General features: G+C 70.1%; 109 protein-coding genes and 2 pseudogenes (2 of these 111 only partly in view). 55 read left to right on the top strand and 56 right to left on the bottom strand.

The features are described 5' to 3' along the window. From EW117_RS13255 to EW117_RS13270, 4 genes are all read left to right on the top strand, one after another. Nucleotides 1-544 carry the final stretch of a DUF3375 domain-containing protein gene (locus tag EW117_RS13255; RefSeq protein ID WP_129787188.1) on the top strand. The gene continues 962 nt to the left of window position 1, outside the view, so only the last 544 of its 1,506 coding nucleotides appear in the window; the start codon falls outside the window, past its left edge; it ends in the stop codon at nt 542-544. Nucleotides 545-668: 124 nt separating this feature from the next. After that, the gene (locus EW117_RS13260) at nt 669-1,340 is read left to right on the top strand and encodes a DUF4194 domain-containing protein (protein WP_242504286.1); all 672 of its coding nucleotides are present in this window, start codon (nt 669-671) and stop codon (nt 1,338-1,340) included. Then, a complete protein-coding gene (locus EW117_RS13265) occupies nt 1,337-4,708 on the top strand; it encodes an ATP-binding protein (RefSeq protein WP_129787190.1) in 3,372 nt (1,123 codons plus the stop codon). The genes EW117_RS13260 and EW117_RS13265 overlap by 4 nt, the downstream gene beginning before the upstream one ends. Continuing rightward, on the top strand, nt 4,705-5,931 hold the full coding sequence (locus EW117_RS13270) for a Wadjet anti-phage system protein JetD domain-containing protein (protein WP_207211858.1): 1,227 nt from the start codon (nt 4,705-4,707) through the stop codon (nt 5,929-5,931). The genes EW117_RS13265 and EW117_RS13270 overlap by 4 nt, the downstream gene beginning before the upstream one ends. Before the next feature lie 93 nt (nt 5,932-6,024). Here the strand turns inward: EW117_RS13270 and EW117_RS13275 are convergent, their stop codons facing one another. Both EW117_RS13275 and EW117_RS13280 read right to left on the bottom strand, forming a co-directional pair. Further along, the gene (locus EW117_RS13275; protein ID WP_242504273.1) at nt 6,025-6,732 is read right to left on the bottom strand and encodes a M15 family metallopeptidase; all 708 of its coding nucleotides are present in this window, start codon (nt 6,730-6,732) and stop codon (nt 6,025-6,027) included. Nucleotides 6,733-6,961: 229 nt separating this feature from the next. Beyond that, nucleotides 6,962-7,672, bottom strand: a complete 711-nt coding sequence (locus tag EW117_RS13280; RefSeq protein ID WP_129787191.1) for an SDR family oxidoreductase — start codon at nt 7,670-7,672, stop codon at nt 6,962-6,964. A 103-nt stretch (nt 7,673-7,775) separates the two neighbouring features. Here EW117_RS13280 and EW117_RS13285 point away from each other — a divergent pair, with 103 nt between their 5' ends. Next, the gene (locus EW117_RS13285) at nt 7,776-8,237 is read left to right on the top strand and encodes a winged helix-turn-helix transcriptional regulator (RefSeq protein WP_165362679.1); all 462 of its coding nucleotides are present in this window, start codon (nt 7,776-7,778) and stop codon (nt 8,235-8,237) included. 71 nt (nt 8,238-8,308) lie between these two features. On the opposite strand, the gene EW117_RS13290 is transcribed toward EW117_RS13285, so the two are convergent. From EW117_RS13290 to EW117_RS13320, 7 genes are all read right to left on the bottom strand, one after another. Continuing rightward, nucleotides 8,309-10,627 (bottom strand): PQQ-dependent sugar dehydrogenase, encoded by a 2,319-nt coding sequence (locus EW117_RS13290; RefSeq protein WP_129787192.1) that lies wholly within the window; start codon nt 10,625-10,627, stop codon nt 8,309-8,311. Nucleotides 10,628-10,705: 78 nt separating this feature from the next. Beyond that, nucleotides 10,706-11,746: a ThuA domain-containing protein gene (locus EW117_RS13295; protein ID WP_129787193.1), complete on the bottom strand. Its 1,041-nt coding sequence runs from the start codon at nt 11,744-11,746 to the stop codon at nt 10,706-10,708. Between the two features lie 102 nt (nt 11,747-11,848). Next, nucleotides 11,849-12,643, bottom strand: coding sequence for an ABC transporter ATP-binding protein (locus tag EW117_RS13300; RefSeq protein ID WP_242504274.1), 795 nt, complete (start codon nt 12,641-12,643; stop codon nt 11,849-11,851). Then, the gene (locus EW117_RS13305; RefSeq protein WP_129787194.1) at nt 12,633-13,376 is read right to left on the bottom strand and encodes an ABC transporter ATP-binding protein; all 744 of its coding nucleotides are present in this window, start codon (nt 13,374-13,376) and stop codon (nt 12,633-12,635) included. The genes EW117_RS13300 and EW117_RS13305 overlap by 11 nt, the downstream gene beginning before the upstream one ends. Next, nucleotides 13,373-14,449, bottom strand: a complete 1,077-nt coding sequence (locus EW117_RS13310) for a branched-chain amino acid ABC transporter permease (protein ID WP_242504275.1) — start codon at nt 14,447-14,449, stop codon at nt 13,373-13,375. Before EW117_RS13310 ends, EW117_RS13305 begins: the two co-directional genes overlap by 4 nt. Next, a complete protein-coding gene (locus EW117_RS13315; protein ID WP_129787195.1) occupies nt 14,433-15,317 on the bottom strand; it encodes a branched-chain amino acid ABC transporter permease in 885 nt (294 codons plus the stop codon). The genes EW117_RS13310 and EW117_RS13315 overlap by 17 nt, the downstream gene beginning before the upstream one ends. A gap of 4 nt (nt 15,318-15,321) precedes the next feature. After that, nucleotides 15,322-16,563, bottom strand: a complete 1,242-nt coding sequence (locus EW117_RS13320; protein WP_242504276.1) for an amino acid ABC transporter substrate-binding protein — start codon at nt 16,561-16,563, stop codon at nt 15,322-15,324. Between the two features lie 112 nt (nt 16,564-16,675). Between EW117_RS13320 and EW117_RS13325 the strand changes: the two genes are divergently transcribed. After that, a complete protein-coding gene (locus tag EW117_RS13325) occupies nt 16,676-17,722 on the top strand; it encodes a LacI family DNA-binding transcriptional regulator (RefSeq protein WP_129787196.1) in 1,047 nt (348 codons plus the stop codon). A gap of 189 nt (nt 17,723-17,911) precedes the next feature. Continuing rightward, nucleotides 17,912-19,183 (top strand): ATP-grasp domain-containing protein, encoded by a 1,272-nt coding sequence (locus EW117_RS13330; protein WP_129787197.1) that lies wholly within the window; start codon nt 17,912-17,914, stop codon nt 19,181-19,183. A 65-nt stretch (nt 19,184-19,248) separates the two neighbouring features. On the opposite strand, the gene rpmF is transcribed toward EW117_RS13330, so the two are convergent. Genes rpmF through rpmB form a run of 6 tightly spaced genes read right to left on the bottom strand, consistent with a single transcriptional unit; the run spans nt 19,249 to nt 20,633 of the window. After that, nucleotides 19,249-19,419 carry a 50S ribosomal protein L32 gene (rpmF, locus tag EW117_RS13335; protein WP_129787198.1) on the bottom strand — a complete coding sequence of 57 codons (171 nt, stop codon included), beginning with the start codon at nt 19,417-19,419 and terminating at the stop codon, nt 19,249-19,251. A 4-nt stretch (nt 19,420-19,423) separates the two neighbouring features. Then, nucleotides 19,424-19,591, bottom strand: coding sequence for a 50S ribosomal protein L33 (gene rpmG, locus EW117_RS13340; RefSeq protein WP_129787199.1), 168 nt, complete (start codon nt 19,589-19,591; stop codon nt 19,424-19,426). Then, nucleotides 19,591-19,899 carry a type B 50S ribosomal protein L31 gene (locus EW117_RS13345; protein ID WP_129787200.1) on the bottom strand — a complete coding sequence of 103 codons (309 nt, stop codon included), beginning with the start codon at nt 19,897-19,899 and terminating at the stop codon, nt 19,591-19,593. Before EW117_RS13345 ends, rpmG begins: the two co-directional genes overlap by 1 nt. 17 nt (nt 19,900-19,916) lie before the next feature. Continuing rightward, nucleotides 19,917-20,039 carry a type B 50S ribosomal protein L36 gene (gene ykgO / locus EW117_RS13350; protein WP_129787201.1) on the bottom strand — a complete coding sequence of 41 codons (123 nt, stop codon included), beginning with the start codon at nt 20,037-20,039 and terminating at the stop codon, nt 19,917-19,919. Between the two features lie 52 nt (nt 20,040-20,091). Continuing rightward, nucleotides 20,092-20,397, bottom strand: coding sequence for a 30S ribosomal protein S14 (gene rpsN / locus EW117_RS13355; RefSeq protein WP_129787202.1), 306 nt, complete (start codon nt 20,395-20,397; stop codon nt 20,092-20,094). Beyond that, nucleotides 20,397-20,633 (bottom strand): 50S ribosomal protein L28, encoded by a 237-nt coding sequence (gene rpmB / locus EW117_RS13360; protein ID WP_129787203.1) that lies wholly within the window; start codon nt 20,631-20,633, stop codon nt 20,397-20,399. Before rpmB ends, rpsN begins: the two co-directional genes overlap by 1 nt. A 136-nt stretch (nt 20,634-20,769) precedes the next feature. On the opposite strand from rpmB, the gene EW117_RS13365 reads away from it, so the two are divergent. After that, complete coding sequence (locus tag EW117_RS13365) at nt 20,770-21,915, top strand: GTP-binding protein (protein WP_242504277.1); 1,146 nt, start codon at nt 20,770-20,772, stop codon at nt 21,913-21,915. An 80-nt stretch (nt 21,916-21,995) separates the two neighbouring features. Here EW117_RS13365 and EW117_RS13370 read toward each other — a convergent pair whose 3' ends face one another. Continuing rightward, a complete protein-coding gene (locus tag EW117_RS13370) occupies nt 21,996-22,511 on the bottom strand; it encodes a GNAT family N-acetyltransferase (protein ID WP_207211859.1) in 516 nt (171 codons plus the stop codon). Between the two features lie 184 nt (nt 22,512-22,695). On the opposite strand from EW117_RS13370, the gene EW117_RS13375 reads away from it, so the two are divergent. Together EW117_RS13375 and EW117_RS13380 are read left to right on the top strand one after the other, a co-directional pair. Then, nucleotides 22,696-24,426, top strand: coding sequence for a polymorphic toxin-type HINT domain-containing protein (locus EW117_RS13375; protein WP_207211860.1), 1,731 nt, complete (start codon nt 22,696-22,698; stop codon nt 24,424-24,426). Next, a complete protein-coding gene (locus EW117_RS13380; RefSeq protein WP_129787205.1) occupies nt 24,423-24,662 on the top strand; it encodes a bacteriocin immunity protein in 240 nt (79 codons plus the stop codon). Before EW117_RS13375 ends, EW117_RS13380 begins: the two co-directional genes overlap by 4 nt. Nucleotides 24,663-24,886: 224 nt before the next feature. On the opposite strand, the gene EW117_RS13385 is transcribed toward EW117_RS13380, so the two are convergent. After that, nucleotides 24,887-25,348 (bottom strand): NUDIX hydrolase, encoded by a 462-nt coding sequence (locus EW117_RS13385; RefSeq protein WP_129787206.1) that lies wholly within the window; start codon nt 25,346-25,348, stop codon nt 24,887-24,889. A 66-nt stretch (nt 25,349-25,414) separates the two neighbouring features. On the opposite strand from EW117_RS13385, the gene EW117_RS13390 reads away from it, so the two are divergent. Together EW117_RS13390 and EW117_RS29430 are read left to right on the top strand one after the other, a co-directional pair. Beyond that, on the top strand, nt 25,415-26,017 hold the full coding sequence (locus EW117_RS13390) for a DUF4291 domain-containing protein (RefSeq protein WP_129787207.1): 603 nt from the start codon (nt 25,415-25,417) through the stop codon (nt 26,015-26,017). Between the two features lie 27 nt (nt 26,018-26,044). Further along, on the top strand, nt 26,045-26,785 hold the full coding sequence (locus EW117_RS29430) for an ASCH domain-containing protein (RefSeq protein WP_165362681.1): 741 nt from the start codon (nt 26,045-26,047) through the stop codon (nt 26,783-26,785). Here EW117_RS29430 and EW117_RS13400 read toward each other — a convergent pair. Both EW117_RS13400 and EW117_RS13405 read right to left on the bottom strand, forming a co-directional pair. After that, nucleotides 26,763-27,425 carry a DUF998 domain-containing protein gene (locus tag EW117_RS13400; RefSeq protein ID WP_129787208.1) on the bottom strand — a complete coding sequence of 221 codons (663 nt, stop codon included), beginning with the start codon at nt 27,423-27,425 and terminating at the stop codon, nt 26,763-26,765. The genes EW117_RS29430 and EW117_RS13400 overlap by 23 nt on opposite strands. 85 nt (nt 27,426-27,510) lie before the next feature. Then, nucleotides 27,511-28,122 carry a TetR family transcriptional regulator gene (locus EW117_RS13405; RefSeq protein WP_129787209.1) on the bottom strand — a complete coding sequence of 204 codons (612 nt, stop codon included), beginning with the start codon at nt 28,120-28,122 and terminating at the stop codon, nt 27,511-27,513. 89 nt (nt 28,123-28,211) lie between these two features. Between EW117_RS13405 and EW117_RS13410 the strand changes: the two genes are divergently transcribed. After that, nucleotides 28,212-29,150, top strand: a complete 939-nt coding sequence (locus EW117_RS13410) for an aldo/keto reductase (RefSeq protein WP_129787210.1) — start codon at nt 28,212-28,214, stop codon at nt 29,148-29,150. A gap of 304 nt (nt 29,151-29,454) precedes the next feature. Here the strand turns inward: EW117_RS13410 and EW117_RS29435 are convergent, their stop codons facing one another. The 3 genes from EW117_RS29435 to EW117_RS13420 all read right to left on the bottom strand — a co-directional run bounded on the left by EW117_RS29435 (nt 29,455) and on the right by EW117_RS13420 (nt 32,115). Next, nucleotides 29,455-29,619 (bottom strand): hypothetical protein, encoded by a 165-nt coding sequence (locus EW117_RS29435; RefSeq protein WP_165362682.1) that lies wholly within the window; start codon nt 29,617-29,619, stop codon nt 29,455-29,457. Between the two features lie 241 nt (nt 29,620-29,860). Further along, nucleotides 29,861-30,265, bottom strand: a complete 405-nt coding sequence (locus tag EW117_RS13415; RefSeq protein WP_129787211.1) for a hypothetical protein — start codon at nt 30,263-30,265, stop codon at nt 29,861-29,863. Further along, a complete protein-coding gene (locus EW117_RS13420) occupies nt 30,265-32,115 on the bottom strand; it encodes a polymorphic toxin-type HINT domain-containing protein (RefSeq protein WP_129787212.1) in 1,851 nt (616 codons plus the stop codon). Before EW117_RS13420 ends, EW117_RS13415 begins: the two co-directional genes overlap by 1 nt. On the opposite strand from EW117_RS13420, the gene EW117_RS13425 reads away from it, so the two are divergent. Next, nucleotides 32,093-32,599, top strand: coding sequence for an HAD domain-containing protein (locus EW117_RS13425; RefSeq protein WP_129787213.1), 507 nt, complete (start codon nt 32,093-32,095; stop codon nt 32,597-32,599). The two genes, EW117_RS13420 and EW117_RS13425, sit on opposite strands and share 23 nt — an antisense overlap. A gap of 15 nt (nt 32,600-32,614) precedes the next feature. Here EW117_RS13425 and EW117_RS13430 read toward each other — a convergent pair whose 3' ends face one another. The 4 genes from EW117_RS13430 to EW117_RS13445 all read right to left on the bottom strand — a co-directional run bounded on the left by EW117_RS13430 (nt 32,615) and on the right by EW117_RS13445 (nt 34,582). Beyond that, on the bottom strand, nt 32,615-33,022 hold the full coding sequence (locus EW117_RS13430; RefSeq protein ID WP_129787214.1) for a VOC family protein: 408 nt from the start codon (nt 33,020-33,022) through the stop codon (nt 32,615-32,617). Further along, complete coding sequence (locus tag EW117_RS13435) at nt 33,019-33,537, bottom strand: SRPBCC family protein (RefSeq protein ID WP_207211861.1); 519 nt, start codon at nt 33,535-33,537, stop codon at nt 33,019-33,021. The genes EW117_RS13430 and EW117_RS13435 overlap by 4 nt, the downstream gene beginning before the upstream one ends. Continuing rightward, nucleotides 33,534-33,905 carry an ArsR/SmtB family transcription factor gene (locus EW117_RS13440; protein WP_129787215.1) on the bottom strand — a complete coding sequence of 124 codons (372 nt, stop codon included), beginning with the start codon at nt 33,903-33,905 and terminating at the stop codon, nt 33,534-33,536. The genes EW117_RS13435 and EW117_RS13440 overlap by 4 nt, the downstream gene beginning before the upstream one ends. 71 nt (nt 33,906-33,976) lie before the next feature. After that, nucleotides 33,977-34,582, bottom strand: coding sequence for a TetR/AcrR family transcriptional regulator (locus tag EW117_RS13445; protein ID WP_242504278.1), 606 nt, complete (start codon nt 34,580-34,582; stop codon nt 33,977-33,979). A 99-nt stretch (nt 34,583-34,681) separates the two neighbouring features. Here EW117_RS13445 and EW117_RS13450 point away from each other — a divergent pair, with 99 nt between their 5' ends. Then, nucleotides 34,682-35,308 (top strand): FMN-dependent NADH-azoreductase, encoded by a 627-nt coding sequence (locus tag EW117_RS13450; protein WP_129787217.1) that lies wholly within the window; start codon nt 34,682-34,684, stop codon nt 35,306-35,308. A 20-nt stretch (nt 35,309-35,328) separates the two neighbouring features. Here EW117_RS13450 and EW117_RS13455 read toward each other — a convergent pair whose 3' ends face one another. Together EW117_RS13455 and EW117_RS13460 are read right to left on the bottom strand one after the other, a co-directional pair. Beyond that, nucleotides 35,329-36,573, bottom strand: a complete 1,245-nt coding sequence (locus tag EW117_RS13455; protein ID WP_129787218.1) for an RICIN domain-containing protein — start codon at nt 36,571-36,573, stop codon at nt 35,329-35,331. Between the two features lie 72 nt (nt 36,574-36,645). Further along, nucleotides 36,646-38,130, bottom strand: coding sequence for an RICIN domain-containing protein (locus EW117_RS13460; RefSeq protein ID WP_129787219.1), 1,485 nt, complete (start codon nt 38,128-38,130; stop codon nt 36,646-36,648). A 562-nt stretch (nt 38,131-38,692) separates the two neighbouring features. Between EW117_RS13460 and EW117_RS13465 the strand changes: the two genes are divergently transcribed. Next, nucleotides 38,693-39,241, top strand: coding sequence for a DUF1062 domain-containing protein (locus EW117_RS13465; RefSeq protein WP_129787220.1), 549 nt, complete (start codon nt 38,693-38,695; stop codon nt 39,239-39,241). Nucleotides 39,242-39,501: 260 nt separating this feature from the next. Here EW117_RS13465 and EW117_RS13475 read toward each other — a convergent pair whose 3' ends face one another. Beyond that, nucleotides 39,502-40,032: a hypothetical protein gene (locus tag EW117_RS13475; RefSeq protein ID WP_129787221.1), complete on the bottom strand. Its 531-nt coding sequence runs from the start codon at nt 40,030-40,032 to the stop codon at nt 39,502-39,504. A gap of 591 nt (nt 40,033-40,623) precedes the next feature. Here EW117_RS13475 and EW117_RS13480 point away from each other — a divergent pair. Then, nucleotides 40,624-41,640 carry a hypothetical protein gene (locus tag EW117_RS13480; protein ID WP_129787222.1) on the top strand — a complete coding sequence of 339 codons (1,017 nt, stop codon included), beginning with the start codon at nt 40,624-40,626 and terminating at the stop codon, nt 41,638-41,640. A gap of 359 nt (nt 41,641-41,999) precedes the next feature. Here EW117_RS13480 and EW117_RS13485 read toward each other — a convergent pair whose 3' ends face one another. Continuing rightward, nucleotides 42,000-42,875, bottom strand: coding sequence for an HAD family hydrolase (locus EW117_RS13485; RefSeq protein ID WP_129787223.1), 876 nt, complete (start codon nt 42,873-42,875; stop codon nt 42,000-42,002). Between the two features lie 260 nt (nt 42,876-43,135). Here EW117_RS13485 and EW117_RS13490 point away from each other — a divergent pair, with 260 nt between their 5' ends. The 9 genes from EW117_RS13490 to EW117_RS13530 all read left to right on the top strand — a co-directional run bounded on the left by EW117_RS13490 (nt 43,136) and on the right by EW117_RS13530 (nt 55,613). Then, entirely contained in the window at nt 43,136-44,575 is a 1,440-nt protein-coding gene (locus tag EW117_RS13490; RefSeq protein WP_129787224.1) for a hypothetical protein, read from the top strand. Continuing rightward, nucleotides 44,572-45,246 (top strand): YdcF family protein, encoded by a 675-nt coding sequence (locus EW117_RS13495; RefSeq protein WP_129787225.1) that lies wholly within the window; start codon nt 44,572-44,574, stop codon nt 45,244-45,246. The genes EW117_RS13490 and EW117_RS13495 overlap by 4 nt, the downstream gene beginning before the upstream one ends. A 92-nt stretch (nt 45,247-45,338) precedes the next feature. Continuing rightward, nucleotides 45,339-45,677, top strand: a complete 339-nt coding sequence (locus EW117_RS13500) for a nucleotide pyrophosphohydrolase (protein WP_129787226.1) — start codon at nt 45,339-45,341, stop codon at nt 45,675-45,677. 144 nt (nt 45,678-45,821) lie between these two features. Beyond that, nucleotides 45,822-47,741, top strand: a complete 1,920-nt coding sequence (locus tag EW117_RS13505) for a DUF2075 domain-containing protein (protein WP_242504279.1) — start codon at nt 45,822-45,824, stop codon at nt 47,739-47,741. Nucleotides 47,742-48,243: 502 nt separating this feature from the next. Then, nucleotides 48,244-48,789, top strand: a complete 546-nt coding sequence (locus EW117_RS13510; protein ID WP_129787227.1) for a DUF4365 domain-containing protein — start codon at nt 48,244-48,246, stop codon at nt 48,787-48,789. Then, the gene (locus EW117_RS13515) at nt 48,786-49,946 is read left to right on the top strand and encodes a hypothetical protein (protein WP_129787228.1); all 1,161 of its coding nucleotides are present in this window, start codon (nt 48,786-48,788) and stop codon (nt 49,944-49,946) included. Before EW117_RS13510 ends, EW117_RS13515 begins: the two co-directional genes overlap by 4 nt. A gap of 276 nt (nt 49,947-50,222) precedes the next feature. Then, nucleotides 50,223-53,168 carry a winged helix-turn-helix domain-containing protein gene (locus tag EW117_RS13520; protein WP_129787229.1) on the top strand — a complete coding sequence of 982 codons (2,946 nt, stop codon included), beginning with the start codon at nt 50,223-50,225 and terminating at the stop codon, nt 53,166-53,168. Next, nucleotides 53,168-54,370 carry an McrC family protein gene (locus EW117_RS13525; protein ID WP_129787230.1) on the top strand — a complete coding sequence of 401 codons (1,203 nt, stop codon included), beginning with the start codon at nt 53,168-53,170 and terminating at the stop codon, nt 54,368-54,370. Before EW117_RS13520 ends, EW117_RS13525 begins: the two co-directional genes overlap by 1 nt. 253 nt (nt 54,371-54,623) lie before the next feature. Beyond that, nucleotides 54,624-55,613, top strand: coding sequence for a serine hydrolase domain-containing protein (locus EW117_RS13530; protein ID WP_207211862.1), 990 nt, complete (start codon nt 54,624-54,626; stop codon nt 55,611-55,613). An 83-nt stretch (nt 55,614-55,696) separates the two neighbouring features. Here EW117_RS13530 and EW117_RS13535 read toward each other — a convergent pair whose 3' ends face one another. The 7 genes and pseudogenes from EW117_RS13535 to EW117_RS13565 all read right to left on the bottom strand — a co-directional run bounded on the left by EW117_RS13535 (nt 55,697) and on the right by EW117_RS13565 (nt 62,746). Beyond that, entirely contained in the window at nt 55,697-58,315 is a 2,619-nt protein-coding gene (locus EW117_RS13535; RefSeq protein ID WP_207211863.1) for a hypothetical protein, read from the bottom strand. Nucleotides 58,316-58,473: 158 nt separating this feature from the next. Continuing rightward, nucleotides 58,474-59,076: a hypothetical protein gene (locus EW117_RS13540; protein WP_129787232.1), complete on the bottom strand. Its 603-nt coding sequence runs from the start codon at nt 59,074-59,076 to the stop codon at nt 58,474-58,476. Nucleotides 59,077-59,196: 120 nt separating this feature from the next. Next, on the bottom strand, nt 59,197-59,775 hold the full coding sequence (locus EW117_RS13545; RefSeq protein WP_129787233.1) for an NAD-dependent epimerase/dehydratase family protein: 579 nt from the start codon (nt 59,773-59,775) through the stop codon (nt 59,197-59,199). 123 nt (nt 59,776-59,898) lie between these two features. Continuing rightward, nucleotides 59,899-60,546, bottom strand: a complete 648-nt coding sequence (locus tag EW117_RS29440; RefSeq protein ID WP_242504281.1) for a G5 domain-containing protein — start codon at nt 60,544-60,546, stop codon at nt 59,899-59,901. Between the two features lie 183 nt (nt 60,547-60,729). Next, a pseudogene (locus EW117_RS30790) lies at nt 60,730-60,930 on the bottom strand (DUF2510 domain-containing protein); the annotation flags it as partial. Nucleotides 60,931-61,040: 110 nt separating this feature from the next. Beyond that, a complete protein-coding gene (locus EW117_RS13560; RefSeq protein WP_129787234.1) occupies nt 61,041-61,679 on the bottom strand; it encodes a response regulator transcription factor in 639 nt (212 codons plus the stop codon). Then, a complete protein-coding gene (locus tag EW117_RS13565; RefSeq protein WP_165362684.1) occupies nt 61,670-62,746 on the bottom strand; it encodes a sensor histidine kinase in 1,077 nt (358 codons plus the stop codon). Before EW117_RS13565 ends, EW117_RS13560 begins: the two co-directional genes overlap by 10 nt. A 230-nt stretch (nt 62,747-62,976) precedes the next feature. Here EW117_RS13565 and EW117_RS13570 point away from each other — a divergent pair, with 230 nt between their 5' ends. Next, the gene (locus EW117_RS13570; protein WP_129787236.1) at nt 62,977-63,633 is read left to right on the top strand and encodes a DedA family protein; all 657 of its coding nucleotides are present in this window, start codon (nt 62,977-62,979) and stop codon (nt 63,631-63,633) included. On the opposite strand, the gene EW117_RS13575 is transcribed toward EW117_RS13570, so the two are convergent. Then, complete coding sequence (locus EW117_RS13575) at nt 63,572-64,231, bottom strand: TetR/AcrR family transcriptional regulator (RefSeq protein ID WP_129787237.1); 660 nt, start codon at nt 64,229-64,231, stop codon at nt 63,572-63,574. The genes EW117_RS13570 and EW117_RS13575 overlap by 62 nt on opposite strands. A gap of 9 nt (nt 64,232-64,240) precedes the next feature. On the opposite strand from EW117_RS13575, the gene EW117_RS13580 reads away from it, so the two are divergent. The 7 genes from EW117_RS13580 to EW117_RS13610 are packed head-to-tail and all read left to right on the top strand — an operon-like array spanning nt 64,241 to nt 70,334. Further along, the gene (locus EW117_RS13580; protein WP_129787238.1) at nt 64,241-64,915 is read left to right on the top strand and encodes a biotin transporter BioY; all 675 of its coding nucleotides are present in this window, start codon (nt 64,241-64,243) and stop codon (nt 64,913-64,915) included. Then, a complete protein-coding gene (locus EW117_RS13585) occupies nt 64,912-66,132 on the top strand; it encodes an AMP-binding protein (RefSeq protein WP_129787239.1) in 1,221 nt (406 codons plus the stop codon). Before EW117_RS13580 ends, EW117_RS13585 begins: the two co-directional genes overlap by 4 nt. Next, nucleotides 66,122-67,249, top strand: a complete 1,128-nt coding sequence (locus EW117_RS13590) for a thiolase family protein (protein ID WP_129787240.1) — start codon at nt 66,122-66,124, stop codon at nt 67,247-67,249. Before EW117_RS13585 ends, EW117_RS13590 begins: the two co-directional genes overlap by 11 nt. Continuing rightward, nucleotides 67,246-67,932, top strand: a complete 687-nt coding sequence (locus tag EW117_RS13595) for an energy-coupling factor ABC transporter ATP-binding protein (protein ID WP_129787241.1) — start codon at nt 67,246-67,248, stop codon at nt 67,930-67,932. Before EW117_RS13590 ends, EW117_RS13595 begins: the two co-directional genes overlap by 4 nt. Beyond that, complete coding sequence (locus EW117_RS13600) at nt 67,926-68,522, top strand: energy-coupling factor transporter transmembrane component T family protein (RefSeq protein WP_129787242.1); 597 nt, start codon at nt 67,926-67,928, stop codon at nt 68,520-68,522. The genes EW117_RS13595 and EW117_RS13600 overlap by 7 nt, the downstream gene beginning before the upstream one ends. A 13-nt stretch (nt 68,523-68,535) precedes the next feature. Further along, nucleotides 68,536-68,874 carry a CHY zinc finger protein gene (locus EW117_RS13605; protein ID WP_129787243.1) on the top strand — a complete coding sequence of 113 codons (339 nt, stop codon included), beginning with the start codon at nt 68,536-68,538 and terminating at the stop codon, nt 68,872-68,874. Next, nucleotides 68,871-70,334 (top strand): serine hydrolase domain-containing protein, encoded by a 1,464-nt coding sequence (locus EW117_RS13610; RefSeq protein WP_129787244.1) that lies wholly within the window; start codon nt 68,871-68,873, stop codon nt 70,332-70,334. The genes EW117_RS13605 and EW117_RS13610 overlap by 4 nt, the downstream gene beginning before the upstream one ends. 148 nt (nt 70,335-70,482) lie before the next feature. On the opposite strand, the gene EW117_RS13615 is transcribed toward EW117_RS13610, so the two are convergent. Then, nucleotides 70,483-71,010 (bottom strand): DUF6232 family protein, encoded by a 528-nt coding sequence (locus EW117_RS13615; RefSeq protein WP_129787245.1) that lies wholly within the window; start codon nt 71,008-71,010, stop codon nt 70,483-70,485. Further along, nucleotides 71,007-71,360 (bottom strand): hypothetical protein, encoded by a 354-nt coding sequence (locus EW117_RS13620; RefSeq protein WP_129787246.1) that lies wholly within the window; start codon nt 71,358-71,360, stop codon nt 71,007-71,009. Before EW117_RS13620 ends, EW117_RS13615 begins: the two co-directional genes overlap by 4 nt. A gap of 187 nt (nt 71,361-71,547) precedes the next feature. Between EW117_RS13620 and ypfJ the strand changes: the two genes are divergently transcribed. Together ypfJ and thrS are read left to right on the top strand one after the other, a co-directional pair. Then, nucleotides 71,548-72,438 carry a KPN_02809 family neutral zinc metallopeptidase gene (gene ypfJ, locus EW117_RS13625; RefSeq protein WP_129787247.1) on the top strand — a complete coding sequence of 297 codons (891 nt, stop codon included), beginning with the start codon at nt 71,548-71,550 and terminating at the stop codon, nt 72,436-72,438. A 157-nt stretch (nt 72,439-72,595) separates the two neighbouring features. Beyond that, complete coding sequence (gene thrS / locus EW117_RS13630; RefSeq protein WP_129787248.1) at nt 72,596-73,987, top strand: threonine--tRNA ligase; 1,392 nt, start codon at nt 72,596-72,598, stop codon at nt 73,985-73,987. A 66-nt stretch (nt 73,988-74,053) separates the two neighbouring features. On the opposite strand, the gene EW117_RS13635 is transcribed toward thrS, so the two are convergent. The 3 genes from EW117_RS13635 to EW117_RS13645 all read right to left on the bottom strand — a co-directional run bounded on the left by EW117_RS13635 (nt 74,054) and on the right by EW117_RS13645 (nt 78,499). After that, nucleotides 74,054-74,758 carry a hypothetical protein gene (locus tag EW117_RS13635; RefSeq protein ID WP_129787249.1) on the bottom strand — a complete coding sequence of 235 codons (705 nt, stop codon included), beginning with the start codon at nt 74,756-74,758 and terminating at the stop codon, nt 74,054-74,056. A 99-nt stretch (nt 74,759-74,857) separates the two neighbouring features. After that, complete coding sequence (locus tag EW117_RS13640) at nt 74,858-76,057, bottom strand: MFS transporter (protein WP_129787250.1); 1,200 nt, start codon at nt 76,055-76,057, stop codon at nt 74,858-74,860. 105 nt (nt 76,058-76,162) lie between these two features. Next, a complete protein-coding gene (locus EW117_RS13645; RefSeq protein ID WP_129787251.1) occupies nt 76,163-78,499 on the bottom strand; it encodes a glycoside hydrolase family 43 protein in 2,337 nt (778 codons plus the stop codon). A gap of 226 nt (nt 78,500-78,725) precedes the next feature. Between EW117_RS13645 and EW117_RS13650 the strand changes: the two genes are divergently transcribed. Then, nucleotides 78,726-80,324: an ABC-F family ATP-binding cassette domain-containing protein gene (locus EW117_RS13650; protein ID WP_129787252.1), complete on the top strand. Its 1,599-nt coding sequence runs from the start codon at nt 78,726-78,728 to the stop codon at nt 80,322-80,324. Between the two features lie 20 nt (nt 80,325-80,344). On the opposite strand, the gene EW117_RS13655 is transcribed toward EW117_RS13650, so the two are convergent. Genes EW117_RS13655 through EW117_RS13665 form a run of 3 tightly spaced genes read right to left on the bottom strand, consistent with a single transcriptional unit; the run spans nt 80,345 to nt 81,938 of the window. Further along, entirely contained in the window at nt 80,345-81,271 is a 927-nt protein-coding gene (locus tag EW117_RS13655) for an SURF1 family cytochrome oxidase biogenesis protein (RefSeq protein WP_129787253.1), read from the bottom strand. Next, nucleotides 81,268-81,519 carry a hypothetical protein gene (locus tag EW117_RS13660; RefSeq protein WP_129787254.1) on the bottom strand — a complete coding sequence of 84 codons (252 nt, stop codon included), beginning with the start codon at nt 81,517-81,519 and terminating at the stop codon, nt 81,268-81,270. Before EW117_RS13660 ends, EW117_RS13655 begins: the two co-directional genes overlap by 4 nt. Before the next feature lie 11 nt (nt 81,520-81,530). Beyond that, nucleotides 81,531-81,938 carry a DUF3099 domain-containing protein gene (locus EW117_RS13665; protein WP_129787255.1) on the bottom strand — a complete coding sequence of 136 codons (408 nt, stop codon included), beginning with the start codon at nt 81,936-81,938 and terminating at the stop codon, nt 81,531-81,533. A 259-nt stretch (nt 81,939-82,197) separates the two neighbouring features. Here EW117_RS13665 and fabG point away from each other — a divergent pair, with 259 nt between their 5' ends. The 3 genes from fabG (at nt 82,198) to EW117_RS13680 (ending at nt 84,423) form a co-directional block, all read left to right on the top strand. After that, nucleotides 82,198-82,935: a 3-oxoacyl-ACP reductase FabG gene (fabG, locus tag EW117_RS13670; RefSeq protein WP_129787256.1), complete on the top strand. Its 738-nt coding sequence runs from the start codon at nt 82,198-82,200 to the stop codon at nt 82,933-82,935. 160 nt (nt 82,936-83,095) lie between these two features. Then, the gene (fabI, locus tag EW117_RS13675; RefSeq protein ID WP_129787257.1) at nt 83,096-83,866 is read left to right on the top strand and encodes an enoyl-ACP reductase FabI; all 771 of its coding nucleotides are present in this window, start codon (nt 83,096-83,098) and stop codon (nt 83,864-83,866) included. A 17-nt stretch (nt 83,867-83,883) separates the two neighbouring features. After that, nucleotides 83,884-84,423, top strand: a complete 540-nt coding sequence (locus tag EW117_RS13680; RefSeq protein WP_129787258.1) for a SixA phosphatase family protein — start codon at nt 83,884-83,886, stop codon at nt 84,421-84,423. Between the two features lie 76 nt (nt 84,424-84,499). Here EW117_RS13680 and EW117_RS13685 read toward each other — a convergent pair whose 3' ends face one another. The 3 genes from EW117_RS13685 to EW117_RS13695 form a co-directional block, all read right to left on the bottom strand. Beyond that, a complete protein-coding gene (locus tag EW117_RS13685; protein WP_129787259.1) occupies nt 84,500-85,144 on the bottom strand; it encodes a hypothetical protein in 645 nt (214 codons plus the stop codon). A 205-nt stretch (nt 85,145-85,349) separates the two neighbouring features. Next, nucleotides 85,350-85,976 carry a phosphoserine phosphatase SerB gene (gene serB / locus EW117_RS13690; RefSeq protein WP_129787260.1) on the bottom strand — a complete coding sequence of 209 codons (627 nt, stop codon included), beginning with the start codon at nt 85,974-85,976 and terminating at the stop codon, nt 85,350-85,352. 119 nt (nt 85,977-86,095) lie between these two features. Beyond that, the gene (locus EW117_RS13695; protein WP_129787261.1) at nt 86,096-87,337 is read right to left on the bottom strand and encodes a glucose-1-phosphate adenylyltransferase; all 1,242 of its coding nucleotides are present in this window, start codon (nt 87,335-87,337) and stop codon (nt 86,096-86,098) included. A 162-nt stretch (nt 87,338-87,499) separates the two neighbouring features. Here EW117_RS13695 and glgA point away from each other — a divergent pair, with 162 nt between their 5' ends. Then, nucleotides 87,500-88,723 (top strand): glycogen synthase, encoded by a 1,224-nt coding sequence (gene glgA, locus EW117_RS13700; protein WP_207211873.1) that lies wholly within the window; start codon nt 87,500-87,502, stop codon nt 88,721-88,723. Nucleotides 88,724-88,795: 72 nt separating this feature from the next. On the opposite strand, the gene EW117_RS13705 is transcribed toward glgA, so the two are convergent. Continuing rightward, nucleotides 88,796-89,557 (bottom strand): hypothetical protein, encoded by a 762-nt coding sequence (locus EW117_RS13705; RefSeq protein ID WP_129787262.1) that lies wholly within the window; start codon nt 89,555-89,557, stop codon nt 88,796-88,798. Between the two features lie 91 nt (nt 89,558-89,648). Here EW117_RS13705 and EW117_RS13710 point away from each other — a divergent pair, with 91 nt between their 5' ends. The 9 genes from EW117_RS13710 (at nt 89,649) to EW117_RS13750 (ending at nt 99,455) form a co-directional block, all read left to right on the top strand. Further along, nucleotides 89,649-90,434 carry an ABC transporter ATP-binding protein gene (locus EW117_RS13710; RefSeq protein WP_129787263.1) on the top strand — a complete coding sequence of 262 codons (786 nt, stop codon included), beginning with the start codon at nt 89,649-89,651 and terminating at the stop codon, nt 90,432-90,434. A 220-nt stretch (nt 90,435-90,654) separates the two neighbouring features. After that, nucleotides 90,655-91,095, top strand: coding sequence for an NfeD family protein (locus EW117_RS13715; RefSeq protein ID WP_129787264.1), 441 nt, complete (start codon nt 90,655-90,657; stop codon nt 91,093-91,095). A gap of 134 nt (nt 91,096-91,229) precedes the next feature. After that, a complete protein-coding gene (locus tag EW117_RS13720) occupies nt 91,230-92,381 on the top strand; it encodes an SPFH domain-containing protein (protein ID WP_129787265.1) in 1,152 nt (383 codons plus the stop codon). 180 nt (nt 92,382-92,561) lie between these two features. Then, the gene (locus EW117_RS13725; protein ID WP_129787266.1) at nt 92,562-93,329 is read left to right on the top strand and encodes a TetR/AcrR family transcriptional regulator; all 768 of its coding nucleotides are present in this window, start codon (nt 92,562-92,564) and stop codon (nt 93,327-93,329) included. Continuing rightward, a complete protein-coding gene (locus EW117_RS13730) occupies nt 93,329-95,104 on the top strand; it encodes an ABC transporter ATP-binding protein (protein ID WP_165362685.1) in 1,776 nt (591 codons plus the stop codon). Before EW117_RS13725 ends, EW117_RS13730 begins: the two co-directional genes overlap by 1 nt. After that, a complete protein-coding gene (locus tag EW117_RS13735) occupies nt 95,101-97,143 on the top strand; it encodes an ABC transporter ATP-binding protein (protein WP_165362686.1) in 2,043 nt (680 codons plus the stop codon). Before EW117_RS13730 ends, EW117_RS13735 begins: the two co-directional genes overlap by 4 nt. Before the next feature lie 191 nt (nt 97,144-97,334). Beyond that, nucleotides 97,335-97,919: a hypothetical protein gene (locus tag EW117_RS13740; protein WP_165362687.1), complete on the top strand. Its 585-nt coding sequence runs from the start codon at nt 97,335-97,337 to the stop codon at nt 97,917-97,919. After that, nucleotides 97,919-98,149, top strand: coding sequence for a helix-turn-helix domain-containing protein (locus EW117_RS13745; RefSeq protein ID WP_129787268.1), 231 nt, complete (start codon nt 97,919-97,921; stop codon nt 98,147-98,149). The genes EW117_RS13740 and EW117_RS13745 overlap by 1 nt, the downstream gene beginning before the upstream one ends. A gap of 22 nt (nt 98,150-98,171) precedes the next feature. Beyond that, nucleotides 98,172-99,455: an endo-1,4-beta-xylanase gene (locus tag EW117_RS13750; RefSeq protein ID WP_207211864.1), complete on the top strand. Its 1,284-nt coding sequence runs from the start codon at nt 98,172-98,174 to the stop codon at nt 99,453-99,455. 101 nt (nt 99,456-99,556) lie between these two features. Here the strand turns inward: EW117_RS13750 and EW117_RS13755 are convergent, their stop codons facing one another. Then, nucleotides 99,557-100,333: an SDR family oxidoreductase gene (locus EW117_RS13755; RefSeq protein WP_129787269.1), complete on the bottom strand. Its 777-nt coding sequence runs from the start codon at nt 100,331-100,333 to the stop codon at nt 99,557-99,559. Nucleotides 100,334-100,434: 101 nt separating this feature from the next. On the opposite strand from EW117_RS13755, the gene EW117_RS13760 reads away from it, so the two are divergent. Together EW117_RS13760 and EW117_RS13765 are read left to right on the top strand one after the other, a co-directional pair. Then, nucleotides 100,435-101,268 (top strand): helix-turn-helix transcriptional regulator, encoded by an 834-nt coding sequence (locus tag EW117_RS13760; protein WP_129787270.1) that lies wholly within the window; start codon nt 100,435-100,437, stop codon nt 101,266-101,268. 15 nt (nt 101,269-101,283) lie between these two features. Beyond that, nucleotides 101,284-101,685 carry a YchJ family protein gene (locus EW117_RS13765; RefSeq protein WP_129787271.1) on the top strand — a complete coding sequence of 134 codons (402 nt, stop codon included), beginning with the start codon at nt 101,284-101,286 and terminating at the stop codon, nt 101,683-101,685. Between the two features lie 16 nt (nt 101,686-101,701). Here EW117_RS13765 and EW117_RS13770 read toward each other — a convergent pair whose 3' ends face one another. Then, complete coding sequence (locus EW117_RS13770) at nt 101,702-102,919, bottom strand: SGNH/GDSL hydrolase family protein (RefSeq protein ID WP_242504282.1); 1,218 nt, start codon at nt 102,917-102,919, stop codon at nt 101,702-101,704. Between the two features lie 253 nt (nt 102,920-103,172). On the opposite strand from EW117_RS13770, the pseudogene EW117_RS30795 reads away from it, so the two are divergent. Continuing rightward, nucleotides 103,173-103,247, top strand: a pseudogene (locus EW117_RS30795) (hypothetical protein); the annotation flags it as partial. 295 nt (nt 103,248-103,542) lie between these two features. On the opposite strand, the gene EW117_RS13775 reads toward EW117_RS30795, so the two are convergent. Together EW117_RS13775 and EW117_RS13780 are read right to left on the bottom strand one after the other, a co-directional pair. Beyond that, nucleotides 103,543-104,154 carry a response regulator transcription factor gene (locus EW117_RS13775; RefSeq protein WP_129787324.1) on the bottom strand — a complete coding sequence of 204 codons (612 nt, stop codon included), beginning with the start codon at nt 104,152-104,154 and terminating at the stop codon, nt 103,543-103,545. 8 nt (nt 104,155-104,162) lie between these two features. Next, nucleotides 104,163-105,368 (bottom strand): sensor histidine kinase, encoded by a 1,206-nt coding sequence (locus tag EW117_RS13780; protein WP_129787272.1) that lies wholly within the window; start codon nt 105,366-105,368, stop codon nt 104,163-104,165. 185 nt (nt 105,369-105,553) lie between these two features. On the opposite strand from EW117_RS13780, the gene EW117_RS29745 reads away from it, so the two are divergent. Continuing rightward, nucleotides 105,554-106,462 carry a DUF2339 domain-containing protein gene (locus EW117_RS29745; protein ID WP_207211866.1) on the top strand — a complete coding sequence of 303 codons (909 nt, stop codon included), beginning with the start codon at nt 105,554-105,556 and terminating at the stop codon, nt 106,460-106,462. 76 nt (nt 106,463-106,538) lie between these two features. On the opposite strand, the gene EW117_RS13790 is transcribed toward EW117_RS29745, so the two are convergent. Further along, the gene (locus EW117_RS13790) at nt 106,539-108,038 is read right to left on the bottom strand and encodes an RICIN domain-containing protein (protein WP_129787273.1); all 1,500 of its coding nucleotides are present in this window, start codon (nt 108,036-108,038) and stop codon (nt 106,539-106,541) included. A gap of 261 nt (nt 108,039-108,299) precedes the next feature. On the opposite strand from EW117_RS13790, the gene EW117_RS13795 reads away from it, so the two are divergent. After that, nucleotides 108,300-111,194, top strand: coding sequence for a hypothetical protein (locus EW117_RS13795; protein WP_129787274.1), 2,895 nt, complete (start codon nt 108,300-108,302; stop codon nt 111,192-111,194). Here the strand turns inward: EW117_RS13795 and EW117_RS13800 are convergent. After that, on the bottom strand, nt 111,169-111,655 hold the 3' portion of the coding sequence (locus EW117_RS13800) for a sigma-70 family RNA polymerase sigma factor (RefSeq protein ID WP_129787275.1). The gene runs 233 nt beyond the window's last position; 487 of the gene's 720 nt are visible here — the last part of the coding sequence; its start codon lies beyond the right edge, outside the window; the stop codon is at nt 111,169-111,171. The genes EW117_RS13795 and EW117_RS13800 overlap by 26 nt on opposite strands.

A 111,655-nucleotide genomic window follows, 5' to 3' on the forward strand; every position in this document is an offset into this window, starting at 1 on the left:
CACCACCCAGGTCCGCAACCACGACCCGCTGCGCGACCGCCAGGTCGACGAGCTGCTGCGCGAGGTCATGATCGGGTTCCAGACCTGGATGCCGACGACCCGGCGCAGCCAGTACGTGGACCCGCTGCGGCGGCTCCCCGTCGCCGACGTCGCGCACCTGCGCCAGTCGACGAGCGACCTCAGCCCGCCGCAGCCGCCCGTGCCGCTGTCGGCGTGGGACGACGGCGCGGACACCGACCTGGAGGACGGCGCCCGCGAGTGGGGCGGGCCGCACTACGCCGAGCTGCGGGAGCACCTGGTGTCGTTCGCGGCCGACGGCGCGGCGCCCGACGGCGGCGCGGACCTCGCCTCGGCGTTCAGCGCCGCGCCCGAGCGGATCCGCAGGCCGGTCGATCTGCTCGGGCTGCTGGAGATCGCACACCAGGACGGCATGACCGAGACCGACCAGGTATCGCTCGTCGAGGCGGTCCGCCCCGACGGGTCCCGCAGGCGGTTCGCGTTCGGCGGCGTCACGGTACAGACGAAGGAAGAGACGAATGAGTGAGACCGCCGTCGAGGAGCAGGTCCCGGCCGAGGAGCAGACGCCGGCCGAGGACCAGGCGCCGGCCGAGGACCAGGCGCCGGAAGGCGGGGCTGAGCCGGCCGACGGCTTCATCGACCCGGTCCCCATGGAGGAGGACCCGGAGCAGCTGTTCGCCGGCGACTCCGGGACGCTCGACGCCGCCGTGCGCCGGGTGCTCGTCCGCCTGCTGCGGCGCCGGTTCCTGACTGCGGAGCAGAACCGGGCGCAATGGCGCACCCTGCTGGAGAACCAGCAGGTGATCGAGTCGCGGCTGCACGACCTGTTCATCCATCTCGTCGTCGACCACGACCGGGGCATCGCCTACAAGAAGCAGGTGCGCTCGGCCGAGCTCGACGTCCCGATCATGCTGAAGGACGATCCGTACAGCCGGGCCGAGACGCTGGTCCTGGTCCATCTGCGCACCGTCTTCCAGCGGGAGCAGGGCGCGGGGGAGTCCTCGGCGCGGGTCGACGTCGAGGAGGTCGAGCAGACCGTGCTGACGTTCTTCGACCCCGACGACAAGAACCTCGCCGCTCGGCAGACCGAGATCCGCAACGCCGTGCGGCGGCTGGAGAAGGAAGGGCTCATCGAGGAGGAGTCGGAGGGCCGGTTCCGCGTCACGCCGCTGGTCGAGATCGTGCTCAGCAACGAGCGCCTCGTGGAGCTGCGGGCCTGGCTCCGCGAGCAGAACGGTCTGCGCGACGAATCGACAGACCCGCCCGCCGACGCCGGACGGCAGACCGACCTCGACGCCCCCGACCCGGAGGACCCGCGATGACGATGATCGACACCCTGTTCGGGATGATCCCCGCGGCGTCCACGGGGCAGCAGTGGGTCGCGCGCGACCTGCAGCTGGTCAACTGGGGCGGTTACGACGGCCACCACCGGGTGCGCCTGGCGTCCACCGCGACCCTGCTCTCCGGCGGCTCCGGGTCGGGCAAGTCGACCCTGATGGACGCCTACATCGCGCTGCTCATGCCGCACACCACGCCGTTCAACGGCGCGTCCAACGGCAGCGTCGTCGGGCGGCCGCGCGGCAAGGACCAGCGCAACATCCTGTCGTACGCGCGCGGCAAGATCGACGAGTCCCGGACCGATGACGGCACGCGCCAGCGCGTGCTGCGCGGCGACGGGCGCGACACCTGGTCGGCGATCGCGATGACCTGGGCGGACCAGTCCGGCACGCACTTCACCGCCGTCCGCGCCTGGTACGTCCCCGCCGCCGCCCGCACCCTGGAAGAGGTGGTCGCACTGCGGGCCACCTGCGACGGCCCCGTCAACCTGCGTGACCTGGAGGAGGCGGCCGCCCAGCGCTTCGCCCGGCCCGCGGTCACCGACGCGGGGCTGGCGTCCTTCGACACCGACCGCGAGTTCACGGCACGCCTGCACTCCACGCTCGGCATCGGTGCCTCCGGCGACGGCAACAAGGCCGTGGCGCTGCTCGGCCGCATCCAGGCAGGCCAGCAGATCACCACCGTGGACGCCCTGTACAAGGCGATGGTCCTCGAGGAGCCGGAGACCCTGGCCAAGGCCGACGAGGTGGTCGAGCACTTCGACGAGCTCGCCGGCACCCGGGAGCAGATGATCACCGCCCGCCAGCAGGTCAACGCGCTGTCCGCCATCCGCGAGCACCACGCGGCCATCGGCTCCGCGGGCGAGCGGCTGCGCGTCATCGACGAGATCGGCTCCTTCGCCGACGCCGCGTCGCCCGCCGCGCTGTGGCGGCACGAACGGCGGCTCGACCTGCTGCGTGCCGTCGAGCACGACCTGCAGACCGGCCACCGCGACGCGCTGGCGCGCGCCGACGAGACCGCGGCGCGGATCACCGGAGCGAAGTCCGAGCTGGACGGCGTGGCCGAGACCCTGCGCGCGTCCGGCGGCGACCGGCTGGTTACCGCACAGCGCGAGCTGAAGAGCGTCGACGCCCGGCTGGCCGACGTCGCCCGTGCCCGCCAGCGCCTGGACGCCGCCCTCGGCGTGCTGGACGCATCGGCCACCACGGAGGCCGAGTTCTCCGCGGTCGCCGCCCGCGCCCGGGCCGCGCTGGACGACGTCGGCGCCAAGAAGGCGGCGCGCGACGCGTTCGGCGAGGCGATGTCCGCGCGGAACGCCGCGCGCACCGAGCTGACGGAGCTGGAGGCCGAACGGTCGGCGGCCGCCGAGCGGCGCGGCAACATCCCCGAACACCTGCACCGGGCCCGTGCCGCGCTCGCCGAGGCGGCCGGGCTGACGCCCGAGGACCTGCCCTTCGTCGGGGAGCTCCTGGAGGTCCGCACCGAGTTCGAGCCCTGGCGCGGGGCGTTCAACCTCGCGCTCGGCGGCTTCGCCACCAAGATGCTGATCGACACCGCCCGCATCCAGGCGTTCCGCAAGGCCATCGACAGCGTCCCGACCGCCACCCGCATCCGGTTCGAGGGCGTCCCCACCGGCATGCGCGACAACATCGGGCTCGACACGCGCACCCTGCCCGGCCGCCTCGACGTGCGCAGCGGTCCGTTCGCGGGCTGGCTCAAGCACGAGCTCGCGCAGCGCTTCGCCTACGTCTGCGTGGACACCCCCGGACAGCTCGGACAGCACAAGATGGCGCTCACCCGGTCCGGGCAGCAGTCCGAGGGGCACCGCGGCGCCCACGGCGGCAACCTCCGCTCCAACGTCCTCGGCTTCACCAACGGCCGCGCCCTGGCCGAGCTCGACGAACGGATCGACCGCGCCCGACTCCGGCTCGCCGACCACGAACAACGCGTCGAGGACGCCGACACCCTCCTGAACCGGCACGACGACGAGCTCGACGCCTACCGCACCGTCAGCGGCCTGACCTGGGACCAGGTCGACGTCGTCTCCGTCGAGGCAGAACAGGGCCGCTGGGCGAAGGTCATCGAGGAGGTCACCGCGGGCAACCCCGAGATCACCCGCCTGCGCGAGCAGGCCGACACACTCGGCAAGCTGATCGACAGCCTCAACCAGGACCTCGGCAAGACCAAGGCCCAGGCCGAGACGCTCGAGGCGGGCTGGACCGCGATCACCGACGAGGTCGACGCCGCCCAGCAGGCCTTGGACGACGCCGACACGGCCGGGATCGCCGTCGGACCCGACCAGCGCGACTATCTCGACGCACTGTTCCGGGCCGCCGGCCCCGACCCGGCGCACGGCGGTGACGCCGCGGCCGCGGCGCTCGCGGCGTTCGACGGGGCACTGCGGCAGGCCACCGAGCGGCTGCGGGCGGACCGGGAGGCGGCGCAGACCGCCCTCGGCACCGCGCGGGAGGCGCTGCGCAGGACGTTCGAGAACTTCAAGGAGCGCTGGCAGGACCCGAACCTGGGCACCGACCCGGACGCCTCCTTCGCCGACTACGAGCGGATCCTGACGGACCTTGAGTCCAACGGCATCCACGAGCTCGAGGCGCAGTGGCGCAACAGCCTCCTGCGCCTGTCGGGGAACGACCTCACCGACCTGCACAGCGCGCTGGCCGGTGCGGTCCGCGAGATCAAGGAGCGGATCGGCCCGGTCAACGACATCCTGGCGGACCTGCCGTTCGCCGACGACGAGCACCGGCTCCGGATCGACGCGCGCGACAACCAGTCCGCCGTCGTCGGCGCGTTTCGCAAGGAGCTGCGCACCCTGCGCGAGGTGCTGTCCCGGGAGGCCACCGACGCCGAGCGGGAGCGGCGCTACCTGCGGATGGCCAAGGTGATCGACCGCATCCGCCGGACCGCGCCGGACTTCGCCGACCTCGTGGACGTGCGGCGACACGTGCGGCTCAGCGCCGAGAAGGTCGACCTGGACGGCAACCACGTGGCGCACTACGACGGCATCGGGGAGAAGTCCGGCGGCGAGTCGCAGGAGCTCGTGGCGTTCATCGTCGGCGCGGCGCTGCGGTACCAGCTCGGCGACGCCGGCGCCCAGCGGCCGCGGTACGCGCCGGTGTTCCTGGACGAGGCCCTGATCAAGGCAGACGCGCGGTTCACGGGCCGGGCTGTCGGCGCCTGGCGGGGGCTCGGCTTCCAGCTCATCATCGGCGCGCCGAACGACAAGTACAGCGCGCTGGAGCCCCACGTCGACATGAAGTACGTGGTCCTGAAGGACGCCTCAGGCCGGTCTCGGACCAAGGCGGTGGCGGGGGTCGATCCTGGGGCAGCGCCGTCGTGACCGAGCAGTTGGTCTCGCCGGGAGACGCCGGCGCGCAGGTCGCGGAGAAGGTTCGTACCGGCTGGGCCGCAGGGGTCTGCGCCGAGGTGGACGGCACCGAGCCGTTCCGCGCGACGGTCCGGCTCCGGCCGGGCGTCACCGCGGGCGCCGCCGCGGCGCGGTTCGGCTTCGACCTGTGGCACGAGTGGGTCGAGTCCTGGCGCGACGTCGACGCCGCGCGGCTGCCGGGCGTCGAGATCGCGACCGGCGGGCTGACGGTCGAGGGGGTCCGGGCCGCCATTCCCGTCGAGCTCAGGGTCACGGGGCTGGACGCCGCCGTCGTCCTCGTTCAGCACCTGGGCGGGACGCCGCCGGCGGTCGATCTGGGCCTCGCCCGGGCTGTGGCGGGCAGGCTGCGTGCAGCGGGTGGCGTGCTGACCCCGCCCACGCTCAAGAAGGCATGCAAGCTGTCCGACGTCGACGCCGGGATGCTGGTCCGTGCCGTCGAGTGGCTGGCCAACCATCCCGACGTCGGGGGCTGGACGGCCCGGCAGCTGCCCGTCCCCGGGGTGCACTCGAAATGGCTCGAGGCGAACGGTTCGCTTCTGCGGGACGTCTCCGGGCGCGACGTGCGCGACGAGGTGCGGCCCCGGCTCGCCGTCGTGCACCTGACCTATGTCGATCCCGCGTACCTGGCGACGGGCGGACGGCGGCACGACGCGTGGACCACGGGGGACGTGCACGACATCGCCTACACACCCCGCACCGTCCTGGTCGTCGAGAACCGGGACAGCCGGTTGTGGTTCCCTCCGCTGGAGGACGCGCTCGTCGTGGAGGGCGGAGGCCGGGCCGCGGCCGTGCTCCTGGCGGGCATTCCCTGGGTCCGTCGCGCGGAGAACATCGTCTACTGGGGAGACATCGACTCGGACGGGTTCGCGATCCTCGATCACTTCCGCCGGGTGATGGCGGCGCCGGCAGACGACGGTTCGCCCGGCCGGGACGTCTCGTCGATCCTGATGGATGCGAGCGCCCTGCGGCGGTACGAGCCGCTCGGCGTCAGCACGGACCAGGACGGGCGGCCGATCCCGCCGTCGTCCGGGCACCTCGCAGGCCTGAACGCGGACGAGAGGGTGGCCTACCACGCCGTCGCGACGGCGGGTCCGGCACCGTTCCGCCGGATCGAGCAGGAGCGCATCCCGGGCGAGGACGCCCGGGCGGCCCTGCTGGACCTGGTCCGGGCGTGAGCTTGAGGTCCCGAGCCTGAGCCCGATGTCTTGAGCCCGAGGCCGAGGCCCTGAGCCTGAGGCCCGGGATGCCTCTGCCGGCCGACGCGGGTCTTAGCCCGCGGAGCTGTCCTCGACCAGTGGCGGGCAGGTGCCGCCGGGTTCCGTCAGCAGCTCGAAGTGCCAGATCTCGTTCGCGTACACCTGGCACAGCCCGTACTCGGCGCCGTGCTGGATCATCCAGTAGTCGGCCGTGGCCGGCCCGATGTCGACGGCGTTCCCGCCGACATGCGTGGACTTCTCCGGTGTATTCACCCAGCGCCGGGCTTCTTCCAGGCTGCCGTACTCCTTGACCGCCTCGTCGAGCAGGTACTGCTGGAAGGCTGGGCTGCGCCAGCCGCTCGTGATCCAGAGGTCGATGCCGTCGGCCGCGGCGTCGTCGGCGGCCTGCCGGACGGCGGCGGCGAGCGCCGGGTCTAGACCGGTGATCGCCGGGATGTCGTCGTCGAGCGTCGCCTGCCCGCCGGGGACGTCGCCTCCGGCCACGCCCGTGGACCCGGACTCGGACCCGGCCGAAGCCCGGCCCACCGCTTTGTCGACGGCCTGCACGACCGGCGAGTCGCCACCGTTGTCGAGCAGCGGGTAGACGCCGAAGACGGCGACCAGTGCGACCGCCGCCACGACGGCATAGGCCATCGGACGGCGGTCGGTGCGCCGGCCGGCGAGGCGGCCGGCCCGGCGACCGGTGCGCCGGCCCGTGTGCCGCGGGGGACCGCTGTACGCGTTGTGTGCCAGGGGCTGGGCGAGGTCCTGTTGAGTCATACCCCCAGCCCACCGGGGGTGACGTTGCCGGGATGTCTCCGATTCTCGATATACCGGCGATATGCGGCGCGCGGCGGGGTCGGTTCGTGCAAGGGACCGAAGTCAGCGACTTCGGTCCCTTGCTCTGAGATCGGTCAATCAACCGACCGATCTCAGAGCAACCGACCGATCTCGCTGACTTCGGTCCGTTGCACCGCCGACCCAAGGGGCGGAGCGAGACCGGCCGGCCTCAGCTCGCCGTCTGGAGCTGCGGGTACAGCGCCGACAGCGGCCCGGAGAGGCCCTGCTTGACCTGACGGCTCGTGTCGTCCGCGAGGACCTCGTGCTCACCCGCTTCGAGCCCGTCGAAGATCGCCGCCACGATGTCGCGCGGGTCCTCCTTCGGCACGTCGAGGGCCGCGATCATGGGTGTGTCCGTGTACCCGAGGTGCGCGCCGAGCAGGTGCGTCTTCTGTTCGAGCAGCTCCACGCGCAGCACGTTGCTGAACGACCAGAAGGCTGCCTTGCTGGCCGAGTAGGGGCCGACGCCGAGCCAGCTCAGCGCGGAGTGCACGTTGATCACGGCGCTGCCGTCGTTCCGGGCCAGGACCGGCGCGAACGTCTGGATGACCGAGAGCTGTGCGAACACGTTGGTCTCGAACACCGAGCGCATCGCGTCGAGCGGCGTGCTCAGCGTCGGGAGCCCGCCGTCGAGGATGCCCGCGTTGTTGATCAGGACCGTGGTGTCCGCAGCCTGCTCGGCCGCCGCGGCTACCGACTCGGGGGAGTTGATGTCGAGCGTCAGCGGCACGATGCGCGGGTCGTTCCAGTCGTCGCGCGGCGTGCGGGCGCTGGCATACACCTTGGCGGCGCCCCGCTGGAGGGCGTCGGCGACGAACGCGCGGCCGAGGCCGCCGTTCGCGCCGGTGACCAGGACTACGGCGTTTCGGAGGGCAGTCATCAGGAGGAGCTCGCTTTCGGGTGCGTCGTGCAGGCTGAGTAGGTGACGCCAACCTAGCAGGCCTGGATATGGAATCACAACACAGGTTGGATAGGATGTGGGCATGAGCACAACGCCTCGTGAAGCCAACGCCCGCTGCTCGGTGGCCCGGAGCCTGGAGATACTCGGCGAGAAGTGGGCGCTCCTCATCGTCCGCGAGGCCTTCTTCGGCGTCACGAGGTTCGCCGACTTCCGCGCGCACCTGGGCGTCGCGCCCGACGTGCTCACGGCGCGGCTGGAGAAGCTGGTCGACGGCGGTGTGCTCGAACGCCGGCCGTACCGCGACCAGGGCCAGCGGCAGCGCGACGAGTACGTGCTCACCGAGGCAGGGGCCGCGCTCAAGACCGTCCTTGCGGCGTTCGTCGCGTGGGGGGACGTCCATCGCCCCTCGGGGTTCGGACCGTCCGTCGTCTACGTCGAGGAGACCACGGAGAAGCCGGTGCGCGTCGCCTTCCTGAGCGACGACGGGCAGGAGCTCGCGCCCGAGCAGGTCACGACAGTGCCGGGTCCCGGCTGGCTGAGCTGATGGTTGTGGGCGTAACCGTTGCGGCTACCCGCCCGTCATAGGCGCAACGGTCACGCCCACAACCATCGGGACTATCGGGTCATGAGGTGGTACTGCGCCGCCACCTCCTTCGGGGTCGCGACGCGGTCCAGCAGCTCGATCGTGTCCATCGAGCAGTTGCAGGGGTTCCGCTCCTGCGTGTCCTGCGGGAAGCTGCCGCCGATCTTGATCCCGCGCGGCGTTGTCGCCGAGGCGCCCGTGCCGTCCACCTGCCACGGGTCGCCGTCCGCCACGTAGAAGCCAGGTACCCGCTCGCCGTTGCGGTAGAGCGCCATCTTCCCGGTGGTGTAGTCGAACGTCGCGGCCAGGTGCACCCACTCGTCCTGCGGCAGCAGGGTGCGCCAGTCCTCGTGTGCGGCGAAGGTCTGCGACGCGCCGCCGTCGATCCGCCGGCCGAGCGCGACGAGCCGCAGCTCGCCGTCCACCTGGATGATCTCCAGGAGTGCGCGGACGCCGTGCCCGTCGGAGTCGCCGCTCAGCACGCCCACCAGGCCGACGGCGTTGTAGAGGTCGTCCGGGTCCGGGGTCGTGGTGTTCGGGCTCGGGTTCTGGCCGGTCATCCTGACCCAGCCCATCACCGTGATCCCGTCGACCCCGTTGAAGGCGGACAGGGTGCTCACCCCCGCGGCGTTGAACACGCCCGCCTTCCAGTCGTCGTTGCCCGCGGCCAGCGGGTCCACCTGCTTGAGCTGGATGGAGTTGTTGCTGGCCGGGTACGCGCCGTCCGCGACGCGCATGTCCTCCCCGCCGTTGATCAGGTTGAGGTAGGTGCGTGACGCGCCCCGGTCGATCTCGACGGCCCCGTCCTGCTGGAACGGGTGCTCGAAGTCGTAGAAGCTCACCACGTTCCCCTCCAGGGAGCGGGGAACCTCCTGCGGCACCGGCGCGTACACCGTGTCGACGATCTTCCAGATCTTCCCGTTCGCCTTGGCGATCAGGTACAGGTCGCCCGAGCGGTCTCGGCCCATCCGCAGGTCGGCCCGCTCGTCGCCGGTGAAGTCGGGCATCCGCTTGCGGGTGCCGTCGGTGTCGAAGAGCGCGGCCTCGTAGATCTGCGCCTCCGGGCCGCCGCGGCGCATCTGCGACTCCTTGGTGAAGAGCACTTGCCCCTGGACCAGGTCCGTGAACAGGTACTTGCCGTCCAGGGCCGGCAGGTCGTCGCCGCGGTAGACGAACCCGCCGCTGATCGCGTACCCGCTGTCCGACGTGCACGACCAGCCGGGCGGCGGGTCGTGGTCGTACGCCGCGACGGGATAGGTGAAGCCGAGATCGGCGTCGTTCTCAGGGAGCGGGAACAGGTTGCAGCGGTCGGCCGGGTCGAAGACGTACTTTCCCTCCCGGTCGCCCCAGCCGAAGTTGTCGCCGGACCGCACGTCGTAGACCGCCTCGATCGCGTGCTCGCCGATGTGCCCGAGGAACATGCGGGCGTCGCTGCGCCGGTCCTTCTTGTCCCAGCTGAACCGGTGCGGGTCGCGCATGCCGACGGCGTAGATCTCGCCCAGCGCGCCCGGCGTCCCCACGAACGGGTTCGAGGGCGGTATCCCGTACGCGCCACCCGGCCCGTCGGTCCCCGCCGGGTCGATGCGCAGGATCTTGCCGGCCGGGGTCCCCATGTCCTGCGGGATGCCGGTGCCGACGCCCCGCCCGCCGTCGCCGACCGCGAGGTAGAGCAGGCCGTAGTCCGCGCTGCCGGGCCGCGCCGTCGGGTTGAAGTCGATCTGCTGGATCGCGTGGATCTGGCCGCCGAAGCCGAGACGCAGCACCTCGCGGCTCGTCCCCGAGAAGACGTCGGCCGCCGGGTCGTCGGCCACCCACTCCGTCACCACCGAGTGCAGGAACGTCGGCGTCTGCGGCGGGTAGGTCGTCGGGTCCGGCGGGGGACCGGCGTTGCCGGGGCGCTCGGTGTGCACCGTGTAGAACGTGCCGTTGTCCGCGAAGTCCGGGTGGAACGCCGCGAACCCGAACCCGCTGCCCAGGCCGCGGCCCGAGAAGAACTCGGGCGCGAACTCGGCGGCCACGTCCAGGTAGACCCGCGGCTCGCCGTCCTCGACGAAGTAGAGCGGCCCGTTGAGGTCCGGCACGTACTTGCGGCCCGAGCCGTCCGGCAGCTCGCCGAGCCCGTTGATGCGCGCGTGCCGCATGAGGCGGCGATCGGTCGGCGCCGGGATGGGCTCCGTCTTGGGGAACTGGGCGTACTCCTCGAGGACGAGGCCCAGCGTGGACTGGATCTCCTCCGGGGCGGGGTCAGTGATCGGACCGGGTTCGGCCGACGCCGTCGTCAGCCCGGTCAGGGCGGCCGCGGTGACCGCCATCGCGGCCACCGCCGGTCGCCATCGTCGTCTGGTGCGCATGGTGCCTCCTGGAATGTCGTCGTCGTCATTGCGGAGTGCGTGCGCCGGCGCGCCCCGTCGGGGCGCACCGGACGAGTGCTACCGGCAGAAGGGCCGCGCGCCGGCCGCGCTGAGGATCCCGCCCACCACGTGCTTCTCGAACGACCCGGCGCCCGGGAGCGCCGAGTCCTCGGTCCAGGCCGCCGAGTCGTGGCCGAGCGTGGTGACCCACGCGCGTCCGCCGTCGTAGTACTGGCACCACGAGACTGGGTGGTCGCCCGCGTGGCCCGGGTGGCCGTTGAAGCCGGTGTGGTTCCCGATCGTGGCGGTGTCCACCTCGGCCACGAACCGTACGCCCGTGGGGAACGGCTCGAGGTTGTACCACTCGTCGCGGAAGTCCCACCGCGGCGGCAGATCGCGCGTGGAGGCGTCGCGCCGGTCGGTCGTGACGATCTGCCCGTCGCGGTGCGGCCCGTGGTCGTAGAAGTTCGCCCCGCCGAGCAGCCCCTGGAACCACGGCCAGTGGTACATCGCGCCGAGGGTGTTGTGGATCGCGACGAAGCCTCCGCCGGACCGGACGTACTGCAGCAGCGCCGTCTGGGACGCGTCGTCGAGCATGGTGCGGGAGTTGCTGAGGAACACCACGGCGTCGTACGGGGCGAGCTTGGCCGGGGCGTCGAGCTGGCGCACGTCCTCGGTCCAGTCGACCTCGAACCCGTTCTCCTGCCCCCAGCGGACGACGGCGTTCTGCGCCACGTGCGCCGAGGTGAGCGGCGGGTTCATCCCGGCGGGCAGCAGGGGTCCGAGGTGGGCGTGCCGGGAGCTGCCCGTCGCGGTGAACACCAGCACGCGGACGACGCCGTCGTCGTCGCGGGGCAGGTCCCAGTCGTTGTAGCAGGCCGGGTCGGTGCCGCGGCAGACGCCGTAGTCGGCCAGCTTGTCCCGGTAGGGAGAGGTGCCGCCGGTGGAGGCGGCGGCCTGGCCCGACGACGCGGGCGCGTCGCCGTCGGCAGGTGTCAGCGCTGTCGGCGTCGGGGCCGCGAGGTGCAGGCCGGCCAGCAGCGCGGCGAGGATGGCGAGGCCGAGCACGAACTGCCCCGTGCCGCCGAGCGATTTCCCGAGCATGGTCCTGAGCGACATGACGGTTCTCCTTTGAACAGCCACCGGTTCTTTGGTTGTGGGCGCGATGGTTGCGCCTACGTGCCCGATTCAGGCGCAACGATCACGCCCACAACAAAGGGGTTAGGGGACCTCCTTTGGGCGGCCGCCCAGGTAGAGCTGGGCCAGGCGCGGGTCGGCGAGGAGGTCCGGGGCCGGGCCCGTGATGTGGACCTTGCCGAGGTCCAGGACGCAGCCGACGTCGGCCGCCTCCAGCGCACGCCGCGCGTTCTGCTCCACGAGGAGCACCGCTGTGCCGGCGTCGCGCATCCGCTGTACCTGCTCGAACACGATCGCTGTCGCCTTCGGGTCCAGCCCCATCGACGGCTCGTCCAGGAGCACCACCTTGGGCCGCACCATGAGCGAGCGGGCGAACTCGACCTGCTTCTGCTGCCCGCCCGACAGCGCACCGGCCAGCGCGGACCACCGCTCGCCGACCAGCGGGAACAGCGTGGTGACGAACTCGGTGCGCTCGGCGATCAGCGACCGGTCGCGCACCGTGTAGGCGCCGAGCAGCACGTTCTCCGCGACGGTCATCTCGGGGAACACGCTGTGCCCCTGCGGCACGTGGGACAGCCCGGAGGCCAGGAGCTGCTGCGGCGTCCGGCCGGTGACGTCTTCGCCGTCGACCATCACCTGCCCGGAGCGTGGCTTGAGCATGCCGCTGGCCACCTTGAGCACCGTCGACTTGCCGGCGCCGTTCGGCCCGACGAGACAGACCACGCTGGAGGGCGCGACCGTCACGGACAGCCCGCGCAGCACGAGCGCGGCGCGGCCGTAGCCGGCCTGGATGTTGGTCAGGCGCAGGAGCGGTTCGGCCGCCGGCCCCTCCGCGGCGGACGGCTCGGGCGACAGCTCCGGGGTCGGTTCAGACGCCAAGGTATGCCTCCAGGACCAGCGGGTCGTCCTGCACGACGGCGGGGGTGCCCTGCGCGATCGGCCGGCCCCGGTCGAACACGACCACGTGGTCGCTCAGGCCCATGACCAGCTCCATGTTGTGCTCCACGATGATGAAGGTGCGGCCCTCGGCGTTGAGCTCGCGCACCAGGTCGGCGATCCGCTCCACGAGCGCAGGGTTCACCCCGCCTGCCGGCTCGTCGAGCATGATCGTGTGCGGGTCGCCCATGAGCACCCCGGCCAGCTCCAGGAGCTTCTGCTGACCGTAGGAGATGTCCCGGGCCTCGGCGTGCTCCAGGTGGTCGATACCGACGCGCGCCAGCAGCTCGCGCGCCCGTCCGACGTCGGCCGCGTTGCGCGAGCCGCGCAGCCGCTGTAGCAGGCCGTGCGGCTGCACCGCGACCAGCACGTTCTCCAGCACCGTGAGCCGGGGAAAGACCCGGCAGAGCTGGAAGCTGCGGCCGATGCCCGATCGGGCGATCCGGTGCGGCGGCAGCCCGGTCACGTCGCGGTCCTGGTAGGTCACGGTGCCGGCGTCGGGCCGGATCATGCCGGTGACGCAGTTGAAGAACGTCGTCTTGCCCGAGCCGTTGGGCCCGATCAGGGCGTTGATCTCGCCCTCCTTGAAGGCGACCGAGGCGCCGTCGATCGCGCGGACGCCGCCGAACGACTTGGTCAGGTCCTGCGTGGCCACCGAGCCTTGCGAACCGGTCATCGGGCCGCCTCCTCGCGCTGGTTCGCCAGCTCCTCGGCGCTCACCTCGCGGATCGACGCCGCGCGGCGCCGCCGGTTCACGAACGAGGTCAGGGCGGGGATGACGCCGTCGGGCATGAACAGGACGACCAGGCCGAGCAGGACGCCGGTGGCGACCAGGTGCAGCTGCGTGTCGCCGTACTGCGACTTGAACACCTCGACCGCGTACCCCACGACAACCGCCCCGAGCAGCGGCCCGAACAGGCTCCGCACGCCGCCGAGCAGGGACATCAGCACCATGTAGGTGCCGACCAGGATCGAGAACTGGAAGATCGGGTCGAGGTAGCCGAACCACAGCGCGTACAGGCCGCCGCCCAGTGCGGTGAAGAACGCGCTGGTCACCAGGGCGGTGAGCTTGTAGGCGAAGGTGGGCACGCCCAGCGCCTGGGCCTTGTCCTCGTCCTCGCGGATCGCCTTGAGGCCCGCGCCCAGCCGGGACCGCTCGATGGCCCACCACGTGAGCAGCGCGAGGGCGAGCAGCACGGCGTGCAGGTAGAAGAACCGTTCGTGCTGCTCGGGCCGCAGCACCTCGGTGCCGAACGGCCGCGGCACGCGCAGCCCGCCCGAGCCCCCGGTGAAGTCGTGCCAGCTCTGGAAGGTGAGCTGCAGGATCAGGACGAGCGCTATCGACACGATCACGAACGAGGCGCCGCGCACCCGCAGCGACGCGATGCCGACCGGGATCGCGATCAGCGCCACGATCAGGCCGCCCGCGATCAGCGCGAGCCAGGGGTCCAGCCCGGTGCGGAGGATGAGCAGCGCCGTCGCGTAGCCGCCGAGCCCCGAGTAGGCGGCGTGGCCCAGGGAGATGTACCCGGTGAACCCGCCCACCAGGTTCCATGACGTGGCGAGCACCGCGTAGCTCAGGATCACGACGCCGACGGACAGGATGAACGGATCGGGTGCCAGGGACGGGAACAGGAGCACGACCGCCACGAGGGCGAGGAGGCCGGCGATCCGGGCCACGCGCGCCGCCGTCGGGCGGCCGGAGCGGGTCGGTGCGGGGGCCGCCGTCGGGCTAGAAGCGTTGGGCAAGGCGACCTCCGAAGAATCCCTGCGGGCGGATCATGAGGGTCACGAACAGGGCCAGGTAGAACACGGTCTGCGCCCACGTGGTGCCGAGCGGCACCTGGAGCAGGCTCGCGGCCACGCCGAGCAGGAGGGCCGCGATCGCGGCCCCGGGGATGCTGCCCAGCCCGCCGACGACGATGATCGCCATCAGCGGCCCGATCCAGTGCCAGTGCAGCGACGGATAGATCGTGTAGTCGAGCGCGAGCGCCGTGCCGCCGATCGCGGCCGTGGCCAGGCCCAGGCCGAAGCCGAGCCCGGCCACGCGGTCGGTGTCGATGCCGACCAGCCGGGCCGCCTCGGGATGCTGGGTGGTCGCCCGCAGCGCCCGGCCGAACGACGTCTTGCGCAGGATCACGAACAGCGCGCCGAGTGAGATCGCCGCCAGGGCGAACGCGATCAGCTTCACGACGGCGATGCTGACGCCGGCCACCTCGATGCTCGTCCCGGAGTAGCCGAGCTGGACGCGCCGCTGCGTGCCGGTCCACACGAAGCCGAGCAGGCCCTCGATGGTCAGAGCGATGGCGAACGTCAGCAGCACCGACATGGTCGTCAGGCTGATCGGCCGCAGCCGCGAGACCAGGAACCGCTGCATCCCGTACCCGACCACGAAGAACAGCGGCACCGTGATGACCAGCGACAGCAGCGGGTCCAGCCCGGAGGTCTCGTGGAAGTACCAGGCGAGGTATGCCGCGAGGATCAGGAATGCGGAGTGCGCGATCATGACCACCCGCATGACGCCGAAGTAGAGCGTCAGTCCGGCGGCCAGGAGGGCGTACAGCCCGCCCAGCAGGACGCCCAGCACCAGGCTCTGCGCGAACAGGGCACCGGTCATGCGATCACCACTCGGGCTTCGGGTGGATGATGTCGGCTTCCTTGACGTCGTCGGGCAGCACGATCTTGATCTCGCCGTCCACGTACTGCTGGATCAGGTGGGCGCTCTGCGGCCGTCCGTCGGCGTCCCAGCTCAGCGGGCCGACGACGGTCTCGACCTCGTTCTCGTGCAGCCAGTCGACGAGCTGCTCCTGGCACTCCGGCGACGGGTCGGCGCAGCCCACGGCCTCGACCGCGGCGGCTACGACCTGTCCCGTGGTCCAGGCGTTCGCCTCGTCCTCGGCCGGCGGGGCGTCGTGCTCGGCCGTGTAGAAGTCCACGAACTCCTGGTTGGACGGGTACGGGGCCGACGGCGTGTACCCGGTGGGCGCGATGATGCCCTCGGTCTTGTCGCCGATGGCGGCGGGGAACTCGGCGTTCGTCGGCGCGCCGGAGACCGCCGCCATCTGGGGCTGGTAGCCCTGCTGCTGCAGGGCGACGATGAGGTTGACGCCGTCCTGGTACTGCGAGCCGACGATGAGCAGGTCGGCATCCGAGTCCGCGATCTTCGCCGCGATCCCGCTGAAGTCCGTGGTGTTCGGCGGGTAGACCTCGTCGACCACCACCTCGATGCCCTCGTCGGCCAGCGCGTCGCGCAGGCCGTACGCGGTGCCCTGGGCGAACGGGTCGTCCATGGAGGCGACGGCTATCGACTCGGGAAGCTCGTCCTCGGGCAGGGCGAGGATGTACTCCGTGAGGTGGTTGTAGTGGTCGTCGGCGATGGCCGGCGCGGCGTAGAAGAGGTTGCCGAAGCCCTGCTCGAACACCTCGGCGGCGGCACCGGCCGGCTCCACGAAGAGGAAGCCGTAGTCCTGGGCCACCTGCGCGGCGGGGACGACGAGCCGGGTCGAGAACGGTCCGAAGACGAGGTCGACGCCGTCCTGGTTGATCAGTCGTTCGTAGTCGGAGGCGACCCGGTCCGCGTTGGACTGGTCGTCGACGATGATCAGCTCCACCTGGCGGCCCAGGAGCCCGCCGTTCTCGTTCACGTGCTTCGCCCAGGCCTCGTAGCCGCGCTGCACGCCCTTGCCGGGCTCGGCGAAGTCGCCGGTCAGCGGGAGCGAGACGCCGATGACTATCGGGTCGTCGGGGCCGTCGGTCCCCTCGCCCTGGTTGCCGCCCTCGTTGGGGTTCGCCAGGCAGGCGGACAGGGTCAGAGCCGTCGTCGCGGCGATAGCCGCTACCGTCAGCCGTCGGGTTGCTCTCATGGTCCACTCCCTTGTGGCAAGCGCTTCCGTAACCGCTTACGGCACTCTAGGAACCTGGGACCCTTGGTGACAAGGTCTTGGTGCGATCCATTACCCGTGGCGAGGAGATCTCATGCGGAAGCACACCGCCGGGCTGCGCCTGGTCGACGTCGCCGAGCACGCCGGCGTGTCCATCGCCACCGCCTCGCGCGCGCTGTCCGGCGCGTCCGGGGTGTCCGAGTCCCTCGCGGAGCGGGTGCGCGCCGTAGCCGCTGAGCTGGGCTACGTGGCGAACGTGCACGCGCGGTCGCTCGCGAGCGGCGCCCGCCCGGGGGTCGGGCTCGTGGTGCACGAGATCGGCGACCCATACTTCGCCGAGATCGCGAGCGGCGTGCTGGAGGTCGCGGGCCGGCACGGGCGCATGGCGCAGATCTGCCACACCGGCCGGGACCCGTACGCCGAGGTCGCGCAGCTGCGGGCGCTCGTCAACGCCCGCGTCGGGATTATCCTCGTGGCAGGATCCGGGCACCTCGATGGAGACGTCCAGGCGCGCATGAAGGCCGAGGTGCACGCCTTCGAGGAGGCGGGCGGCCGGGTCGCCGTCATCGGCCGGCACCCCGGGCTCGGCGTCGACGCGGTGGTGCCCGCCAACGTCGAGGGCGGACAAGCGATCGCGGGGCACCTGCTCGAGCTCGGGCACCGGCGCATCGGGGTGGCGGCCGGATCGCGCCGGCTCGCCACGATGGCCGACCGGCTCGCCGGCGTCTCGCGGTCACTGGAGGCGTACGGCCTGACGCTGGGCGACCTGCCCCTGGTCGAGGCGGAGTTCACGCTCGAGGGCGGCAAGGAGGCCGCCCGGCGCATCCTCGACGAGCACCCGGACGTGACGGCGATCCTCGCGCTCAACGACGACATGGCCGTCGGTGTGCTGTCGGTGCTGGGGGAGCGGGGGATCGCGGTGCCGGGTGACGTGTCGGTGACCGGGTTCGACGACGTCACCGTGGCCGGGCACCTGTCGCCCGCCCTGACGACGGTGCGTCTGCCCATGAAGGAGATGGGGCGCCAGGCGCTCGAGCTCGCGCTGCTGCCGCGGGCTGCGCGGGCCCGGCGTCGGACGGCGGAGCAGAAGCTGATGGTGCGGGCCTCGACGGCGCGGGTGCGGGCGCCGTCGGCCGGGTAGGCCTTTCCCCGGAACGATGGCAGGCCGGGACCGAGGCGCACCAGCCGCCAGGTCTGTCGGTCGTTTTCCACAGGCTTCGCACGGTGGATGAGAACGACCCGGCGATCCGTGGCAGGCTGTGCGCCATGTTGAGAACGACTCTCGTTCGCGCTCGGATCGGCCGCGCTCGTATCGACGGAGCGTGCTGACGTGGCGAACCTGCTCATGATCGAGAGCTGGTTGCAGTCCACCGGCCTGATGCTCCCGCCCCTGCTGCGCGACGGCGGCCACACCTACGTGCTGGTCACCCGCGACCCCGACCTGTACCGCCTGCCCGACGGCACGCCGCACCCCGTCCTCGCCCTCGCCGACGGGGTGGTCGTCGCCGAGACCAACGACGACGCCGCGCTCGTCGCGGCCACCCGGCGGATCGCGGCGGCCCGGACGATCGACGGCGTGCTGACGACCTGCGACTACTACCTCCCCGCGGTAGCCCTGGTCGCCGAGGAGCTCGGGCTGCCGGGTGCGCCGGCGGACGTCCTGCGCACCGCGACCCGCAAGCACCGGGTGCGCCAGGCGCTCGCGGCCAGGGGAGTACCGGACGTGCCGTTCGCTGTCGCCGCCACCAGGGACCAGGCGCACAAGGCTGCGGCGGACCTCGGCTACCCGCTGGTGGTCAAACCGGTCGACATGAACTCCGGGACCGGCGTGCGCAAGGTGGTCGACGAGGCCGGCCTCGCGGTCGCCTTCGCCGAGGCGGTCGCCCCCGAGCGCAACACGCGTGACCAGCCGCTGGAGCGGCTCGCTCTGCTCGAGCGCGTCCTGCAGGGGCCGGAGTACAGCGTCGAGTCGGTGACGCGCGACGGCGTCACGAGGGTGCTGGGCATCACCGCGAAGTCTGTGGCGGAGCCGGGCGTCGAGGCCGGTTCCGGGTTCGTCGAGTCGGGGCACCTGTTCCCCGCCCCGCTCGCGCCCGCCGAGCGTGCGGCGATCGAGCGGCATGTCGTAGCCGTGCTCGACGCCGTCGGCCTCACCCACGGGATCAGCCACACCGAGGTGCGGGTCACCGCCGTCGGGCCGCGACTGATCGAGCTGAACCCCCGACAGGGCGGCGGCTACATCTTCGAGCTGGTGCGCCTGGTGACGGGGTTCAACCCGCTGCAGGTGCTGGTCGACCTGGCACTGGGCCGGGAGCCGGTGCCGGGTCCGTCGGTTGCCACGAGCGCGGCGGTCGCCTTCCTCCTGGCCGACGCCGACGGCGTCGTGCGGGAGGTCCGGGGCGCTCAGCGCCTGGCCGAGGACGGCCGCGTGCTCGGCCACGAGACGCCGTCGGCCGGCCGGGAGGTGCGGCCCGGCGACAACAACGAGCGGATCGGCCATGTCCTGGTCGTGGACCGGACGGGCCACGAGGCGAAGACCTGGGCCGACGACCTGGCATCCGGCCTAAACATCACGATCGACGCCAGAATCCCCACCCCCTGACCGAAGCCCACAACGAACGCCCCGGCGCTGGTGCGCCGGGGCGTTGTCTCGTGGTGCGGGTGGTGTCAGTCCGGGACGATCAGGCCGCGGCGGACGGCGGGGACCAGGCGGGCTGGGACCTTCACCTGCCGCCCGTCCACCGTGGTCACGGGGACGAGCTCGGGCACCTGGGCCTTCCACTGCGAGCGCCGGGACCGCGTGTTCGACCGGGACATCTTTCTCTTGGGGACCGCCATGGGGTCAGCGCTCCTCGCGGAAGTCCACGTGCTGGCGGACGACGGGGTCGAACTTGCGCAGGACGAGCCGGTCGGGGTCGTTGCGCCGGTTCTTGCGGGTCACGTAGGTGAACCCGGTGCCCGCCGTCGAGCGCAGCTTGATGATCGGTCGGAGGTCTACGCGCGAGGCCATCAGTTACCGCCCTTGCTGTCCTTGGTGCTGGTGTTCTTGCCACGGTTGGCGTAGCGCTGCCGGAACTTCTCGACGCGTCCGGCGGTGTCGACCACGCGGGCCGAGCCGGTCCAGAACGGGTGGCTCGCGCTGCTGATCTCGACGTCGACCACGGGGTAGGTGTTGCCGTCGGACCATTCGATGGTGGCAGTCGGTACGCCGGGGCCGGCGTCCGTGTTGCCCGCGAGCGTGGAGCGGGTGAGGAACGCGAAGTCGGCGCTCCGGTCCCGGAACACGACGGGGCCGTAGGTGGGGTGGATGTTCTTCATGACTTGGCTCCTTCCGCTCAGCCCTGGCGCGCCTTCCAGCGCGGGTTGAGCTTGTTGATGACGAACGTCTTGCCGCGGCGGCGCACTACCTTGGCGCCGGGCTTGTCCTTCAGGGAACGCAGGGATGCGCGAACCTTCATGTGTCACTCCTTCGATGGTGGGCCTGGGGCCGAGCGGGTCGCCAGCGGGCTTTCACCAGCTGGACTTGGTCACCCCGGGCAGCTCGCCGCGGTGCGCCATCTCGCGCAGGCGGATGCGGGACAGGCCGAACTTGCGCGAGTAGGCGCGGGGCCGGCCGTCCACGACGTCGCGGTTGCGCAGCCTCGTGGGGCTGGCGTCGCGCGGCTGCTTGGCCAGCTCGCGGACGGCGGCGAGCCGCTCGGTCTCGGGCAGGTCCAGGTTCCGCAGGGCGCGCCGCAGCTCGGCGCGTCGCTCGGCGTACCGGGCGACGACCTCGCGGCGCCGGGCGTCGGCGGCGATCTTCGACTTCTTCGCCATCAGACCTTCTCCCCTCGGGCCAGGATCTGGGCGACGACCACGTCGATGCCCTTGCGATCGATGGTCTTGATGCCCTTGGCACTCACGCGCAGCGTGACGTTGCGGCCGAGCGACGGAACCCAGTAGCGCTTCTTCTGGATGTTCGGGTTGAACCGCCGCTTGGTTCGCACGTGGGAGTGCGAGACCGAGTGGCCGAACCCCGGCACGGTGCCCAGCACCTGGCATCTGGCTGACACATGACCTCCTGCTGTTGCGGCGGCGAGGCCGTCGCTGGTGAGAACCGTTCTCACAACGCGCTACAGTGAACCAGAACTGAGAACGGTTATCAATTATTCCGGGCTGGGCCAGGCCGATCCCGGGCGAGGAGGCAGCGTGTACGGAACCGGCAAGAACCGCGGAATCATCCCGGTGAGCGTCCTGGCCACCACCGACCCCGTACTGCGCGACTCCGCGCTGTTCGGCCTCCTCATGGACGCCCCAGGAGTCGTCGCGGTACGGCACGACATCTATGAGGATCACCTCCGGCGCGTGGTCCAGGACGCCGGCGGCGTCGTCGAGGACGTGCTCGTGCCGCTCGAGCACGCCTGCCTGTCCTGCGCCGTCCGCGAGGACGCCGTACCGACCATCGCGCGCCTCGCCCGTGACGGCCGGTGGACCCACGTGCTGCTCGCCCTGCCGGTCAGCGCCGAACCCCTGCCCGCCGCCCGCGCCCTCGCCGCGGAGACCAGGCCCGGAGGCGCACTCGCCCACACCCGCGTCGCCACCTCGTTCACCGTCATCGACGCCGAGACGCTCCAGCAGGACCTGTTCGGCGACGACACCCTCGTCGAACGCGGCCTGGAGCTCACCGTCGACGACGAACGCTCGGTCGGGGAGGCGCTCGCGGCGCAGATCGAGCAGGCGGACCTGGTGGTGACGAGCGCGTCGCCCTCTCCGACGACGTCGGGCCTGCTGGACCGGCTGCGTGGCGCGGGGACGCGCCGCGTGGACGGCCTGCACGCGCTGTCGGCGGTCGACCTCGGCGCCGCGACGCACTCGCCGTCCCGCGCCGAGCGCCGGGCTCACCCGCTCGGTGCCGTGGCGACCACCGGCTCGGGCGCCGTGCCGGAGGACCGGAGCTGGACGCTCGAACTGCGCTCGGCACTGCCGTTCCATCCCGAGCGGCTGCTCGACCGGATCGAGGACCTGAGCTCCGGCGGCCTGCGGGCGCGTGGCGTGTTCCACGTCGCCGACCGGCCCGGTCTCGCGTGCCTGTGGGACGGTGCGGGCGGTCAGCTCGCCGTCGCCGACCTGGGGCCGTGGTCGGAGGTGTGCGCGGGGACGGCGCCGCACACGCGGATCGTGGTGGTCGGCGTGGCGGACGACCGCGGCCCGGGCGCCGGCGTCGTCGACGACCGTCAGCGCCTGCGCGAGGCGTTCCACGCGGCGCTGTGCACCCCGGAAGAGGTGGCCGCCGGCGTCGAGTGGCTGTGGCGCGAGGACCACCTGGCGCCGTGGCTGGGGGCGCGCTCGGCCTGACCCTCCGTTGAGTGCTGGATATCTGCGCAATCAGAACGTTTCGACAGCGCAAATAGCCAGCACTCAACGGCCTGCAGGGGTTAGCGGGGGGAGAGGTAGGCGGCAGTTCTTGGGCGGACGCCGGTGGGGGTGGTCCAAGTGGCCTCGCCCGAGGCAACGCGGGTCCAGCCGAGGCGTTCGTACAGGCGGACGGCGGAGCTGCCGTCGTCCACGACGTCGAGGACGAGCCGGCGTCCGCGCCGCGCGGGCGTGTCCTCGACCCGCTCCAGCAGGGCGGCGGCGACGCCGGTACCGCGTGCCGCAGGTGTGACGAACAGGCGGCTCACACCCGCCAGCCCGGTCACGGGTACGCCGGCCGCCTCCGCGAGCTCGGCGGCGTACTCGACCTTGCCGCCTTCGACGAGCATCACGTGCCCGACGACCTCGCCGTCGGACAGGGCCACCCACGCGTCGAGCGCGCCGGGGGGTGTGAGCCAGGCCGTCGGGTTATCCGGCCAGGCCATGGGGTAGCCGTCGCACTCGTGGACCAGCCGCAGCGCCGCGACGACCCGGTCGAGGTGGGCCGCGTAGCGCGGGGCGATCATCAGGTCGGGCACGGGCACAAGGTATCCGACGGCTGGAGCTATTGACGGTCGACGGCGCCGGGGTGCGTAGGCCTTGCGCGAGGGTGGTTTTTCGTTGTCCGACATGGGCAATTTCACCTACCGTGATTGCTCGGGAATGACTCTTATGTCGGGCTGCGCAGGGGAGCGTGTGATGAGGCCGTCTGATTGGTCGCCGGTGGGGCTGGACGCTGACCCTACGCCGGGGGATCCGGTGCTTGTGCTGTCGGGTGGGCAGGAGTATCTGGAGGTCGCGGACTCGATCGACAACGCGGCGTCGGCGATGTCGCGTCTGGATGTCGAGGGCACGATCTCGCAGGCGGTGGATGCGTTGATGGAGACCAAGGAAGAGACCATCGGCGAGATCCGGCGCGCCCATGGCCGGTACGTCGCCGCCGGCGACGCGCTGGTCGGGTACGCGGATGCGTTGGAACGCGTGCAGTCCGAGACGCTGGCCGCGTTGGAGCAGGCACGCACTGCACGGGACGCGGCGGACTCCGCGTCGGGGTCGAAGGACCGGTGGCAGGAGATGGCCGACTCCGCCACCGACGAGAGCGAGAAGCAGGAGTACCAGCAGAAGGCCGACCAGGCCAGTGACGACGCCGATCAGGCGGCCGGGACGATCTCTACCGCGCAGGGCACGATTGAGACCGCCGTCTCGGACCGGGACCGGGCCGCGGAGAGTGCGATCGATCAGATCGAGGAGATCACCAGCTCGGATGACCTGAATGACGGGTGGTGGGAGGACTGGGGCTCCAAGCTGGTGGCCGCGATCGCGGATATCGCCGACATGATCTCCACCATCGCCGGGATCCTGGCGATCATCGTGGCGTTCATCCCCGTGGTCGGTACCGCGCTGGCCGGGGTGTTGATCGTGATCGCAGCGGTAGCCGCCATCGTGTCCGCGCTGGCGAACATCACCCTGGCCGCGACCGGGGAGCGCTCCTGGGCTGAGGCGGGCATCGCCATCGCCGGAGCCGCCCTGTCGGTGATCGGTCTGGGCGGTGCGGCCAAGGCCGCGACCGGGCTGGCGAAGGGCATCGCGAAGGCAGGCGGCTTCAGGCAAGCGTTGAAGAACGGATGGTGCAAGCTCGGGTTCGGTGCGTGCTTCGTGGCCGGCACCCCGGTGCTGACCGCGGATGGCACCAAGCCGATCGAGGACATCGTGGTCGGCGACAAGGTCTGGACCCGCAACCTGCAGACCGGGTTGGACGAGCTGCAGCTGGTGGCCGAGACGTTTGTGCACCAGGCCCTGGCCCTGTACCACCTGACCATCAACGGCGCGATCGTCTCCACCACGGCCGAGCACCCGTTCATGGTCCAGGACAAGGGCTGGCAGATGGCCGGCAACCTCCGCCCCGGAGACGTGCTGATCACCCCCGAAGGCACCACGACCCTGGAAGCGGTCGACGTCGAGGAACGTGATCTCGAAGACATCGAGAACGTCTACAACTTCCACGTCGAGAACAACCTCAACTACTACGTGCACGCCGGCGACACACCCGTCCTGGTCCACAACACCCACAAGGCAGGGGCGGCCAAGCATTGGCTCAAGGGAACTCAGGCCAATGCCGGCAGGATCCCGTCTTCGGTTCGCCAGGCGATGAGTGGCAAGACGTTCAAGGACTGGGCCGATTTTCGGGAGACCTTCTGGAAGACCGTCGGAGATGACGGCGACCTGGCGAAGCACTTCAGCTCGAGCAACCAGACCATCATGAAGAACGGTAACGCGCCGTTCGTTCACAGTAGTCAGACCTTCGGTGGGCAGGACCGCTACGTGCTCCATCACATCACGCCGCGCGCTCAAGGTGGAGCTCTCTACGACTTCGATAATCTGATCGTGGCCACCCCGCGCTTCCACCGGGAGGTCCTCGACAGTGCATACCACTACGGAGGCAGAAATACATGAGCGGAGTCACGGAAGAGCGCAGGGCAGAACTGGTGCGCATGGTCAGGTTCATCATGGACGGCATGCCTGGCCTTTCCGAAGAAGAAGGTAGCCGGACAGTCGCGGAGTTCGAGAACGCCGTCCCACATCCCGCGGCGCGCGACTTGATCTTCTTCCCTGACGAACACTTCGACTCGGAACCGACGGCCGAGGAGATCGTCGAACGTGCACTCAGCTATCGGGCGATTCAACTTTGAGGGTGTCGAGGCGGCAACCGATCACCACAATGCCGTGGGATGCCTGATCGTTCCGTCAGCCCACCCGCCCAGGCAGTGACGTCCCACGGCGGCGTCGGCGATCTTGCCGGGGCTGTCCGCACGGTCGAGACGCGCGGCGCGTACTGATCGGTCTGCACGGCGTGGCCCCGGCGTGAGTCGGGGGCCGCACTCTTGTGCGGTCGGCACCTCCTACTGGACTCGTCCTACCGGAAGTGGCCTCGCTCGACGGCCTGGCGGATCGCCGACTTGTAGTCCTCGGGCATGTTGACGGCGTCCGCCTCGTCCGGGGTGACGAGCACCAGTTCCTTGTGCTCGTGGCTGAAGGCGGGCGCGGCGTCGCCGTCGTACGTCGCGAGGAAGGTCAGGACGAATACGTGACGGTTCGGGAAGACGCGGTACACCCACGTGTGGAAGGGGTCACCCACCGTGGCGTCCCAGGCCAGCTCCTCCTGGATTTCGCGGGCGAGGCACGCCGCGGGCTCCTCGCCGGGCTCGAGCTTGCCGCCCGGGAGCTCCCACTCGTCCCGCTCGTTACGCAGGAGCGGAAGCCGGCTCTGCCAGCTGATGACCGCCTTGAGCGAGACGGGGAGCTGGTACTCGAAGTAGCCGGGATTGCGCTCGATCAGGTAGGGCTCGTCGAGGGAGCGAGTGCTGAGCAGGTCCATCGTTCGACGGTAGCGTCGGGCAATTCGCTTGGGCGGACGTCGGCCGGGTGCGTACGGTCGCGGTCGATGAACATTCCGAAGCGACAGGTGCGCGCCGTCTACGACGCCGACACCATCACCGTCTACCAGGCCTACCCGCCCGAGATCGCCGATGCCGCCGTCCGCGCCGGCCGGTTCGTGCCACCGTTCAAGCGTGAGCGGATGACGTGGGTCAAGCCCTCGTTCTGCTGGATGATGTACCGCTGCGGCTGGGCCACCAAGCCCGGCCAGGAACGCGTCCTGGCGGTGCGCATGTCGCGCGAGGGCTTCGAGCAGGCGCTCGGCATGGCCTCACTCAGCCACTTCGACCGCAGGCTCTACGACGACGCCGCGGCGTGGGCCGCGCAGAAGGCGGCTAGTCCGGTACGGGTCCAGTGGGATCCGGAGCGCTCGCCCACAGGTGCCGCGCTGAAGCACAGATCGCTGCAGGTCGGGATCGGCGGGGCGGCCGTGAATGCGTACGTGGACGAGTGGGTGGTCGGGCTGGCGGACATCACCGACCGGGTCCTGACCTGGCGTGCGGACCTGCACGGTGGGGGTTCGCCCGCGCTGCCTGACGAGGTGCCGTACGCGCTGCCCGCGGAGATTGCGGCTCGCATCGGGGCGGACGAGGAAATCACCTCGATCTGAGTTCATCGGCCATGCCAGGGTCGTCCCATGCTGACCGCTCCTGAGCAGCGCCTCATTGATGCGGCGCTCGACACCGTTTCGCGTCTTCCCGCCGACGGCACCTACCTGAACACCGTCGCGTCCGCCGTGATGGACATCCACGGCGACATCTACACCGGCGCGAACGTCGCCCACTTCACGGGCGGCCCGTGCGCGGAGCTGGTGGCGCTTGGGGTTGCGGCGGGCGCCGCAGCGGGACCGATCTCGCACATCGTCGCGGTCGGTGACGAGAACCGCGGCGTCATGCCTCCGTGCGGACGATGCCGCCAGGTCCTGCTCGACCAGCAGCCCGACTGTCGCGTCGTCGTTCCCGGCAGTGATAGCCCGATCAGCGTCCCGGCCCGCGAGCTCCTTCCGTACCCGTCCCAGCACCCGGACGCGAACCCGCCGCGTCTGCTGCGGTTCAGCCCGGGGCACTGGGCGAACGTCGTCGGCGGCGTCAAGACCGCCACCACCCGCTTCAACGACCCCGCCGTGCCGGGGCCGGCCACATTCCTGTTCGAGTTCGACGACCGGTTCCGGTCCCTCCCGGGGGTGGTCGAGTCGGTCGAGCACGTCCGGTTCGCCGACATCACCGACGCCCAGGCCGCCCTGGAAGGCTGCACGGCCGACGAGCTGCGCACGGCACTGCGGACCCACTACTACCCAGAGATCCTCGATGACGACGTCGTCGACTTCGTGCGCTTCCGGGTCACCGGAAAGGAGCTCATCCACGACCCGGAGTCATGATCGCGCTTGCCCGGGACCAGCGGGCGAGCGCTGCGATCGCCACGACGTCGAGGACCACCACGCATCGCTCGACCAGACCGAGCGCCGACTCGCTGAGCGATCCCGGGCCGCTGTCCGCCAGGAGCACCGCCGCGAACGGCACTACGCAGGCCATGGTCAGGCCGGCGATGACGCCGACGGTCCGCGCGTGCGAACGCCAGCGCGAGTCACCCCGATGCCGCCACCACAGCAGGGCGCAGAGCGCGGGCAGGCTGACGAAGTTCACCACGGTGCAGAGCATGTGCACCGTGCCGAACCAGGTGCCCGGGCTACCGACGGGGTCCTTGAGGACGATCGTCAGCCCGAGCAGGCTGAGACACCACAGCGCGAGGAGCGCCGTCGCCACCGGCCGGGACCGCAGGAGCCCGTCGCGCACCCAGTGAGCGCCCAGCAGGACGACGGCGAGATTCGCTCCCAGCAGCGCCAGCGTGTAGGCGACTCCGGGTTCCGCGGTGCGCACCGGGTACTCGGACATGAGGTCGCGGACCGGGTCCACGCCGCCGGATCCGGGTAGCAGGTGGACGCCGATCAGGGTCACGAGGGCTGCCGCGGCCAGGTAGAGCGACCATCTCAGGAGGGGCCGGGGTGAGGTGATCTCCATGGCCCCGAAATTAGGCAACGGGCGCTGGGGACCGGAATGGTGCCCGCCGCCGTGATCGGGTGGGGCTGTCCTCCGACGACGCGCCCTAGACCTCGGGCCGCAAGGCCGCGAAGCTTCGTTCGAGCAGTTCGGCGACCGTGGTGTCGTCGTCGGCGTCCGCCCAGGTGGTGAGGGCGACGTCGAAGCAGGCGAGCGCCGACTGGACGATGATCTCGGCGCGTAGCGCCGTGTCCTCGCCGTCGAGCCGCTCCGTGACCAGCGGTGTGAGCATGCTCGCCCAGAGCATGTGCTTCTCGAGGTTCCGCGCGCGCAGGGAGGCGGTGCTGTCGAGCACGCGCCTGGCGAGCTTGCCGCGGTCGTCGGCCACGAAGCTGTGGGCCGAGTGTGAGGCGACGACGGACTCGAAGGAGATCCGGAGCGACTCCCACACCGGCTCGTCGCGGGGGCGGGCCGTGAGGGCGTCGCGCACGAACTCGCCCAAGGGTGCCGGCTCGCCGACGACTACGTCTTCCTTGGCCGGGAAGTAGCGGTGAAAGGTGCGCCCGGACATACCCGCGGCGGCGGCGATCTGCTCGACCGTCACCTCATCGAACCCGCGTTCCGCGAACAGGTCGAGGGCGACCTCGGTGATGCGCGCGCGGACGGCGTCCCGGCCGATCTCTCGCAGGCTGGGCCCGCTGCTGGGCGTGCTCGACATGCCTCCCAGAGTACAGGCGCCGCCAGATGTGTCAGTGACTGACAGAAGAGGCGTACACTGACACGCATCCACTCAAGAAGGGTTTTCACATGCAGACACGCAAGCTGGGCCGACAGGGCCTGACCGTCTCGGCACTGGGCTACGGTGCGATGGGGACGGCGATGGCCTACGGGCCCACCGACGACACGGAGTCGACCGCCGCGATCCGCCGCGCCCACGACGAGGGCGTGACGTTCTTCGACACCGCCCAGATGTACGGCGGGGGAGCGGGGGAGAGGCTGCTCGGCCACGCGCTCGCGCCGATCCGCGACGAGGTGGTGATCGCGACGAAGTTCGGCGTCAGCGAGAGCTGGGGCCCCGACTCGCGGCCCGAGTACATCCGCGAGGTGGTCGACAACAGCCTCCGGAACCTGAACACCGACACCATCGACCTGCTCTACCAGCACATCCCCGACCCGAACGTCCCGATCGAGGAGGTCGTGGGCGTGATGAAGGAGTACGTGGACGCCGGCAAGGTCAAGTACCTCGGCCTGTCGAACACCGACGAGGAGTCGATCCGCCGGGCGCACGCGGTGCACCCGATCTCCGTGCTCCAGGACGAGCACTCGATCTTCGCCCGCGACTCGGAGCCGCTGCTGCCGGTCCTGGAGGAGCTCGGCATCGGGTTCGTCGCCTACTCGCCGCTGGCGCGTGGCTTCCTCAGCGGTGCAGTCCAGTCCCGGGACGGGCTCGACGCGACCGACCTGCGCAACAGGATCGGCTGGTGGGCGCCCGGGAACTTCGAGGCGAACGTCGAGATCTCGCGGCGGCTGGGGGAACTTGCCGCCAGCAAGGGAGTGACGCTCTCGCAGCTCGCTCTCGCGTGGCTGCTGGCCCAGAAGGACTACATCGTGCCGATCCCGGGGTCTCGTAACCAGGAGCGAGTGGCCCAGAATGTCGCGGCGGCCGGGATCACGCTGAGCGAGGAGGACCTGGCGCTCATCGCGGAGATCGCGCCCGACGGCGGGGTGGGGAGCCGCACCATCTGAGGTGCTGGACCTGCGGGTTTCTCGCGGCCGGCCGGCGGCGGGATGACCATGCGGACGCTGCCAGGATGAAGCTCATCTTGGCAGCAACCGCATGGTCATCCCGACCACGTGTGGTCCGGTGCCGCGATGCGGTGTCCGACGTGGGCGTTATGTGACCCTGTTGCGGTGGACGATTTCCCTTCTGGATCGCCGCATGTAGCGCTTCGCGTCCACCGGTGCCTGGGTTGCGGAAATCCAATGTCGGTGGATCCACTCTCTTTCGTGCGGATGCGCCTCAGCTGAGCAGTGATCTGGCGTACCTGGACTACTCCAGGTGAAACTCAAACCGCTCGTCCCATCCGTATTCGAGATCATGGTTTGCAATAGACTGGAATATAACGGTGATCCTTGACCCGGTGATGTCACCGATCTCACCGACTCGGACCCCGCCGTCGATCAGATTCTGGAGGACCTGCTCGACGACCTCCATGACTTCGCCGGCGGCGGCCGTAGGCAACGCGCGGTGGGCGTACCGAAACGGCGATCACAGTTCGAGGCTGTCGTCGGCGAGCTCACCTGACACCGCCGACTCGACGTTCGCGATTGCTTCAGCGGTTGACTCTGCCGTCAGGATTCCGGGTTGAACTTGAGCCCTCTTGCCGCTTGCTGAAGCACTGGTGGTACTTATGCGGAACGGGCAAACATGTCGACGCCCTTGCTTCGGCCAAGTATCACGTCCCCGATGGGTCGTGGATCAGCTCTGCTGCAGCGCCAACCTTATATGTCCCGCTATCAAAAATCTCAATGACGACGGCGCATCCGGAATAGCCAGATGTCTCAAGGCTAGGTAGATCTACCGCGACTTCGAAGGAATGAGCCGTCGCTATGAGGTCGTGAATATCTGCCGCATCTTCCATGAGTTGCACAAGCTCTTCCCAGGTAATGCTAAAGCCGTGGGGAGAGTTATCGACCTGACTCTCGAGGTCAGGAACTGATAGGCCTCGAAGACCGTTACCTACGATCTCGAGATCTCGGAGATACCAGACGAGCGCGTTGGCCCGATGCCGGTCGACCACCTTGAAGAGCTGTTCAACGTAGTTTTCCTGCAGGTCCAGATCATTCCATTCCAAGGGCATTATTCCTCCAAGGGCTCCGCTGGGCCGCGCTTTTTGTCTCCGCCGGTCGGGTTGTCGGAGTACCGGTGCTGGTGCGGGTTGGTGTGCTGCGCCGCGCGACCATGATCGGTCCAATGGATATCACGGATCACTTCGCCGTCGTTGCCGAACTCACGTGCGGCAGGATACGTGCCCTTTCGGCCCTGTCCGAGCTGAGTATGAGGGAACTCCGAATCTGGAATGTTCCTACCGTGATTGTCCCTTGGCAACGACCGCTTCGGGAACCATGAGCCGTCCCCGTGATTGGCGTTGTGGACGAGGACGGGTGTGTCGCCGGCATGGACGTAGTAGTTGGAGTGGGTCTCGACGTGGAAGTTGTAGACCGTCTCCGCATCGGCATCGGTCCGCTGTTCGGTCTCGATGGCCTGGACCGGAACGTTGGTGCCCTCCGGAGTGACTAGCAGGTCCCCGACGTTCAGGAACGCGGCGTCGACCCAGCCTCGCCTGTGCACCATGAACGGGTGCTCCGCCGTGGTCGAGACGACCGAGCCTGCGATGGTGAGGTGGATCAGCTCGGTGGTGGTCCGCACGAAGGTGTCCGTGACCAGCTGCAGTTCGTCCCGGCCTGTGGCCAGGTCGTGCGCCCAGACCTTGTCGCCGACGCGGATCTCCTCGATCGGGCGCTGCCCGTCCGGGGTATGGATCAGGGTTCCGGCCACGAAGCACTTGCCGAACCCGAACTTGCACCACCCCTTGCTCATGGCCTGCTTGAAGCCACCTGACTTCGCGATCCCCTTCGCCAGCCCGGTCGCGGCCTTCGCCGCACCGCCCAGACCGATCAACGACAACGCCGCACCCGCGATCGCGATGCCCGCCTCCGCCCAGGACCGCTCACCCGTGGCCGCCAGGGTGATGTTCGCCAGCGCGGACACGATGGCGGCCACCGCCGCGATGACGATCAACACCCCGGCCAGCGCGGTACCCACCACGGGAATGAACGCGACGATGATCGCCAGGATCCCGGCGATGGTGGAGATCATGTCGGCGATATCCGCGATCGCGGCCACCAGCTTGGATCCCCAGTCCTCCCACCACCCGTCATTCAGGTCATCCGAGCTGGTGATCTCCTCGATCTGGTCGATCGCATTCTCGGCGGCCCGGTCCCGGTCCGAGACCGCGGTCTCGATCGTGCCCTGTGCCGAGCTGATCGTCCCGGCCGCCTGATCGGCGTCGTCACCGGCCTGGTCGGCCTTCTGCTGGTACTCCTGCTTCTCCGACTCGTCGGTCGCGGAGTCGGCCATCTCCTGCCACCGGTCCTTCGACCCCGACGCCGCATCCGCCGCATCCCGCGCCGTCCGCGCCCGCTCCAACGCCACCAGCGTCTCGGACTGCACGCGCTCCAGGGCGTCCGCGTACCCGACCAACGCGTCACCCGCGGCGACATACCGGCCGTGAGCTCGACGGATCTCGCCGATGGTCTCTTCCTTCGTCTCCATCAACGCATCCACCGCCAACGAGATCGTGCCCTCGACATCCAGACGGGACATCGCCGACGCCGCGTTGTCGATCGAGTCCGCAACCTCCAGATACTCCTGCCCACCGGACAGCACCAGCACCGGATCCCCCGGCGTCGGGTCGGCGTCCAACCCCACCGGCGACCAATCAGACGGTCTTGACATGTGCGCCCCCCGCGAACCACGACAACGACGCCGCCGACAGTACCTACCGGTTACGCCCAGGACCAGGAAAGACATGCCATTGGTGTGCTCCGCGACGGCTACGGCTGACGCGCATGGAGGGGGCGGGGAGACCCGTCGCACTCTCTTGCGCTGTCGATAGCGTGCGGGAATGCTCGCTGCCCCGCGCCCCATCCTGTTCCTCGACGTCGACGGGACGCTCCTGCCGTTCGGCGGTCCCGGTATGCCGGTGGTTCCGGATGCGCCGGGGGTGTGGACGGCGTCGTCCAATCCCTATCTGGCGCGGATCGACCGGTCGCTCGGCCCGCTGCTGACCGGGCTGGGATGCGATCTGGTGTGGGCGACGGCGTGGATGGACGACGCCAACGAGGTGATCGCGCCGCTGCTCGGACTGCCGCGGTTGCCGGTGGCCGACCTCCCCGCTTACGACGGCGACATCGCCGACGACCGTCTGCAGTGGAAGACCAAGGCGCTGGTGCGGATCGCGGAGGGGCGGCCGTTCGTGTGGGTCGACGACGTGATCGGAGAGGCGGACCGGTGGTTCGTCGAGCTGGAGCATCCTGGGGCAGCGCTGCTGCACAAGGTCGGCTCGGACGTGGGGATCACGACCGATGATCTGGCCGTGATCGAGCGATGGCTGCGGGCGCTGAGGCGCTGACCATTGCCCGCCCGGTCACGGGCGAGTCGAGATCTGCTGGACCCCCCAGCTGTTCCCGTCGGGGTCGGAGAAGAAGCAGAACCCCACGTTGTCGAGCGGGTCCGGCATCGGCGTCGGGTTCTCGCCGAGAACCTGGACCTCGGTCACGTCCACGCCGCGTTCGGCCAGCTCCGCCCGAGCCTTCGTGACGTCGTTGACGACGAGCTGCAGACCCTTGAGCGACCCCGGCGGCATCGCCGCGACAACTCCTTCGCCGATGACTACCGAGCACCCCGATCCGGGCGGGGTCAGCTGGACGATGCGCTGGCCCTCGCCGATCTTCGTGTCGTGGTCGACGTGGAAGCCGAGCTGGTCGCTGTAGAAAGCCTTGGCGCGGTCGACGTCGGAAACCGGCACGACGACGACTTCAAGTGTCCACTTCATGGTTGCTTCTCCTGTCTGTTGGCAAGCTCTCTGTTGGTGAGTTCCGTGAGGACAGCATCGAGCCGGCCGTAGGACTCGCCGACTCCTCGGGTCATGGGGTAGCGGAGCACGATCTCGCGCGCCTCCGGAGACGGGTAGCGCAGGGTGCTGGTCAGAGTCGTGGTGGCGGCCAGCTCGGCGAGGTCGTGCGCGATCAGGGTCTCGCCGGGGTAGGACTGGTCGTCGAACACCTCGGTGTAGACGAGCCGGGATGGTCGCTCGATCTCGCGGTACGTTCCGGACTGGGCGAGCTCGGCGTCCTCCGGGCCGCGGGAGACGAACCGGTAGCGCCCGCCGACACGCAGGTCGACCGTGCAGGAAACGAGGTTCCAGCCGCGGGCGCCGTACCAGCGCGTCAGCAGCTCCGGCTGGGTCAACGCGTCGAAGACGAGACCGGCGGGAGCGTCGAACGTCCGCGACAGCACGATCTCGCGGTCACCGGGCGCGGTGACGTGCAGGTGCTGGTCGGCACTCACGGCCGGCCGTCCTGCGGGGGAGTGCTGGGCCCTTCGTCCGCCGTGAGGTCGGCGAGCAGTGCGTCAAGCCGTTGATAGCTCTCGTCCCAGTAGTCGCGGTAGTTCGCCAGCCAAGCGGTGACGTCCCGCAGCGGCCCTGCCTGGAGCCGACACGGTCGGCGTTGGGCCTGCTGGGTTCGTGTGACCAGTCCCGCTCGCTCGAGCACCTTCACGTGCTTCGAGATCGCGGGCTGGCTGATGTTGAAAGGCACTGCCAGCTCGGTGATCGTCGCGTCACCTGCAGCGAGCCGGGCCACGATGGCGCGTCGCGTCGGGTCGGCGAGGGCGGCGAACGTCGCATCGAGCCGCTCAGCGGTGACAGTTCTCATAACCAACCGGTTTCATAACCATGTGGTGATGGAACCTCGTCTGCGGCCGTCCTGTCAAGGCTCGGGGCGGTTCACTTGGTTGAGAGAGCCCGAGCCATCCCCGCCAGCGCGTCGGTGATCTCCGCGAGGTTCCGGTCCTGCTCGGTCAGCCAGTGCGCGATCATCTCGCCCGAGAGTGCCGCCAGGAGTGCGTCCGCGCGCAGCTCGGGGGAGGGCGCGCCGGCGAGGCTCAGCAGGTGGCGGCAGTGCGTGCGCCACAGGGCGTGCGCTCCGCTGCGGAAGCGGGCGCCCGGAGCCGCCGTCTGCGACAGCAGCACCAGCTCCAGCTGGTCGGCGACGAGCTCGGCGTAGCCGGCGACGAACGCCGTCAGCCGGTCGGTCGGCTCGGCGCCCGGGCCGAGCGGGGGCGGGCCCGAGATCATCAGCTCCTGGAACTGTCGCTCGCGCTCGCCGAGCAGGGCCATCGCCAGCCCGGCCTTGTTGCCGAAGCCTCGATACAGGGTCCCCACGCCGACGCCGGCCTCCTTGGCCACGGCCTGCATGGTCACTCGCTCCACGCCGTCGCGAGCGAACAGCCGTTCCGCCGCGTCGAGGACCTTGCCCTGGTTGCGGACGGCGTCCACCCGCCGGGAACGCTCCGCGCCGGCCTCGCCCTGGCCGTGCACAGGCAGGGACACCCCCGTTGACAAAGCGGAATCGGTTCCGCTAACTTCCTTCATGAAGCGGAACCTATTCCGTTTTCGTGCTGCCGTCCACCCGACACACCGGAGCTGACCATGACCCGACTGTTGCACATCAGCGCTTCCCCACGCGGCGAGGCGTCCGAGTCCCTGGGGCTCGCCGCCGCCTTCCTCGACGTGTACCGCGAGACCAACCCCGGGGCCGACGTAGAGCACTTCGACCTGTGGGACGGCACCCTGCCCGAGTTCGGCCCCGCGGCGGCGAAGGCGAAGATGGACGTCTTCGCCGGTGCGGAGCCGAGCGGCGAGGGTGTCGCTGCGTGGGCGGCGGCGAAGGCGACCTTCGCCCGGTTCGACGCCGCCGACCGCTACCTGTTCAGCGTCCCGATGTGGAACGCCGGCGTGCCGTACATCCTCAAGCAGTTCATCGACGTCGTCTCCCAGCCGGGCATGGTGTTCGGCTTCGATCCGGTGACGGGCTACGAGGGCCTGCTGACGGGCAAGAAGGCCGCGGTGATCTACACCGGCGCGGTCTGGGGCGAGGACCGCGGCCCGGAGTTCGGCAGCGACTTCCAGAAGCCGTACTTCGAGGACTGGCTGCGCTGGGCAGGGATCAGCGACATCACCAGCATCCGGTTCCAGCCGAACCTCGCCGCGGCCGACGTCGACACGGCTCGCGAGAAAGCGCGCTCCGTCGTGTTCGAGGCCGCGGCGTCGTTCTGAGCTGGACCGAGGCTCGGCCGCTACCGGACATGATCCGCGATTGGCAGGGACAGGGCGGCCGCGCCCTCGGACACGATGCGCGCCATCTGGTCGGCTCCGTACTCCTGGAAGTGCGTGTTGTCCGTGACCCCGTCGGGGAACGCCGGGTACTGGCCCGGGCTGGTGTGGAGGAACACACCCCTGGCGGCCTCGGGGCCGATCGAGTTCAGGTAGGCCCGCGAGCGTGCCGACAGGTCGATCAGGGCGACGCCGGTCTCGCGGACCAGCTCGTGCACCTTGTTGACGTAGTCGGGGAACGAGACCCGGAACTGGCCGTTGGAGTCGTAGTCGCGCCGGGAGACCGGGGTGAGCAGGACCGGCGTGGCGCCGCGCGCGGTCGCGCCGGCCATGTAGTTGTCGCGCAGGTACCGCTTGTAGTCATCGGGCGAGGTGTACCGCTCGGGGTTGCCCGAGCTGGCGTCGTTGTGCCCGAACTGGACGAACAGGTAGTCGCCCGGCTGGATGGCGCCCAGGATCGTGTCCAGGCGCCCCTGCTCGATGAACGAGCGCGACGAGCGGCCGCCGATGGCGTGGTTGGCCACCGTCGTGTCGGCGTCGAAGTAGTTCGCGAGCTTCTGGCCCCAGCCCATCTGCGGGTAGGACCCTGAGTTGTAGGTCTGGGCGGTCGAGTCCGAGGCGATGTAGATGGTCGGCGTCCCGTCCGACGACGCGCCCACGGGCAGCGGCCGCCACTGCTGGTTGGCGGCGCCGTTGGAGTCGTACTGCGAGATGCGGCTCCCGGGAGCGGTGGACCGTTCCCACACGTCGAGGGCCTTGCCGGAGTTGCGGTTGACGAAGCGCAAATAGGTCCCGTCGTCGATGATCTGCCACTGCTGGTTGGTGGTGCCGCTGTCGCTCCACTGGACGACGTCGGCGCCGTTCGCCGTGCTCTTGCCGTAGACGTCGAGCAGGAGGCTCGAGTGGCGGGCCTGGACCTCGTAGTAGCCGCCGCCGGCGTCGACGAAGCGGAACTGCTGGTTGGTCGCGTCGGTGCGGCTGTTCTGCACCAGCAGCGCGCCGGCCGACGTCGACCGCCCCGCGATGTCGAGGACCAGGCCCGAGTGCCGCGACTGGAGGACGTACCAGGTGCCGGGCACGAACGCCGCGTGCGCAGGGGCCGCGGTGAGGAGGCCGCCGGTCGCCGCGGCGGCCCCGGCCGCGAGACCGAACAGGGCACGGCGGGAGATTCCGCTTCCGGGCAGGCCAGAGGATTCGGGTGTGCGCATCTGTGCTCCAAGGTGAGTGGGGGGTGGGCCTCGGCGCCGTCGCCGAGGCCCACCGGGAGGAATGGCGCTGGATCAGAGGTAGCGGTCGATGATCGGGGTCAGCAGGCCCGCGATCTTCTGGTGCCCGGCGTCGGTCGGGTGCACGTTGTCGCTGGTGTCGGTGGCCGGGTCGACCCAGCCGCTCGTGTCGACGAAGTGGACGCGGCTGTCCCCGGCGTCCACTCGGGTCTGGACGGCGTTCCGCGTCTCGGTCACGTACCGGTTCCGGAAGACGCCCATCGCGAAGATCTCGGCGTTCGGATACGCCTGGCGCACCCGCTCCAGCAGCACCACGTAGTTCCGGTTGAACTCGACGGTGGAGACGCCGTGTCCGACGTCGTTGGTGCCCAGGTTGATGACGACGGCGGTGGCCCGGTAGGTCGAGAAGTTCCAGTCGTCGCGGTCCACCCAGGCCGACGAGCGGCGGAACCAGTCCATCATTCCGTAGCAGCCGTCCGCGGTGCTGACCAGGCACGCGCCACCCTGGGCGACCTGGGTGTGGCCTGCGCCGAGGGCCTCGCCGACCAGGTACGGGTAGGCCGTGAAGGGCCGGTTCCCGTTGGGCTGCCCGACGGTGATCGAGTCGCCGATGAACTCGACGAAGTTCGCCGGCCGCGCGATCGACGTCGTCGAACCGCCTGAGGCGAGGACGAACCCGCCGAACGCCGGGTCGCCGGTGTAGGACCCGGCGCGCTCGCGGAATCCGATGCGGACGGTGTGCGTGCCGCCGCTCAGGCCCGAGGCGATGGTGACGTTGCCCGAGACGTTTCGTCGCCACTGCTCGGGGGCGCCGTCGACCGAGTAGTACATGTCGATCGAGTTCCGCAGGCGGACGCCGATCGAGGAGCCGGTGAAGGCCGCCTCGACGTAGCCGCCGGCCCAGCCCATGGTGCGCCACGAGCCGTCGGCGGCCCAGCGGCCGTAGTACTGGAGGTTCGGGTCCGTGACCGAGCCGTCGCCGGCCTGGGCGCTGCCGACGGGGACCAGCCGCCAGCGCTGCACGGCCGCGCCGTTGCGGTCGTACTGCGAGACGCGGCTGCCGGGCGCGGTCGCCCCTTCCCAGTTGTCCAGGGCCTTGCCGGAGTTGCGGTTGACGATCTCGTAGGAGCCGTCGGCCTGCTCGTTGAGCTGCCACTGCTGGTTGGTGCCGCCGTTGCTCGGCCACTGGACGACGTCGGCGCCGTTCGCGGTGCTCTTCGCGCTGACCTCGACCACCTGGCCGCTGTGCCGGGCCTCGATGCGGTGGTACCCGCCTCCGGCGTCGACGAACCGGAACTGCTGGTTGGTCGCACCGGTGCGGTTCCACAGCACCGCCAGGGCCCCGTTCGCCGTCGAACGAGCCTCGATATCGACTGCGAGCCCGGAGTGCCCGTTGACGATCGCGTACCAGGTGCCGGGGCTGGGGGCCGCGGTGGCCGTGGAGGTGAATCCGGGGAGAAGCGTCGCGACGAGGATCGCGCCGAGGGTGGCGGCGATCCAGCGAAGGCGGTTTCTCGGGCGGGAGGAGGGAGAGTGCAAGGCAGGCTCCTTCGATGGGGATGCTCGGCGCGCATCGGCTGCGAGCGATCGGATGCCGGATCGGAGTGGGCCGTAGTCCCCGGCCCGGGGCCTCGCGGTAGGTCGGTCGCTTCGTCGCTGACCGATGGAGGGTGGTCCGGATCAGCGAGAGCTGATCTTGGTGCCGGCGATCGGGGTGGCCGCCCCGATCTGGTGTGAATCGATACATGTCCGATTTACAACGTTTACGATAGCGTGCGGTGCTTCCAGGTCAAGCCCCTGGGCGGGACTAAACGGTTCGATCGGCGCTCCGACCGCCTGACGGGCGCCGACGAGGTCGCCTGCTGGTCGGGGCCGGACGCCGCGTGGCTGATGCAAGGACCTCATGAGCGGTTGGAGCGTTCGAAAAGCAGTGGATCGGCGCTGCTGTGCGCCGTTAGCGTGCTGCCGAACCACGACGTCGAGCCGAGGACGTGCCGTTGTACACCCTGTGAGATTTCCCGAGCGCTGATTTTTCGCGCGTCGCCCGTATGCGGCGCGCGCTCTTTTGCTGCGGACCTCTCACTGAGACCGGTGTACTTCTATGCTCAAAAACTGGGCAGTGGTGCCCACCTGCCTGCCGCTCGTTCGCCGTCGTTGTCACGCGTGCGAGTCCGAGCGCTTCCGGGCAAGCGGAAAATTCCGCGTCAATGCACACCACAAGCTCCTCGACGCCTGGCTCCTCGCGCTCTGTATTACCTGCGAGGAAACGGCAAAGCTCACGGTCCTGGAACGGGTCAACGTGCGTTCCATACGGCCCGAGCTGCTGGACCGGCTGCACAACAACGACCCTGGCCTGATCGCTGAGCTGCTCCAGAATCGGGCTGTGCAGCGCCGCAATCGCGTCTCTCTCGACTGGGAGGGTGCCTGGCGCCTCGATACCGGCGGATCGGATGGCGTCGATGACGAGGTTGTCGACGTCTCGGTCCGCTTCGCGGCCCGGATTCCTGTCCGGACGGTGCGACTGATCGCTGACGGTTGCGGTCTTTCGCGGGGCGAGGTCGAGAGGCTGATCGTGGAGGGGAAGCTCGTTTCGGGGGTTCGGCTGAGTGGCCGGATTTCCGGGGACTTCACTTTTACGCTCAAGCGCTGAGGCTTCCTTGGGGCTGCGGCCTGTCCGGCGTGATTGCCGGGCAGGCCGTGGTTGCGCATGATCACGGGGAGAGCGACACCGTTGCGCCGAGGCTAATCCGCGGGCACGGCGGTTCGACGAGAAGCACGGGTTCGCCGCGGACGGCGCCCGCTTCGTCGACGGGCTCGACATCGTCGAGATCCGGATGGTGCGAGGCAGCTGACACGTACGCGGCCACTGCCATGGGACCAGTGGCCGCGTACGTCGGTACTACTCCGGCGTCAGCAGCCGAAGGTGCGGATCTGGAAGGACCAGACAGGTGTCCAATAGACGGAGGGGTCCACGGCCCGCTGAAGGCACTGCCTCCGGCTACCGTCCGCGTTGTGGATGCTGCTGGACCACGAGCCGGTCTGGTTGTCGATCCAGGACCCGGTGCCGAACCAGTTGCTCATGCCGTAGGTACCTGCGCTCGCCTCCTTGAAGATGTAGTACCCGCCGTTGTAGGGAACGGCGAAGCACACCTGACCGACGTCGCACAGGTAGGCATGCTCCGAGGTCCAGTACCGGCCGTCGGTCGCCGGGCTGGTGTCCGGAGGCGCTGCGAGGGACGCCGCGGACGCAGGAGCGGTGGCCGGCTCGGGCAGGCTGACCTGGAGCGCTCCGTCAGCGAGCCGCGTGACCTGCGGCTCGTCCTGTGGGCTCAGCTCCTGGCCCTGCGTGACGGCCTGGGATGGTGCGGCCATCCCGACGGCCAGGGCGGCAGCGGCCAGAGCAACGACAGCTGCTCGGGCGGTGTGACGCAGTGTGGACATGTCGTTTCCAATCTCTGAGGGGGACTGGTCGTTCGGCGACATCGGATTCGCCGACAGGCCGATGCTCACACCGACCAAAGCGCTTGGTCGTGGCATTTCGGCGACCCCCGAAGCATCGGCCGGGATTTGGAGACATGCGAAACACGGGGTCCCCAGCCACGTCCGTGACCACCAAGTGAGGAGCAATACGGCGATACGGCGTGTGGCAACTCGTGTGCGGAACAGTCGTGTCGGGACGGCATCGCTACATGGGCTGTAAGGGCCCGAGGGGAGAAAGCCACCTATGTCATGAGATGCCTGGTTCGGCTAGCGTGGGTACGACGTCGAGCCAGCCGGGACCATGTGGGGGGCGAAGTGGTGGACGAGCACTCGGGCGCGTCGATCCGCCGACGGATGGTGCCCAACCCTCGACGCGGTAGGGCCCAAGCGCTCGGGCGGATCAGCTGGTTCCTCGTCGTGCTGAGCCGAGTCATCCTGGTCCTGACGGTCTTGATATTTCTCGGGTTCGACTACGAGACGTCGCTGGAGTACCGCGGTTTCGACCTGGACCGCGTACGCGAGCAGTTCCGGTCGCCCGAGGCGGAGCTGACCATGCAGCTCTTCGGGGTCATGCCGGCGGCTTATCTTGTCGGGCGGGGCAACAAAGTCCTGGCCGTTCAGCGCACCTTTGGGTTCTGGATGATGGGTGCCGGGACCGGTCTTCTTGTCTGGCTTGTCCCCGAGGCGATACGGACCTCGCTCTCGATCGGTGGGATCGTCCCGATCATCACTGATCCCGGATCACTTGCCCGGACGATCGCGGGTCTCGTCACCAGCTTCGTCGGCTTGGCGACCGCGAACATCGCAATGAACCGCGCCCGTCGGTGGAACACGGGGACGATCGCGGACCCCGGCGATCTGAGCGGGATGAACCACATGCTCTACCTCAGGTCGTTCCGCGACGACGGACCCCTCAACAGGTTCCTGCCGCTCCATCCCGCCCGGCTCGCCGCTTCCTGCGTCTTCGTCGAGCCGATGCCGGAGGAGGCGCAGGTCGTCCTGTCCCTCGTCGGCGACGAGCGGATCTGCCCGGTCGGAGTAGCGCCGCCCGGCGAACAAGCCGACTTCCATGGGGCCTACCGGCTGTATCTGGCGGAAGGCGACTGGAAACCACAGGTCCGCAAGCTGATGAAGGAGGCGAGCCACGTCGTTCTCGTTCTCGGCACCACCGAGGGAACGCTCTGGGAGCTCCGGACCGCGATGAAGGAGCTGCCGCCCGAGCGGCTGATCCTCGTGGTGCCCTGGAAGATCGACGAGTACCTGCGTTACAGGGCGCTCGGTCCGTCGGTCTTCGGGTTCGAGCTGCCGCCGTATCCGTTCGCCTCTGGCCTTGGCTTCGCCTACCCCTACGAGCGACGTGGCTTCTCGTCCACGACGCAGGGGCTGATCGTGTTCGCGAAGGACTGGACGCCGGTCATGCTGCCCCTGCGCCATTACGGATTCTTCAACTCCTTCGAGACGGCCATGGAGGTCGCAGCGTGGCCGCCGATGCGCCGGCTCGGCTTCCGACCGCAGGGGCTCGCCCGGATAGCCCCGAACGCGCCCTACTATCCGGCCCGATCTGTGTGACCGTGCTGCAGTCGTCCTGGCTCTGCGGGCCTGACGCCGGACTGAGCTCGCTCCCAACGGAGAAATTGGGGAACTTCCTACATGCGGGCACAGATGTGACAGGTGTTCACGCGGCGCCGGGACCGGCGGTGTGATTCACGTGGTCGGGATGCGTGCGTAGCCTTGAGGCCTGTCCGCACGCGAGGGGGTCGCTGATGGCTGGTCTGTGGGGTCGAAAGTCTCGGGCGAAGAGCTGGAAGCGAGGCCTGTGGGGAAGTACGACGAAGGGTCGTAGCAAGAACCTGGCCAAGAGGTTGTGGGGGAGCAGCAAGCGCCACAAGGGCGGCCTCTGGTAGGCGTCACCGGGGGTTGAGGCCCTGTCAGGCTGACCGTTTGGTCGGCTGCTCGACAGGTTGGGCGGCCGCCGGTTCGGCCGCCGGCCGCAGCAGCGACGTCAGTACCGTCGCGGCGCCGTCCTCATCGATCGTGCCGGTGACCTCGTCGGCCGCCTCCCGTACGGCTGCGGCGGCGTGCCCCATCGCCACACCTCGGCCGGCCCAGGTCAGGGCCTCGATGTCGTTGGGGCCGTCGCCGATCGCGACGGTGTGCTCGATCGAGACTCCGAGCTTGGTCCGGAGCCGTTCGAGCGTCGTGGCCTTCGAGACGCCCGGGCCGGTCACGTCGAGCCAGTCCAGACCGGCCGGCGTAACGGTTACGCCCGTCGTGCGAAGTGCTTCCAGGTGCTGGCGGATCTCGGGAGCGGACAGTGCGAGGCGGCAGGCAGGCCCCGCGCACAGGTCCACCACGGCGGCCTGTGTCTGCTCGCCGTTGAGCAGGCCCGGGCGGAACGGGCGGTTCACCTTCCAGCCCCGGACGAGTTCCTCGACGCCGACGAGGACGTCCGGGGCGAGTGAGAGCGCAGCCTGGATCACCGTTGCCGGTTCGAACGTCCGCGCGTTCGCGAAGCGGTAGCCGTCTGGCGCGGTGCGATCCAGTCGGATCGTCAGGCCGCCGTTGGCGGCGACCGCAAATCCGGTGGTCAGCCCGAGCCGCTCGGCGATGGACAGGAGCCCGTCCAGGCCTCGACCGGTGGCCAGTACCAGGTGGTGCCCGGCAGCTTGGGCCCGGTCGATCGCCTCGCGGACGACGTCGCTGATGTGGCCATTGGGGTGCAGCAACGTGCCGTCGATGTCAAGGGCGATCAGCATTGGCGAGGCAATGTCGACGTTCTCGTGTGTGGTCACGGTGATCTCCATTGGTCAAGGTCGGTGTGCCCGACGTCGGCGCGAGCCGGCGTCGTGAGCAGAACCACCCTGCCGTGGCCTACAGGTCGATAATCCGCCTGTCCGAGGAAGAACGCGATTCGAATTAGGTGCAGCAGGAACACGGTCCCCAGCGTCGACAACTTCCAGAACCTGGAAACTTCCGCTGTGGGAGGGGCCCGTGCCCGTTGCCGTCACTACGCTGCTAGAGCGGACGGCGTAAGGGGATTGCCGCGACGGGGAGGCGATAGAGAGTGGCCAAGAGCGCGAAGGCGGTACGCGAGGAGATCCGCCAGGAGCTGTTCCGCAGCGGCATGCCTGCGAAGGACGTCGCGCTCGAACTGGCCGCCCGGCTGCATGTGCGGCCCCGGGTCGCCTGGCGGTACGCGATGGGCTGGCCGCAGTGGAAGCTCGTTCAGGAGTTCCGGTACGCCAACCCGCATCTGGCCGTTCGTGAGAGTCGCGTCTCCGAGTGGGAGTCCTGGCCGTTCGGCGGAACCCGCCCGTCCTTGGAGGTCCTTGCCGCGCTGGCTGCTGCATTCGGCCACGGCTGCGTGGTTGCTGACCTTCTCGACGAGGCCGACCTCCAGCAGATGTCGGACGCCGAACGTCGACTTGTAGCGACGAGAAAGATCGACATCAAGCCGGCACTGTCGACGTCGTTTCCCGGGTCGGCGCAGGAAGCAGCGCGAGTCAGCCCCGTACCCGAGAACAGTCCATCCAGCCTGACGTACGCCTTGGGCATGGTGGAGTCCGGACAGCCCGACGGTCTTGGCACAGCGATCGACGCTCTGGAAGAGGTCATCGCATTCAGCTCCGACAAGCTCGCGACCGTCGGCCCGGCACCGGTCCTGGCCGACCTTCTGGCGGCCCGGCAGTTCGCGCGATCGCTGTTTGACAAGTACCAGCCTGTCGGAGCTCGGGCAGCTGACGTCCAAGCGGCCGCTGCATGGCTGTCCAGTCTCTTGGCCATCGCGTCCTCTTACAGGGGCGACCACACCTCGGCACTGGTCTGGGCGCTCGACGCGCAGAATCGTGGCCAAGCGGCGGGCCATCCGGTGATCTCGGGCTGGGCGCTGCTGACCCGTGCCACGGTCTCGCACTACCAAGGACGCGGAGCCCGCTCACTGGACTTGGCTCGTGAAGGTGCGGCCGTGGCACCTGTCGGCACGGTGGCGTTTGCGAAGCTGACCTGTCAGCAGATGCGCTCGCACGCCTCGCTCGGTGACAGGCAGGGCATGCAGGCCGCGCGCCGCCAGGCGCAGGCGGCGATTTCCGCTCTCGAGGATGACGGCAATGCCGGCGTGCACTCGATTGCGCGTGCGGCTGAACCGCCGTACACGGCCGCGTCGTTGCTGCTTGTCGGCGAATATGCGGAGGCTTTGGCGATCACTGAGGATCTGATCATTGCGGCTTACCTGCCAGGCCGGGCTCGCGAGACGTCAAGCTACGCCCGAACTCTCCTCGTGTTGGCGCTGGCACAGGCTGGACTTGGAAAGCTGGACGAGGCAGCCGCGACCGGAGCGACCGCGCTGGGTGTGCCGGGCATTGTGTGGCCCACTGTCGTCCTGGCAGGCAAGCTCGACCATGCCCTCGCTGGTGCTGGCAGCAGTGAGGCTGCCGAGGTATCGGAGTTTGCCGGCCTGTACCGTGACGCCGCACGGGATCTCGCAGCAGCGGGGAGTGGGACGTGACCGACCAAGAGAAAGTACCGGAGCCCGGTGCCGCGGTTTCGGCGTACGCCGGGATCGACTTCAGCGTCGCCGACATCAGCCCCGAACAGGTCCCGCAGATCACGGCTTTCGTGGACATCGAGGGTCCACCGGTCGGCCCAGCGGCCTACTTCGTGTTCGGCACCAATCAGACGCTGCCCGCAGACCTAGTTGCTGATCGACACCAGCGGGGCCTGGCTCCGCTGATCATCGTGACCGGTGGGATCAACCGGCACAACGGCATCGTCGAAGGGCACGTGCTGCGCGACCTGCTCATCGAGCGTGGTGTCCCCGACGACGTGATTCGCGTCGAGGCCGAGTCGGCAGACACCTGGCAGAACGTGCAGAACTCAGCTGCGTTCCTCGATGAGGCGGTCCGGCTCGGGTTACCAGTCACGGCCGTGTCCAAGTGGTACCACCGTCGTGCGATCCAGATTCTGGCCACTGTGCACCCAAAAGCCGCGCCATTGCACGGGCTGAGTTACGAGCCGGTCTACTCGGGCGTTCCCATCACGCGGGACAACTGGCCCGAGCATCCCGAAGGGCGGCGGCGTGTGATTCGCGAGTGGCAGGAGACCCACCGACGGATCACCGACGGCTCCTTGGTCTCGCTCCAACGGGTCAACGGAGGGTTCGCTCCTCGCTGGCGCTAGGCGTTCGGGCCGGGCCGTTCGGAACGACGTCGGCGGCGCCGCGCGGTTCAGCCACGTACGCGACCGTGCATAGCCCGGGCACAATCAACCCTATGAACGACGACGCCACGATCGAGTCAGTACGCGACCGCCTCCGAGACTTCGCGGTGGCGCGGGACTGGGGCCAGTTCCACAAGCCCAAGAACCTCGCGATGGCGCTCGCGGGAGAGGTTGGTGAGCTCCTCGCGGAGATGCAATGGCTCACGGACGACGAGGTTCACGAGAGGCTTGCTGACCCTGACACGCGGAACGAGGTTGAGGAGGAGTTCGCTGACGTCTTCCTCTACCTGGTCCAGCTCGCCGACGTCTGCGGTGTCGACTTGATCCAGGCGGCGCACGCGAAGATCACCAGGAACGACGAACGGTTCCCGCCGCCGCAGCCGGTGTCCTGATTGCGGGATTCACCCGCGCGCTGCTCGGTCCTCAGCACCTGGCCTGCATAGACTCGCACTGCCCACGCGGCACCGACGGACTTCCGTTCCGACAAGCGGATATGTCCCCGCCGCACGTTCATTCGTGCTGCTCAGGGGACGTTCTTGTCGGTCATCCGCTATTCCGCGGCGTCGTTGGCGTCGTCGCTCGCTTCAGACATGTCATCAGTGGAGAACCACCTTGCTGACCAGCTCTCCCACCAGGGTGTGCACGTCGGTGTGGGGGAGCGTCGCTCGTGGCGCAACTCGCTTCCGGCACTCGCTCGAGACCTCAGCGACGCTGGCCTGGACGAGGTCGAGGTGCTCCTGGAGCACCGCCTCCCGCTGACCTCGAAGCGAACTGACGCGATCCTTGCCGGAGTCCACCCGCGGACGGGAAAGCACTCCTACGTGGTCGTCGAGCTCAAGCAGTGGAGCCAGGCGAACCTCTGGGAGGACAACGACGCGCTCGTCGAGATCGACGGTGCCCGCTATCTGTCGTCGCACCCCAGCACCCAGGTGGCGGGTTACGTTCAGTACCTGCGCGACTTCTCCCGAGCGTTCGAGCACACGCCCGAGGAACTTCAGGGCGTCGCCTACCTGCACAACGCGACCGACTTCGGCGTCAGCGATCTGCTGACAAGCGAGGAACTTGCACAGGCTCCGATGTTCACGGGGGAGCGGCGCGGCCAGTTCATTGAGTACCTGCAATCGCTTCTCGCCAAGGACGCCTCCGGTGCTGATGCTGCCGACCGGCTCGTACGCTCCAAGACCGCACCGTCCAAGCAGCTGATGGCCGTCGTGGCCAAGGAGATTCGCGAGCAGGAGCAGTTCGTCCTGCTGGACGAGCAGCGAACCGTGCGCGACATGGTGCTGCACCAGGTGAAGAAGGCGGCTTCCGCCGACTCGAAGTCGGTCGTTCTCGTGACGGGCGGGCCAGGCTCGGGGAAGTCCGTGATTGCACTGTCGTTGATGGGAGAGCTTGCTCGCGAGGGACGCGCAGCGGTTCATGCGACCGGATCGCGCAGCTTCACCCAGACCCTGCGGAAGGTCGCCGGCAAGGGTTCGTCGCGGACGCAAGGACTGTTCAAGTACTTCAACAACTTCATGGAGGCTGAGCGCAACGGTCTCGAGGTACTGATCTTGGATGAGGCGCACCGCATCCGAGAGAAGTCGGTTGACCGGTACACCCGGAAGGAACTTCGGGAAAAGGCACGCGCACAGGTGGACGAGCTGCTCGACGCCGCCCGCGTGCCGGTGTTCTTGCTGGACCAGAACCAGGTGGTGCGTCCCGGTGAGATGGGAACGCCCGACGACATCCGTCTGGCGGCCGAGGCCAAGGGCCTCGGTGTGCACCAGATCGACCTCGCCGACCAGTTCCGTTCCGGTGGAAGCCTTGCGTACATCGAATGGGTTGAGCGGCTCCTCGGTTTGCGCGACGCCGACGCCGGTCCTCAGCCGTGGGACGGCGCCGACGAGAACTTCGACGTGGACGTCGTGGACTCGCCCGAGGAACTTGAGGCGCGTCTGCAGGCCTATCGCAACGCGGGCAAGGGAGCGCGGATGACAGCGGGCTTCTGCTGGCCCTGGTCTGATCCGCGTGACGATGGCTCTTTGGTCCCGGACGTCACGATCGGGTCCTGGAAGCGTCCGTGGAATCTCCGAGGCGAACGTTCGGTAGGTGGGGCACCACCGTCAGCTCTGTGGGCGACCGATCCGGCTGGGTTCAGCCAGGTCGGATGCGTCTACACGGCACAGGGTTTCGAGTACGACTGGAACGGCGTGATCCTGGGCCCGGATCTGGTCTGGCGCCAGGCGGCCGACGGCGGTCGGGGTGCGTGGCTGGTGCGGCGTGCCGAGAGCCGCGATGGAGAGCTGACGAAGAAGAGCGTTACCGAGGCTCAGTTCGACCGGCTCACTCGGAACACCTACAAGGTGCTGCTTACCCGCGGGATGGTGGGAACGCTGATCTACTCCACGGACGGGGAGACTCGGGACTTTCTCAGGTCGCTGGTGCACGCACGCCGCCTAGAAAATGATGCCTGACCCTGCGTAGAACCCACCTGCGATCGCCGCACCGACGGACTTTCCTGAGTTCTGATGGACACGCCTCCGCCCGCACGTTTACTCGTGCTGCTCAGAGGGACTTCGTGCCGCTTCACCAGGGTGTCATTGTCGTCGCTACTCGAGTCCGATCCGTCGTACGTCGAAAGATGCGGGCCGGGCCCTGCGCCTCTCGGTGTCGGTGACTAAAGTCGGGACGCAGATCCTGGCGAAAGTCCCACCTGGCACTGGCCCGTGACATGGTGAGCGCGGGGGCTCGGAGACATTGAGGTGGCGCTCGAGTATCCGGTCCCCGGCCACGTGGCCCCTGCAGTTGTGCATCTCCGGTGCGGTCGTGCGTCCTACGTCGTGCTTGAGTTGGAGCAGAGCCGAACTCGCGGGCCCCGTTGGCTCGTCCGAACCGCTGAATCACGTACTGCATGGGAGTTCTGGCGTACGACGAGCTGATCAGGCAACACGGACATCTTTGCCCTACGCTCCTGCCATGACTTCCGTCGCCACCTCCTCGGGTGGCGATGTCGTGCGCGGATCAGCGTCTCGCGCAACTGACTTCATGGAGCAGTTCCAGATCGCCAACGTCCAGGCTGTGGCTGCTGCTGCTGGCTGCACTTGGTCTGTGCCGAGCATTGACGAGGGCATTGACATGATGCTCACGCACCGCTCGTCGTCGCACCAGTACGGCGAGGCCAGGCTGGAACTTCAGTTGAAGGCCACGCACCAACTCGCCAACCTGCATGACGACCACGTCACCGTTCGAATGAGCCGGGATCGTTACGACCTGTTCCGATCTGCGGACGTGACGATTCACCGGATCGTGGTCGCGCAGTGGCAGCCTGAGAATCCCGCGGACTGGCTTCAGGCACGGCCCGCAGGGAATCTCCTCCGTGGCCCGCTCCACTGGGTGTCCCTGGCGGGACGTCCTGCGAGCGACTCTGAACAGGTCACGATCAGCGTGCCGCGGGCAAATGTCTTCGATGACTTAGCTCTCTGCGAGATCATGGAACGGATCGGGCAAGGGGGTGCACCATGACAGGGTCTGTCGCAGTCAGTCTGCTCGCTCGTGCGTTGGAGCATCTCGATTGGCGTCTTGCGGGCGGTATTCCTGGCCTGTACCAAGTCTGGCTGGATCCTGAAGGCCAAGACGAAATAATTGTCCCGCTCGATGATTCTAAATCCGACTTCGATGTTCTCGCGAAGCGAGCATTGGACCAAGTCCGACGCATTCCAGGCGCCCCTATCGACTTGGTTGCAAATCATCGGGAAGACGCGTTAGACCAATTGATAATTCGCAGCGGAGCAGATTCGGCGTCCGCTCTTCCGCCACCCGACATTGTGCGGATGGAGGTGCCGGTTCTTGAACTGCTAGCGACAGCAGGAAAGCTCTCCTGGGTGCGCGGTGGGTTCGATGCGGGGATTGGTGAACTTGTCGCGCGACAAGTGCTTGGAATGGCACGAATCGAACGTGGCGACTCCTGGGCCGGATCCATGGCCGTTCAATTGCCGTCAAACGCGCGTTTCGGAGCCCAAGATTCCAGGCTGATCACGGGCGAGCCCGCTGAGGGAATGTCTGCGACGCGAGTGATGGACGCATTGGAAGCCAATTTGAGCGCTGCCGCCCAATTGGCGCGTGAACGGAGCGATCTGGAAGGGCTGGACCAAATCGTCGGTTCGGTGGACCCGCGAATCGCATATGAACTGTTCGGCGTACTGGCCAGGTTCTTGAGGGCAGGAAGGGGCGTCATCACGTTTGAACGGGTGCGGCCTGGCTCACAATCAGGACAGAAGCAGTTTGAACTTTTGCTCGATGAACGGATTGCGCTTTTTGTTGACGAAGCAGGTGAGCGATTCTTCCCAGCGGCGGGACGGCGGGACGTGATCCTGGTCGGAGAAGTCATCCCTGTGCAACCTGACTACGCTAGATCCGATCATGATTATGTTGTTCTTATTGACGTGCTCAATGGAGAATTTCGACGGGCATATCTCGGTCTGAGTTCCGACGCGTACCGGTCAAGTGTTCTAGCCTATCGAGAAGGCCGTCTGGTGCGTGTGCGAGGTAGGGTCTCTCGCGACGGAGGTCAGTTGTGGATGCATCTGCCCACCGTCGAGGTTCTCGATAAGGCGGTCCCGGCGGACGATATTCCAGTGAGGGAGTCTGGTGCTCGTTGGAATGGCGACGACCCTTCTTGACAGCGTGTGGCTCGCATTGCTCGGCGATCCCGTTCCGCACTAGGTGATTAGCGCCTCGAAGACGGTGGTGAGTTTCTCCTGCAGCGCGTCGAGCTTCGCCGAGCAGCCAGCGGCCGGCGCTCGCTGATGCGGGAGTCCTGCGCCTCGGGGCGTCCGATCGTTCGGGATGAAGGTGCTTGTGCGACGCCGTTGTGCGATTCGCCGGTGCGTCAATGTCCAGCCCAGTCCCACATGGGTTGACGGGCGCATCGGTCCGACGGTGCTTAACGTCGGACTGTGACGACCACACCCGAGCCAAAGCGGTCGACGATGCCGATATGGGACGAGTTCATGGTGCCTGTCCTCGAGTCGCTTGCAGACGGAGCACCTGCCAGCCGTAAGGACATTAAGGACCGCGCGGTCGAACTCCTTAATCTGAGCGATGAGGTGCTCGCTGAGAAGGTCCGCTCTGGGGAGTCGCGGGCGCACGACCGGGCTGGTTGGTGTCTGACGTATCTCCACCGCGCGGGTGCGGTTGACCGACCGCGGCGAGGGTGGCACCAGATCAGCCAGGCTGGCCGGGAACTCCTCGCAGCGCGCCCTGCCAGGATCACCGAGGCGGACCTGCGTGCCCAGCCGGGTTGGGTCGATTGGCCAACCGGCACTCGCACGGGCAAGGCGACACAGGATCTGATGACCAAGGCCGGCCATCGCGAACGCATCTACCGCGTGCGCCCGCCGTTGCCCGGCACAGCACGCAAGTTCACGGTGTGGGAGTTCGAGCGCGCGAGTACCGAGAAGGGCCACATCGTCGACTCGCTTGGGCGGGCGCACGTGGGTGAGTGCCGCAACAGTGAGATCAAGGAACCCACGCCCGTCGATGACGCGACAGTCGCTCAGTGGTGGGACGGATCGACACCGGCACCGGACGGGATGCAATGGTGCCCGGACTGCATCAAGCTGCCGGTCGCTCCGACGCGGCGTGACCTGACCCGGGCAGTCAGCGCGGCAGCGAATGTGCTGCTCGACCGCCTGTTCGGCGATCAGAGCTCCGTGATCGACCCCACCCGTTCGATCTGGACGACAGGGGCCGCCGAGAACCTCCGCGCGCGGATCCAGGACACGCCGCTCCTTGGGTCCGAACCGTTCATGGACAAGCTCCACCGCCAGCTCGACGGCGCGTCGGACGATGTGGTCCTGCTGGCGACCGAGCTGGTGCACCTGCAGCAGATCGCGCTGGAGAATCTCTGGCCGAGCTTCAAGCAGTCGAAGGTCGAGCATGTCCTGTCGTGGGCGGAGACGGACTACGTGCTACCCGCGGAGATCCTCGACGGCCTGGCGATGGCGGGATACATCCACGGCGGAGCGAGTTTCAACACGCGCGTCTGGGCTCACCTGGCGCTCCTGTGCCAGATCGTCAAGGCCGCTGGCACGTTGCCGGATTCCGAGCGCCAGCAGGTCAGGGCCGATCCGTGGGCGTTCCGCGAGTTCGTGTTCTCAGTTGGCTCGGGTGATCCTGCGATCCGGAACCTGCTGCTGTGCCTGCGCTTCCCGGACGTCTTCCTGCCGGTGGTTACCGACGGCGACAAGATGCGCATCCGCGATGCGTTCGCCGCCGCGATCGATGGCCCCACCGGCACAGACGGAGAGTCGATCGACCGGGACCTCGCCCGGATCCGAGACACGCTCGAGCACGAACACGGTGAGCCGATCCACTTCTACGATCCGCCGTGGAGCCGGCAGTGGTCCCAGCTGCCGACCATCGGCGACCGCGCCTGGGCGGTCCGTCTCAAGCAGGGCGGTCAGGCGCTCCTGGACCGGTGGGTAGGGGAGGGCTTCATCTCCCTGAACGCATCGCTTCTGGAGTCGGTCCCTGTCGGCGCCACCCGGCCGGAGGTCCGCGACCTGGTAAGCGGCGCGTACTCGCACGAGCCGGTCGCGCAGCAACTGTCTCGGGCAACGGACGTGTTCGAGTTCTGCTCGCGAATGCGGGAGAACGATGTCGTCGTCGTGCGTCACGAAGGCCGCGCGTGGCTCGGTCGCCTCGGAGCGGGGGTCGCCCTGCACGACGAGGAGCCGCGCATGCGGCGCGACGTTGCCTGGTTGCAGGACCCGATCCCCGAGGCAGAGCTGCCGCGCAAGGCGATCCGCCTCCTCAGCGACCCGGTGCAGAACGTCGTGGACCTGACCCCGGTGCGCGAGGACCTCGAAGCATTCATGCCCGCGGAAGCGGGCAGTGCGGTGCCTGACGTCGAGCCGCTGACGCCGGACGCGGAGCTCGGGCTGGGAGAAACCGTCGACGAGGAAGACGTTCCGCTCCTGCTGCGCCGAGCCGACGACGCCCTGGCCGCCGCGCTGCACACGGACGCGAGCTGGCTCGACGGGTTCATCGACTTGCTGGAGGCCCGCCGGCAGGTGATCGTGCACGGCCCGCCCGGGACGGGCAAGACATACGTAGCGCGCGCCATCGCCGAGCACATCGCCGGCGACGACGGCACGGTCCTGGTGCAGTTCCACCCGTCCTACTCCTACGAGGACTTCTTCCAGGGTTACCGCCCGACACCCCGCGAGGACGGCCAGCTCGGGTTCGAGCTACGCCCGGGTCCGCTCGGCTGGATCGCGTCGTCGGCGGAGCGGGACTTGACCCGGCCGTACGTGCTGATCATCGACGAGATCAACCGCGCGAACCTGGCCAAGGTGTTCGGCGAGTTGTACTTCCTGCTGGAGTACCGCGACAAGGCGATCCGCACTCAGTACTCCTCGGACAAGACGTTCAGCTTGCCGCCTAACCTGTTCATCATCGGCACCATGAATACGGCTGACCGGTCCATCGCCATGGTCGACGCTGCGATCCGCCGTCGGTTCGCGTTCGTCGAGATGCATCCCGATATCGAACCCGTCGCAGGCCTGCTGGAGCGCTGGCTGGACGCGGAGGACGCGGATGTGGATGACGACCGCGCTGCGCTGCTGGACGCGCTGAACGGTCAGATCGAGGACCGCGACTTCAAGATCGGGCCTTCGTACCTGATGCTCCCCGAGGCCGCCACGGAAGCCGGGCTGGAGCGGATCTGGCGGCACGACATCCTGCCGCTGCTCGAGGAGCACTACTACGGCCGGTTCACCCGCGACCAGATCGAGGGGCGCTTCGGGCTCGAGGTCCTCCGACGTCGCATGGCAGCTGCGGCAGTTGATGCCTGGGGTGACGTGGATGGCCAGGGCGGGCCACCGTCGTCGGGCAGCTGATGCGCCTGGACCTGACGGAGAACGTGCCCGGGGGTACGCCCGTCGTCCTGTCCGACGACGAGGCGACGGCCCTCGCCGCGGCCCGGCTCGTCGATGTTCTGCGCACTGGACCCGATACCTGGCTGCTGGTCCCGATCCGCAACCGCGTCGGGGCAGTGCGGGTCGGGCAGCTCGACCTGGTGGTGCACCCGAAGGCGCGGTTCGCGTCGGTGCTGTTCATGCTCGGGTACGCGCGCGACCCCGGCTTCGCTGCCGAGGAAGTTTCCGGTCTGACCGATGATGCCCTGTGGCCTGCTGTCGCGGAGACCTTGGCCAGGCTGTCCGAGCGCGCGCTGCTGCGTGGCGTACTGCAGGGCTACACCACGCGCGACGACTCCCTCGCGGTGTTGCGCGGGCGGTTGCGGGTCGGTGACCAGATCGCGCTGCGCCCCGGGCGACTCCTGCCGCTCGAGGTCACCTACGACGAGTACGAGTCTGATATCTCCGAGAACCAGATTCTCCGCTCGGCCCTGCACCGGATGATGCGTGTTCCCCGTCTACCCGACTCGCTGCAGGCCCGGCTCGGGCACCTGGCCGCGCGTATGGACGCCGTGACGCTACTCGTACCTGGCGCTCCACTGCCGGCGTGGGCGCCCTCACGGCTCAACGCGCGCTACGTCCCGGTACTGCGGCTGGCAGAGATGATCCTGGACCACGTCGGCCTGTCGACCTCGCACGGTGGCGTGCCCGTGGCGTCTTTCGTGGTCGACATGGCCGCGGTGTTCGAGGAATTCGTCGGTGTCGCGCTCGGCGAGGCCCTACGCGGGCCGAGCCCGTTCGGCACCACCCGGCGCCCGTACGCAACCTGGATGGACGAAAGCGCCCGGGTCGGCATCCGGCCTGATGTCGCGCACATCGTCGACGGGCGCGTGCGGCTCGTGTTCGATGCCAAGTACAAGATCGGCACCGACGACGGCGGTTACCCGTCGGCCGACCTCTACCAGATCCATGCGTACTGCACTGTCCTCGGTCTGCGACGGGGCTACCTGGTGTACGCGGGATCGCGAGCCGAAGGCGCAGTACCCGTGGCCCATCGCGTGCTGAACACGGAGATCGAGGTCGTGCAATGGCCGCTCGATGTTGCTGTGGCGCCGGAGGCGCTGATCCGCCAGGTCGACGAAGTCGCCGTTCAAGCGGCTGCGAGGACCGGACTCGCTCGATGAAGGTGCCCAGGTTCCCCGCACTGGTCCGCCCCTCGGCCGTTAGCTCCAGCACAACGACGGGTCTCCCCATCACCCCGTGTGGCTTTCCGCAGCCTCCTCCCGACCCAGAGTTTCTAGGTTCAGTGGCATGTCCACGACTCCCAGATCTCGCCGCGCCTGGCGTGCCACCGCGGTCCTCCTGATCATTGCTATTGCTGCGACCGCAGCGGCAACCCTCGCCCTGACTCTCGCACGCAGGCAGGTGCTCGCCGCAGTGACGGCGAGCACCGGGACATCGACCTCGGCGACCCTCCTCGCCGTGACCGAGCCAGGGCCAGCCGGCACCTGGACTTCTGGCTCCCCGTACCCAGGCGGCACCGCGAAGCCGCTGGGCACAGAGCACTTCCGGATCGGCAGCATCACCAAGACCTTCGTGGCTACGGCGATCTTGCAGCTCGTCGACGAAGGCAGCATCGAGCTCGACGAACCCATCGAGACCTACCTGCCCACCGTCGTCCCCAATGGCGCCAATGTCACCGTCCGCCAGGTCCTCAACCACACCAGCGGCCTCTACGACTACATGAAGGGCGAAGCGTGGTCCACCAACCGCTGGCGCGGCGACGCCCGCTTCACCACCTACTCGCCTGACCAGCTGCTGGCCGAGGCATTCCGACACGAGCCGTACTTCGCGCCGGGAACCGACTTCCGCTACTCGAACACCAACTACATCGTCGCGGGCAAGCTCATCGAGGCCGTCACGGGCCAGCCGTACAGCACCGTGATCGAGCACCGAATCTTGGGACCACTGAACCTGGCCGGCACCTCGTTCCCCGGCGCGACCCCATCGCTTCCGGAGCCCGCCGTCCACGCGACCGCCAAACTCGAAAACGGCCAAACTGTCGACGTCACCGAGCAGAACGTCTCCCTGGACTGGGCCGCAGGCGAAATGATCTCGACGACCTACGATCTCCAAGCCTTCTTCGAAGCACTCCTCGGCGGCAACCTGATCAGCGAGGAGTCCCTCGCCCAGATGCGCACCACCGTCCCGATGGGCATGGGCTTCCACTACGGCCTCGGCCTCGAACGCTTCGACCTGCCCTGCGGCGGCCCACTCTGGGGACACGGCGGGCAGCTGCTCGGCTACGTCACCTACGCCTACCGGCGCGACGACGGTCGGAGCCTCACGATGCTGCTCGCCTCAGGTGAAGGTGACGGCTTTGTCTCCTTCGCGTCCGCCACGGGAGCCGCGTACTGCCTGTCGTGAGTGGGCCGGCGCGCCACGACCGTCGGCGGAACATACCGCAGCTGCCGGCCTTGGGGCGTGGCAGGGTTGAGCTGCCCACGTCATCAGTCCCTCGTACTGGCGGCATCTCTCCTGCGGTCAACCACCAGGCGCCGCCAGCGCGCGCCGGTTGTCTCGGCCCCATCGATCCAGTCAGCTCGCGGCACTGCTGTCGGGACTGTCTCTGCAGCGAGGAAGTACGACGCTTCGAGCAAGTAGGCGAATTCTCCGCCGTGGACACTGAGCCGGAGCTCGTCGCGAGCCGTTGCCAGCAGCACGGCGTCGTCGAGTACCGCAGCGTGGAAGCACAGCACGAACCTGGCGTACGCGGCGATCACGGTCAGTCCTGGTTCGCTAGCGCGAGCGACCGCTTCGGCTATGCGTTCCGGCAGCAACGCGTCGAAGCCGGCATCGCACAGGAGTTCCGCGTTGACCAGGTGCCCATGGGACGATCTCCGATTGCTCCCGGCCAGCAACGCTTGTGCCCGCTCGACCTGTTCCAGTGCTCGGCCACGATCATGGAACGCTGCAGCGAATGCCAGCGCTGCCTGGGAAAGCGCGGCTTCTTCGGGGTGGCCGTCGCCCAGCGCCGCATCCCTCTCAACCGTGTACGAGGAACATGCGCGCGCGATCTCGCCCTGTGCCCACCAGATATTTCCGAGCGCCCGATCCCGGTGGCCCCGTCGCCCCAACGCCTCGGCCCCACGGAGCGCCTCGCGGAATCGGCCGAGCCTGCGCGCCAGGCTGAGCAGACCCCGGCTGGCGTCGGGCGCGAGGCGTCCTTCGCGGGAGGCGACTTCACGCATGCCCTCAAGTGCCTGACCCAGGTTGCCGATGTCTCGGTGAGACTTCGCGGCGTAGTACAGCGGCAGCTCAAGGAGCCCATCAGGTAACGCGTCAGCTGCGATGATCTCCTCGAGCGTCTCGATCGTCAGCCGACGATGTTCCCGCTGGCGCCGGGCGACGGCGTCGAGTACCGATGCCAGAGCTTGCGCCGCTCGGCTGCGATCCGAAGACACGGTCGACGGTTCCACTGCAATGGTGGCACTCGGGACGTCGATCGGCTCCCACACAGACTCCTCGACGTACCAGTACGCCGCATCAATCAGCCAGCCAAGGTCGGCCTGGAAGTCACGAGCAAGTCGGAAACCTTGCCGCAAGCAGGCTACGGCTGCCCCGCGGTCGCCAACGCGTTCTGCTTCTCCGAACTCATCGCCCAGCGCGGCAAGTGCTCGGCCGGCTGCTCGCTGCCACTCGGCAGGGCTCCACCGGTCCTCAGCCGTCGAGTCGGCGTCCTGGATCGCGGAACGGACCAGAGAATGCAGGGAGTACGGCCACCGCCTGCTCGGGTCGTACTCGATGAACGGCCGCTCCAGCAAAGCTCGCGTTGCCGATTCCGGAGCGATGCCACCGGTAGTCGCCGTGGCAAGCTCGATCGAGAAGGCATCCAGCAGGCTGACGGCCCGAATAACTTGACGCTCCGCGAGGGTCAAGTCGCGGAACGTGCGGGCAACCAGCGCCGGAAAGTCGTGGTCGAAGTCTTCGGGCTTAGGGCTGTGCTCGTCGTCATGCAGGTCGAGGAACCGCATGACCGACAGGTCGAGGTAGAGCGGCAGCCCTTGTGAACGTGAGATGACGGCGTCCCGGACAGCCTTGGTCATGAGTGGCTGCTCGTCCCGCCTCAGCCGCCGCGCCAGGTACAGCTCGCTGTCCTCCACTGACAGGTACCCGACCCGATGCTGCCGTGGATCGTCGCCCGCATTCGACGCCAGAAGCGGCCAGGCTCGTGATCCCGCCCAGTCCAGCTGGCCTTCGAGCCGCTCATCGTCCCACTGGAGCCTGTTGCGCCCGGTGACGACAAACAGCACGTTTGGCATCAGCCACATCATGCGCTGGATGAGCCGTTCGACGTCGCGATGTGTACGGTCCCCCACGTCCTCGAACGTGTCGAGCAGGACGACGAGGGTCGCCGATCGATCCTCCGGCAGCTGCGCAAGATCCCACGCAAGAAGGTGCGCGTAGTAGCTGAGTGCCTCCGTGTCGGGATCAGCCTCAAGAAGGTCGGGCAGCCTGGTACAAGAAGCCAGGATCTTCGCGCGTCGGTTCCTGTCGCGCAGACCACTGACGACAAGCTTCAGTGTCTGTCCGACGAGGGATCCGACACTTCCCGGCAGCAAGAGGGCCTGAGCAACGTCGGTGATGACTTCTTGGATCTGGTCCGGAACGGACATCGCCGAGGAGATGCGGCTGAAGAATGAGTTCCGCCGCAAGTAGTCCGCAAGCGATTCCCCGGGATGGTTGTGCTCCCAGTACCGGTGGAAGGCTAGGTCGAACGCTGGCATCGGCTGCCCCAGCTCGGCAACCGCAACCCGTAGAGCGAGCAAGATCGACTCCAGGTCGGCGTTCGCCTGGATGGACAGATCGACACGGGCAGCCACGACCCGGCCGAGCGCCGATTCTATCGGGGGCCAATGCTGCGGACCGCGACCCTCGCCCGACAACCGCTCGAGGATCTGCTGTGAAAGCGTCGTCTTCCCGATGCCACCGACACCGTAGAACGCCAGGACATTGCGGCGCGGTGCCTCCATGTCTTCGACATCGAACGTCGAGGACCGGTTCGCCTTGATGAGGTTCGCGAGGCTGCGAACGCCGGCCGCCCACTCGTTCTCACGGTTGGCGAACACGTCAACCGCTCTGAGACTCCGATCGTTCGACCGGAACAACGCACGCAGGTCCGGACGCGACACAGTTAGGAGCCTCCAAAGAGCTGGTTGTACGGCGGGACGTTCCTCTGGTGCGCGACAAGTATGCGAGACAAACGGCGCGAGATCGAGAACTCGGCTCAGGGCCTCAGAGGCATGCCCTCGGTGATCCATTCGAAGGCCTTCGCCTTGTCGGGGCGACCTCCGCCCGCGACGTTTTCGAGAGCACCGTCGTCGAGCGGATATCTGGTGCTGGACCACCTGGTCGCCCAGAGGCTCCCGAAGAGTGCTGTGTCGCCCAATGCGCCGCGAAGAGCCGCCGTCACTTCCTCCCACTCCTTACGGGCGACAACCGCAGCCAGACCCGCTTGGGTCTCCCTCCCGTCGAGTCTGCTGTAGACGCCGAGCCGTTCGGCCAGGCGGCCCAGGGCGATCTGGTCCAGGGAAGCGGCGATCGACTTCGGTCCTGTGCCCAACGCGCCTTTCCAGTCGATGTTCGTGCCGGTCGTGAGATCCGAGAAGGCTCGGACGACCGCGGTGAGGGTGAGCACCCGGCAGAGCACCTGGACCTCTTCGACAGGGTCCTGGAACGTGGTCAGGTCTTCCGACTCAAGGACGCCCCAGGCATGCTCGGCCCAGCGGAGCTCAGACCCATCGGCCCAGTAGGCCGGCATGGTCATGATCAGTGGCCGGACATCGTCGAGGGCAACTACCGGGGCGGCGGGCACGGAGAAGTCGAACACTCGGGTCGTGGACATGACCTGAGCGTATGGGCGACGTTGCAGACCGGCCACGAACGCGAGTGGTTTTCCACACGTCTATGGCGCAGGTGACCTCGTAGGGGCACGGCTCGGATATTCCAGTCAGCCCTGCGGATCAGCCAGTACGACAACCCCCGAAGCCGCCTCCAGGAGCGGAACCGTCCGGCGAGCAGCGTCGTCCACCTGGATCCGCGGATGCGCGGGCGCCTCCGTCTCGTAGTACGTCCCCCGACCGTAGAGCTGCCCGTAACGAACCACGACTCCACCCGCATCCAGTACAGCGTCTTCGTGCCACTTGACGGCGTCGCCTCGCCCGGGCGGGGTCCAGGCAATCGACTGTGCGAGCACACGAGTTGCACCCGCAGCCCGCGCCGCCGCAAGCAGATTGGCCGTCCCCTCGGTCCGGATCCGCGCGTTCGCGGCAGCCCGCTCCGGGATCGCGGTGGGGTCGTCGGGCAGATCGGTGAGCTGGTGCATCACCAGTCCCGGCCGAGATGCGACGACGGCGGTGGTCAGCGCGTCGACGTCGTACACGTCCACGACGACCGGACTGCCGCCGGCCTTCTCGATCAGGCCCGCGCGCTCGGGGGAGCGCGTGGTCCCCGTGACGTCATGGCCGGCGGCAACGAGCAGCGGCAGCAACCGGGACCCGATCACTCCGGTCGCTCCGGCGAGGAAGATGCGCGCCGGAACACCCTACGAACGGGCAAAGCGAGGGCGCAAAGCTCGGGCAGGTCAGCCGCCCAGCGAGCTCCCGACTCCAAGTACCGCAAGATTGGCCGCCGTCGATCGCCGGTGTCCGACCTACTCGCAGCCGACTCCATCCCCGTTGGAGTCCAGGTCGTAGATGTCCGTCCCGGTCACGCGGACGGGACCGCTGGCGTACGCGGGTCCGTTGCCGCTCCCGCCCTCACAGTCGACGTCCGAGGCAATCGGCACGCAGCCCGAGTAGTTCGGGTCGCAGTTCGAGGGCTCCGGCTCCGGGGGCGGCGGTGGTGTGCGAGTGCCGATCGACGTGACCTGATCGACCGGCTTCCTGGTGACGACGTCCTTGACGACCTTGCGGTCGGTCTCCTCGCCATCGATATAGGTGACGCGATACGTCTTGGTGCGAACTCCCTTGACGCCCTCCGTCGTGATCTTCTTCGTTCCCTTGTCGAGGTTCGAGTCCTCCCTGGTGACCTTCTGGAAGGGAATCATCTCCTTCTTGGTGACCTTCTTCGTCGTCGTGACGGGTTCCGGCTTCGCCGTTGGGCTCTGCGTGACCGCCGGGCTGTTGCTCGGCGTTGCGTCCGCCACAGCGGCCGGGTTCGCGTCTACGGGCTCGTCGTCCGAGGTCAAGGTCGCCACGGTAAAGATGAGTCCGATGAGAAGCGCAATCCCGCTCAGAATGGTGGCCCAGACCACCTTGTTCTGTCGGTTGCCGGACCGGAGCTCAAGGATGGCGAGCACGAGCCCCGCTACCGCGATCAGCAGGCCGACTACAGGGGCGCAGGACAGGGCTACGGCTGCGATGGCGAGACCGAGTGCCCAACCGGGTCGGCTGATGCCGCCGCTGGCGCCCGCCGAGGGAAGCGGCTGCGTCGACAGTGCTGTGGCAGGGCCGGTCGGATGCCCCTGGGGAGGGGGTGCCTGGGGACTCCTTGGAGCCTGCGGCCCCCATGATGATCCGTCCCACCAGCGCTGTGCACCGGGCTCGGTCGGATCCGGATACCAGCCCGGAGCGGCCGGGCCGCTGGGATTCGGTTGCGTCACTGATTCTCCCGTGTCGTCTCGCGGTTTGGCGCCGTTTGCGCCTCCCCAATCGAAACTCACGGCCAATGCCCGACGGGCCACCTGCGGGGTGATTTTCGAGGTGCGACGGGTGGTCTTTTCTCATCACCGGGCGGCCGCACCATTTCATCCGGGTGATCTATTCAGAAACCCTGAACTGACGCTTGACGGCACTACGATTCCAGATAGCGCAGGATCGCCAGCACCCTTCGGTTGTACCCGTCCTCGGCCAACAGCCCGAGCTTGTCGAAGATCGCGTTCGAGTGCTTCTCCACCGCCGACGTGGAAACAAACAACGTCGACGCGATCCCCGCATTCGTCCGCCCCTCGGCCATCAGCCCCAGCACCTCCCTCTCCCGCTCGCTCAGCATCCCGAGTGGATGAGAAGTGTCCCGAAACAGCTGCCGCACCACATCCGGATCCAGCACCAGCCCGCCGGCGTGCACCCGGTCCAGCGCGTCCAGGAAGTCGTCCACGCCCATCACCCGGTCCTTGAGCAGATAACCGACGGCGCGCGCGTCGTCCCCGAGCAGCACCTGCGTGAACTCGCGCTCCACGTACTGCGACAGCACGAGGATCCCCACTTCCGGCCAGCGCTCACGGATCTCCACGGCGGCCCGCACGCCCTCGTCGGTGTGGGTGGGTGGCATCCGTACATCCAGCACGACGACGTCGGGCCGCTCGGCCGCCAGCCGCGCCAGCAAAGGCCCAGCGGAGCCGTACGCCGCGAAGACGTCGTGACCCTCGTCTGTCAGCAGGCTGCGCACACCCTCCCGTAACAGCGCGGAGTCCTCCGCCAGCATCACTCGCACGGCAACGTCACCTCGATCCGAGTCGGCCCGCCGGCCGGGCTCTCGACTGCCAACGTGCCACCCGCGGCGGCCACCCGGCCGGACAGGCCGGCCAGCCCGTGGCCGGGTCGCTGCACTGCTCCGCCGACGCCGTCGTCGGTGATCGTGACGTGGACTGTGGGGTCGGAGAGGTCTCGACAAGCTCGACCAACGTGGATGCGCACCTTCGTCTTTTGCGCACCCGAGTGCTTCGCGACATTGGTCAGCGCCTCCGCCACCACGTAGTACACCGTCGTCTCCACCGCTGCCGGCAGCCGCTCAGGGGAGTCCCACTCCAAACTCGCCGGCACCCCCGAACGAGACACCAGCTCCGCCAGCACCGGCGCCAGCCCATGCGTGTCCAGCGTTGTCGGCCGCACCCGCCACGCGACGTCCCGCAGGTCCGTCACCAGCAGCTCCGCCTCGCGAGCTGCCTGCTCCAGCAGCAAAGCCCCAGAAGAGTCAGGACCAACACCCCGCCGCGCCCGGTTCACTAGCAGCCCCAGCGCGACGGCCCGCTGCTGCACGCCGTCGTGGAGGTCCCGCTCGATCCGCCCCCGCTCGGCGTCCAGGGCCGCGAGTAGCTCCGCCCGGCTCACCGTCAGCGACTCGACCTGCGCCTCAAGCCGCTCGCTCCGGCTCGGCGACAGCCACCGCGCAGCGGCCGCCCGGTCCAGCACACCCACGCCGACCAGCCCCATCAGGTCCAGGTACAGCAGGACGGCGCCGAGGGGCACCATCGCGAGCACCTCGGGCGTCGTTAGCCCGTCACCCTGGTCCGGGTCCAGGACCGTGAGCCGCACGTCGAACAGCCACGACGCCACCGCGGCCACCACCGCGAACAGCCCGTAGGCCAGCAGCGCGAGCACCAGCACGCCCACCAGCCCCACGCCGACGCGCATCACCAGATACCCAGCGGCTCGCGAGGAGGTGAGCGCGGCGCCGTCGTCGGCCCACCCGAGAAAGCGCACGGTACGACGGCGGTGCCACCCGACCAGGGCGGAAACGGCCCCGAGCGGCGTCGCGCGCCGGAACGTCAAAACCGCCACCACGGCAACCACCAGATCCACCGGCCACATAACCGCCCCGAGACCAGCGCCCCACAGCAAACGTGCAGGGCTGCGGCGCGAGACGGTCGGGGAGGGGTCCACCCGGCCAGAATAAGGAAGCCGCCACCCCCGCGGACTGCGGAAAACCACACCCGACCTGCGGCATACCCGCACGACCCGACGGCGGACCGCAGTCCGCCGACCCCCAGGGAGCCGAATAGCGTAGAGCCATGACGACACAAAGCCTCGCCACGACCGTCGCCGACTGGGCCATCGGGCTCATGGAGACGCTCGGCGCGCCCGGCGCAGGCGTTGCGATCGCCCTGGAGAACCTGTTCCCGCCCCTGCCCAGCGAGGTGATCCTGCCCCTGGCCGGGTTCACGGCCGCCCAGGGCTCCCTGGTCCTGTGGCAGGTCCTGGTCTGGACGACGGCGGGGTCCGTGGTCGGCGCGATCCTCCTCTACGGGCTGGGCGCCTGGCTGGGCCGCGACCGCCTGCGCGCCATCGTCGACCGCATGCCGCTGGTGCAGCTGGAGGACGTCGACAAGGCCGAGATCTGGTTCAACCGGTACGGGTACTGGGCGGTGCTCATCGGCCGGGTCATCCCGATCGTGCGCAGCCTCATCTCCATCCCCGCCGGCGTGGAGCGCATGCCGGTCTGGCGCTTCCTCGCGTTCACGACGCTCGGCTCCGGCGTGTGGAACACGCTCCTGGTCGGCGCCGGATACCTGCTGGGGGACCAGTGGCACATCGTCGAGGAGTACGTCGGCGTGTTCCAGAAGGTCGTCATCGTGGTGGTGGCCCTGCTGGTGGTGTGGTGGCTCGTCAGGATGATTCTGCGCGCCCGTCAGGACCAGGACGTGCCCCGGCACGGGCGGAAGCGCTGACGACCTCGAGGCCGTCGGCGATCATCGTCAGCGCCTCCTCGAACTCCCCGGCGTCCGACGGCGACGCGCTCACGTCGTCCGGGTTCAGGGAGGCGTCCTCGGGGAGCAGCCCGAACGAGTCCGCCGTCAGGCGCTGCTGCTCGTGGAACGTGTAACCGACGACGAAGTGCATGACGGCCTCCGCGGCGACCCGCGCCAGCGGGTCCGGCACCTCGTCGCGGCGGGTGACCGCCAGCAGCTGCGGCCGGATCGGCGAGTCGACCAGGCCGAGCGCCAGCGAGCTCGACACCAGCTCGGCGGCGTCGCGGTAGGCGAGGAGGCACTCGCGCAGGCGTGCGCCCAGCCGGCGGACGGCCTCGGACACCGTCATCTCCTCGACGCGCACGTCCTCCATGGGCCGCAGGATCCGCGCGCTGACCGCGGCGAGCAGCGCCTGCTTGTTCGGGAAGTGCCAGTACAGGGCGCTGGCCCGCACCTCGAGAGCGTTGGCGATGTGCCGCATCGTCAGGTCGGGCAGCCCGTACTCGTCTAGGAGGCGGAGGGCCATCTCGGACACGTCGTCGCGACTGTGCCGGCGTCCGTCTTGTGATCCGCTCATCACCACAGTATGGTCCTGAACGCTGTTCAAGTGAACACCGTTAAGGAGAAGCAGTTGCGAGACGATCAAGCACCACGCCGATGGGCGTTGGATGCGACCGATCTGGCGCGCGTGGCCGTATTCGCGGCTCTGGTCGCCGCCCTCGGCCTGCCGGGCGCCTTCAGCGTCTTCGGCGGCGTGCCGATCACGGCGCAGACCTTCGGGGTCATGCTCGCCGGCGCGATCCTCGGGCCGCGGCTCGGTGCGCTCTCCATGACCGCGCTGCTCGCCCTGGTCGCCGCGGGGCTTCCGCTGCTGGCCGGCGGGCGCGGCGGCATCAGCGTCTTCGTCGGACCGTCCGCCGGCTATCTGATCGGCTGGATCGCGGGGGCGTTCGTCATCGGGCTGATCGTGCACTCGTCGGCCCGCAAGCCGGCCGTGTGGCGGACGGCGCTCGCCATGCTCGTCGGCGGGATCCTTGTTGTTTATGCCTTCGGCATCCCCGTCCAGAGCCTGGTCACCCGGCTGCCGCTCGCGGAGACGGCGTTGACCAGCCTCGTGTTCATCCCCGGCGACCTGGTGAAGGCCGCGCTGGCGACGCTCACCGTCGGCACGCTCCTGCGCGCGTATCCCCGCGCGTTCCGGCGAACCTGGCTTCCCAGCGGACGCCAGGAGGCCGACGCCCCGACGTCGCCGGCCCCATGACGCCGCGCATCGTCGTGCTGTACGGCGCCGCGCACGAGGTGGTCGACCGGGTTCGCGCGGTGCGCGCCGCGGGCGACATCCCGCTCGTCGGCGACGGGCGCTGGCCCGAGGCGCAACGTAGCGCCGTGCACGACCTGGTGCGCGACGCGCGCCCGCCGCTCGGCGCGGCCTGGGCGTCGCTCACCTCCGGGAGCAGCGGCACACCACGCGTCGTGCTGCGCACGGCCGCATCCTGGGAGCGGTCGTTTCCCGCGGTCTCCGCGCTCCTGGGCCACCCCGCCGTGCCCGACGCCGAACGGGTGGTCGCCCTGCCCGCGCCGCCGTCGTCCTCGCTGACCCTGTTCTCTGTGGCGCACGCACTGGGCGGCGGTCCGCGGCCGGTGTTCCCGGGGACCGACGGGAGCCTCGCGGAGGCCACCTCGTTCCACGGCACACCGCACGCGCTGGGCGCCCTGCTCGACGGCGGACAGCTCCCGCGCGTGCGGACCGCGCTCGTCGGCGGCTCCCACCTGGACGACGAGGTGCGTGCGCTCGCCGAGTCCCGGGGCATCCGCGTGATCGCCTACTACGGCGCGGCGGAGCTCTCGTTCGTGGCCGTCGACGACGGCACCGGCCTGCGCCCCTTCCCCGGGGTGGACGTCGAGGTGCGCGATCGCGAGCTGTGGGTGCGATCCCCGTTCGCGGCCCTCGGCTACCTCGGCGACGGCGGGCCGCTGCGCACCGACGGGGACTGGGCGACGGTCGGCGACCTCGCTGAGCTCGACGCCGGGGCCGACGCCGGGGCCGACGCCGAAACCGAAACCGACGTCGAAACCGACGCTGGGACCGTTACCGACGCCGGCACCGGCACCGGCACCGCGACGCTCCGCCTGCGCGGCCGGGCGGACGGCGCCATCCTTACTGCCTCGGCGACCGTGATCCCCGAGGAGGTCGAGGCCGAGCTCCGGCAGATCCCCGCGGTCGGGGACGCCGTCGTCTTCGGCTACCCCGCGCCCGGTGTCGGAGCCCTCGTCGCCGCAATGCTGGAACCGGCTCCCGGCGCCCCCGAGATCGGCACGGGCACGCTGCGCGGCATCGTGTCCGGCCGGCTGGGCCCGGCACACCGGCCCCGGATCTGGTTCACGGGCGAGCTGCCGCGCAACGCCTCGGGAAAGCCCGTCCGGGCCGAGATCGTCCGCCGCGCGCTCGCCGGGGAGGTGAGCAGGGTTGCCGGATGACGCGGTCATCGTCGCCGCCCGCCGGACGCCGATCGGCACCCGCGGGCGGGCCCTGGCGTCCCTGAACGTCGAGCAGCTCGCCGCCCCCGTCATCCGTGCCGCGCGGGCCGACGCCGAGGAGGCCGTCGGGCACCAGCTCGATGTGGCCGACGTCGTGCTCGGCAACTGCATGGGCCCGGGCGGCAACCCGGCCCGGGTCTCCGCCCTGGCGGCCGGGCTTGGTATCGAGGTCACCGGGGCGACCGTCGACCGGCAGTGCGGCAGCGGCCTCGCCGCGGTGCTCGAAGCCGCGACGGCGATCCGCGCCGGGGACGATCGCCCGCGGATCGCCGGCGGCGTCGAGAGCGCGTCGACGGCTCCGGCCCGGTCGGTCGACGGCGTGCGCTACGACCGCGCCCCGTTCGCCCCGCAGGGGTGGCCCGACCCGGACATGGTGCAGGCCGCCCAGGACCTGGCTGCCGCCGACGGCATCAGCCGGGACCGGCAGGACGCGCACGCCGCGCGCAGCCATCACCGGGCGCGGGCCGCCCGTGATGCGGGGCGGTTCGCGGCCGAGCTCGTACCCGTGGCAGGACTGGCCGCCGACGACTCCATCGGGGTCGCCGAGCGGTTGCTGCCCCGGCTGCCGGCCCTGTTCGACGGCGGCACCCTCACCGCCGGGACGGCCACGCGCATCAGCGACGGAGCGGCGGCGGTCGCGATCGTGCCCCGCCGGCTCGCGGGGCACGCGCCCGGCCTCGCGATCCGGGCGCACGCGGTGGTCGGCTGTGATCCGGCGCTGCCCGGAGCCGGGGCTGCGCCGGCCGTCCGGGCAGCGCTCGGCTCCGCCGGGGCCGACGTCGGCGATGTCGCGGCGTTCGAGATCGTCGAGGCGTTCGCGGCCCAGTCGCTGGCCGTGCTCGGCCGCCTCGGCCTCGACGACGACGACCCGCGCGTGTGCGCCGACGGCGGAGCACTGGCGCTGGGCCATCCGTGGGGCGCGAGCGGCGCGGTCAGCGTGGTGCGGCTGTTCGGCCGGCTCGTCCGCGCGGGTGCCCCCGCCGGGACGCTCGGGGTCGCGGCGGCGTCCGTGGGCGGCGGGATGGGCGTCGCGGCGGTCGTGGAGGTGATCCGATGAGCGGCCTCGACCTCCAGGGTGTGAGCGTGCGCCTGGGCGACACGGACGTGCTGCGCGACGTGACGCTCTCGCTGGACGTGCGGACGATCGCGATCATCGGCGAGAACGGCTCGGGCAAGTCGACGCTGGCGCGCCTGCTCAGCGGCCTGGTCGTCGCGAGCGACGGCACCGTGCGTGTCCTCGGCCTGGACCCGGTGCGCCAGGCCGCGGAGCTGCGCCGTCGGGTCGCGGTGGTCTTCAGCAACCCCGACGCGCAGATCATCATGCCCACCGTGACCGAGGACGTCGCGTTCTCCCTGCGCACCGAGAAGGCGCCGCGCCACGAGAAAGCCGAGCGGGTCGCCGCCGCCCTCGACCGGTTCGGCCTCGCCGAGCTCGCCACCCGGTCGTCGCACGAGCTGTCTGGCGGCGAGAAGCAGCTGCTCGCGCTGTGCGGGGCGTTCGTCCGGCGTCCGGACCTGGTGGTCGCCGACGAGCCGACCGCCTACCTGGACGCGCGCAACGCCCGCCGGATCGCCGACCACCTGCTCGCCGACGCGGCTCATCGCCTCGTCCTGGTCACCCACGACCTGGGGCTGGCCCGGCGCTGCGACACGGCAGTGCTCGTCGAGGACGGGACGGTCACCGCGGTCGGGGCGCCCGAGCGCGTGATCGCCACGTACGAGGCGGGGATCCGATGGTGACGCTGTACCGCCCCGGAGACAGCCCGTGGCACCGGCTGCGGCCAGGGCCGAAGATGGCCCTGCTCCTGCTGATCGTGCTCGGCGTCTGCCTGCTCCCGGTGACCTGGTGGGCCGCCGGGGTCATGACCGGCGTCTGCCTCGTCTGCTATGCCGTACCGGACGTGGGGATGCGCGAGCTCGGCCGTCAGCTGTTCACGGCCCGCTGGATCCTCGGCGTGACCCTCGCCGGACAGCTGATCTTCCTCGGCCCGGAGAGTGCGGCCGCGAACACCGTGCGGGTCGCCGTGGCCTGCGCGCTCGCCGCGCTGCTCGCACTGACCACCCCGGCGACCGAGCTGCTGGAGACGATCGAGCGGGCGATGGCGCCGTTGGCGTGGCTGCGTATCGACCCGCGGCGCGCCGCGCTGACGCTGTCCGTGACGCTGAGCACGCTGCCGGTGCTCGCCACCCTCGCCCGCGACGTGCGCGAGGCCCAGCGCGCCCGTGGCGGCGGACGAAGCCTGCGGCACTTCGCGATGCCGTTCCTGGTCATGGCGCTCAAGCACGCGGACGAGCTCGGCGACGCCCTGGCCGCACGCGGTGTTCGATGAAGCGAGGCGTGCGATGAGGCCGGTCGTGCTGGGCCCGACGGTCGACGAGCAGACCAGGTGCGTCCACTATCGGACGCCGCTGGACGTCATCGCGATCCGGTTCGCGTGCTGCGGCCGGTACTACCCGTGCCATCTGTGCCATGACCAGACCGCCGACCATCCGTCGCGGCCGTGGCCGTCCGGCGCAGGTGACCAGCGGGCGGTGCTGTGCGGCGTGTGCTGGACGGAGCTGACCGTCGCGGAGTACCGAGGTGCCGCGCGCTGCCCGGCGTGCGCGGCCGCGTTCAACCCGCGATGCGCCCTCCACCATCCGATCTACTTCGCGCCCGACCTGGCAGAGTCGTCCCCGTGACTGACGACCGCACCGCACAGACCCTTCGCTCGATCGCTCCCTACCTGGCCGACTGGGCCTCGTTCCAGGCCGCCTACCACGGCATCCCCGGCCTGCAGCTCGCCGTCGGACGCCGCGGCGAGGTCTTCGTCGACCTCGCCTGGGGCAAGGCCAACCTCGAGACGGGGGAGGACCTCACCAGCGACCACCTGTTCCGCATCGCGTCGCACTCCAAGACGTTCACCGGCGTCCTCATCATGCAGCTCGTCGAGCGCGGCGAGCTGCGCCTGGACGACGCCGTCGGCGACCACGTCCCCGAGCTCGACGGCTCGGTCGCCGCCGACGTCACCGTCCGGGAGCTGCTCGGGCACCAGGCCGGCATCATCCGCGACTCGTCCGACGGCGACTTCTGGCAGCACCACAAGCCCTTCCTCGACCGCGACGAGATCCTGGAGTGCGTGCGCACCGAGGGCATCGTGTTCGAGCCCAACGAGCACTTCAAGTACACGAACATCGGTTACAGCCTGCTCGGCGTCATCATCGAGCAGGTCACCGGCAAGACGTACGACGAGGTCGCGCGCACCGCCGTGATCGAGCCCCTGGGCCTGACCCGGACCGGGACCGAGCTGGACCCCGCCCGCGCCGCCGAGTACGCGGCCGGCCACACCGGCCGCATCACGCACGAGGACGCCCGCCACGTCGTCCCGCACGTCGACACCCGCGCCATGGCCGCCGCCACCGGCTGGTACTCGACCGCGCTCGAGATGCTCCGCTACGGTGCCACGCACGTGTTCGGCGACACCACGCTGATCAGCGACGCCAGCAAGCGCATCATGCAGCGCGAGGAGTCCCGCGTCGTGGTGCGCGGCAAGGAGCTCGGCCGGTACGGCGTCGGCATGGGGATCGGCAAGATCGGGGACCGCGAGGTCGTCGGGCACTCGGGCGGTTACCCCGGGCACATCACCCGCACCTACATCGACCCCGTCGACGGGCTCGTCGTCTCCTCCCTGACCAACTCCGTCGACGGCAAGGCCGAGCAGATCGCCGTCGGTGTGCTTCAGCTGATCGACCTGGCGCTCGCGGCCGCGGAGGAAGTAGCGGCCTCTGGTTCCGGCTCCGGCGTCGACGCCGGGAAGGGGGCGGACGGCGATCCGGTGCCGCCCATCCCTGCGGACGCGCCCTTCGGGCGCTTCGCCAACCTGTGGGGCGTGTCCGACGTCGTGGACCTCGGCGGGATCGTGCACGTGATCAACCCGCGCGCGGCGGAGCCGGCGGAGGTCGCGCAGCGGTTCGTCGTGTCCGACGGCCGGCTGGTGCACGAGTCTGTCCCCGGGTTCGGCACGGTCGGCGAGCCGGTCCAGGTCGAGCGGGACGCCGACGGCGCCGTCGTCTCCGCTCGGATCGGGGCCTTGACGTCGTGGCCGGTAGAAGAGTTCCGGGCGCGGGCTGCCGAAGCCGTGCTGAGCCGGCGAGCGATGTAGGTCCGGGGAAGTGGTTACTGCCCGGGGTGGGTAACGGGCAGGTAGCACTGCTACCTGTCCGTTACCCCGTCCCGGGTACTTGGTTCCCGGAGCGAAAATGGCCCGGACGCGTGGCCCTTCCCCGCAGGCCCTCGCACGTGTTGTCTCGCTAGCCGCCGTTGATCGAGGCCGCGTTGCCCTCGCCGCCGATGTTGATCGCGTTGTTGGACCCGAGATGGATCTGGGGTCCGCGATACGTCGCGTCCTGCTGCGCGCGGTTGGCATCGTTCTGGACCCGGTCCAGGGGATCCCGCGTCCAGCTGCTCAGCACCACCGCGACGCGGCCACCCATCCGGATGTGGAGCTCGTACCAGATCTTGCGTGATCCGCGGCGCGCGAGGATGTAGACGAGGACGCCCGCAGCGATGAGCACGCACCCGACCGTCACGACCCCGGCCGGCGTCAGGTCGGGCACCACGGCGATGACCACGTTCCCCCCGAACACGAGCACGAGGCCGGCCAGGATGGACAGCCTGGCCAGGAACTTCGCGAACCCGTGGGTGGAGCGGGGCGGCCGCTTCCACCAGCTCTCCATACCCTCGATGTGCTGGACGGAGTACGAGCTGCCGCCCACCCAGAGCAGACCGTCCGCAACCTGCACGGTGAGGTTCACGGGCGGCTTGCTGTCCTGGCTCACAGGCCGAGCGCCTTCATCGCATCGCCGACGGCCTTGGCGGCGCCTGCGGCCAGGGTTGTCGTGCCGCTCAGCCCGTCGATGAACGAACGCGCCAGCGTCAGCTTGCGACCGAGGCGCGCCGAGTCGTGCGCCGGAACCTGCGCGATCTCTTCGGCCACCTCGTCGAGCACCGCACGGTCGCTCTCCGGGACCTGCGTCGCCAGGGCACGTATCGCCTCGACGGCGGCGATCAGCTCGCTGGGTGCGACGCCGCTCGAGTAGTTCGTCACGCGCGCGGTGTTGCCGGAGCCGCCGATGTTGATGGCATTGCCGGAACCAGCGGTGAAGCTGTTTTCCGAGATGTTGTTCAAGGGCTTATTCCTCTGCTGTGTCAGCGGGACAGTCGACAGGAGCTGGGCACACGACGAACAGAGCTAGATCTTTCCAGATCTCGAAGGGCCGAGGGGCGAAAGAGCGCCGGAGGCGGGCGAAAATCTTGCCTGCGTGCTGAGGCCGCGCTGAGCCGCCGAGACACCCCGGCCCCGGTAACGTTGCAGCGTGACTTTCAACGAGGGCGGGCAGTTCGAGGGCGGCCGGGTCCGCAAGGGCGGCGGACGCCGCGGCGCCGTCGCCGTGGGTGGCGGAGGCGGCGTCGTGCTCGTCATCGCGCTGGTGTACATGCTGCTGACCGGCAACAGCCCGCAGGACATCCTCGGCGGCGCCACGTCCGACGGCGGCAGCCAGGGCGAGACGGGCTACATCGGAGACTGCACGGCCGAGGAGGCCAACACGGACCCCGAGTGCCGCCTGAACGCCGCGGTCCAGTCGCTCGACGCGTACTGGGTGACGACCCTCCCGGAGCAGGGCGGGGTCGAGTACCAGGAACCCGGGGTCGTGAGCTTCACCGAAGCCGTGGACACCGGCTGCGGCTCGGCGACGTCGGCCACGGGGCCGTTCTACTGCCCCGCCGACGCCACCGTGTACGAGGACCTCGCGTTCTACGACCAGCTGTCCAGCCAGTTCGGGGCCGAGGGCGGGCCGCTGGCCGAGATGTACGTGACGGCGCACGAGTTCGGGCACCACATCGAGAACCAGCTGGGGCTGTTCGAGCGGGCGGACCGGTCGGGCACCGGGCCGGAGTCCGACTCGGTGCGGATCGAGCTGATGGCCGACTGCCTCGCCGGGATGTGGGCGGGCACCGCCGCGACCACCGAGGACCCGGACACGGGCGTCCCGTTCCTCGAACCGATCACGCGGGATGAGCTGGAGCAGGCGCTCTCGGCCGCGGCCGCCGTCGGCGACGACAACATCCAGCGGCGCTCCGGCGGCGATGTGAACCCCGAGGCGTTCTCCCACGGCTCCAGCGAGCAGCGCGTCCGGTGGTTCACCATCGGCTACGAGGGCGGCACCATCCAGGACTGCAATGCGCTGGACGCGTCCCGCCTCTGAGGCTACGGTGCTGGCATGCACCTCAGCGCACGCACGACGACGCCGGACCCCTCCGGCGCGCGCTGACCCTGCACTTCAGCAACCAGGCCCCGGAGCTCGCTCCGGGGCCTTTGCCGTGTTCGGCGCCGGGGCAGCTCCTCTCTCGAAGGAGTAACCGATGAACGTCCCCGCACCGCACCACCGCCCGGCTGAAGCGCCGCACCATGCTGAGCCCGTCGAGGGGCACCGTCCCGAGCCGGCCGACGGGCGCCGTCCCGAGCCTGTCGAAGGGTCGGCCCTCGACCATCGCGAGCTCGGCCGCGAGATGCGGATCTTCGACTCGAGCCCGCTGGTCGGCCCCGGTCTGCCGCTGTGGCTGCCGGCGGGCGCCGCCGTCCGATACGAGCTGGAGCAGTACGCGCGCGAGGTCGCGCTGCGCACCGGCTGCGAGCCCGTGTACTCGCCGGTGCTCGGCAAGCGCTCGCTCTTCGAGCGGTCGGGCCACTGGGCCAAGTTCGCGGACGACATGTTCCCGCCCATGTCGCTCGGCTCCGGCCCGGACGGCGAGCCCGACGCCGACCCGCTCGTGCTGCGCCCCGCCAACTGCCCCCACCACGCGCAGATCTACGCGTCCGAGCCGCGCTCGTACCGCGACCTGCCCGTGCGCTACTCGGAGATCGGGTCGATGTTCCGCGCAGAGCGGTCCGGCGTTCTGTCGGGCCTGAGCCGCGTGCGGCAGATCAGCCTCGACGACGTGCACGTCTTCTGCCGCCCGGACCAGGTCGAGGCGGAGGTGCGCACCGCCCTGGTCGCGATCCTGGAGGTGCTCGAGACCCTGGGCATCGAGGTGTCGTACCTGCGCCTGTCGGGCCGGGACGACTCGGACAAGTGGCTGGGCGCGCCTGAGCAGTGGGCCGCGGCGGAGGAGGCTTTGCGCGCGGCGCTCGACGACGTCGCCGCCGGGCTGGACTGGCACGCGGAGCCGGGTGAGGCGGCGTTCTACGGGCCCAAGATCGACGTCCAGGTGCTCGACGCACGCGGCCATGAGGAGAGCGTGGCGACCGTGCAGATCGACTTCAACCAGCCGGAGCGGTTCGACCTGGCCTACGTGGCCGCCTCGGGCGAGCGGGAGCGGGTGGTCATGATCCACCGCGGCACCCTCGGGGCGATGGAGCGGATGGTCGCGTTCCTCCTGGAGCGGCACGGCGGACGTCTGCCGTTCTGGCTCGCGCCGGTGCAGGTGTGCCTCCTGCCGGTGTCGGGCCCTTCGACCGGCTCAGGAGGGCGCGACGAGCCGGGCGTCCAAGAGATCGACGAGCTGGCCGCCGACCTGCGCGGCCGTGGCCTGCGGGTGCGCGTGGAGCGGGACGGGTCGCTGGGCAACCGGATCAGGCTGTCCCGGCAGCGGCGGGACGCCTTGCTCGGGGTGCTGGGCCCGCGCGAGGTCGAGGCGGGGGTGCTCGCCGTGACCGACCCGGCGTCGGGCGCGAAGGCCTCGGTGCCGCTCGCGGAGCTGGGCGACCGGCTCGCGGCGGCGGCGCGGAGCAGGGCGCGGCGGGTCGAGTTCTGAGCGGGTCTCGACAGGCTCGACCAGCGGTGGGGCGGGTCGGCCAGTTGTAGGGCGTGGGCGGTGGGGTCAGCTGACCCAGGTGCGGCGGTCGCGCGCCGCCAGGTGCACGATCTCGAGCTCGCGCTCGGTGAGCATCGGCCGGCGGCTCTCGAGCCACGGTACGAGCTCGTCGGTGGTCAGCACCTCGACGTCGTCGCGCGGCCCGACGACCCGCGGCTGGTCGGACCGGACGAACACGATCAGCGCCTGCACGGTGATCGGCACCCGGGTGGCCCGGCCCAGGATCTCCTGGGTGCGGCGGGCGGCGTCCCGGGCGGCGTCGGCGGTCACGTCCTGCGTGGGCCGGTACACGGTCTGGACGACGAAGACCCCGGCCGGCCCGATCACGACCTGGTCGAGCTCGAGGGCGCCGACCGGCGGCCCCGAGCCTGCCGTGGGGCGCTGTCCCGCGCGGGTCGCGGGGGCGGACCGGACCGACTGGATGACGCGCCACACGGGGCGCTGGGCCACGAGGTCCCACAGCTCCCTGGCGGAGGCGCGCGCCCCGGCGATGCGGCGGCTGAGCGCGCGATGCTGCGGGTCGTACTGCCCGCGCAGCCGGCCACGCACCAGGGACGCGAAGTGCTTGCGCCGGTACGCGCGTCGCTGGGCGAGCAGGTGCATGGCGGGTCGGTTGTTGGTCAGGTCATCACCGCGGGCCAGTCGGCCGGTGCGGAGATTCGGCAGTGCGTCGGCGACGGTGACGGGAACGCTCGGTGAGTCAGTGCCCATGAGCGGACCGTACGTCGGACGACCAAGACCCGCGCGTTCTGGCGGTAAAGCAGGGCGAAGGGAGCGGTTTGTCGGATTTAGTGCCGGATATCGTGCCCATCATCCGAGGTTCTGTGTCGCCGGGAACGCCCGGCGGGCCACCAGCACCACGACCAGCGCCGCCACGACGAGCGCCGCGCCGGTGTACGGCACGGCGGCGAGACCGGCGCCGTCGAGCACGAGGGCCCCGAGCGCCGCGCCGCCGCCGATCCCGATGTTGGCGGTGGAGTTGACGAGCGCCCCGACGAGGTCGGGCGAGGCACCGCGCGTGCGGATGGCCGCTGTCTGGAAGACGGCGGCAACCGCGCCGAAGCCGATGCTCCAGACCGCCGCGGCGGCGAGCGTGCCGACCGTGCCGGGAAAGGCGAGGCCGAGCGCGAGGATGCCGCCGGCGACGACGGCGAGGGTCACGATCGTGGTCTGCCGGGGCCGGACGTCGAGCCGGGCGGCGGCGTACCAGGCCCCGATCAGGCCGAGCGCGCCGATCAGCAGCAGCGCCGGGCCGAGCGCGGCGGTGGCGAGCCCGGCCGCCAGGAGCAGCACGGACACATAGGTGTAGACGGTGTAGTGGCCGAGGTAGGCGAGCGCGTTCGCCGTCGTCACGCTGGCGAGGGCGGTGCGGCGGGCGCCGCGGGCGGCGTCGTCCGGGGGAGCGCCGCCGCCCGGTACGGACGGCAGGAGCAGCGCCGTGAGCACCCCGGCGAGTGCGCACGCGCCGGCCAGCACCAGGAACGCCGTCCGCCAGCCGACGGCGGTGCCGAGCGACGTCGACAGCGGGACCCCGAGGACGAACCCGGCCGACGCGCCCAGCGTGACCAGCGCCAGGGCGCGCCCGGCGAGGTGGGGGCGCACCAGGCGCGACGCGTACCCGATGCTCACGGAGAAGAAGACGGCGTGGGACGCCCCGCCCAGCGCCCGGGCCGTCGCGACGAGGGCGAACGTGGGCGCGAGCGCGACGATCACGTTGCTCAGGGTGTAGATCGCGAGGGCGGCGAGCAGGACCGTCTTGCGCGGCAGCCGCCGGGTGGCCGACGTCAGCGGCAGGGCGAGCGCCGCGACCATGAACGCGTACGCCGTGACGAGCAGCCCCGCGACGCCCTCGGAGACGGAGAGGTCCGCGCTGATCAGGGGGAGCAGCCCGACCGGGACGAGCTCGGTGGTGATCGCGACGAACGTGGCGAGGGCCAGCGCGAACAGCCCGCCGCCCGCGTCGCGCACGTCGCCGACCTGCCAGTTCGAACGCACCCGCGCTGCACACATGCCCCCCATCCTGACACCCGCCCCGCCCCGTTGAGTGCTGGCTATTTGCGCCGTCGAAGCGTTCCGACGGCGCAAATAGCCCGCACTCAACGGTCTGGCGAGGGGCTAGCCGACCTTGCGGAGGCGGACGCCTTCGAACGTCGCGGTTGTCGCCGGGGTGGCGCCGCCGCCTGCGTAGATGCCTACCGACGGGTCCGTGCCCGCCGGGAGGGCCCAGGTGGCGCCGAAGCGCCAGCTCCGGCCGTCGCGCGAGGTGGCCGCCCGGTACCGGTGCTCGCCCGTGGCCGGGTCGGTGGTGTAGAACAGGCGCAGGTGCATCGTGTCGGCGACCGGTCCTGAGACATGCCCGCCGAACCACGTGCGCCCGTCGGCCGTGAGCTCCTTGCTGAACTCGACCTGGCGGGTCTGCCAGATCGACACGGGCGCGAGCCGCAGGAAGTCGTCGTCGCCCGCGTGCACCAGCAGGCCCGCCTGCTGGTAGTTGCGCACCGTGTTCTCGCCCAGCGGCAGGGTGACCGTGGCCTCCAGCACGAAGTCGCCGTCGGGCGCGTCCCGGAGCAGCGCCGGGGCATCGTTGGCCGCCCCGACCAGGTCGTGGTTCGTCAAGGGCCAGGACAGCCCACCGTCCGCGACCTCGACGTTCGCCGGCCCGTGCAGCCAGCGCCAGCCCGGGTCGAGCTCGCCGTCGAACTCCTCGGCGAACGTCACGGCGCCGGCCCGCGGCTCCGCGACCCGCCGGGTCACCGGCTCGTGCGCCGGCACGACGGTCAGGTTGTCGAGCTGCGCCTCGCCGCCGTCGGCCACGAGGCTCACCGGCGCCTGCCAGGGGAGCGGGACGCGCGGCTCCAGCCGCGCCTCGGCGTCCACATCCCCCAGGCCGCTCGACGACAACCGCGCCGCCACCGCACCGTCCCGCGCCTCGACGGTCAGCACGTGCCAGGTGGTCAGGTCGGCGTTCGCGGGCAGCGCCGTCCGCCGCTGCTGACGCCCCTGCCCGACGACGAGCTCGCGCGCCTTCGCGTCCAGCCGCACCGACACGGTGGACGAGCCCGGCCCGCCGAGCGTCACCGCGAACGACCCGCCGGCGTCGGGCAGCCGTACGTCGGCCTCGAGGCGCACCTCCCGCGGCGCGGGCGCCGTCCGCGCGATCGCGGCGTCCCGCCGGCTCGGCACCAGCCGGGCGATGGCGCCTGCGTCCCCCGAACCGTCGGTGCCCCGGGCGAGCGTGCCCGAGACTCGGCGGAGCCCCGACCCCGACGCCGGGTCGCCGCTCACGATCCCGAGCCCGCTCGCCGACACCGGCCCCGGCTGCGGACCCTCGCTCGGACCCGCGCCCGCGTTGACCACCGGCCACCCGTCGATCCAGTCCATCCGGTCGATCAGGGTCGGCCGCCGGTTCACGCCGCCCGGCTCGTTCAGCCACGCGTCGTCCTTGTCGATGGCGTGGTAGAACATCCAGTCCTGCCCCGAGGCGTCGGTGAGCACCGCGTGGTGCCCCACCCCGATCCACCGGTTCCCGTTCTGCGCCACGACCTGTGTGCCGCCCACCCGGGACTCGTTCAGGCTCACGCCCTCGTGGTCGACGAACGGGCCCAGCGGCGACCGCGACCGCCCCGTGTACACGCTGTACCCCGTCACCGGGCCGGAGCAGCAGTTGGCCGACGACCCCATCAGGTAGTACCAGCCGTCCCGCTTGACCACGAACGCGCCCTCGTACCGGTCCGCGACCGTCACCCGGGTCGGCTCACCCACCGCCCGGGTCCCCGTCTCGTCCAGCTCGGTGACCCAGATACCCCCGTTGAAGCCGCCGAAGTAGAGGTACCGCGAACCGTCCTCGTCGGCGAACAGCGCCGGGTCGATCGTGTTGAGGTACCCGTCGCCGGACGCCGGGCGCGGCTGGAGGACCGGCCCGCCGGAGTCCGTCCACGGCCCGGTGGGCGTGGGCGCCGTCGCCACCCCGATCGTGTAGTCCCACGGATCGGGGTTCGCCTCCGTGTCCGTGACCGTGTAGTACATGACGTACTGGCCGTCGACGTAGCGGATGTCCGGCGCCCAGAAGTACGAGGCGCTCGCGGCCCAGGACGGCCGGTTCTCCTCGTCGAAGATCGTGCCCACGTACTCCCACGACTCCAGGTCCCTGGACCTGGACACGTGCATGTTCCCGAACGGCCCGCCCGAGACGAGCGGGTCGCTCGTCGCGTACAGGTACCACCAGCCGTCCTTGCCGCGGATCACGGCGGGGTCGGCGTAGGTGTCGGCGAACGGTTCGGTGATCGGGTTGGTGAAGGTGGTGCCGGACGGCGTCGCGCCAGGGTCAGGCGGTGCGCTGCCCGGCGGCGGCGGCGCTGCCGCGGCGCGGGGCGCGCTCCCGCCGTCGGGCAGAGCCGAGGCGCCGAGGACCAGTGCGAGCGAGGCGAGCACGGCGACGAACCGTATCTCCATGTGTCTCATCCCTTCGGGCGGTCGCGCCACGTCGTCGGCGACGTGGCCGCCGCTTCGTTGACGACGACCTACTGGTACAACGTAGTACCAGCGGCGAAGGTACCGTCCGGGACGGCGTGAGGCAACGCACCGTAATCCCTGGCCTCGACCCCGTAGACTGGTCCGGCCCCCGCCGCCGTGGGCCGGACGACCGAGAACCCCACCCCTGACCGTGAGGAACACCTGCGTGATCACTGCCCATGGCGTCGAGCTGCGCGTCGGCGCGCGCGTGCTGCTGAGCGAGGCGAACTTCCGCGTCGCCTCGGGCGACCGGATCGGCCTGGTGGGACGTAACGGCGCCGGCAAGACCACGCTGACCAAGACCCTCGCCGGCGAGACCCAGCCGACGGGCGGGCAGATCGTGCGCGGCACCGACATCGGCTACCTGCCGCAGGACCCGCGCACGGGCGACCTGGAGGTCCTCGCCATGGACCGCGTGCTGTCGGCGCGCGGCCTGGACAGGATCATCTCGAAGATGCGCCAGGCCGAGGCCGAGATGGCGTCGGCGGACCCCACCACGCACGAAGCCGCGATGGAGCGCTACCCCAAGCTCGAGACCCGCTTCCTGGCGGCCGGCGGGTACGCCGCCGAGTCGGAGGCGCAGATCATCACGGCGAACCTGGGCCTGGACGAGCGGGTCCTGGCGCAGCCGCTCGGCACGCTCTCCGGCGGCCAGCGCCGCCGGATCGAGCTGGCGCGCATCCTGTTCAGCGGCGTCGAGACGCTGCTCCTGGACGAGCCCACCAACCACCTGGACGCCGACTCCATCATGTGGCTGCGCGACTACCTGCGGGCGTACAACGGCGGGTTCATCGTGATCAGCCACGACGTCGACCTGCTGCGCGCCACCGTGAACAAGGTGTTCCACCTGGACGCGAACCGGGGCGAGCTCGACCAGTACAACCTGGGCTGGGACGGGTATCTGGAGCAGCGCGAGACGGACGAGCGGCGTCGTCGGCGGGAGCGGGCGAACGCCGAGAAGAAGGCGGGCACGCTGCTCGCCCAGGCCGAGAAGATGCGCGCCAAGGCGACCAAGGCGACCGCTGCCCAGAACATGATCAAGCGCGCCGAGAAGATGCTCGGCGGGCTGGAGAGCGAGCGCGCCGCCGACCGCGTGGCCAAGCTGCGCTTCCCGACGCCGGCGCCCTGCGGGCGCACGCCGCTGACCGCGAGCGGGCTGTCGAAGGCGTACGGGTCCCAGGAGGTGTTCGCCGGGGTCGACCTGGCGATCGATCGCGGGTCGCGCGTCGTGGTGCTCGGCTTCAACGGCGCAGGCAAGACGACGCTGCTGCGCATCCTCGCGGGTGTCGAGGCGCCCGACACCGGCGAGGTCGAGCCCGGGCACGGCCTCAAGCTCGGCTACTACGCCCAGGAGCACGACACCCTCGACATGGACGCGACCGTCGTGGAGAACCTGCGGCACGCCGCGCCCGACCTCACGGACACGCAGGTCCGCTCGGTGCTCGGCTCGTTCCTGTTCAGCGGGGACGACGCCGAGAAGCCCGCCAACGTGCTCTCCGGCGGTGAGAAGACGCGCCTGGCGCTGGCGACGATCGTCGTCTCGGGCGCGAACGTGCTGCTGCTCGACGAGCCCACCAACAACCTCGACCCCGCGTCGCGTGCCGAGATCCTCGGGGCGCTCAAGACGTACGAGGGCGCCGTGGTGATGGTGACGCACGACGACGGCGCCGTCGACGCGCTCGAGCCCGAGCGGGTCCTGCTGCTGCCCGACGGCGACGAGGACCTCTGGAACGACAGCTACCAGGAACTGGTCTCGCTCGCCTGACGCCCTCACAACCAAAGTTGTCAGCGGAGCTGGGCCTCGATCAGCGCGTCTTCCTCGTCCTCCGGCGTCGGACGGCGGTCGCGGGCCGGCCGGCGCGCCCGCACGCCGTCGGCGTCCGCCTGGTCGCCCGAAGCGAGCAGCAGGTCGCCCGCGGAGACGGTCTCGCCGCGCAGGGCTCCGCGCTCACGGCGCCACAGCAGGATGTACCCGCCGATCGCGCCGATCGCGAAGATGACCCACTGGAACGCATAGGAGAGGTGCGACCCCGGGTCGGTGTCGGGCTTGGGCAGGGCGGCGAGCGCCGTCTCGGGCGCCGGCTGCTCGGTGCGCAACGCGCCGTACGCGCCGACGGTGCGACCCTCTGCCCAGGCGCCGCCGTCCGGCCCGGCCGCGAGCACCTGCTCGGTCGAGATGGCCTGCACCTGCCCGGGGGGCGCGTCGCGGTCCGCGGCGGGCTCGTCGGCCCGCAGGGACGCCACGACGGTCACAGTGCCCGACGGCGGCGCGGGGACGGCGTCGGGCCGCGACCCGTCCGTGCCGAGGGGCACGAACCCGCGGTCGATGACGATCACGATGTCCTGCCCGGGCAGCCGCGCCTCGAAGGGGACCAGCACGTGGTACCCGCCGCGTCCGCCGACGGGCCGGTTGCGCAGCAGCACCGTGGCGTCGGTGACGTACTCGCCCTCGATCTCCACGCGCTGCCAGATCTCACTGCCGGGCACGACGGCGTCCGGTCCGTCCAGGATCTCGTCCACGGGCACGGCCGGCGCCGACCAGTTGGCGTTGACGAGGTCGATCTCGGCGTCGCGCGACTCGGCCCGGTTCCACTGCCAGCGCCCCGCCACCAGGCACAGTGCGGCGAGGACCACCGCGGCCACCGCGAGGGTCACCCACTGCCGCGTCGTGCGCGGACCGCGGGACTCGTCGCCCGTGGTGCCGTCGCTCACGACACCCGGTCCAGTTCCGCCACCGCCACTGTCTGCTTCCAGAACGCGCGCGACGCCAGGAACTGCTCGAGGTGCTCGCGGTGGTCGTCGCACGCGAGCCACACCTTGCGCCGTTCGGGCGTGTGCAGCTTCGGGTTGTTCCAGAGCAGTCCCCACGCCGCCTGGGCGCGGCAGCCCTTCGAGCTGCAGATCAGCTCGCCGTCGGGCACGGGGTCGGGTGCGGGGCCGGAGAGGCCGAGGAGGTCCATCTGTCGTTCCCTCAGTCGTCCACGTGGTCGATGACGCGGCCTGCGCCGGGGGCACCGGGCGCGCCAGAGTTCCCCGCTCCGGGGTACCCGGGAGCGGTCGGGGCGTCCGGGACCTCGTCCACCACCTCGGGGGAGGCGGGGTCGGGCAGCTCGGTGAGCTCGGGCGCGGCCGCCGGCGTCATCGGTGAGGTGTCGTGCTCGGCACGGTCCCGCCCGGCGTTGGCGATCAGCACCGCCGAGTACGGCAGCACCACCGCGGCGGCCACGAGCGCCCAGCGGATCCAGCCGTCGACCAGCACCGCGCCGACGATGCAGACCACGCGGATGGACATCTGGATCAGATAGCTGCGCGTGCGGCGTGCCTGGTCCACCGCCAACGGCTCGGGGGCCGAGGTGATGGACGGGACCGGCTCGCTCATCTGGCCAGTCTACGTCCGCGCGGAACCCGCCGGGCACGCCCTCCGGCGTCGGCCCGCGGTCGTGGGCCGTGCGAGGTTGTTGTAGAAAACCGACAAGGACCGGTAGATCCCTGTGGCCCGGCGCGCGCGGCGCGCACCCGACGCGCGGGGTAGCGTCGCAGCGGACCCGGATCGACCCAGGTACCGGCCGCTCCCCCCAGCCTTGCGCGGCTCATGCGAAACAGCACTATCCCAGCATCGAGGAGTTCAGGTGACCATCATGTCCGCCACTCAGAGCATCGCCGCAGGTCCCACCGGCCGTGTAGTCGTCGTGACGGGTGCCGCCCGCGGCATCGGCCGCGCCATCGCCGAGCGTTTCGTGGCCGACGGCGACCGCGTCGCCACGATCTACCGCGGCGGCGACCTGCCCAAGGGCGTCGAGGCCTATGTGGCTGACGTCACGGACTCCGAGGCCGTGGACGCCGCGTTCGCCGCCATCGAGAAGGACATGGGTCCCGTCGAGGTGCTCGTGGCCAACGCCGGCGTGACCAAGGACCAGCTCCTCATGCGCATGCGCGACGAGGAGTTCGAGTCGGTCGTGAACGTGAACCTCACCGGCACGTTCCGCTGCGTCCGCCGCGCGTCCAAGAGCATGATCCGGGCCCGCAAGGGCCGCATCGTGCTGATCGGCTCGATCGTCGGCCTGTCCGGCGGCCCGGGCCAGGTCAACTACTCCTCGTCGAAGGCCGCCCTGGTGGGCATGGCCCGCTCGATCACCCGTGAGCTCGGCGCACGCGGCATCACGGCGAACGTCGTCGCGCCCGGATACGTCGAGACCGACATGACCGCCGCGCTGTCCGAGGACGTGCGCAACGGCTACCTGAAGACGATCCCGGCCGCGCGGTTCGCCACGCCGGACGAGATCGCGGCGGTCGTCTCGTTCGTCGCGTCCGACTCCGCCGGCTACGTCACCGGTGCGGTCATCCCGGTCGACGGTGGCCTCGGAATGGGGCACTGAGCCGTACTCTGGCGCCGCGACCTGCGGATTTGCCCGAATATATCCAACATTCTCGACATCCCGTACGGCGCGGAGTTTCGTCCAACGCCGTCATCCGCATTACGCTCGCACCCAGCGCAGGGGTTGCCTTGGCACGCCTGCGCCCGATCGGAAGGACAACATGGGTCTCCTCGAAGGTAAGAAGCTGCTCGTCACGGGCGTGCTGACGGACTCGTCGATCGCATTCCACGCCGCCCGGCTCGCTCAGGAGGAGGGCGCCGAGGTCGTTCTCTCGTCCTTCGGGCGGCAGATGAAGCTGACGCAGGCCTTCGCCAAGCGGCTGCCGGTCGAGGCACCGGTGGTCGAGCTGGACGCGACCAGCCAGGAGAACCTCGACGCTCTCGCTGACGCCGTGCGCGCGGAGGGCTTCGACCGGCTCGACGGTGTCGTGCACTCGATCGGGTTCGCGCCGCAGTCCGTCATGGGCGGCAACTTCCTCAAGGGCACCTGGGAGGACGTCGCCACCGCGCTGCACGTCTCCACGTTCTCGTACAAGTCGATCGCCGTGGCGGCCCAGCCGCTGATGACCGACGGCGGCGCCGTCGTCGGCCTGACGTTCGACGCACAGTTCGCCTGGCCCGTGTACGACTGGATGGGCGTGGCCAAGGCAGGTCTCGAGTCCGCGAACCGCTACCTGGCGCGCGACCTCGGCCCCGAAGGAATCCGCTGCAACCTCGTTTCGGCCGGACCGATCCGGACCACCGCCGCCAAGTCCATCCCGGGCTTCGCGACGATGGAGGACGCCTGGCCGACCCGAGCCCCGCTCGGCTGGGACCAGACCACCGCGGAGCCTGCGGCGCGTGCCGTGTGCGCGCTCCTGTCTGACTGGTTCCCGGCGACGACCGGCGAGATCGTGCACGTCGACGGCGGCGTGCACGCCATGGGTCAATAGATGGGCAGGAGGCACTGATGGGCAGAGCGTCGGGCACGGAGCCCACCACATCGCCGGTGCGGCGACTGGTGTTGCTCCGGCACGCGAAGGCGGAGCCGCCGTCGGAACTTCCCGACGAGAAGCGGCCCCTCGCCCTGCGTGGCCGGGACCAGGCAATGAAGGTCGGCGCGGCCTTGGTCGCGGCCGGCCTCGTGCCCGACGCCGTCCTCGTCTCCGGGGCGGTCCGCTCGCGTCAGACCTGGGATCTGGCGCGTAAGCATCTGGGCGAGCCGCCGGTGGTCTTCACCGACGACCTGCTGGGAGCGATGCCGCGCGGGGTCCTCGCGCTGGTGCGCGAGCTCGACCCGGCCACCCGGACCGTCCTGGTGATCGGTCACGAGCCCGCGATGGCCGGCACGGCCGAGCTCCTGGCCGGCCCGGGGTCCGAGGACGGCGCGCTCGCGCAGGTCCGCGTCGGCGTCCCGACGGCGACGTACTCCGTCCTGGAGGCCGACGCCGACTGGGCGGACTGGGACCGCAAGATGGCCCGCCTGATAGAAGTAACCCGCCCAACCTGACCGCCTTTGTTGTGAGCGTGATCGTTGCGCCTAAAGCGGGCAGGTTGTCGCAACGGTCACGCCCACAACAAGCGGCTCAGCGGCGGGAGCGGATCGCTGTTCGCAACTCGTCCAGGAACGGGGCCGGATTGTCGTGGTCCGCTCTGACCACCACGATGACGATCCATCCCAGGTCCCGGAGCGTTCGGCGCTTGCGGATGTCGTTCTGCCAGGTCTGCCGGTCGGTCCGGTGCAGGTCGCCGTCGTACTCGATGGCGATCTTCCATCGCCGGTACAGCATGTCGACGCGAGCGACATAGCCGCCCTGGGCGTCGCGCACCACCTCGTTGATCTCGGGGTGCGGCAGCCCCGACCCGACAATCAACAGCCGGGTGCGCGTCTCCATCGACGAGTCCGTGCCGGGCTGGATGCGGGCTATCTGCTCTCTTGCGCGCGCGACCCCCTTGACCTTCTTGGTGCGGAACGCGATGTCGCGCAGCTCGGCGGGCGTCGTCAGACGTAGGTCCCGGCGCATGAACGCGTCGCCGAGCACCACGATCTCGTCGGGCAGGAGATCGACGGCGACGTGCGTCCAGGTCTGGCGCGGCGTGGTCACGGGTAAGCCGTCGAGGTCGGTGACCTCCAGGAACGGTTGCCTCGTCCAGTGCCCGACGACGCCGGGCCGCGCCGGCCGGTCCTCCGCGTTCCGGGTCGTGACGTGCAGGTGCTCGTCGTCCGCCATGGTCCACGGCTCCTCGACGCCGAGCAGCCGAAGTGCGGTGACGTGGGAGAACGCGACACCCTCGTCGAGGACTGTGGCGAGGGAGCGGCAACGGGTCAGCAGGTCGTCCGGCGCACCGGCCGCGACCCGGACGCCGGTGAACGGCGCGTCCCACCCGGCGCGCAGCTCGTAGCGTGTGGCGCCCTTGGCCAGGGCGGACGACCGGTCAGAGGAGGTCCAGGACGGCGTCCAGACGGGTCTCGATCGAGTGGGGGGCCTGGGCGCGGACCACCGGCTTGGCGTTGAACGCCACGCCTACGCCGGCGATCTCGATCATGCCCAGGTCGTTCGCGCCGTCGCCGACGGCGACCGTGTGCGCGAGCGGGATGTCCAGGGCGGCGGCCCACTCGCGCAGGGTCGCGGCCTTGGCCTCGCGGTCGATGACGGGGCCCACGGTCCGCCCGGTCAGGACGCCGTCCGCGACCTCCAGCCGGTTGGCCCGCAGGAGCTCGATCCCGAGCTCGGCGGCGATCGGCTCGACGATCTCCGCGAAACCGCCCGATACCAGCCCGAACGCCCAGCCGCGGGCCTGGCACTCGGCAACCAGCTCCTTGGCACCCGGCGTCAGCTCGACGGCGGCACGCACCTTGTCGAGGGCCTCGACGGGCACCCCGGCCAGCGTTGCCACCCGTTCGCGCAGGGACGCCGCGAAGTCGAGCTCGCCGCGCATCGCCCGCTCGGTCACGGCGGCAACCTCCTCGCGGGTGCCCGCATGTTCGGCGATGAGCTCGATGACCTCCTGGCGGAAGAAGGTCGAGTCCACGTCGGTCACGATGAGTCGCTTCACGGGCACAAGTGTGCCGGACCGCTCAGCCCCTACGAGCAACCGTCTCGCTCCGACCTTGGTTGTGAGCGTGATCGTTTCGACTGTCTGCCCGTTTTAGGCGCAACGATCCCGCCCACAACCAAGGGTCAGTCGACTACCGTGCCCTTCGGGACTACTACCAGGCCGCTCTCCGTGACCGTGAAGCCGCGGGCCCGGTCCTCGTCGTGGTCCACGCCGATGCGGGCCCGCTCGTTGACCACCACGTTCTTGTCCACGATCGCCCTGTGCACGTGCGCGTACCGGTGCACCTGGACGTCGTCCATCAGCACCGAGTTGGACACGTTCGACCAGGAGTGCAGGTGCACCCCGGGGGAGAGCACCGACCCCGCGGCCTGCGCGCCCGAGATGAGCACGCCCGGCGAGACGATGGACTCCGCCGCGTGCCCCATCCGCCCCGGCCCGGCGTGCACGAACTTGGCCGGCGGCAGTCCCGTGTAGCCCGTGTACAGCGGCCAGTCGTAGTTGTAGAGGTTGAAGATCGGGTGCACGGCGATGAGGTCGGTGTGCGCGTCGTAGAACGAGTCGATGGTCCCGACGTCGCGCCAGTAGCCGCGGTCGCGCTCGGTGGAGCCGGGCACGTCGTTGCGGATGAAGTCGTAGACGCCGGCCTCGCCGTCGGCGACGAACGCGGGGATGATGTCGCCGCCCATGTCGTGCCGGGAGTCGGGGTTGGCGGCGTCCTTGGTGACGGCCTCGACCAGCGCGTCGGCGTCGAACACGTAGTTGCCCATCGAGGCGAGGATCTCGCCGGGGGAGTCGGGCAGGCCCGCCACGTCGGTGGGCTTCTCCAGGAACTCCCGGATCTTCGTGGGATCCGCGGGGTCGACGTCGATGACGCCGAACTGGTCGGCCATGCCGATCGGCTGCCGGATCGCGGCGACGCTCGCGCGCGCCCCCGACTCGATGTGCGCGTCCACCATCTGCGAGAAGTCCATGCGGTAGACGTGGTCGGCACCGACCACGACCACGATGTCGGGCCGCTCGTCGTCGATGATGTTGAGGCACTGGTAGATCGCGTCGGCGCTGCCGAGATACCAGTGCTTGCCGACGCGCTGCTGCGCCGGGACAGGGGCCACGAAGTTGCCCAGCAGCGGCGACATACGCCAGGTCTTCGAGATGTGGCGGTCCAGCGAGTGGGACTTGTACTGCGTCAGCACGACGACGTGCAGGTAACGCGAGTTGACGATGTTGGACAGGGCGAAATCGACCAGACGGTAGATGCCGCCGAAGGGGACTGCGGGTTTGGCGCGGGCGGCGGTCAGCGGCATCAGCCGCTTTCCCTCGCCACCGGCGAGAACGATCGCGAGGACGCGGGGGGCGGAAGCCATACGGTGACATTAAGCCCTTATGGCCTGGTCCGTCAGGTGGCGCGCTGTGAGTTCGCGCGCGCTAGGTTTGGCCACGTGTCCGACGTCGATGCCGCCTCCGGCTTTGCCCCCCATCCCGTACCCGTCCCCGGGCCCGCGCCCCGGCCCGACGGCGGCCTCCGCGTGGACCTGCTGACCCGCGAGTTCCCGCCGCACGTGTACGGCGGTGCGGGCGTGCACGTGGCCGAGCTGGCCGCCGTCCTGGCGCAGCACGCCGAGGTGCGGGTGCGCTGCTTCGACGGCCCGCGCGACGCCGCGACGGAGGCGTCCGGCGTGACCGGCTACGTGACCCCGGCGGCGCTCTCGGGCGCGAACGCGGCTCTCGCCACCCTGGGCACGGACCTCGTCATGGCGGACGACGTCGCGGGCGCCGACCTGGTCCACTCGCACACCTGGTACGCCAACATGGCCGGCCACCTGGGCGGCCTGCTGCACGGGGTGCCGCACGTCGTCACCGCGCACTCCCTGGAGCCGCTCCGGCCCTGGAAGGCCGAGCAGCTCGGCGGCGGCTATGCCCTGTCGTCCTGGGCGGAGCGCACCGCCTACCTGGGCGCCGCCGGCGTCATCGCCGTCTCCGCGGGGATGCGCGCCGACATCCTGCGCGTCTACCCCGAGCTCGACCCGCAGCGGGTGCACGTGGTGCACAACGGCATCGACCTGTCGGGCTGGCGCCGTCCCGCCGCGGACGACGCCGCGGCGCGGGCCGCCGCCGAGACGACCGCCCGCCGCTACGGGATCGACCCGAACCGGCCCGCTGTCGTGTTCGTCGGCCGGATCACCCGGCAGAAGGGCCTGCCGTACCTGCTGCGGGCCGCCGCCGAGCTGCCACCGGAGGTGCAGCTCGTGCTGTGCGCGGGCGCGCCCGACACGCCGGCGATCATGGCCGAGGTCGTAGGCCTGGTCGAACGCCTGCGCGTGTCGCGCACCGGCGTCGTCTGGATCGAGGAGATGCTCCCGCGGCCCGACCTCATCGCCGTCCTGGCCGCGTGCACGGTCTTCGTCTGCCCGAGCGTCTACGAGCCGCTCGGCATCGTGAACCTCGAGGCCATGGCCGTCGGCCTGCCCGTGGTGGGCACCGCCACGGGCGGCATCCCCGAGGTGGTCGACGACGGCGTCACCGGCCTGCTGGTCCCCGTCGAGCAGGCCGACGACGGCACGGGCACGCCGCTGGACCCCGACCGCTTCGTCGCCGACCTCGCGGCGGCGCTCACCAGCGTGGCCACCGACCGCGAGCGCGCGGCGATGATGGGGGCCGACGGCCGCCGTCGGGCTGAGGAGCACTTCGCGTGGACGGCGATCGGCGACCGCACGATGGACGTCTACCGCCAGGTGCTCGACCAGACCTGACTTGGTTGTGGGCGCGACCGTTGCGACTAACCGTCCGTTCTAGGCGCAACGATCACGCCCACAGCCAAGGGGTCAGGCGACCCGGCCGTAGGTTGCCGCGCTCATCGCGTGGCGGGCCGTGCGGTCCACCTCGCGCAGGGCCGTCGACCGCTGGTCGACCTGGAAGACGTTCACCGCGCCGCCGTCGTCCACCGTGCCCAGGGCGACGATGGCGCGCAGGCGGCTGGCGAGATCGAGCACGCGGGCGCGCCGGCCGTCCAGGTGCGGCACCGGCCACGACGACGTGCTCGCGGCCCGGATCCGTTCGATCGCGTCGGCCGCGTCGTCGCGCCAGCGGGCGACGTCGAGCTGGTCCAGGGCGTCCGTCGCGGTCATCAGGCTCGTGCGCAGCTCCCGCTCGGCGTCGGCGATCGAGCCGATGGCGCCGTGCAGCAGCGTCGTCCACGCGGGCACTTCCAGCACGTGCCACGTCACCATGTGCCCGGGCTCGATGTGGCTGCCGAACGCCTGCACCCGCGGCACCGCCGCCCAGCTCCCGGCGGGCGTCGTGACCACCACGCACTCGCCGGCCTCGGTGGCCTCCAGGTTGGCGACCGCCGGCACGCCCGCCGGGTCGCCGGGCGCGGGCAGCAGCGCGCAGGCCTCGCGCGGCCCCGTCGTCCAGGCGGTGAAGAGCGTGTCGAGGTCGGTGCCGTCGGCAAAGCCGGGTAGCCCTTCCACGGTGTGCGGCTCGTCGTCGCCCACCACGGACTTCACGGCGTCCGAGGTGTCGCCCACGCCCTGTAGCCACAGGGCGAGCAGCACGCTCCGGGGGAGGTCCTGATCGGTGTCCACCGCAGAACTGTAAATGACTCCTCCTCGGGGCTTGGGTGGCGGCCATGAACACCACAGTTCAGAGCCGCTCTGTCAGGTAGTGTCGGGTCCCATGAGTTCGGTTCTCCACCTTGCGGGCGTCACCGTCCGTCGCGGCACCTCGACCATCCTGGATTCCGTGGACTGGCAGGTGAACGAGGGGGAACGATGGATCGTGCTCGGCCCCAACGGTGCGGGCAAGACAACTCTCCTCCAGATTGTCGCAGCGCGCCTCCACCCGACGTCGGGCACCGCCACGATCCTCGACGCGACGCTCGGCAAGGTCGACGTGTTCGAGCTCCGCCCGCGTATCGGGCTCTCGAGCGCCGCGCTCGCCGAACGCCTGCCGACGGCGGAGTCCGTGCGCGACGTCGTGCTGACGGCCGCCTACGGCGTGACGGGGCGCTGGCACGAGAGCTACGACGAGCTCGACGAGCAGCGTGCCAAGGACCTGCTGGCGGCGTTCGACGTCGACCACCTCATCGACCGCACGTACGGCACCCTCTCGGAGGGTGAGCGGAAGCGCGTGCAGATCGCCCGCGCGCTGATGACCGACCCGGAGCTGCTGCTGCTCGACGAGCCCGGTGCCGGCCTCGACCTGGGCGGCCGCGAGGAGCTGGTCGGCGCGCTGTCCGAGCTCGCGGGCGATCCCGCCTCGCCGGTGCTGGTGCACGTGACGCACCACGTCGAGGAGATCCCGCCGGGCTTCACGCACCTGCTGCTGATGAAGAAGAGCGGCATCCAGGCGGCCGGGCCGATCGAAGAGGTCCTCACCGCGGACAACCTCTCGGCCGCGTTCGGGCTGCCGCTCATCGTGGCGCACGGCGGCGGTCGCTGGCTCGCGCGCGCCGCTCGCTGACCTTCTTTTCCGCCCCGCGGGCCGACGCCGGACCTGAAATGCTCAGCGCATTAAAGAAACCAAGTTGAAACACTGATTTCGCTACCACTGTGTCAGTGGACCTTGGTAAAGTCCGGGCAAAGGTCCGAGGTGGCGGTAGATTCACCGCGAGGACCCGTCGGCGGAGAGGTTCCGTCGGCGACCGGTCACCGGCCGGAGTGGACGCTCGGAGGGAGCACCCATGGACTGGTTGTGGTGGGTAGGCGCCGCGCTGGTATTCGCGCTGATCGAGCTCTTGTCGTTGGACTTCGTCTTCATCATGTTCGCGGGCGGCGCGCTGGCCGCGGCCGTCGCGAACGGGGCCGGAACCCCGCTGTGGGTGCAGGCCGTCGTCTTCGTGGTGGCATCGGTGGTGCTGCTCGTGACGCTTCGGCCCACGCTGATCCGGCACCTGCGCAACAACACGCCGAAGGCGCCCACGAATGCCGAGGCGAACGTGGGCCGCACGGCGTCGGTAGTCCAGGAGGTCAGCACCGCGTCGGGGCTGATCAAGCTCAGCGGCGAGGTGTGGAGCGCACGGGCCGTACCCGGCTCGCCTCTGCTGCCCGCCGGCACTAGCGTTCGTGTCGTCCAGATCGATGGCGCGACCGCTGTGGTCGAGCCTGCCGTCGAGCCGGCGTAGGCGGCTGGCGCCTGGACGCGCCTCTTGAGGTAGTCCCTGCATGAAGTAGTCCCAGACAAGTCAGAAGCTTGCTGTTCAAGTCAGAAGCGTGAAAACCGTCCGTGCGGGCCAAGGCGCCCGCGTAAGGAGACGTCGTGGCAGAATTCGGGCAAGTCCTGCTCTATCTGATCATTGCCCTGGTCGTGATCGTCGGCATCGTCGCGGTGATCCGCGCGGTGCGGATCGTTCCGCAGTCGGTGGCGCTCGTGGTCGAGCGCCTGGGCCGGTACTCGAAGACGCTCGACCCCGGCCTGCACGTGCTGGTGCCGTTCGTCGACCGGGTCCGCGCCGGCGTGGACCTGCGTGAGCAGGTCGTGTCGTTCCCGCCCCAGCCGGTGATCACCAGCGACAACCTGGTGGTCGAGATCGACACCGTCATCTATTTCCAGGTGACGGACGCCAAGTCCGCCGTCTACGAGATCGCGAACTACATCACGGCGATCGAGCAGCTGACCGTCACGACGCTGCGTAACGTCATCGGTGCGATGGACCTGGAGCAGACGCTCACCAGCCGTGACCAGATCAACGGTCAGCTCCGCGGCGTGCTCGACGAGGCGACCGGGCGCTGGGGCATCCGCGTCAACCGCGTCGAGCTCAAGTCGATCGAGCCGCCGCCCTCGATCCAGGGCGCGATGGAGCAGCAGATGCGCGCCGAGCGCGACCGTCGTGCCGCGATCCTGACGGCCGAGGGTGTCAAGCAGTCCGCGATCCTCACGGCCGAGGGTGAGAAGCAGTCCCAGATCCTGCGGGCCGAGGGTGATGCGCAGTCGCAGATCCTCCGGGCCGAGGGTGAGTCGCGCGCGATCATCCAGGTCTTCGAGGCGATCCACCGCGGTGACGCCGACCCGAAGCTGCTGGCCTACCAGTACCTGCAGATGCTGCCGCAGATCGCGAACGGCACGTCCAACACCACCTGGGTCATCCCCACGGAGTTCACGGCGGCGCTGGGCAACATCGCCAAGGGCTTCGGCGGTACGCCGGGCATCCCGACCCCGCCCGACGACGACCCGTCGGGCGGGCCGAAGCCGGGGCAGCCGACGACGTCGGTCCTCGACAAGCCGCTGCTGCAGGACCCGGGCGAGGCCCTGGCCGAGGCCCAGCGCCAGGCCGAGGCCGCCGTGGCGGACGCGACGAGCGCCGGCACCCGGTCGGGCGAGCCGTTCGACCCGCGCACCGAGCGCGGCCAGCGCCCGGGCGGCGAGTCGACGCCGCCCCCGCCGGTGCCCCCGGCACCGCCGGCCGGCTGACCAGAGCCGGCAGACGCCAGCAGTTCACGGAAGCCCCCGGTGCTCGCACCGGGGGCTTCCCCCATGCCCCCTCTTGTTGTGGGCGTGACCGTTGCTACCGCGCGCCCGTTCTAGGCGCAACGATCACGCTCACAGCAAAAGAAGTTGCGGAGTGAGTGCTCACTCATTTAGCGTCGCGGCATGGACAACGTACGACCTCGGGCGCCACGCATGGCGCCGGAGGACCGCAAGGCGGCCATCATCGACTCGGTGCTCCCGCTGGTCGCGGAGCGGGGCAACGACGTCACCTCCCGCGAGCTGGCGCAGGCCGCCGGCGTCGCGGAGGGCACCCTGTTCCGGGCGTTCGGCGACAAGACCGCGCTGGTCGGAGCGGTAGCGGTCGAAGGGCTGCACCGCGCGGCCGGGCCGGAGCAGGCGCTCGCCGAGCTCACCGCCATCGACACCGCCCTGCCGCTCGAACGCCGGCTGGAGCTCGTGATCGAGACAGGCCGCGACCGCACGGCCGAGGCCATGCGGTGGATGTCCGTGCTGCGCCACCTGCAGGCGGCCCTGCCCCCGGTCGACGACGACACCTCGCGCCAGCGGATGACCGCGTTCCGCGACAAGTTCATGGCTCAGCGCTTGAGCCAGCACGAGGCTACCGTCGAGGGCATCACCGCGGTCCTGGCGCCCGACCTCCACCGCCTGCGCGTCCCCGTCGACGTGGCGATCTCGCTCATCGAGTCCGCCATCGCTGGCGCGCACACGCGGTTCGACAACCTGCTGCCGGCGGTCCCCGCCGACGTCCTGGCCGACGCCCTCGTGAACGGGCTCGCCGGCCCCGAGGAAAAGCGTCCCGGCAAAAAGCCTGGCCCTCACCGTCCCGACACTGCAGCCTCCAGTACTGCGGCACCGGGCGTCCCCACCCCTGGTTCTCCAGCCCCCAGCCTCGAAGGGAACTGTTTTTAATGCTTGTCACGCTCGCCCGAAAGTACTTGGGCCCGTACCGCTGGGCGGTGGTGGCGGTGCTCGTCCTGCAGCTGGTGCAGACGCTCGCGGCCCTGTATCTGCCCAGCCTGAACGCGGACATCATCGACGACGGCGTGGTGGTCGGCGACATCGGTCATATCTGGCGGACCGGCGGCTGGATGCTCGTCGTGTCGCTGGGCCAGGTCGTCGCCTCCGTGGTCGCCGTCTACTTCGGCGCGCAGGTCGCCACGGCCTTCGGCCGGGACCTGCGGCGCGACCTGTTCCACACCGTGCAGACCTACTCGGCGCGGGAGATGGCCCAGTTCGGCGCGCCGACCCTGATCACGCGCGGCACCAACGACGTCCAGCAGGTCCAGATGACCGTGCTGATGACGTTCACCATCATGGTGATGGCGCCGATCATGCTGGTCGGCGGCGTGATCCTGGCACTGGCCGAGGACGTCACGATGTCGGGGCTGCTGCTGATCATCGTGCCGGTGCTGGCCGCCACGGCCGGCGTCATCGTGTGGCGCATGGTGCCGCACTTCCGGCGCATGCAGAAGCGCATCGACGCCATCAACAGCGTGCTGCGCGAGCAGATCACCGGTCTGCGCGTGGTCCGCGCGTTCGTGCGGGAGCGCCGCGAGAAGGAGCGCTTCGGCGTCGTGAACGAGGAGCTGTTCGACACCTCGCTGCGCGCCGGCCGCCTCATGGCCCTCACGTTCCCCGTGGTCATGCTCATCATGAACATGGCGTCCGTGCTCGTGCTGTGGTTCGGCGCGCGCGAGATCCAGGCGGGCGACATGCAGATCGGCTCCCTGACGGCGTTCCTCAGCTACATCATGTACATCCTCATGGCCGTGATGATGTCGACGATGATCTTCATGATGATCCCGCGCGCCTCGGTCGCGGCGGAGCGGATCGGGGAGGTCCTGGAGACCGAGTCGTCCGTCGTCGACCCGGAGTCGCCGGTCGCGTTGGTCTCGACCGGCTCGACCACCGGGGCCGACTACGACGGCGTCCCCGCCCCCCGCGGCCGGGTCACCTTCGAGGACGTCGAGTTCCGTTACCCGGGCGCCGAGGCGCCGGTGCTGCACGACCTGACCTTCGCGGCCGAGCCGGGCCAGATCACGGCGATCATCGGCTCGACGGGTTCCGGCAAGTCGACGCTGCTGAACCTGGTGCCGCGCCTGTTCGACGCGACGGGCGGCACGGTGCGTGTCGACGGCATCGACGTGCGCGACGTGACGCAGCGCGACCTCGGCTCGCTCATGGGGCTGGTGCCGCAGAAGGCGTTCCTGTTCACCGGGACCGTCGCGGACAACCTCCGGTACGGCAAGCCCGACGCCTCCGAGGAGGAGATGTGGGCGGCGCTCGAGGTGGCGCAGGCCCGCGACTTCGTCGAGGCCATGCCGGACGGGCTCGAGGCGGTGGTGGCGCAGGGCGGTGCGACGTTCTCCGGCGGGCAGCGGCAGCGGCTGGCGATCGCGCGGGCCGTGATCCGCAAGCCGCGGATCTACCTGTTCGACGACAGCTTCTCCGCCCTCGACTACGCCACCGACTCGCGGCTGAGGGCGGCCCTGCGGCCGCAGACCCGCGACGCGACGGTGATCGTCGTCGCGCAGCGGGTGGCGACCATCCGCGACGCCGAGCAGATCCTGGTGCTCGACCACGGCCGCATCGTCGGCCGGGGCACGCACGCGGAGCTGCTGGCTGACAACCCGACGTACCAGGAGATCGTGACGTCCCAGATGAGCCTGGAGGAGGCGGCGTGAGCGCGGAGGACAAGCCTCAGGGCGAGGCAAAGGGAGCGGACACCAAGGCCGCGCCGTCGGCCCCCGCGGGCGGGCCGCCGCCAGGGCGCGGCCCTGGTGGAGGCGGACCGATGGGTATGGGCATGGGTATGCCGGTGCAGAAGCCCATGGACTTCAAGGGATCGCTGCGCCGGTTCGCGGGCGCGCTGCGGCCCGAGCGGCTGAACGTCGTGGTCCTCATGATTCTCGGCATCGGCTCGGTGGCGCTCACCGTGCTCGGCCCCAAGCTGCTCGGGAACGCGACGAACGTGATCTTCGCGGGCTTCGTGGGGGCGCAGCTTCCCGCGGGCGTGAGCAAGGAGCAGGCCATCGACGGGCTGCGCGCGCAGGGTGAGGACCAGATGGCCGACCTGCTGTCCGGCGTCCCCGGCGTCGTGCCCGGTCAGGGCATCGACTTCACGCTGCTGATGCAGACCCTCGGCTGGGTCGTGGCGGCGTACCTCGGGGCGTTCCTGTTCGGCTGGCTGCAGGCGCGCATCACCACCGGCGTCGTGCAGCGGACCATGCGGAACCTGCGCGACGAGGTGGAGGCCAAGCTGCACCGCATCCCGCTGTCGTACGTGGACGCCAAGCAGCGCGGCGAGATCCTCTCGCGCGTCACCAACGACATCGACAACGTGGCCCAGACGACGACGCAGACCCTCGCGCAGCTCGTCACGGCGGCGCTCACCGTGGTGGGCGTCCTCGGCATGATGTTCTGGATCTCGCCGATCCTGGCACTCGTGGCGCTGGTGACGGTGCCGCTGTCGGTGATCCTGACGGCGCAGATCGCCAAGCGCAGCCAGCCGCAGTTCGTCGAGCAGTGGGCGGCGACAGGGCGCCTGAACGCGCACATCGAGGAGTCGTTCACGGGCCACGCGCTCGTGAAGGTCTACGGGCACCAGGAGGCCACCGCCGAGGTGTTCGCCAAGGAGAACGGCGCGCTGTACTCGTCGAGCTTCAAGGCGCAGTTCATCTCGGGCACCATCCAGCCCGCGATGGGCTTCCTCGCGAACCTGAACTACGTGATCGTCGCGGTGATCGGCGGGCTCCGCGTGGCGTCCGGCACGCTGTCGCTGGGTGACGTGCAGGCGTTCATCCAGTACTCGCGCCAGTTCACGCAGCCGCTCACGCAGGTCGCCTCGATGATGAACCTGCTGCAGTCCGGCGTCGCCTCCGCGGAGCGGGTGTTCGATCTCCTGGACGCGCCCGAGCAGTCGGCCGATCCGGCCGAGTCGCAGAAGGTGGAGCCGGTGCGCGGCCGGGTCGCGTTCGAGGATGTCCAGTTCTCGTACACGCCCGACCAGCCGCTCATCACCGGGCTGAACCTGGTCGCCGAGCCGGGCCAGACCATCGCCATCGTCGGCCCCACGGGCGCCGGCAAGACGACCCTGGTCAACCTCCTCATGCGGTTCTACGAGGTGGACGGCGGGCGCATCACGCTCGACGGCGTCGACACACGCGACATGTCGCGCGACGACCTGCGCTCGTCGATCGGGATGGTGCTGCAGGACACCTGGCTCTTCAAGGGCACCATCGAGGAGAACCTGCGGTACGGCGTGCCCGACGGCGCGGCGGTCGACGAGGACGAGTTCCTCGCCGCCACCCGGGCCACGCACGTGGACCCGTTCGTGCGGACGCTGCCCGACGGGTACGACACCGTCGTGGACGAGGAGGGCTCCAGCGTCAGCGCGGGCGAGAAGCAGCTGCTCACGCTCGCGCGGGCGTTCCTCGCCGACCCGGCGATCCTCGTGCTCGACGAGGCGACGTCGTCCGTGGACACCCGCACCGAGGTGCTGGTGCAGGAGGCCATGAACCGGCTGCGCAAGGACCGGACGTCGTTCGTCATCGCGCACCGCTTGTCCACCATCCGCGACGCCGACGTGATCCTCGTGATGGAGCACGGCGACATCGTGGAGCAGGGTTCGCACGACGACCTGCTCGCGGCCGACGGCGCGTACGCGCGGCTGTACGCGAGCCAGTTCGCGGCGCCGGTCGTGGAGGAGCCGGCGGCGACGTAACGGGCGCCGCTGCCGGCCCGCCACCCCGGTGGTCGAGCCTGTCGAGACGACAGAAATGACCATGCGCCTGCTGCCAGGATCCTCGCCGGACCGGCAGCAGGTGCATGGTCATTTCTGTCGTCCTTGTTGACCGCCCCGCCATATCGTGTTTCGATAGTATCGATAAACGATATGGCAAGGGGGCGGTGACGATGATCGATCGGCTCAACGATCAGCGACGAAACTTCGAGGTGATGGCGCTCGCGGGCGGCCTGGGCGTCCTTGTCGGGCTGGGGCTCATCGTCCGTGACCTGGTGCGGATCCTGCCCAACCGCGACGTCCCGGTCCCGGTCGATCTCGCGAGCACGCCGCACGACGTGCTGCTGGGCGGCACCGCCACGGCCCAGGCGACCGAGGCGGTGATCCGGGTCTCCGATCTCAGTCCGGTGCGGTTCGCGGTCGTGCTGACCGCCGCGCTGCTGCCGACGCTCGTGCTGATGATGGTGGCCGTGTGCTTCGCCGTGCTCGGCACGTCGTTCGGGAGGGGCGACGTCTTCGCCCAGGGGAGCCTGCGGGCGATGAAGGTCACGGCGCTCACGCTCCTGCTGGGCTCCGTGGCGATTCCGGCACTGCAGGTGATGGCCGCGAGGAGCGCCCTGGGGAGCGTCGGTGTCGACGTCGGCCAGAGGATGGAGACCGACTGGGTCCTGTTCGCGGCGGGCGTGATGCTCGGCACCGTCTGGTACGCGTTCCGGCGTGGCGCTCGCCTGCAGCGCGACACTGAGGGCCTCGTCTGATGCCCGTGGAGGACGGCGACGGGCGCGTGCACTGCCGGCTCGACGAGCTGCTCGAGGAGCGCGGCATGACGCTCGCGAGGCTCGCGGAGCTGGTCGGGGTCACGGTGGTGAACCTGTCGGTGCTCAAGAACGATCGGGCCCGCGCGATCCGGTTCTCCACGCTGACGGCGGTCTGCGACGTGCTCCAGTGCGAGGTGGGCGACCTCCTCGTGGTGACTCCGGGGCGATGAGCCCCGCCGCTAGGGTCGGCGCGTGACCTCTCTCTTCACCGCGCCCGACGACGGACGCACACCCGACCCGAGCCTGGCGCACCGGCGCGCCGATGCCACCGTGACCCTGCGCGGACCGGACGGTGCGCCGCTGGCCGGCCACGACGTCGTCGTGCGGCAGACCCGGCACGCGTTCCTGTTCGGCTGCATCGGGTTCGACCTCATGGACCTCGCGAACGACACCTCGCAGGACCCGGAGTACGACGGCCGGCTCGCCGCCGCGTGGTTCGACGTCTTCAACCAGACCACGCTCCCGTTCTACTGGGGTACGTTCGAGCCCGAGCGCGGGGCGCCGCGGACCGAGCCGCTGCTCGGCGCGGCGCGCTGGTTCGCCGAGCGCGGCGTCGTCGTCAAGGGGCACCCGCTCGTGTGGCACACGGTGCAGCCAGGCTGGCTCCTCGGGCTGCCCGACGCCGAGGTGGAGCGGCTGCAGCGGGAGCGTATCCGGCGCGACGTCGCGGCGTTCCGCGGCGTCATCAACACGTGGGACGCGATCAACGAGGTGGTGATCATGCCCGTGTTCACCGCCGAGGAGAACGCCATCACGCCCCTGGCGCGGGTCAAGGGCCGGGTCGAGATGATCCGGATGGCGTTCGAGGAGGCCCGCGCGGAGAACCCGGCCGCGACGCTGCTGCTCAACGACTTCGACATGTCGACGGCGTACGAGTGCCTCATCGAGGCGGTGCTGGAGGCTGGGATCCCCATCGACCGGCTCGGCCTGCAGAGCCACATGCACCAGGGCTACTGGGGTGAGGAGAAGACCCTCGCGATCCTGGACCGGTTCTCGCGCTACAACATCCCGATCCACTTCACGGAGACGACGCTGCTGTCGGGCGACGTGATGCCGGGCCACGTCGTGGACCTCAACGACTGGCAGGTCGAGTCGTGGCCGTCCACGCCGGAGGGCGAGGAGCGGCAGGCGGACGAGGTCGAGCGGCACTACCGGACACTGCTGTCCCACCCGAGCGTGGAGGCCATGACGTACTGGGGCCTGTCCGACCGGGGTATGTGGCTGGGCGCCCCGGGCGGTCTGCTGCGGGCCGACGGGTCGCGCAAGCCGGCGTCCGACCGGCTGCGCGGGCTGGTCAAGGACGAGTGGTGGCTGCCGCCCACCACGCTGTGCGCCGACGCCGAGGGCCGGGTGCGGTTCTCTGGCTTCCTGGGCGACTACCGCCTGGAGCCGGCCGGCGGCGGAGGCGGCGCCGCGAAGATCACGCTGGACGGTCCGGGCGCCACATCCCTGACCACCACCCTCCCGCCGAGGTAGGACTCTGGCGAGGTAGGGCTCTGGCGAGGTAGGACCGCAGTGGCGCTGCAGTTCTACCTTGCCCTGGTTCTACCTCGCCAGAGCCCTACCTCGCCCTGGTCCTACCTCGCGGGGACGGGGGTTGCCGCGATCGGGTCGGTCGCGTTGAGGATCGCCAGTACCTGGTCGTAGTCGCCCCGGACCTCGGCGTAGCGCAGGAACTTGACCCGCTCGACCTGGATCTCGTGCGCGTCCGGCTGGGATTCCAGGAGCGCCATGGCCTCGTCGGCGTACTCGTCGAGCGGCATCGCGTGCGGGTCCGTGTCGTGGCCCGGCATGAGCTCGGTCTGCACGGACGGCGGCACCAGCTCGAGGACGGACACGCTCGTGCCCGCGAACTGCAGCCGGATGGTCTCGGACAGCCTGTGGACGGCGGCCTTGGTCGCGTTGTACGTCGGCGTGACGCGCAGCGGGACGTGTGCGAGGCCCGAGGCCACCGTGACGATCGTCGCGCCCGGCAGGGACTGCAGGTGCTCGGTGAACGCGGCGATCAGGCGGATCGGGCCGAGCACGTTCGTGATGACGGTCTCCTCGGCGTCCTGCAGGAAGCCGGGGGAGCGCCAGTCCTCGGCACGCATGATCCCGGCCATCGGGACCAGCACGTTCACCTCGGGGAACCGCTGGATCACCTCGGCGGACGCTGCCGTGATCGAGTCCGGATCCATGGTGTCGATCCGCACGGTCGCGAAGCCGTGCTCGGCGGCCAGGGCGTCCAGCGCGGCGGCGCTGCGCCCGCCGATGATCACCGTGTTGCCCTTGGCCTGCAGGCGGGTGGCGAGGGCGAGTCCGATGCCGCGCGTCCCGCCCGGGATGAAGATGGTGTTACCGGTGATGTTCATGGTTCCACCGTGCAGCGCCCGCGCCGACGGCGGGAGAGACCCGGTGAACCAGGGATCGCCGATCCCTGGCTCCGGTCGCGGGTGCGGCGCACGATAGGCACATGAACCGTGCAGCCCTCGCCGACTTCCTCCGCCGACGCCGCGAAGCCCTGCGCCCGGCCGACGTCGGTCTGGTGCCCGGGCCGCGCCGTCGGGCAACCGGGCTGCGCCGCGAGGAGGTCGCGGCCCTCACCGGGATGTCCGTGGACTACTACGCGCGGCTGGAGCAGCAGCGCGGGCCGCAGCCGTCGGAGCAGATGCTCGCCGCGCTGGCCCGCGCCCTGCGGCTGACCGCCGAGGAGCGCGACTACGTCTTCCGGCTCGCTGGCCACGGCGTGCCCCGGCGCCTGCCGCTCGAGTCCCACGTGGCGCCACCCCTGCTACGCGTGCTGGACCGGCTCGAGGACTCGCCGGCCCTGATCCTGTCCGGCCTGGGCGAGACGCTCGTGCAGAACCGGCTCGCCGAGGCGGTCTTCGGCGAGCCGGTGACGACCGGCCTGGCCCGCGCCTCCGCCTACCGGTGGTTCATGGACCCGGAGTCCCGGAACGTGTACGCGCCCGAGCACCACGACCGGCAGGGCCGCAGCCAGGTCTCCTCCCTGCGCGCGGCGCACGCCGCCGCGGGCCCGGGCTCGCTCGCCGACGAGGTGCTGCAGGCTCTGCTGCGGGAGAGCGACGAATTCGTCCGCGTCTGGGAGCTGCACGAGGTGGCGCGCCGGTTCGAGGACCACAAGACGCTGTTGCACCCCGAGCTCGGCCGGATCGACGTCGACTGCCAGGCGCTGTTCACCGAGGACCAGTCGCAGGCGCTCCTGGTGCTGACGCCGGCGCCGGGCACCGAGGCAGAGGAGAAGATCCGCCTGCTGGCAGTGCTGGGGCACGAGACGTTCGCGTAGTGCGAGGATCGTCGGGTGCATGACGACGACCGCTGCCCCTGTCTGTCCGGCGACACCTACGGCGCCTGCTGCGGGCGCTACCATTCCGGCGCCGCTACGGCTCCGACCGCCGAGGCGCTGATGCGCTCGCGGTACTCCGCGTTCGCGGTGGGGGACGACGCCTATGTGCTGGCCACCTGGGCGCCGCAGACCCGGCCCGACACCGCCGGGCTGGGTGACGAGCAGTGGCGCCGCCTGGACATCCACCACACGGAGCGGGGCGGCCCGTTCGACACTACCGGCGTCGTCGAGTTCACCGCCTTCTACCGCTACCCGGCTACCGGCGAGCGGGGCAGCCTGCACGAGACCAGCCGGTTCGTCCGCGAGGACGGGCGCTGGTACTACGTCGACGGCGACCGGGAGGCCCGCGGCCGTTAGGCCGCGGGCCTCTCCGCTACCAGTCCAGCCCGAGGCCGTTGACGAACGTGCTGAACCGGTCGGCGACGATCTGGTGGTCGCGGGTGGAGTAGTGCCAGTCGCAGCCGAGGAAGTCCAGGCCGGTGTTGTCGAGGAACCAGTACCGGACCCGGCTGTCGCCCGCGCCGGTACGCTCCTGCACCACCTGCTGGACGTCGTCCGCGAAGGAGCCGGCGCCGACAGCCACGATGGTCGTGCTGGAGCCGTACCGGGTCCGCAGCTTCTGCACGAAGTCGCCGTAGGCGGTGCGGTAGTCGGCGGCGAGGCTCTCCGGGGAAGCCCACGGCTCGCCGGGGTTGAGGGCGGTCGAGAAGTCGTTGGTGCCGAGGTAGACCACGACGAGCTGCGGCCGCCAGGTACCGGGATCCCAGACGTCGCCGGTCACGTTCAGCAGCGCCCGGTCGTAGTAGGTGCGATAGCTGGTGCCCGGCTCGCCGCCGTTGTAGTTGCGCACCATGCCTCTGCCGGAGAACGCGTTGACCTGATAGTCGGCGGACAGGTCGCGGGCGGTCAAGGCGCCATAGCTGAGGTCGGTGTTCGTGGTGCGGCTGACCTGATCGCCGGGGCACTCCCGGGTGGTGGACGTGTTGCCGTAGCCGACGGTCAACGAGTCGCCGATGAACTCGATCTGCCGGGTGCGGCCCGCTGGCTTGCCGAGGATCGCGCCTCCCGGGGCGGCGACGAACCCGCCGAACTCGCTCGTGCTCCACGGGCTCTCGTTACGCTTGACGAGGCGTACGGTGTGCTCGGCGTCGCTGAGGCCGTTGACCCACCGGGTGGTCCGACCGGGCGTCACGAGGGTGGCGACGGTCGCGCCGTCGATCTGGACGGTGTAGTCGGCAGCCGAGTCGTTCAGCACGATGCCCACCCCGGTGCCCCGGAACCGGCCCTCGAAGTAGACGCCGGGCCAGCTGTACTGGACGGTGTCGCCACTGACCTTGACGCGGCCAGCCGTGTGCACCTGGGACAGCACGTCGCGGGCGCCGGCACCGGGCTTGATGAATTGCGGCTGCTGGTTGGTACCGCTGGATGTGCTGATGGCGGCGGCGTGGGCGTCGTCGACGACCGGGACCGTGGTGAGAGTGACGGCGAGGGCGATCAACGCCCCGGCGACAGCACGCCACCTCTGCGCGAACCGCACTCTCATTCGTCTCGCGGTGGTGCGCTCGTTGTCTTCTGCGGGCAGAGCTCTCATGGTGGCTCCCTGGCATTGGCGGGCGTCTTTGACCTGCCCGCCGAATCCTGCACCGAAGCCTCGCATCGGTCAAGCGCTTCGATGATCCTTCGAGGCCGTCACGTCGCCTGAATGGTGACAGACGATCGAAGATCGTCGAAGCGCTTGACCGCCGGTGGGCCGCCGTGCAGGATTCGGCGCCCAGGTCAACGACGCCCGCCACCTGCCAGGAGGCGAGGCCGAGGCCGCCACGATCGACCCGGCCGCCTCCTACGTGCTGGTCTCCCGGCACAGCGGTAAGGCGATCGATGTCAATGGCGGGTCGACGTCGGACGGTGCGGCCGTCGTTCAGTGGACTCGCTCCGACAGCGCGAAACAGCAGTTCCAGTTCGTCGACACCGGTGGAGGCCTACTTCCAGTTCCGTGCCCGCCACAGCGGCAAGGTGATCGCCGGTGCCCGGGTCACCCTCACGTTCCACTTCTGGAGCGGCGCCCGCGCCACGTACTACGTCACCTAGAACGGAACCACGGTCACCGGTTCGACCAGCTGACCGCCGGCTGAGGCGGCCCGCCTTGGTTGTGAGCGGGATCGTTGCGACTGTGCGCCCGTTTTAGGCGCAACGATCCCGCCCACAACCAAGGGTCTAGATCCAGCCTTCCTCCCAGGCCTTGTGGGCCGCCGCGTGGCGGGTCGCGACCCCGAGCTTCGCCATCGCAGACGACAGGTAGTTGCGCACCGTCCCGGGCGCGAGGTGCACGGCGGCCGCGATGTCGGAGACGGGGGAGCCGGTGCGCGCCTCCCGGAGGACCTCCAGCTCGCGGTCCGTGAGCGGGCAGTCGTTCTCCGTGAGGGCCGACGCCGCGATCTCCGGGTCCACGTACCGGTGCCCGACGGCGACGTCGCGCACTATCTGCGCGAGCCGCGCCGCCGGCGTCGACTTGGGCACGAACCCGCTCACCCCCGCGGCGAGGGCCCGGCGCAGGACGGCGGGGCGGGCGTGCCGCGTGACGAGGATGATCCGGGGCGGCGTGCCGTCGGCCCGGGCCAGGATCTGCCCGGCGGCATGCAGCCCGTCGGTGGGCGGCATCTCCAGGTCGAGCACGGCGACGTCGGGCCGGTGCTGGTCGGCGAGCCGCACGGCGTCCGTGGTGGTGGCGGCCTCGGCGACGATCCGCAGGTCGTCCTCGAGGTCGAGGAGGGAGGAGAGCGCGCCGCGCAGCAGCTCCTCGTCGTCGGCGAGCAACAGGCGGATCATGCGGTCGCTCATCCGGTCACCGTCGCGGTGACCACGAACCGGTCGTCGGTACTGACCCATGACAGGTGCCCGCCGACGGCGTCGAGCCGCTCGGCGAGGGACACGAGGCCCGTGCCGTCCCCGGCCCCGGCCGCACCCGCATCGGAGGTCGCGCCGGCGTCGGGCCGCGCGCCGTCGTTGTCGATCACGAGGCGGGCGCCGGCGTCGTCGGGCGTCAGGACGATTGCGGCGCGCGTGGCGCGGCTGTGCCGCAGCAGGTTGGTGGTGGCCTCGCGCACGACCAGGCCGAGGAGGCTGCGCGGGCCCTGGGGGAGGGACGCCGCGAGGTCGGCATCGACGTCGGCCCGGACCGCCACCCCCGCGGCGGTCAGGACCTTGGACGCGTTGGCGATCTCCGCGTCCAGGGTGGTGCGCCGGTAGCCCTGGACGAGGGCCCGGGTCTCGCGCAGCGCGTCCCCGGCGAGCTGCTGCACCTCGCGCATCTGCTCGGCGGCCCGGGCGGGGTCGGCCTCCGCGAGCCGCGCCGCAAGCTCGCTCTTCAGGGCGATCACCTGGAGGTGATGCCCCTGGATGTCGTGCAGGTCGGCGGCGAACCGGAGGCGCTCGTCCGCCACGGCGAGCTCGCCGGCGAGGCGCCGGGCGTGGTCGAGGCGGGCCGCGACCTGCCAGCCGCGGAGCATGCCCAGCATCGCCGGGCCGAACGCGACGACCATCAGGGCGGGCATCCACGCGGCGTGGCCCAGGTGCGGCTCGTCCATGCCCAGCGCCGTGACCAGGCCGATCGCCGGCAGCACGGCGAGCGCGATGCCGAGGACCGGCCAGGCCCGGCGCGCGGGCAGGAACATGACCAGCACCGAGATCGTGGCTGCGGGCGCGATCGACCAGATCCCGAACTCGCCGAGGGCGAGCGGCACCGCGGCGGCGACCGCCGTGGCGCAGCCGGCGGTCACGAGCCAGCCGGCGGACGGCGCCTGGTCCCGGACGCGCTGCCCCAGCAGGACGGCGCAGGCCACGATGGTCGCCGCCGTCGACAGTCCCGTCAGGGCGCGGAGACCGCCGTGGACGTCCGGGTCGAGCACCCAGTCGCCGACGGCGAAGCCCAGCACGCACGCCACGGTCCCCGCGAGGCCCCACCAGATGTTGCGGCGGAAGCTCGCGAGGCCGCTGCCGTCGTCCACGGCGGCGTCGTCCACGACGGCCCGGGCGGTACTCATGACGCCATCCTGCCAGCGCCGTCGCTGGTCCGGGGCGCGGCGCGGGGCTTGATGACATCTGTCATACGGGCTCGTGACATGTGCTCGCGCTCAGGTGCGGTCAGGCACTACTGGCCGCGGTCGCCGTCGGACAGCGTGGAGACCAGCGCGGCGAGGGACGCCGCCCGGACTGCGAGGAGACGACGATGACGGAGACGATGGCTCGGGTGACGGCGGCACGGACGCACGTGGCGCACACGACCGAGCACGACATGGTGCACGGGGTCGGCCACGGCACCAAGCCCGTGACGCGGGGGCGGAGGGTCGGCAGGTTCCTCGCGCACCTGGCCGAGATGGTCGTGGTCATGATGCTCGGCATGATGCTGCTGGCACCGGCGCGGGACTGGGCGGGCGCGGTCCTCGGGATCGAGGCCGTGCTGGCCCGGCCCGACGCCGGCGCGGTGGTGATGGTCCTGGACATGGTGGCCGCGATGACGGTGTGGATGCGGGTCCGGCGGCACGGCTGGGCGCCGATCTGGGAGATGAACGCGGCGATGGCGGCGCCGTTCGCGGTGTTGCTCGTGCTGTTCTGGCTCGGCGCCGCCTCGGCGGGCGACATGATGCTCTGGGGGCACGTGCTGATGGTTCCGGCGATGGCGGGAGCGATGCTCCTGCGGCCGGCCGAGTACACGGAGCACGCCCACGGGTTCGACCTGGCCTGGCTGGGGCGCCGGTGGCCCGTGCTGGTCGGCCTGGTGCTGCTCGCCGGCACGATCGCGGGCGGTGGGGCCGACCTGCCGGCCTGGCTGATCCTGGCGATGGCCCTGGTGTATCCGGTGGTGGGGCTCGTCCGCCGCACCATCCGCGGCCGGTCGATGGTGCTGCTCCAGGTGGCGGGGCTCGCAGTGTTCGCCGGCATCAGCCTGCTGGCCACCGTCCTGGTGGGGCAGGACACCGGGGCCTACGTGCTCGCGGCGGGCCTCGTGGGGCACGGAATCTGGGACGTGTTCCACCACCGGGCGAACGCGGTGGTGTGGCGCTGGTACGCCGAGACGTGCATCGTCTACGACCTGCTGCTGGCAGCAGCGGTGCTGGTGACGACGGTGGGCTCCTGATCCCCGGGCCCCGGCGACGTGTCAGACGTACAGGTCACTCTGGTGACCTGTACGTCTGAGACGTCGGTGGGGCTGGTTAGAGCGTCCAGCGCTGGTTGGCGCCCCCGTTGCACGGGTACTGCTTCAGCCGGGTGCCGTCCGCCGTCGACGAGGCCGGCACGTCGAGGCACTTGCCCGAGTGGCGCGCCACGATCTCGACGTAACCGCCGCTCACGCTGCGCAGCTGCCACTGCTGGTTGGTGCCGCTGCCGCAGGTGTACTGGATGATCGCCGCGCCGTCGGCCGTCGAGGCGTTGTTGACGTCCAGGCACTTGCCGGAGTGCTGCGCGACGAGGTTGTGATAGCCGTTGCCGAGGTCCTGGAGGGCCCACTGCTGGTTGGCCCCGGTGCCGCAGGTGTACTGGGACACCTCGGCCGCGTTCGCCGTCGAGGCGCTGACGACGTCGGCGCACTTGCCGGAGCTCTGGTTCACGATGTTGGTGACCGTGGCGCCGCCGCTGCCGTTGCCCGCGTTGGGGTCGACGTTGTCGCCCCAGGCCCAGCGCAGCCGGTTCGCGCCGGAAACGCTGCGGATGGCGAGCGAGAGGTTGGTTCCGCTGCCGCTCTTGATGTACATCGAGTAGCCGTCGTACCCGATGTTGCCGGTCTTGCCGCCGATCCCCGGCCAGTAGGTGCCGCCCATCCCCGTGTCGCGCATGACCTGCGTGACGGCGCGGATGTGGCGCACGAAGTTGTTGGTGCTGTTGGGGTCGCCGTAGTTCAGGCCCTCGTTCATCGCGCCGCCGAACTCCGTGACGACGGCACGCGAGGCGCAATTCCCGAGGCGGGTGCTGATGTGGCTGCGCCAGCCGTCGTAGGTGTTCTCGCCGTAGAAGAACGCGTAGTGGTGGAAGGACAGCAGTGTCCCGTTGAAGCGGCTGTCGTTGCACACGTCCCGCAGGTCCTGGCTGTAGCCGGTGCCGCCGATCAGGGTCCGGGCCGGAACCGCCGAGTAGTGGTAGCTGAGCCAGTTCGCGGCGACGTCGCGCCACTCCGCCGAGCTGTAGCCGTGCGGCTCGTTCATGGGCTCGAAGTAGACGAGGTTGTTCGACCCGTACTGGCTGGTCACGGTGGACCACATCGTGTTGAAGGCGGCCATGTTGGTGATCCGGCCGCCGGACGCCGCGCCGTCCTCCCAGTAGGCCAGGATGACCTTGAACCCGCGCGCCGTCGCGGCGTCGATCGCGCCGCGGTAGTTGTTCCACCAGGCGGTGCCGACGGTGTGCGTGTTGATCGGCAGGCGCACGGTGTTGACGCCGAGGGTGTCCGCCATGTCGTCGTACACGGCGTTGGCCTTGGCCTGCACGGTGGCGTAGCTGTCGGAGCTGCTCAGGCCGTCGAGGACGAGCGGCCCGGTGCTGAAGTTGTCGCCCAGCACCGCCCAGTTCATGCCGCGGAACTGGCTGGTGGCGGCGGTGGCCGGGGCGGCGAGGGACACGGCGGTGATCGGTAGCAGGACCAGGGCGGCCAGCATGCTGACCACGATCCGGCGGAGCGGCTGGCGGGTGGGCGGAGCGGAGCGATGACTTGCGTTCATGGTGTCGACCTATCTCGTGCGTCGTTGCACGTAGCGGGACCTGAACTGCGGACGATGGCGACATCAGACTATTAACGTCAACATCGGCGCAATTCTGGCGTTCTGCCCGCGTGGGGTCAAGGGTGTGAGCGCCCATCGCTGTGGGCGTGATCGTTTCCAAAAACAGTCAGGTGGTCGCAACGATCGCGCCCACAACGAATGGGTTGGACCCGCGCGTGGCGGGGTGCGCAGGGACGCCCGCTGGCCCTACTTTTGTGCGCTATGGAAAGCGCGCCGTCCGGCACACCGACCAGCCCACAGCGACCCGGCCCGCCGCAGGCCGGACCGGAGCCCACAGTCCTCGAGCTGCGGATCCACGGCATCGCGAACGAGCTGCCGTACGGCGCGCTCGACCTGCCACGCGGTGAGGTGACCCAGTCCGACGGCGACGGCCTGGGCAGCTTCTGGATCCCGACGCCGGCCGCCGAGGCACGGGACAAGGCCCTCCCGCCGGGGCACGTCCACGCGATCCGGCCCGACGTGCGCCGCGAGGCCTACTCGTGGGGCGCGATGGCGCGGCTCGGCGGCATCCCGTTCGGCGGTCTGCTGGGCGTGGTGGGCAAGCTCGCGGTGCGTCTCCTGTGGGCGGCGATGGTCCCGTTCGGCCTGGTGAACGCCGCGTACTGGGCACGCCGGATCCCCGAGCCCGACCCCGGCGCGCACGGGGCGCCCGGCCGCTCGGGCAGCCTGCGCCCCGAGGCGACCGCCGCGCTGACCCGGGTGTTCGCGCTCGGGCTGACGCTCCTGTTCGTCTCGGCCGTGGCCACGGTCTCGCTGTCCGTGCTCGGCACCCGCTGCATGGGCCTGGCGACGACGGGGGCCGACTCCGTGGTCCCCGTCTGCGCGCGCCTCCCCACGATGCTGTACGGGCTGGCCCGGATGGATGTCGGCGACCGTCTGGCGCTGCTGTCGCTCGCGCCGGTGCTGCTGGTCGCGGTGCTGGTGGCGGTAGCGCACAGCGGCCAGGTCCGGTTCGAGTCGAAGTTCTCGGTGATGCGCGCCGGAGGCACGGTGCCGCCGTCGGGCCCGCCGCTGTTCCGGGCCGGCTTCTGGACGCAGCGCTCGGGCTCGGGCCTGCTGTGGGCACACCTCGGCGCGGGGCTCGCGCTGACGGGACAGTTCCTCACCTGGACCCGGTACGCCGACGCCGGCCTGCCGATGCCGGGACTGCCCCTCGTGGGCTTAGCGGTGATCCTCGGGGCGTGCGCGTTCGTCGCCCTGCGCACGGACGACGACGGCGTCCAGGCCCGCACCTCCCGCTGGAAGGGCAGGGCCGGTCTCGGCGTGTTCGCGGCCGGGCTGATCGTCTGGCTCGTGGCCTTCATCGCCTGTGTCGCGGGGCCGCAGCCGAAGGCCCTGCCCGCCCTGATCGGCCTGGACCTCGTGCCCGCGCTGCTCGGCGTCGGCCTGTTCGGCATCGCGGCGACCGGTCTGGCCTGGCGCACCGCGCGGAGCACCGAGGCCGTCGCCGCCTGGACCGTCGTACCGGTGGTCGCCACCGCCTGCGTGGCGGTGGTGCTGGTGACCGAGCCGGGCGCACCGCTGCGCTACCTGCTGGTCGCCGTCGCGGTGCTCGCCGTCCTGAGCCCGGTCGCGGTGGTGCTCGCGGCGATCCTGCTGCGGCGTCGTGCCCACGAGGGCTGGAACGGTGCGGGACCGGGCGTGTTCCTGCTGGTGGCGGCGGCGTCGGCTGCCGTGTACTCGAGCCTGCTCGTGCTCGGCGTGCAGTGGTTCCTGCGGGAGGGCGAGCATGCGGCGCCGGAACCCCTCGGGGACGGCCTGGTCGGCATCCCCCGCGGCGTGGCCGACGCCGAGCTCGTGCGGGTGCCGCCCATCTACACCGAGTTCGGGACGGCGTCCGTGGTGATCGCGCTGACGTTCCTGGCACTGGTGGCCGTGGCGCTGGCCGGGCCCTACGTCATGGACGCGGTCCGCTCCCGGGCGCTGTGGATCCCGCGCGCGCCGCGCACCTTCGGGCCGCCGTACGGCCCGGCCGTGCCCGCCTGGCGCGCGGTGGCGGACGCCCCGGACCCCGACGGCGGCCCGAACCCCGTGCTGGAGCGCGTGCTGCGCGGCCGGCAGGTCGCGGCGATGTCGCACCGGGCCGAGCTCGCCGCGGGCGCCCTGGCCGCGGCCGCCTACGCGGCTGCCCTGGTGGCCCACATCCCGCTGATCGCCCAGCACGACGACACCGGCACCTTCCAGGTGCCCACGTGGCTGTCCGGGCTGGCGGTGCCGGCCCTCGGGGTGCTCGCGACGACCCTGGTGGTGAGCGCCATGGCGGCCGGCGCACCCGGCGGCCCGGCGCGCCCGTGGGGCCTGCTGTGGGACCTCCTGTGCTTCCTGCCCCGCAGCGCCCACCCGTTCGGCCCGCCGAGCTACGCCGAGCGGGCGGTGCCCGAGGTGCGCTCCCGCGTCGACGCCTGGCTCACCGGCGCTGACATCGCCGACGACGCCGAGCGCGAGCGGGTGGCCCCCGCACGGCGCGTGGTGCTGTCCGCGCACTCGATGGGCGGAGTGCTGGCGGCGGCGGTGATCCTTATCCGGGCGGGCAACCCGCTGCCCGACACCACGGACGGTCGCGTCGGCCTCCTGACCTACGGCGTGCAGCTGCGCCCGTTCTTCGGACGGTTCTTCCCGGACCTCCTCGGCCCGACGACGACCGGCACGCCGCCGTGCACCGGTCCGGCCTGGTCGGCTGACCCGTGGGGCGGCCAGGTGCGGGGTACTGCAGCGACGTCCGCGCGGGAGGCTGGTGGTTCCGGGCCCGGGGCTGCCCCGACGGCGCCATTGACGCCGGAGCGCCCCGAGCCCGGCTCGGGGGAACAGGTCACGCTGATGTCACTGGTGACCCGCGGTGCGAAGCCCGCGTGGGTGAACCTGTGGCGGCGCACCGACTTCCTGGGCTTCCCGGTGGTGGGTTACGGCTTGAACGAGATCGATCGCGGTGCGGAGGAGATGGACCGTGCGGCCTATCTCTTCGCCGTGGCGGCCCACGCGGGGTACCAGTCGTCGTGGGCGTACCACGCGGCGCTGGACGAGGTGGTCGCTCGGCTGACGCCGGCTGGGCCGTCGGGTGCCCAGCCGGCGGTCACGCGGCGAGGGGAGCCGGGCTGACGACGTCGCGCAGCCGGGCCAGCGCGCTCTCGAGGATCTGAGCCACTCGCTCCTTGGTCACGCCGAGGCGGCGGCCGATCTCGTCGAGGGTGCGCGTGGTGCCGTCCAGGAGCCCGAAGCGCATCTCCAGGACGCGGGCCTCCACGGCGTCGAGGTGCCGCAGGGCCTGCCGGACGCGGCGGCGCAGCATGGTCTGCTCGGGGGTGGGGCCGTTCTGGCCCGCCTGCTCGGCGTGCTCGGCGGCGGCGACCGCGCGGACGATGGAGCGGCGCACCCAGCGGTGGGCGTAGGCCGCGAACGTGCCGTGCGCGGGGTCGTACGAGTCGGCGGCGCGTACCAGGCCGACGTTGCCCTCCTGCACGAGGTCCATGAACGGCAGCCGGCCGGAGTAGGAGCTCGCGACCGCCGGTACGAGGCGGAGGTGGGCGAGGACAAGACGCTCCTTTGCGTATTGCCCGTCC

This window comes from Promicromonospora panici, from assembly GCF_900608595.1.
Taxonomy (GTDB): domain Bacteria; phylum Actinomycetota; class Actinomycetes; order Actinomycetales; family Cellulomonadaceae; genus Promicromonospora; species Promicromonospora panici.

What these genes read in the sequence shown, in the direction of transcription:
- rpmG (WP_129787199.1), bottom strand. Translation starts at nt 19,591, where the DNA reads ATGGCCTCGCGCGTAGACCTCCGACCGATCATCAAGCTGCGCTCGACG.
- EW117_RS13635 (WP_129787249.1), bottom strand. Translation starts at nt 74,758, where the DNA reads ATGGGCACTGACTCACCGAGCGTTCCCGTCACCGTCGCCGACGCACTG.
- EW117_RS13795 (WP_129787274.1), top strand. Translation starts at nt 108,300, where the DNA reads ATGGAAAGCGCGCCGTCCGGCACACCGACCAGCCCACAGCGACCCGGC.
- EW117_RS13525 (WP_129787230.1), top strand. Translation starts at nt 53,168, where the DNA reads ATGCGCCTGGACCTGACGGAGAACGTGCCCGGGGGTACGCCCGTCGTC.
- ykgO (WP_129787201.1), bottom strand. Translation starts at nt 20,039, where the DNA reads ATGAAGGTTCGCGCATCCCTGCGTTCCCTGAAGGACAAGCCCGGCGCC.
- EW117_RS29745 (WP_207211866.1), top strand. Translation starts at nt 105,554, where the DNA reads ATGACGGAGACGATGGCTCGGGTGACGGCGGCACGGACGCACGTGGCG.
- EW117_RS13430 (WP_129787214.1), bottom strand. Translation starts at nt 33,022, where the DNA reads ATGAAGTGGACACTTGAAGTCGTCGTCGTGCCGGTTTCCGACGTCGAC.
- EW117_RS13280 (WP_129787191.1), bottom strand. Translation starts at nt 7,672, where the DNA reads ATGACTGCCCTCCGAAACGCCGTAGTCCTGGTCACCGGCGCGAACGGC.
- EW117_RS13680 (WP_129787258.1), top strand. Translation starts at nt 83,884, where the DNA reads ATGGGCAGAGCGTCGGGCACGGAGCCCACCACATCGCCGGTGCGGCGA.
- EW117_RS13315 (WP_129787195.1), bottom strand. Translation starts at nt 15,317, where the DNA reads ATGACCGGTGCCCTGTTCGCGCAGAGCCTGGTGCTGGGCGTCCTGCTG.
- EW117_RS13580 (WP_129787238.1), top strand. Translation starts at nt 64,241, where the DNA reads ATGGTCCTGAACGCTGTTCAAGTGAACACCGTTAAGGAGAAGCAGTTG.
- EW117_RS13260 (WP_242504286.1), top strand. Translation starts at nt 669, where the DNA reads ATGGAGGAGGACCCGGAGCAGCTGTTCGCCGGCGACTCCGGGACGCTC.
- EW117_RS29435 (WP_165362682.1), bottom strand. Translation starts at nt 29,619, where the DNA reads ATGGAGGTCGTCGAGCAGGTCCTCCAGAATCTGATCGACGGCGGGGTC.
- EW117_RS13780 (WP_129787272.1), bottom strand. Translation starts at nt 105,368, where the DNA reads ATGAGTACCGCCCGGGCCGTCGTGGACGACGCCGCCGTGGACGACGGC.
- EW117_RS13640 (WP_129787250.1), bottom strand. Translation starts at nt 76,057, where the DNA reads ATGTGTGCAGCGCGGGTGCGTTCGAACTGGCAGGTCGGCGACGTGCGC.
- EW117_RS13710 (WP_129787263.1), top strand. Translation starts at nt 89,649, where the DNA reads ATGAGTTCGGTTCTCCACCTTGCGGGCGTCACCGTCCGTCGCGGCACC.
- EW117_RS13645 (WP_129787251.1), bottom strand. Translation starts at nt 78,499, where the DNA reads ATGGAGATACGGTTCGTCGCCGTGCTCGCCTCGCTCGCACTGGTCCTC.
- EW117_RS13455 (WP_129787218.1), bottom strand. Translation starts at nt 36,573, where the DNA reads ATGCGCACACCCGAATCCTCTGGCCTGCCCGGAAGCGGAATCTCCCGC.
- EW117_RS13510 (WP_129787227.1), top strand. Translation starts at nt 48,244, where the DNA reads ATGACTTCCGTCGCCACCTCCTCGGGTGGCGATGTCGTGCGCGGATCA.
- EW117_RS13695 (WP_129787261.1), bottom strand. Translation starts at nt 87,337, where the DNA reads ATGGCTTCCGCCCCCCGCGTCCTCGCGATCGTTCTCGCCGGTGGCGAG.
- EW117_RS13760 (WP_129787270.1), top strand. Translation starts at nt 100,435, where the DNA reads ATGAACCGTGCAGCCCTCGCCGACTTCCTCCGCCGACGCCGCGAAGCC.
- EW117_RS13770 (WP_242504282.1), bottom strand. Translation starts at nt 102,919, where the DNA reads ATGAGAGCTCTGCCCGCAGAAGACAACGAGCGCACCACCGCGAGACGA.
- EW117_RS13290 (WP_129787192.1), bottom strand. Translation starts at nt 10,627, where the DNA reads ATGCGCACCAGACGACGATGGCGACCGGCGGTGGCCGCGATGGCGGTC.
- EW117_RS13480 (WP_129787222.1), top strand. Translation starts at nt 40,624, where the DNA reads ATGCAGCTCTTCGGGGTCATGCCGGCGGCTTATCTTGTCGGGCGGGGC.
- rpmF (WP_129787198.1), bottom strand. Translation starts at nt 19,419, where the DNA reads ATGGCGGTCCCCAAGAGAAAGATGTCCCGGTCGAACACGCGGTCCCGG.
- EW117_RS13475 (WP_129787221.1), bottom strand. Translation starts at nt 40,032, where the DNA reads ATGTCCACACTGCGTCACACCGCCCGAGCAGCTGTCGTTGCTCTGGCC.
- EW117_RS13755 (WP_129787269.1), bottom strand. Translation starts at nt 100,333, where the DNA reads ATGAACATCACCGGTAACACCATCTTCATCCCGGGCGGGACGCGCGGC.
- EW117_RS13740 (WP_165362687.1), top strand. Translation starts at nt 97,335, where the DNA reads ATGATCGATCGGCTCAACGATCAGCGACGAAACTTCGAGGTGATGGCG.
- EW117_RS13275 (WP_242504273.1), bottom strand. Translation starts at nt 6,732, where the DNA reads ATGACTCAACAGGACCTCGCCCAGCCCCTGGCACACAACGCGTACAGC.
- EW117_RS13730 (WP_165362685.1), top strand. Translation starts at nt 93,329, where the DNA reads ATGCTTGTCACGCTCGCCCGAAAGTACTTGGGCCCGTACCGCTGGGCG.
- EW117_RS13325 (WP_129787196.1), top strand. Translation starts at nt 16,676, where the DNA reads ATGCGGAAGCACACCGCCGGGCTGCGCCTGGTCGACGTCGCCGAGCAC.
- EW117_RS13515 (WP_129787228.1), top strand. Translation starts at nt 48,786, where the DNA reads ATGACAGGGTCTGTCGCAGTCAGTCTGCTCGCTCGTGCGTTGGAGCAT.
- EW117_RS13665 (WP_129787255.1), bottom strand. Translation starts at nt 81,938, where the DNA reads ATGAGCGAGCCGGTCCCGTCCATCACCTCGGCCCCCGAGCCGTTGGCG.
- EW117_RS29430 (WP_165362681.1), top strand. Translation starts at nt 26,045, where the DNA reads ATGCTGACCGCTCCTGAGCAGCGCCTCATTGATGCGGCGCTCGACACC.
- EW117_RS13660 (WP_129787254.1), bottom strand. Translation starts at nt 81,519, where the DNA reads ATGGACCTCCTCGGCCTCTCCGGCCCCGCACCCGACCCCGTGCCCGAC.
- EW117_RS13600 (WP_129787242.1), top strand. Translation starts at nt 67,926, where the DNA reads ATGGTGACGCTGTACCGCCCCGGAGACAGCCCGTGGCACCGGCTGCGG.
- EW117_RS13500 (WP_129787226.1), top strand. Translation starts at nt 45,339, where the DNA reads ATGAACGACGACGCCACGATCGAGTCAGTACGCGACCGCCTCCGAGAC.
- EW117_RS13295 (WP_129787193.1), bottom strand. Translation starts at nt 11,746, where the DNA reads ATGTCGCTCAGGACCATGCTCGGGAAATCGCTCGGCGGCACGGGGCAG.
- EW117_RS13380 (WP_129787205.1), top strand. Translation starts at nt 24,423, where the DNA reads ATGAGCGGAGTCACGGAAGAGCGCAGGGCAGAACTGGTGCGCATGGTC.
- thrS (WP_129787248.1), top strand. Translation starts at nt 72,596, where the DNA reads ATGAACGTCCCCGCACCGCACCACCGCCCGGCTGAAGCGCCGCACCAT.
- EW117_RS13790 (WP_129787273.1), bottom strand. Translation starts at nt 108,038, where the DNA reads ATGAACGCAAGTCATCGCTCCGCTCCGCCCACCCGCCAGCCGCTCCGC.
- EW117_RS13465 (WP_129787220.1), top strand. Translation starts at nt 38,693, where the DNA reads ATGCTCAAAAACTGGGCAGTGGTGCCCACCTGCCTGCCGCTCGTTCGC.
- EW117_RS13575 (WP_129787237.1), bottom strand. Translation starts at nt 64,231, where the DNA reads ATGAGCGGATCACAAGACGGACGCCGGCACAGTCGCGACGACGTGTCC.
- EW117_RS13390 (WP_129787207.1), top strand. Translation starts at nt 25,415, where the DNA reads ATGAACATTCCGAAGCGACAGGTGCGCGCCGTCTACGACGCCGACACC.
- EW117_RS13385 (WP_129787206.1), bottom strand. Translation starts at nt 25,348, where the DNA reads ATGGACCTGCTCAGCACTCGCTCCCTCGACGAGCCCTACCTGATCGAG.
- EW117_RS13405 (WP_129787209.1), bottom strand. Translation starts at nt 28,122, where the DNA reads ATGTCGAGCACGCCCAGCAGCGGGCCCAGCCTGCGAGAGATCGGCCGG.
- EW117_RS13420 (WP_129787212.1), bottom strand. Translation starts at nt 32,115, where the DNA reads ATGGGGCGCGGGGCAGCGAGCATTCCCGCACGCTATCGACAGCGCAAG.
- EW117_RS13595 (WP_129787241.1), top strand. Translation starts at nt 67,246, where the DNA reads ATGAGCGGCCTCGACCTCCAGGGTGTGAGCGTGCGCCTGGGCGACACG.
- EW117_RS13715 (WP_129787264.1), top strand. Translation starts at nt 90,655, where the DNA reads ATGGACTGGTTGTGGTGGGTAGGCGCCGCGCTGGTATTCGCGCTGATC.
- EW117_RS13585 (WP_129787239.1), top strand. Translation starts at nt 64,912, where the DNA reads ATGACGCCGCGCATCGTCGTGCTGTACGGCGCCGCGCACGAGGTGGTC.
- rpsN (WP_129787202.1), bottom strand. Translation starts at nt 20,397, where the DNA reads ATGGCGAAGAAGTCGAAGATCGCCGCCGACGCCCGGCGCCGCGAGGTC.
- EW117_RS13745 (WP_129787268.1), top strand. Translation starts at nt 97,919, where the DNA reads ATGCCCGTGGAGGACGGCGACGGGCGCGTGCACTGCCGGCTCGACGAG.
- EW117_RS13775 (WP_129787324.1), bottom strand. Translation starts at nt 104,154, where the DNA reads ATGATCCGCCTGTTGCTCGCCGACGACGAGGAGCTGCTGCGCGGCGCG.
- EW117_RS13605 (WP_129787243.1), top strand. Translation starts at nt 68,536, where the DNA reads ATGAGGCCGGTCGTGCTGGGCCCGACGGTCGACGAGCAGACCAGGTGC.
- EW117_RS13450 (WP_129787217.1), top strand. Translation starts at nt 34,682, where the DNA reads ATGACCCGACTGTTGCACATCAGCGCTTCCCCACGCGGCGAGGCGTCC.
- EW117_RS13685 (WP_129787259.1), bottom strand. Translation starts at nt 85,144, where the DNA reads ATGGCGGACGACGAGCACCTGCACGTCACGACCCGGAACGCGGAGGAC.
- EW117_RS13285 (WP_165362679.1), top strand. Translation starts at nt 7,776, where the DNA reads ATGAGCACAACGCCTCGTGAAGCCAACGCCCGCTGCTCGGTGGCCCGG.
- EW117_RS13425 (WP_129787213.1), top strand. Translation starts at nt 32,093, where the DNA reads ATGCTCGCTGCCCCGCGCCCCATCCTGTTCCTCGACGTCGACGGGACG.
- EW117_RS13410 (WP_129787210.1), top strand. Translation starts at nt 28,212, where the DNA reads ATGCAGACACGCAAGCTGGGCCGACAGGGCCTGACCGTCTCGGCACTG.
- EW117_RS13485 (WP_129787223.1), bottom strand. Translation starts at nt 42,875, where the DNA reads ATGGAGATCACCGTGACCACACACGAGAACGTCGACATTGCCTCGCCA.
- EW117_RS13570 (WP_129787236.1), top strand. Translation starts at nt 62,977, where the DNA reads ATGACGACACAAAGCCTCGCCACGACCGTCGCCGACTGGGCCATCGGG.
- EW117_RS13305 (WP_129787194.1), bottom strand. Translation starts at nt 13,376, where the DNA reads ATGACCGGTTCGCAAGGCTCGGTGGCCACGCAGGACCTGACCAAGTCG.
- EW117_RS13725 (WP_129787266.1), top strand. Translation starts at nt 92,562, where the DNA reads ATGGACAACGTACGACCTCGGGCGCCACGCATGGCGCCGGAGGACCGC.
- EW117_RS13320 (WP_242504276.1), bottom strand. Translation starts at nt 16,563, where the DNA reads ATGAGAGCAACCCGACGGCTGACGGTAGCGGCTATCGCCGCGACGACG.
- EW117_RS13400 (WP_129787208.1), bottom strand. Translation starts at nt 27,425, where the DNA reads ATGGAGATCACCTCACCCCGGCCCCTCCTGAGATGGTCGCTCTACCTG.
- EW117_RS13265 (WP_129787190.1), top strand. Translation starts at nt 1,337, where the DNA reads ATGACGATGATCGACACCCTGTTCGGGATGATCCCCGCGGCGTCCACG.
- EW117_RS13415 (WP_129787211.1), bottom strand. Translation starts at nt 30,265, where the DNA reads ATGCCCTTGGAATGGAATGATCTGGACCTGCAGGAAAACTACGTTGAA.
- fabI (WP_129787257.1), top strand. Translation starts at nt 83,096, where the DNA reads ATGGGTCTCCTCGAAGGTAAGAAGCTGCTCGTCACGGGCGTGCTGACG.
- EW117_RS13440 (WP_129787215.1), bottom strand. Translation starts at nt 33,905, where the DNA reads ATGAGAACTGTCACCGCTGAGCGGCTCGATGCGACGTTCGCCGCCCTC.
- EW117_RS13345 (WP_129787200.1), bottom strand. Translation starts at nt 19,899, where the DNA reads ATGAAGAACATCCACCCCACCTACGGCCCCGTCGTGTTCCGGGACCGG.
- fabG (WP_129787256.1), top strand. Translation starts at nt 82,198, where the DNA reads ATGTCCGCCACTCAGAGCATCGCCGCAGGTCCCACCGGCCGTGTAGTC.